Source organism: Catellatospora coxensis (genome assembly GCF_016862635.1).
Classification (GTDB): Bacteria; Actinomycetota; Actinomycetes; order Mycobacteriales; family Micromonosporaceae; genus Catellatospora; species Catellatospora coxensis.
Genome location: NZ_BONI01000032.1, coordinates 1 through 95,775 on the forward strand (window position 1 = coordinate 1; position 95,775 = coordinate 95,775).

General features: G+C 71.9%; 76 protein-coding genes and 2 pseudogenes. 28 read left to right on the top strand and 50 right to left on the bottom strand.

Annotated elements, in window-relative coordinates; all coding sequences use genetic code 11:
• The coding region (locus Cco03nite_RS19450; protein WP_239167492.1) for a hypothetical protein at window positions 1–784 on the top strand (784 nt) is incomplete at its 5' end.
• A gap of 118 nt (window positions 785–902) precedes the next feature.
• Window positions 903–2,306 (top strand): RNB domain-containing ribonuclease, encoded by a 1,404-nt coding sequence (locus Cco03nite_RS19455; RefSeq protein WP_203693565.1) that lies wholly within the window; start codon window positions 903–905, stop codon window positions 2,304–2,306.
• Between the two features lie 61 nt (window positions 2,307–2,367).
• Here the strand turns inward: Cco03nite_RS19455 and Cco03nite_RS19460 are convergent, their stop codons facing one another.
• From Cco03nite_RS19460 to Cco03nite_RS19480, 5 genes are all read right to left on the bottom strand, one after another.
• On the bottom strand, window positions 2,368–3,588 hold the full coding sequence (locus tag Cco03nite_RS19460) for a bifunctional RNase H/acid phosphatase (RefSeq protein ID WP_203693566.1): 1,221 nt from the start codon (window positions 3,586–3,588) through the stop codon (window positions 2,368–2,370).
• Window positions 3,585–4,325: a zinc ribbon domain-containing protein gene (locus Cco03nite_RS19465; RefSeq protein WP_203693567.1), complete on the bottom strand. Its 741-nt coding sequence runs from the start codon at window positions 4,323–4,325 to the stop codon at window positions 3,585–3,587. The genes Cco03nite_RS19460 and Cco03nite_RS19465 overlap by 4 nt, the downstream gene beginning before the upstream one ends.
• Before the next feature lie 46 nt (window positions 4,326–4,371).
• Window positions 4,372–5,190 (bottom strand): Nif3-like dinuclear metal center hexameric protein, encoded by an 819-nt coding sequence (locus tag Cco03nite_RS19470; protein ID WP_203693568.1) that lies wholly within the window; start codon window positions 5,188–5,190, stop codon window positions 4,372–4,374.
• Between the two features lie 50 nt (window positions 5,191–5,240).
• Window positions 5,241–5,810: a flavoprotein gene (locus Cco03nite_RS19475; protein WP_203693569.1), complete on the bottom strand. Its 570-nt coding sequence runs from the start codon at window positions 5,808–5,810 to the stop codon at window positions 5,241–5,243.
• Between the two features lie 87 nt (window positions 5,811–5,897).
• Window positions 5,898–7,124 carry a helix-turn-helix domain-containing protein gene (locus Cco03nite_RS19480; RefSeq protein WP_203693570.1) on the bottom strand — a complete coding sequence of 409 codons (1,227 nt, stop codon included), beginning with the start codon at window positions 7,122–7,124 and terminating at the stop codon, window positions 5,898–5,900.
• Between the two features lie 228 nt (window positions 7,125–7,352).
• Between Cco03nite_RS19480 and Cco03nite_RS19485 the strand changes: the two genes are divergently transcribed.
• Window positions 7,353–8,075: a bifunctional DNA primase/polymerase gene (locus Cco03nite_RS19485; protein WP_203693571.1), complete on the top strand. Its 723-nt coding sequence runs from the start codon at window positions 7,353–7,355 to the stop codon at window positions 8,073–8,075.
• 328 nt (window positions 8,076–8,403) lie between these two features.
• Here the strand turns inward: Cco03nite_RS19485 and Cco03nite_RS19490 are convergent, their stop codons facing one another.
• Window positions 8,404–9,354, bottom strand: coding sequence for a type IV toxin-antitoxin system AbiEi family antitoxin domain-containing protein (locus tag Cco03nite_RS19490; RefSeq protein ID WP_203693572.1), 951 nt, complete (start codon window positions 9,352–9,354; stop codon window positions 8,404–8,406).
• Between Cco03nite_RS19490 and Cco03nite_RS19495 the strand changes: the two genes are divergently transcribed.
• Window positions 9,353–9,649 carry a hypothetical protein gene (locus Cco03nite_RS19495; RefSeq protein WP_203693573.1) on the top strand — a complete coding sequence of 99 codons (297 nt, stop codon included), beginning with the start codon at window positions 9,353–9,355 and terminating at the stop codon, window positions 9,647–9,649. The two genes, Cco03nite_RS19490 and Cco03nite_RS19495, sit on opposite strands and share 2 nt — an antisense overlap.
• 25 nt (window positions 9,650–9,674) lie before the next feature.
• On the opposite strand, the gene Cco03nite_RS19500 is transcribed toward Cco03nite_RS19495, so the two are convergent.
• The 3 genes from Cco03nite_RS19500 to Cco03nite_RS19510 form a co-directional block, all read right to left on the bottom strand.
• Complete coding sequence (locus tag Cco03nite_RS19500; RefSeq protein ID WP_203693574.1) at window positions 9,675–10,769, bottom strand: branched-chain amino acid aminotransferase; 1,095 nt, start codon at window positions 10,767–10,769, stop codon at window positions 9,675–9,677.
• A 133-nt stretch (window positions 10,770–10,902) separates the two neighbouring features.
• Entirely contained in the window at window positions 10,903–11,925 is a 1,023-nt protein-coding gene (locus Cco03nite_RS19505; RefSeq protein WP_203693575.1) for a 3-isopropylmalate dehydrogenase, read from the bottom strand.
• A 163-nt stretch (window positions 11,926–12,088) separates the two neighbouring features.
• Window positions 12,089–12,637 carry a GNAT family N-acetyltransferase gene (locus Cco03nite_RS19510; RefSeq protein ID WP_203693576.1) on the bottom strand — a complete coding sequence of 183 codons (549 nt, stop codon included), beginning with the start codon at window positions 12,635–12,637 and terminating at the stop codon, window positions 12,089–12,091.
• A gap of 130 nt (window positions 12,638–12,767) precedes the next feature.
• Here Cco03nite_RS19510 and Cco03nite_RS19515 point away from each other — a divergent pair, with 130 nt between their 5' ends.
• Window positions 12,768–13,640, top strand: coding sequence for an alpha/beta fold hydrolase (locus Cco03nite_RS19515; protein WP_203693577.1), 873 nt, complete (start codon window positions 12,768–12,770; stop codon window positions 13,638–13,640).
• Between the two features lie 92 nt (window positions 13,641–13,732).
• Here Cco03nite_RS19515 and Cco03nite_RS19520 read toward each other — a convergent pair whose 3' ends face one another.
• From Cco03nite_RS19520 to Cco03nite_RS19550, 7 genes are all read right to left on the bottom strand, one after another.
• Entirely contained in the window at window positions 13,733–14,710 is a 978-nt protein-coding gene (locus tag Cco03nite_RS19520) for a hypothetical protein (RefSeq protein WP_203693578.1), read from the bottom strand.
• Window positions 14,711–14,773: 63 nt separating this feature from the next.
• On the bottom strand, window positions 14,774–15,646 hold the full coding sequence (locus Cco03nite_RS19525) for a hypothetical protein (protein WP_203693579.1): 873 nt from the start codon (window positions 15,644–15,646) through the stop codon (window positions 14,774–14,776).
• 224 nt (window positions 15,647–15,870) lie between these two features.
• Complete coding sequence (gene serA / locus Cco03nite_RS19530) at window positions 15,871–17,472, bottom strand: phosphoglycerate dehydrogenase (protein ID WP_203693580.1); 1,602 nt, start codon at window positions 17,470–17,472, stop codon at window positions 15,871–15,873.
• 321 nt (window positions 17,473–17,793) lie between these two features.
• Window positions 17,794–18,804 (bottom strand): ketol-acid reductoisomerase, encoded by a 1,011-nt coding sequence (gene ilvC / locus Cco03nite_RS19535; RefSeq protein WP_203693581.1) that lies wholly within the window; start codon window positions 18,802–18,804, stop codon window positions 17,794–17,796.
• A 258-nt stretch (window positions 18,805–19,062) separates the two neighbouring features.
• Window positions 19,063–19,581 (bottom strand): acetolactate synthase small subunit, encoded by a 519-nt coding sequence (gene ilvN / locus Cco03nite_RS19540; RefSeq protein ID WP_120318427.1) that lies wholly within the window; start codon window positions 19,579–19,581, stop codon window positions 19,063–19,065.
• Window positions 19,581–21,401, bottom strand: a complete 1,821-nt coding sequence (locus Cco03nite_RS19545; protein WP_203693582.1) for an acetolactate synthase large subunit — start codon at window positions 21,399–21,401, stop codon at window positions 19,581–19,583. The genes ilvN and Cco03nite_RS19545 overlap by 1 nt, the downstream gene beginning before the upstream one ends.
• A gap of 180 nt (window positions 21,402–21,581) precedes the next feature.
• Complete coding sequence (locus Cco03nite_RS19550) at window positions 21,582–23,996, bottom strand: putative bifunctional diguanylate cyclase/phosphodiesterase (protein ID WP_203693583.1); 2,415 nt, start codon at window positions 23,994–23,996, stop codon at window positions 21,582–21,584.
• A gap of 133 nt (window positions 23,997–24,129) precedes the next feature.
• Between Cco03nite_RS19550 and ilvD the strand changes: the two genes are divergently transcribed.
• From ilvD to Cco03nite_RS19570, 4 genes are all read left to right on the top strand, one after another.
• Window positions 24,130–25,974 (top strand): dihydroxy-acid dehydratase, encoded by a 1,845-nt coding sequence (gene ilvD, locus Cco03nite_RS19555; RefSeq protein ID WP_203693584.1) that lies wholly within the window; start codon window positions 24,130–24,132, stop codon window positions 25,972–25,974.
• 178 nt (window positions 25,975–26,152) lie between these two features.
• The gene (gene glyA, locus Cco03nite_RS19560; RefSeq protein WP_203693585.1) at window positions 26,153–27,418 is read left to right on the top strand and encodes a serine hydroxymethyltransferase; all 1,266 of its coding nucleotides are present in this window, start codon (window positions 26,153–26,155) and stop codon (window positions 27,416–27,418) included.
• Window positions 27,419–27,499: 81 nt separating this feature from the next.
• Entirely contained in the window at window positions 27,500–28,516 is a 1,017-nt protein-coding gene (locus Cco03nite_RS19565; protein WP_203693586.1) for a LacI family DNA-binding transcriptional regulator, read from the top strand.
• Between the two features lie 74 nt (window positions 28,517–28,590).
• A complete protein-coding gene (locus Cco03nite_RS19570) occupies window positions 28,591–29,142 on the top strand; it encodes a hypothetical protein (RefSeq protein WP_203693587.1) in 552 nt (183 codons plus the stop codon).
• Window positions 29,143–29,151: 9 nt separating this feature from the next.
• On the opposite strand, the gene Cco03nite_RS42465 is transcribed toward Cco03nite_RS19570, so the two are convergent.
• Together Cco03nite_RS42465 and Cco03nite_RS19585 are read right to left on the bottom strand one after the other, a co-directional pair.
• The gene (locus Cco03nite_RS42465; RefSeq protein WP_239167493.1) at window positions 29,152–29,838 is read right to left on the bottom strand and encodes a MoaD/ThiS family protein; all 687 of its coding nucleotides are present in this window, start codon (window positions 29,836–29,838) and stop codon (window positions 29,152–29,154) included.
• A complete protein-coding gene (locus tag Cco03nite_RS19585; protein WP_203693588.1) occupies window positions 29,838–30,923 on the bottom strand; it encodes a WD40/YVTN/BNR-like repeat-containing protein in 1,086 nt (361 codons plus the stop codon). Before Cco03nite_RS19585 ends, Cco03nite_RS42465 begins: the two co-directional genes overlap by 1 nt.
• A 133-nt stretch (window positions 30,924–31,056) precedes the next feature.
• Between Cco03nite_RS19585 and Cco03nite_RS19590 the strand changes: the two genes are divergently transcribed.
• Window positions 31,057–31,413 (top strand): PH domain-containing protein, encoded by a 357-nt coding sequence (locus Cco03nite_RS19590; RefSeq protein WP_203693589.1) that lies wholly within the window; start codon window positions 31,057–31,059, stop codon window positions 31,411–31,413.
• Window positions 31,414–31,421: 8 nt separating this feature from the next.
• On the opposite strand, the gene Cco03nite_RS19595 is transcribed toward Cco03nite_RS19590, so the two are convergent.
• Window positions 31,422–32,345, bottom strand: coding sequence for a 2-hydroxyacid dehydrogenase (locus Cco03nite_RS19595; RefSeq protein ID WP_203693590.1), 924 nt, complete (start codon window positions 32,343–32,345; stop codon window positions 31,422–31,424).
• 83 nt (window positions 32,346–32,428) lie between these two features.
• Window positions 32,429–33,229, bottom strand: coding sequence for a SigE family RNA polymerase sigma factor (locus tag Cco03nite_RS19600; protein ID WP_203693591.1), 801 nt, complete (start codon window positions 33,227–33,229; stop codon window positions 32,429–32,431).
• Between the two features lie 103 nt (window positions 33,230–33,332).
• Between Cco03nite_RS19600 and Cco03nite_RS19605 the strand changes: the two genes are divergently transcribed.
• Together Cco03nite_RS19605 and Cco03nite_RS19610 are read left to right on the top strand one after the other, a co-directional pair.
• Window positions 33,333–34,460 (top strand): PQQ-dependent sugar dehydrogenase, encoded by a 1,128-nt coding sequence (locus Cco03nite_RS19605; RefSeq protein ID WP_203693592.1) that lies wholly within the window; start codon window positions 33,333–33,335, stop codon window positions 34,458–34,460.
• Between the two features lie 21 nt (window positions 34,461–34,481).
• Window positions 34,482–36,065 (top strand): metallophosphoesterase family protein, encoded by a 1,584-nt coding sequence (locus tag Cco03nite_RS19610; protein WP_203693593.1) that lies wholly within the window; start codon window positions 34,482–34,484, stop codon window positions 36,063–36,065.
• A 164-nt stretch (window positions 36,066–36,229) separates the two neighbouring features.
• Here Cco03nite_RS19610 and gatB read toward each other — a convergent pair whose 3' ends face one another.
• On the bottom strand, window positions 36,230–37,726 hold the full coding sequence (gene gatB, locus Cco03nite_RS19615; RefSeq protein ID WP_203693594.1) for an Asp-tRNA(Asn)/Glu-tRNA(Gln) amidotransferase subunit GatB: 1,497 nt from the start codon (window positions 37,724–37,726) through the stop codon (window positions 36,230–36,232).
• Between the two features lie 308 nt (window positions 37,727–38,034).
• On the opposite strand from gatB, the gene Cco03nite_RS19620 reads away from it, so the two are divergent.
• Window positions 38,035–38,700, top strand: a complete 666-nt coding sequence (locus Cco03nite_RS19620; protein WP_203693595.1) for an MIP/aquaporin family protein — start codon at window positions 38,035–38,037, stop codon at window positions 38,698–38,700.
• Window positions 38,701–38,777: 77 nt separating this feature from the next.
• On the opposite strand, the gene gatA is transcribed toward Cco03nite_RS19620, so the two are convergent.
• From gatA to Cco03nite_RS19655, 7 genes are all read right to left on the bottom strand, one after another.
• A complete protein-coding gene (gene gatA / locus Cco03nite_RS19625; RefSeq protein WP_203693596.1) occupies window positions 38,778–40,253 on the bottom strand; it encodes an Asp-tRNA(Asn)/Glu-tRNA(Gln) amidotransferase subunit GatA in 1,476 nt (491 codons plus the stop codon).
• A 5-nt stretch (window positions 40,254–40,258) separates the two neighbouring features.
• Complete coding sequence (gene gatC / locus Cco03nite_RS19630; protein ID WP_203693597.1) at window positions 40,259–40,558, bottom strand: Asp-tRNA(Asn)/Glu-tRNA(Gln) amidotransferase subunit GatC; 300 nt, start codon at window positions 40,556–40,558, stop codon at window positions 40,259–40,261.
• 327 nt (window positions 40,559–40,885) lie between these two features.
• The gene (locus Cco03nite_RS19635) at window positions 40,886–42,838 is read right to left on the bottom strand and encodes a putative bifunctional diguanylate cyclase/phosphodiesterase (protein ID WP_239167494.1); all 1,953 of its coding nucleotides are present in this window, start codon (window positions 42,836–42,838) and stop codon (window positions 40,886–40,888) included.
• 284 nt (window positions 42,839–43,122) lie between these two features.
• Window positions 43,123–44,070, bottom strand: a complete 948-nt coding sequence (locus Cco03nite_RS19640) for a GNAT family N-acetyltransferase (protein ID WP_203693599.1) — start codon at window positions 44,068–44,070, stop codon at window positions 43,123–43,125.
• A 24-nt stretch (window positions 44,071–44,094) separates the two neighbouring features.
• On the bottom strand, window positions 44,095–46,236 hold the full coding sequence (ligA, locus tag Cco03nite_RS19645) for an NAD-dependent DNA ligase LigA (protein WP_373314276.1): 2,142 nt from the start codon (window positions 46,234–46,236) through the stop codon (window positions 44,095–44,097).
• A 67-nt stretch (window positions 46,237–46,303) separates the two neighbouring features.
• Window positions 46,304–47,308, bottom strand: a complete 1,005-nt coding sequence (locus Cco03nite_RS19650) for an ADP-ribosylglycohydrolase family protein (RefSeq protein ID WP_203693601.1) — start codon at window positions 47,306–47,308, stop codon at window positions 46,304–46,306.
• Between the two features lie 77 nt (window positions 47,309–47,385).
• Window positions 47,386–48,084: an SDR family oxidoreductase gene (locus tag Cco03nite_RS19655; RefSeq protein ID WP_203693602.1), complete on the bottom strand. Its 699-nt coding sequence runs from the start codon at window positions 48,082–48,084 to the stop codon at window positions 47,386–47,388.
• 111 nt (window positions 48,085–48,195) lie between these two features.
• Between Cco03nite_RS19655 and Cco03nite_RS19660 the strand changes: the two genes are divergently transcribed.
• Window positions 48,196–48,855 carry a winged helix-turn-helix transcriptional regulator gene (locus Cco03nite_RS19660; RefSeq protein WP_203693603.1) on the top strand — a complete coding sequence of 220 codons (660 nt, stop codon included), beginning with the start codon at window positions 48,196–48,198 and terminating at the stop codon, window positions 48,853–48,855.
• Between the two features lie 38 nt (window positions 48,856–48,893).
• On the opposite strand, the gene Cco03nite_RS19665 is transcribed toward Cco03nite_RS19660, so the two are convergent.
• From Cco03nite_RS19665 to Cco03nite_RS19685, 5 genes are all read right to left on the bottom strand, one after another.
• Complete coding sequence (locus Cco03nite_RS19665; protein WP_203693639.1) at window positions 48,894–49,916, bottom strand: uroporphyrinogen decarboxylase/cobalamine-independent methonine synthase family protein; 1,023 nt, start codon at window positions 49,914–49,916, stop codon at window positions 48,894–48,896.
• 180 nt (window positions 49,917–50,096) lie between these two features.
• Window positions 50,097–51,176: a tRNA 2-thiouridine(34) synthase MnmA gene (gene mnmA / locus Cco03nite_RS19670; protein WP_203693604.1), complete on the bottom strand. Its 1,080-nt coding sequence runs from the start codon at window positions 51,174–51,176 to the stop codon at window positions 50,097–50,099.
• A gap of 52 nt (window positions 51,177–51,228) precedes the next feature.
• Window positions 51,229–52,392 (bottom strand): cysteine desulfurase family protein, encoded by a 1,164-nt coding sequence (locus Cco03nite_RS19675; protein WP_203693605.1) that lies wholly within the window; start codon window positions 52,390–52,392, stop codon window positions 51,229–51,231.
• Window positions 52,393–52,572: 180 nt separating this feature from the next.
• The gene (locus Cco03nite_RS19680) at window positions 52,573–53,529 is read right to left on the bottom strand and encodes an electron transfer flavoprotein subunit alpha/FixB family protein (protein ID WP_203693606.1); all 957 of its coding nucleotides are present in this window, start codon (window positions 53,527–53,529) and stop codon (window positions 52,573–52,575) included.
• An 11-nt stretch (window positions 53,530–53,540) separates the two neighbouring features.
• Entirely contained in the window at window positions 53,541–54,320 is a 780-nt protein-coding gene (locus Cco03nite_RS19685) for an electron transfer flavoprotein subunit beta/FixA family protein (RefSeq protein ID WP_203693640.1), read from the bottom strand.
• Between the two features lie 313 nt (window positions 54,321–54,633).
• Between Cco03nite_RS19685 and Cco03nite_RS19690 the strand changes: the two genes are divergently transcribed.
• Window positions 54,634–54,810: a hypothetical protein gene (locus tag Cco03nite_RS19690; protein WP_203693607.1), complete on the top strand. Its 177-nt coding sequence runs from the start codon at window positions 54,634–54,636 to the stop codon at window positions 54,808–54,810.
• Window positions 54,811–54,942: 132 nt separating this feature from the next.
• Here the strand turns inward: Cco03nite_RS19690 and Cco03nite_RS19695 are convergent, their stop codons facing one another.
• Window positions 54,943–55,749 (bottom strand): GNAT family N-acetyltransferase, encoded by an 807-nt coding sequence (locus tag Cco03nite_RS19695; RefSeq protein WP_203693608.1) that lies wholly within the window; start codon window positions 55,747–55,749, stop codon window positions 54,943–54,945.
• 30 nt (window positions 55,750–55,779) lie between these two features.
• On the opposite strand from Cco03nite_RS19695, the gene Cco03nite_RS19700 reads away from it, so the two are divergent.
• Genes Cco03nite_RS19700 through Cco03nite_RS19710 form a run of 3 tightly spaced genes read left to right on the top strand, consistent with a single transcriptional unit; the run spans window position 55,780 to window position 56,881 of the window.
• Window positions 55,780–56,157, top strand: coding sequence for a YidH family protein (locus tag Cco03nite_RS19700; RefSeq protein WP_373314277.1), 378 nt, complete (start codon window positions 55,780–55,782; stop codon window positions 56,155–56,157).
• A complete protein-coding gene (locus Cco03nite_RS19705; protein WP_203693610.1) occupies window positions 56,154–56,462 on the top strand; it encodes a DUF202 domain-containing protein in 309 nt (102 codons plus the stop codon). The genes Cco03nite_RS19700 and Cco03nite_RS19705 overlap by 4 nt, the downstream gene beginning before the upstream one ends.
• A 17-nt stretch (window positions 56,463–56,479) precedes the next feature.
• Window positions 56,480–56,881, top strand: coding sequence for a PLD nuclease N-terminal domain-containing protein (locus Cco03nite_RS19710; protein WP_203693611.1), 402 nt, complete (start codon window positions 56,480–56,482; stop codon window positions 56,879–56,881).
• On the opposite strand, the gene Cco03nite_RS19715 is transcribed toward Cco03nite_RS19710, so the two are convergent.
• The 4 genes from Cco03nite_RS19715 to Cco03nite_RS19730 all read right to left on the bottom strand — a co-directional run bounded on the left by Cco03nite_RS19715 (window position 56,878) and on the right by Cco03nite_RS19730 (window position 62,097).
• Entirely contained in the window at window positions 56,878–58,266 is a 1,389-nt protein-coding gene (locus tag Cco03nite_RS19715) for a GH1 family beta-glucosidase (RefSeq protein ID WP_203693612.1), read from the bottom strand. The two genes, Cco03nite_RS19710 and Cco03nite_RS19715, sit on opposite strands and share 4 nt — an antisense overlap.
• Entirely contained in the window at window positions 58,263–59,570 is a 1,308-nt protein-coding gene (locus Cco03nite_RS19720; RefSeq protein ID WP_203693613.1) for a D-arabinono-1,4-lactone oxidase, read from the bottom strand. Before Cco03nite_RS19720 ends, Cco03nite_RS19715 begins: the two co-directional genes overlap by 4 nt.
• On the bottom strand, window positions 59,567–60,733 hold the full coding sequence (locus Cco03nite_RS19725) for an alanine racemase (RefSeq protein ID WP_239167495.1): 1,167 nt from the start codon (window positions 60,731–60,733) through the stop codon (window positions 59,567–59,569). Before Cco03nite_RS19725 ends, Cco03nite_RS19720 begins: the two co-directional genes overlap by 4 nt.
• 74 nt (window positions 60,734–60,807) lie before the next feature.
• Window positions 60,808–62,097 (bottom strand): MFS transporter, encoded by a 1,290-nt coding sequence (locus tag Cco03nite_RS19730; protein ID WP_203693615.1) that lies wholly within the window; start codon window positions 62,095–62,097, stop codon window positions 60,808–60,810.
• A gap of 154 nt (window positions 62,098–62,251) precedes the next feature.
• Here Cco03nite_RS19730 and Cco03nite_RS19735 point away from each other — a divergent pair, with 154 nt between their 5' ends.
• Complete coding sequence (locus Cco03nite_RS19735) at window positions 62,252–64,312, top strand: hypothetical protein (protein WP_203693616.1); 2,061 nt, start codon at window positions 62,252–62,254, stop codon at window positions 64,310–64,312.
• 120 nt (window positions 64,313–64,432) lie between these two features.
• Here Cco03nite_RS19735 and Cco03nite_RS19740 read toward each other — a convergent pair whose 3' ends face one another.
• On the bottom strand, window positions 64,433–66,574 hold the full coding sequence (locus tag Cco03nite_RS19740; RefSeq protein ID WP_203693617.1) for a CLIPPER-2 domain-containing protein: 2,142 nt from the start codon (window positions 66,572–66,574) through the stop codon (window positions 64,433–64,435).
• Window positions 66,575–66,983: 409 nt separating this feature from the next.
• Here Cco03nite_RS19740 and Cco03nite_RS19745 point away from each other — a divergent pair.
• Window positions 66,984–67,727, top strand: a pseudogene (locus tag Cco03nite_RS19745) (carbohydrate-binding protein); the annotation flags it as partial.
• 93 nt (window positions 67,728–67,820) lie between these two features.
• Here the strand turns inward: Cco03nite_RS19745 and Cco03nite_RS19750 are convergent.
• Complete coding sequence (locus Cco03nite_RS19750; RefSeq protein WP_203693618.1) at window positions 67,821–69,452, bottom strand: acetolactate synthase; 1,632 nt, start codon at window positions 69,450–69,452, stop codon at window positions 67,821–67,823.
• A 158-nt stretch (window positions 69,453–69,610) separates the two neighbouring features.
• Complete coding sequence (locus Cco03nite_RS19755) at window positions 69,611–70,384, bottom strand: enoyl-CoA hydratase-related protein (protein WP_203693619.1); 774 nt, start codon at window positions 70,382–70,384, stop codon at window positions 69,611–69,613.
• A gap of 80 nt (window positions 70,385–70,464) precedes the next feature.
• Here Cco03nite_RS19755 and Cco03nite_RS19760 point away from each other — a divergent pair, with 80 nt between their 5' ends.
• On the top strand, window positions 70,465–70,941 hold the full coding sequence (locus Cco03nite_RS19760; protein ID WP_203693620.1) for a DUF6232 family protein: 477 nt from the start codon (window positions 70,465–70,467) through the stop codon (window positions 70,939–70,941).
• A 4-nt stretch (window positions 70,942–70,945) separates the two neighbouring features.
• Here the strand turns inward: Cco03nite_RS19760 and Cco03nite_RS19765 are convergent, their stop codons facing one another.
• Entirely contained in the window at window positions 70,946–71,323 is a 378-nt protein-coding gene (locus Cco03nite_RS19765; RefSeq protein ID WP_203693621.1) for a YccF domain-containing protein, read from the bottom strand.
• 56 nt (window positions 71,324–71,379) lie between these two features.
• Complete coding sequence (locus Cco03nite_RS19770) at window positions 71,380–72,324, bottom strand: ABC transporter ATP-binding protein (protein WP_373314278.1); 945 nt, start codon at window positions 72,322–72,324, stop codon at window positions 71,380–71,382.
• Between the two features lie 42 nt (window positions 72,325–72,366).
• On the opposite strand from Cco03nite_RS19770, the gene Cco03nite_RS19775 reads away from it, so the two are divergent.
• Both Cco03nite_RS19775 and Cco03nite_RS19780 read left to right on the top strand, forming a co-directional pair.
• Window positions 72,367–73,374, top strand: coding sequence for an ATP-binding cassette domain-containing protein (locus tag Cco03nite_RS19775; protein WP_203693623.1), 1,008 nt, complete (start codon window positions 72,367–72,369; stop codon window positions 73,372–73,374).
• Between the two features lie 67 nt (window positions 73,375–73,441).
• Window positions 73,442–74,416 carry a DUF2705 family protein gene (locus tag Cco03nite_RS19780; RefSeq protein WP_203693624.1) on the top strand — a complete coding sequence of 325 codons (975 nt, stop codon included), beginning with the start codon at window positions 73,442–73,444 and terminating at the stop codon, window positions 74,414–74,416.
• On the opposite strand, the gene Cco03nite_RS19785 is transcribed toward Cco03nite_RS19780, so the two are convergent.
• Window positions 74,417–75,607: an ROK family transcriptional regulator gene (locus tag Cco03nite_RS19785; protein ID WP_203693625.1), complete on the bottom strand. Its 1,191-nt coding sequence runs from the start codon at window positions 75,605–75,607 to the stop codon at window positions 74,417–74,419.
• A 204-nt stretch (window positions 75,608–75,811) separates the two neighbouring features.
• On the opposite strand from Cco03nite_RS19785, the gene Cco03nite_RS19790 reads away from it, so the two are divergent.
• The gene (locus Cco03nite_RS19790) at window positions 75,812–77,260 is read left to right on the top strand and encodes a glycoside hydrolase family 3 protein (protein WP_203693626.1); all 1,449 of its coding nucleotides are present in this window, start codon (window positions 75,812–75,814) and stop codon (window positions 77,258–77,260) included.
• Window positions 77,261–77,485: 225 nt separating this feature from the next.
• Here Cco03nite_RS19790 and Cco03nite_RS19795 read toward each other — a convergent pair whose 3' ends face one another.
• A complete protein-coding gene (locus tag Cco03nite_RS19795) occupies window positions 77,486–82,507 on the bottom strand; it encodes an NAD-glutamate dehydrogenase (protein ID WP_203693627.1) in 5,022 nt (1,673 codons plus the stop codon).
• A gap of 201 nt (window positions 82,508–82,708) precedes the next feature.
• Here Cco03nite_RS19795 and Cco03nite_RS19800 point away from each other — a divergent pair, with 201 nt between their 5' ends.
• Window positions 82,709–84,637, top strand: coding sequence for a penicillin-binding transpeptidase domain-containing protein (locus Cco03nite_RS19800; RefSeq protein WP_203693628.1), 1,929 nt, complete (start codon window positions 82,709–82,711; stop codon window positions 84,635–84,637).
• Between the two features lie 135 nt (window positions 84,638–84,772).
• Entirely contained in the window at window positions 84,773–85,747 is a 975-nt protein-coding gene (locus Cco03nite_RS19805) for a hypothetical protein (RefSeq protein WP_203693629.1), read from the top strand.
• A 106-nt stretch (window positions 85,748–85,853) separates the two neighbouring features.
• On the opposite strand, the gene Cco03nite_RS19810 is transcribed toward Cco03nite_RS19805, so the two are convergent.
• From Cco03nite_RS19810 to icmA, 5 genes and pseudogenes are all read right to left on the bottom strand, one after another.
• Window positions 85,854–86,297 (bottom strand): hypothetical protein, encoded by a 444-nt coding sequence (locus Cco03nite_RS19810; protein ID WP_203693630.1) that lies wholly within the window; start codon window positions 86,295–86,297, stop codon window positions 85,854–85,856.
• The gene (locus Cco03nite_RS19815; RefSeq protein WP_203693631.1) at window positions 86,290–86,646 is read right to left on the bottom strand and encodes a hypothetical protein; all 357 of its coding nucleotides are present in this window, start codon (window positions 86,644–86,646) and stop codon (window positions 86,290–86,292) included. The genes Cco03nite_RS19810 and Cco03nite_RS19815 overlap by 8 nt, the downstream gene beginning before the upstream one ends.
• 270 nt (window positions 86,647–86,916) lie before the next feature.
• Window positions 86,917–87,810: pseudogene (locus Cco03nite_RS19820) on the bottom strand (arginase family protein); the annotation flags it as partial.
• 90 nt (window positions 87,811–87,900) lie between these two features.
• On the bottom strand, window positions 87,901–88,845 hold the full coding sequence (locus Cco03nite_RS19825; RefSeq protein ID WP_203693633.1) for a tetratricopeptide repeat protein: 945 nt from the start codon (window positions 88,843–88,845) through the stop codon (window positions 87,901–87,903).
• Window positions 88,846–88,995: 150 nt separating this feature from the next.
• Window positions 88,996–90,669 (bottom strand): coenzyme B12-dependent isobutyryl-CoA mutase large subunit, encoded by a 1,674-nt coding sequence (icmA, locus tag Cco03nite_RS19830; protein WP_203693634.1) that lies wholly within the window; start codon window positions 90,667–90,669, stop codon window positions 88,996–88,998.
• Between the two features lie 301 nt (window positions 90,670–90,970).
• Here icmA and Cco03nite_RS19835 point away from each other — a divergent pair, with 301 nt between their 5' ends.
• A complete protein-coding gene (locus Cco03nite_RS19835; RefSeq protein ID WP_203693635.1) occupies window positions 90,971–92,212 on the top strand; it encodes a CDP-glycerol glycerophosphotransferase family protein in 1,242 nt (413 codons plus the stop codon).
• A 299-nt stretch (window positions 92,213–92,511) separates the two neighbouring features.
• Window positions 92,512–95,736 carry a penicillin acylase family protein gene (locus Cco03nite_RS19840; protein WP_203693636.1) on the top strand — a complete coding sequence of 1,075 codons (3,225 nt, stop codon included), beginning with the start codon at window positions 92,512–92,514 and terminating at the stop codon, window positions 95,734–95,736.
• Window positions 95,737–95,775 lie beyond the last annotated feature (39 nt).

The following is a 95,775-nucleotide window of genomic DNA, read 5'->3' on the forward strand; positions in this document are numbered from 1 at the left end:
GAAGACGACCCCGATGAAGAAGGCCGCGCCGGCCCGGAAGACGACCACCGCGAAGAAGACCACCGCGGCGAAGAAGACGTCCCCGGCCAAGAAGGCCACCGCCAAGAAGACCACCGCGGCGGCGAAGAAGACCACCGCCGCCAAGAAGACGACGGCCGCCAAGAAGACCACCGCCGCGCGCAAGAGCACCGCGAAGAAGGCGACCGCCAAGAAGACCACCGCGGCGGCCCGCAGCACCGGCGTCCGGAGCATCACCGCCACGGTGCGGAAGACGGCCGCCGCGAAGAAGACCACCGCGGCGCGCAAGACGACCGCCAAGAAGGCGTCGCCTGCCAGAAAGACGACCGCGGCGAAGAAGACGACGGTCGCGAAGAAGACCGCGCCCGCCCGCAAGGCGACGGCCCGCAAGACCACCGCGGTCCGCAAGACCACGACCGCGAAGAAGACCTCGCCGGCGCGCAAGAGCGCCACCGCGGCGCGGAAGACGACCACGGCCCGGAAGACGACCACCGCCAGGAAGACCACGACGGCGGCGAAGAAGACGACGGCCGCCCGCAAGGCGACCGGAGCGAAGAAGATCACCGCGGGGGTACGCAGGACCGCCACCGGCCGGACCACGGCGAAGAAGGCCATGGCCGTCAAGAGGGTGACGCCGATGAAGAAGGCGACCACCGCCCGCAAGACCGCACCGGCCCGCAAGGCCATGGCGAAGACCGCCCCGGCCCGCAAGACGACCATGCGCAAGACGGCGATGAAGAAGATGGCCAGGAAGGCCGTGCGTTAGCGGGGCAGCGTGGCCCTGATCGGTGTCATCCACAGCGTGACCTGCGGATGGCACCGAGTCGCCGGTACCGCCCGTACGGGCGGGGCCGCGGCGCGCGGGCACCTGGTAAGAATGACCAATGGCATACCGCCGACTGCACGCCGAGGCCATCGACTTCACCGCACTGCGTCTCGAGCTGGACCTGCCCGACGGCTTCCCGCCCGCCGCGCAGGCGCAGGCCGAGGCGGCGGCCGCCGAGGTGAAGCTGCCCGACGCCGACCGCACCGAGCTGCCCTTCGTCACCATCGACCCGCCCGGCTCGCGCGACCTCGACCAGGCCGTGTGCCTGTTCCGCCGCGACGGCGGCTACCGGGTGCACTACGCCATCGCCGACGTCGCGTCGTACGTCGCCCCGGACAGCCCGCTGGAGGCCGAGACCTGGCGGCGCGGGCAGACGGTGTACCTGCCCGACGGCAAGGTGCCGCTGCACCCGCCGGTGCTCAGCGAGGGCGCGGTCAGCCTGCTGCCCGGCGTGGACCGGGCCGCGGTGGTGTGGACGATCGACGTCTCCGCCGACGGCGACACGGTCGGCGTACGTTTGGAGCGGGCGCGGGTGCGCAGCCGGGCCAAACTCGCCTACGAGGGTGTGCAGGCCGATGTGGACAAAGGCGTGCTCGCCGAGCCGATCGCGCTGCTGCCGGAGCTGGGCCGGCTGCTGACCGCGCGCGGCCTGGAGCGGGGCGCGATCAACCTGCCCATGCCCGAGCAGGAGATCGAGCCGGACGGCGCGGGTTGGCAGCTGCGCCTGCGCGCGCCACTGCCCGCCGAAGAGTGGAACGCCCAGATCTCGCTGCTGACCGGCCGCGCGGCCGCGGACATCATGCTGGCGGGGCGGATCGGCCTGCTGCGCACCATGCCCGCCCCGGATCCGGAGGCGGTGGCCCGGCTGCGGATCGCGGCGAAGGGCCTGGGCGTGGACTGGCCCGCGGACATGACCGTGGGCCAGGTGCTCGCGGGGCTGGACCCGGCTCGGCCCAAGGACGCCGCGTTCGTCGACGAGGCCGCGGAACTGCTGCGCGGAGCCGGGTACACGCCGTTCGCCGGGCAGGTGCCGGAGCAGCCGGAGCACAGCGCCGTCGCGGCGGCGTACGCCCACGTCACGGCTCCGCTGCGGCGCCTGGCCGACCGGTACGTCACCGAGGTGTGCCTGGCCCTGCACGACGGCCGCGAGGTGCCCGCCTGGGCCGCCGCGGCCCTGCCCGAGCTGCCCGCCGTCATGTCCGGCACCGACCGCGTCTCGTCCGCGGCGGAACGCGGCGCGATCGACCTGGTCGAGGCCACCATCCTGGCCGGCCGCGTCGGCGAGACCTTCCCGGCGACGGTGCTCGACACCAACCACGGCAAGCCCGGCGGCACCGTCGCCCTCACCGAGCCCGCCGTCCGCGCCCGCTGCGACGGCCAGCTCACCGCCGGCGACCAGATCACCGTCCGCCTCACCCAGGCCGACCCCACCAAGCGTCTGGTCCGCTTCACCCTCGCCTAGAACAAAGGAAGGGCACCTGCACAACGCTCCGCGTTGTAGCAGGTGCCCTTCTTAACGGCTGTCAGGCGCCGGCCTGCAGGTGTGCGGTGTCGTTGACGGAGCGGACCGAGACGCCGCCGTCGGGCCACACGTCGACGATCGAGACGCCGGCCGGGTCCAGCAGCAGCCGGTACAGGAAGGCGTCGCCCGCCGCGAGCGCGTCGCGCAGGATCAGCTTGATCGGCGACACGTGCGACACGATGACGACCGTCTGCCCCTCGTACGCCTTCTGCAGCTTGCCCATGACCCCGCGCACCCGCTTGGCCACCTGCTGGAACGACTCGCCCTTCGGCGGGGCGACCGACGTCGAGGCCAGCCAGGCGTCCAGCTCGGCCGGGTACTGCTCGCGTACGTCGCCGAAGGTCAGGCCCTCCCACACGCCGAAGTCGCACTCGATGAGGTCGGCCTCCACGCTCACCGGGATGCCGCCCGCGGCCGACGCGATCGCCGCCGCCGTGGCCTTGCACCGGCTCAGCGGCGAGCTGACCACCCGGTCGGGGCGCAGCCCGGCCACCCGCCGTCCGGCGGCCGCCGCCTGCTCCTCCCCCACCGCCGACAGCGGCACGTCGCCGCGCCCGGAGTAGCGCTTCTGCGCGGTCAGCTCGGTCTCGCCGTGCCGGACCAGCACCAGCCGGGTCGCCGGGGCCGTACGCGGCGCCCAGTCCTCGCGCGGCCGCCCCGTCGCGGCGGTCTCGGCCTTGCGGCCGGACCCGGCGGCAGACCCGGCGGCCGGCTCCGCGGAGTCCGCGACGATCGGGAAGGCGTCGGCGTCCCACGCGGTGACGATCCCGAAGGCGGTCTCGCCGTCCAGGATGCCCGTGGCGGCCCCGCCCTTGGCCGCGTCCATGGCCGCGTTGGCCAGGGCGTCGGCGGCACGGTTGCGCTCGCGCGGGATCCACGTGTACGTCACCTGGTCGAACTTGCGCACCAGCGTGGCCACCTCGGCGGCCAGCGGGCGCAGCCCCGGGTGCTTGATCTGCCAGCGGCCGGACATCTGCTCGACCACCAGCTTGGAGTCCATGCGCGCCTCGACCTGCGACGCGCCCAGCTCGGCGGCGGCCTGCAGCCCGGCGATGAGCCCCCGGTACTCGGCGACGTTGTTGGTGGTCACGCCGAGTGCGGCGGCCCGTTCGGCGAGCACCTCGCCGCTGGCCGGGTCGCGCACGACCGCGCCGTACCCGGCCGGGCCGGGGTTGCCGCGCGCGCCGCCGTCGGCCTCGACGATGACCTTCCCGATGCTCACAGGCCGGACTCCGCGGTGCGGACCATGATGCGGCGGCACTCCTCGCAGCGCACGACCTCGTCCGGGGCGGCGGTCTTGACCCGGTTGCGGTCCGCTCCGAACAGCTCCAGGCGGCAGCCGCCGCAGCGGCCGTGCTGCACCAGGGCCGCGCCGAGCCCGCCCGACGACTCACGGATCTTGTCGTACAGCTGCACCAGCTCGGCGGGCAGGTCGGCGGCCAGCGGGCGGCGGGCGGTCTGCTTCCACTCCGCCTCCTTGGTGAGCTCCGCGATGGACTCGTCCCGGCGGGTCTCGGCGGCGATGCGCTTCTCCCGGGCGACGGAGATCTTCTCGTCGACGGCGTCGAGCGCGCCCTGCGCCGTCTCGCGCTTCTCCATCAGCTCCAGCTCGGCGTCCTCCAGCTCCGACTGCCGCCGGGTGAGCGAGCCGATCTCGTGCTCCAGCGCGGTCAGCTCCCGCGCGGGCAGCCGGCCGTCGTCGAGGCGCTGCTGGTCCTTGGCCCGGCGCTGGCGTACGGTGTCGACCTCGCGCTCCAGCCGGGCGATGTCGCGGTCCAGGTCGTCGACGTCGACCTCGGCGCGGGCCCGTTCGTCCTCCAGCCGGCCGATCGCCTTGCCGAGCACGTCCAGCTCGGCGAACTCCGGCAGGTTCTTGCGCCGGTGCGCCAGCTGCTGCAGCGTGGTGTCGATCGCCTGCAGGTCGAGCAACCGCTGCTGGTCCTTCGGGTCGGCCTTCACGTCGGCACTCCTTCTCTCGCGGTTGTCCAGTTGTCAAAGGCCACGTTCAGGCGACCGGGTCAAGTGTCGCGCAGGCGTGGAACCCGAACGGGTCGGTGGTCGTGTCGGAGACGATGGTCTCAAGTCCGGTCGCCGTACGCAGCCAGGCGGCCAGGGGTGTCAGCCAGGGCCGCTCGGTGGCGTAGTGCCCCGCGTCGACCAGCGCCGGGCCGCCCGAGGCCCGCAGGTCGGCGACCCGGTGGTGTTTGAGGTCCCCGGTCAGGTAGACGTCCACGCCGGCGGCGACCGCGTCGGGGATGAACTCGTCGCCGGAGCCGCCGCAGACCGCCACGGTGGAGACCGGCCGGGCCGGGTCACCGGAGACGCGTACGCCCCAGCTCGCGACCGGCAGCGCCGCGGCCGCGAGGTGCGCGAACTCGCCCAGGGTCAGCGGCGCGGGCAGGCGGCCCACCCGGCCGAAGCCGCGGCCCTCCTCGGTGGGGCGCAGCGGGCGGGTGTCCAGCAGGCCGAGCGCGTCGGCGAGCGCGTCGCTGACACCGGGCTTCGCCACGTCGGCGTTGGTGTGCGCGACGTACAGCGCCACGCCGTCGCCGATCAGGTCGTGGATGATCCGGCCCTGGTAGGTCGTGGCCGCCACCGACGACACGCCGCCGAGCAGCAGCGGATGGTGGGCGATGATCAGGTCCGCGCCGGTGTCGAGCGCCTCGGCGACCGTGCTCGGCAGCACGTCCACCACCGCCAGCACGCGGGTCACCGGCTGCTCGGGACGCCCCGCGACCAGGCCGACGCGGTCCCACGGCTCCGCCCACCGCGGCGGGAACTCGGTCTCCAGCAGTGCGGTGAAAGACGCGACAGTCCAGGTCACCCGGACAGACTACTGCGCAGCGGGTGCGCTGCCGCGTGGCGCGGGCGGCGTCAGGCTCCCGGCGGGCAGAGCTTCTCCGCCGCGTCCAGGGCCAGCGCCCACGGGAACTCGTGGCGGTACGCGTCGCCCTCGCCGGGGGCGGGCAGTTTCAGCACGTCGTCGCCGTACAGCACGGTGATGCCCCAGCCGCGCAGCCGCACGATGTTCTCCTGGAACGCCGGGTGCCGGGCCATCGCCGCGTTGGTGAACGGCATCGCCACGATCGGCAGCCCCTTGCCCTGGCTCTCCACGATCAGCCCCAGGGCGAGCGTGTCCGCGATGCCGGCACCCCACTTGTTCACGGTGTTCACCGTCGCCGGGGCCACGACCAGCACGTCCGGCGACGGGAGCACGTCGGGATCACCGGGGTTCTTGTAGGTGCTGCGCACCGGGTGCCCGGTCGCCGCCGCGAGCGCGGGCACGTCGACGAACTTGCGCCCGTCCGGCGTGACCACGACGCAGACGTCGTATCCCCGCTCCTGCGCGAGCCCGACCAGCAGCCCGACATCACGGGTCACCGGCGAGCCGCAGGCGATGACGTACAGCACCGGGCGGCCGCCCGGCCGCGGCTGGTCGCTCATGCCGTCACCTTGCCATGCCCGGCGAACCGCCGGCGCACGACGGCCCGCACCGGCCGCTCACGGCACGGCCGTGCACCGCGGGCCCGCTCACACGCCCACTCCCATCTGTTCGGCCAGCTCGGCCAACGCGGCGGTGGGCGTACCGCGGGTGCGCCGCAGCACGTCGCTGAGCACCTCGTGCGCGATCGGCCGGCAGCGGATCTCGGCGGGCGCCAGCAGGTCGCCCTCCAGCAGCATCTCGCCCGCCCGCTCGACGTCGCCGACCTGGGCGAAGCCGCGCGCCATGTCGAGGTAGTGGTGGGCGCGGCGCTCCGGCAGCATCGCGTTGAACGCGCCCGGGTCCAGCCCGTCGTGGATGGCGATGGCCAGCCCGCCCTCGCCCAGCTCGACCGCGGCGGCGGCCCGGTGCACCAGCACGTTGGTCGGGCCGAAGCTGGTCCAGTAGTGGTTCTTGTCGCCGCCGAGCCCGGCCGCGGCGTCCTGGGCCGCGGTCAGCAGGTCGCGCATGGTCGCGCTGTCGCCGATGCAGGAGGCGGCCATCGCGCCCTGCAGCAGCAGGAAGCCGTACACCGAGAGCTGGTCGTCGGCGGTCTCGCCCGGGGTCGGGCAGAGCCGGTTGGCGATGTTGACGTTGACTTCGAGAGCGGCCCGGTGCCGGCCCAGCGCCCGCAGCGCGTTCGCGACCCGGGTGGTGGCCACCCCGGCGAGCAGCTGATCGCCGGCCCGCTGCGACACGGCGATGGAGCGGTCCGCGGCCAGCCAGCTCAGGTCCAGCTCACCGAGCTTGCGCAGCACCGAGGAGGCCAGCTGGTACACCTGGCCGAGCAGGTGCGCGGCCTCGCGGGAGTCGTCGGAGTGGGCGTACGCCGTGTCGGCGGCCTGGGCGTCGCGCAGCAGCTTGGGCAGCGCGCGGGCGAGCACGCCGTAGCGGCCGTGCTCCCAGGTCTGCCAGGCGTGCAGGGCGGCCTTGCGCATCTCCGCGATCGGCGGCGGCTCGGGGGCCGCGTAGAAGAACGCGCTGATCTGGTCGTAGCGCTCCAGCGCGGAGCGGATCTCGGCGACCTCGATCTGGTCGATGCAGTTCATGCTGTCGGGGCGGCGCTCCGGGTCCTTGCCCAGCAGCAGCTGGACGTCGAGCTGGAGCACGTCGGCGATCTCGTACACGACCGAGAACTTGTCGAGCCGGCGCACGCCGCGCTCCACCTTGTCCACCCAGCTCTTCGACTTGCCCAGGCGGTCGGCGAAGACCTGCTGCGACATCTTGCGGCGGTTGCGCCAGTACGACACCCGGCGCCCTATCGGCAGCTCGTCCATCCTCCAGCCCTCCCCTCATCGGGTCGGTCTGACCGAGTCGCACAGTCTGTGCGCCCACATCCGGTCCGACACTCGTATCTTCAGATGCAAGTTGCAGTTGGACAATGCATTCAGACGTTTGCTCTGGACTGTTGTCGATGTAACGACGGCTCGACGCGTCGGTGACGGCTTTCGCGGATGTCGATCTTTTGGATCGGCTCGCTTAACCCGGAAGAGGGGGTCGAACTCATGCGGTGGCCACAGGCGCCGTTCGGCAAAGGCTTGTTGCGGCGGCGGTTACGCCTGGCGGCGCAGCGTTTCGCCGAGCACGGCTGGGCGGTGATGCCGGGCGGATACTTCAACGGCCGGCGCATGGCCTGCGACCGCACGAACTGCTTCGCCACCAGCAGCCACCCGCTGTACGACGACTGGGAGACCCGGGCGAGCACCAGGTCCGAGCAGTTCGACGATTGGTGGAGCGAGCGCCCGCACGCGCTGCTGCTGCCCACCGGCCACACCTTCGACGTGCTGGAGGTGCCCGCCCTGCTCGGCTCGCAGGCCGTGTGCGGGCCGCCGACCGGCCCCGGCCGCGCGACGTCCGCCGGCCGTGTACGCGGACCCGTCGCGGTCACCGCCGCCGGCAGCTGGATGTTCCTGATGCGCTCGGGCGGCACGCTCGCCCCGGAACTGGACCACCGGGTCGACGTGGTGCGCCACTCGCTCGGCTCGTGGATCCCCGCCCCGCCCACGGTGCTGCCCGACGGGCCGATCCGCTGGAAGGTGTCTCCGCAGAGCATCGGCTGGCAGCTGCCCGACCCGGACGAGTTCCAGGCCGCCCTGGTGCAGGCGCTGGTGGCGCTCGACGCCGCGTTCCTGGACCTGCCCGTCACCGCGCGCCGCCGGCTCGCCCCGCCGGCCCTGCCCCGGCCGGCCGCCCTCAAGCCCACCCCGACCCTGCGCCGAGCCGTCTGAGCAGCAGCCCCGCCACCCCTCGAACCCGCCCGGTGACGCGCACCGGGCAGCGACCGCCCGTCAGCGCGGTCGTTAGGTGAGGTATCGAGGAGGTCCGACATGGCACCTGACAACGTAGAACGGCACCTGGCGCACGTCGAGTCCCAATTTGGGGTCATACGATCGTCGGCAGCCCGCTGGGCAGGCACCCGACCCGCGGGCACCCGCCCGCACGGTTCCCGCCCCTCGGGATCCCGCCCCACCAGCACCCACCGCCCACCCCGCTAGCCCTGCTCCAATCGAAGGAAGGGCACCTTCTTATCGGTATCCGTAGAGGAAGGGCACCTTGTTAACTCCGCACCACGCGCACGCTGGTACGGAACCCCCTTCTCCGGGTCGCGGCCTCGGCGACGATCCGGCGTACCTCTTCCGGGCGACCCGCCACGAACGAGGGCGTGAAGTGCAGCACCTGGACGCCGTACCGCCCGAGCAGGTTGTGCCGCTCCAGTGAACGGGCCCAGTCCTCGGGGCTCAGATGGAACTCCCGCGAATCCACCTCGATCGCCAGCGCCGCGCCCGGCAGGTAACCGTCGGGCGTGGGCAGCGGCGTGCCGTCGTTCAGCACCAGCCGGGGATTCCACAGCACCGTGCCCAGTTCCGGCAGGTTCGCGAGCAGGGCACGGGCCTGCGCCTCCGGCGCCGAGCGCGCACCGCCGGCGATCTCGGCCAGCACCTTGCGCACCACTGCGGTGCGGCTGCGGCCCGCTCGCCGGATCTCCAGGTCGAGCCCCTTCAACGGCACGCGGAACCGCTGCACCGCCTCCGCCATGACCGCCCGGACGATACGCAGCTCGCGCAGCTCACGACAGGTGTCGACGACCGCGCGAGCCGGGCTGACCACCCGGTAGTGCTCGCCGTGCCGGGCTCGGCTGTCCAGGGACAGGGCTCGTTTCACGACGGCGAAGCCGTTGGAGCGGCAGCGGGTCGCGTGCGGGACGAGCAGGTTCACCTCGGGCGCGGGCGGCAGGGCGCGGAAGCCGTACCAGGACAGCGCGCAGGGCCCGGTGATCTGCGCATCCGGTCCCGCGTAGAGGGCAGCCGCGACCCGGCGCTGCTCGTCGGTGAGGGTGCCGCCGTGCACGCAGTAGACGCCCGCCAGCACGCGCTGCCAGCGCCCGGTCTGGATCCGACGGTAGATCATCATGTCGGTGTGCCCGGCGGCCAGCACCTGCGCGCGGGTGAGCAGCTGCTGCTGGCGGTGCGCCAGCTCGTCCAGCACGGCGGTCGAGTCGGAGGTCATGTACGGCAGGGTCGCCGTCGCCGCGACGTCGAACAACCACGCGACCTGGCCCGCCTGTGGACGGACCACCGCTTGTGGAAAACCACCGCAGCCGCTGTGGATCTGCTATGCGCGCCTGGTGGGCACGTTCAGCGCCGCACCGTCGAACCGGCGCGCCTGGACACTTTGGCCGCCGCCGTATCCCGCGCCCGCAGCGCCGGCGGAACACGCGCCGCCACCCGGATCCGGCGGCGACATCACAGCTCAGGCGGCCTATGGCGTTAAGAAGGGCACCTTCTACAACGCGGAGCGTTAAGAAGGTGCCCTTCCTTTGACTTCAGCTAGAGGGTGGTGGTCCAGTTGTGGGGGTCGGCGGCGCGGCCGTACTGGATGTCGACGAGGGTCTGGCGCAGGGCGGCGGTGACCGGGCCGGTGCCGCCGTCGCCGAGCTTGAACTCGCCGTCGGCGCCGCGCACGGTGCCGATCGGGGTGAGCACGGCGGCGGTGCCGCAGGCGAAGGTCTCCACGATCTCGCCGCTGCGCGCGCCGTCACGCCACTCGTCGATGGTGACCGGGCGCTCCTCGACCTGGCGGCCCTGCTCGCGGGCGAGCGTGATCACCGAGTCGCGGGTGATGCCGGGCAGGATCGACCCGTTCAGCTCGGGCGTGAACATCGAGCCGTCCTTGCGGACGAAGAAGACGTTCATGCCGCCCAGCTCGTCGACGTACTTGCGCTCGACGGCGTCGAGGAAGACGACCTGGTCGCAGCCGTGCTCGGCGGCCTGCGCCTGGGCCAGCAGCGAGGCGGCGTAGTTGCCGCCGCACTTGGCCGCGCCGGTGCCGCCGGGCGAGGCCCGGGTGTACTCGTCGGACACCCAGATGGTGACCGGCTTGAGCCCGCCCGAGAAGTACGGCCCGACCGGCGAGGCGATCACGCAGTACAGGTACTCCCGGGCCGGGCGCACCCCGAGGAAGACCTCGCTGGCGTACTGGAACGGGCGCAGGTAGAGGCTGCCCTCGGCGCTCGTCGGGATCCACTCCTGGTCGGCGCGGACCAGTTCGCGGACCGAGCTGACGAACAGCTCCTCCGGCAGCGGGGCCATCGACATGCGGTGCGCCGACTGGGCGAACCGGCGGGCGTTGGCGTCAGCGCGGAAGAAGCCCACCTGGCCGTCGGCCCGGCGGTACGCCTTCATGCCCTCGAAGATCTCCTGGGCGTAGTGCAGTACGGCCGTGGCCGGGTCCATCGGGATCGGCGCCCGCGCTTCGACGCGCGCGTCGTACCAGCCCTTGCCCTCGGCGTACCGGATGGTCACCATGTGATCGGTGAAGACCCGCCCGAAACCGGGGTTGGCCAGCAGCGCCTCGCGCTCCGTGGCCGATACCGGCTGCGAACTCGGACGGATCTCGAAGTCGATCGTGCCACCGCCACTCATGCGCGCTGCCCTCCATCGTTCGGGGATCTGGGGGAAAACTTACCTCTAACGGTCGTTCAACCCCAGCCCGGCCGATGACCTGGGCAGTTTGTACGCATCCACCCCGGTCACCGCACGGACCGGAGCCCTGCGGTCATGCTACGAGTACGGATACCCGGTCGCCGACCTCGGCGGTGCGGATCGGCTCACCGGTGCGCCCGGAGAGCTCGGTGGCCACCGCTTCTTCGATCTTGCGGGCCTCGTCCGCGTGGCCCAGGTGCTCCAGGCACAGCGCCACCGACAGGATCGCCGCCACGGGGTCGGCCTTGCCCTGGCCCGCGATGTCCGGAGCGGAGCCGTGCACCGGCTCGAACATCGACGGGAACGCCCGGGTCGGGTTGATGCAGCCGCTGGCAGCCAGGCCGATGCCGCCGGTGACGGCGGCCGCGATGTCGGTGAGGATGTCGCCGAACAGGTTGTCGGTGACGATCACGTCGTAGCGCTGCGGGTTGGTCACCATGAACATGGCGGCGGCGTCGACGTGCTGGTACTCCGTCGCGATGTCCGGGAACTCCTTGGCCACCTCGGCGAAGGTGCGCGCCCACAGGCCGCCCGCGTGGGTCAGCACGTTGGTCTTGTGCACCATGGTGACCTTGCGCCGGGTCCGGCCTGCCGCCCGCGCGAAGGCGTCGCGGATGACCCGCTCCACGCCGTGGCGGGTGTTCAGGCTCTCCTCGGTGGCGATCTCCGCCGGGGTGCCCCGGTGCAGGCCGCCGCCGGCGCCCGCGTACAGGCCCTCGGTGCCCTCGCGCACCACCACGAAGTCGATCTCGCCCGGCTTGACGTTCGCCAGCGGACCGGCGGTCCCGGGCCACAGCCGCGACGGGCGCAGGTTGACGTACTGGTCGAAGTCGAAGCGCAGCTTCAGCAGCAGGCCGCGCTCCAGCACGCCCGGCGGCACGCTGGGGTCGCCGACCGCGCCGAGCAGGATCGCGTCGTGCTGGGCCAGCTCGTCGCGCACCGAGTCCGGGAACACCTCACCGGTCCGGTGGTAACGCGCCGCGCCCAGGTCGTACGGAGTGGTCTCCACACCCGGCAGCACCGCGTCGAGGACCTTGAGCCCCTCCGCCACCACCTCGGCGCCGATCCCGTCCCCTGCCACGACCGCAATCCGCATGCCAGCCCGCTCCCTACCGCTCATGCCACATGTCTACCGAACGTTAAGCCCCGCTCCCACCCAACGGTACATCCGTTCCATAATGTGGAACGCCCGACAGCGGTGATCGCCGTTTCCGGGCAGGAGGCGAGGCTCCGCAGCGGCTTTCGGCCCGAAACGGCGATCACGGATTGCGATGGTCACCCAGCAGGCGGCCGCTGCGGATCAGCGGGCGCTTGGAGACGCCGCGTACCGCGCGGCCGGGTTCCTCGTCGGCCTGGCTGCTGCGCACGAACAGGGTCACCGTCACCGCCGGGGCGAAACCGTTGCGCGCCATGAGCGTGGCCGACGCGCTGTTGGACGACTCGACGTCGGTCACCACCCGGCTGGCCCCGCCCGCGAACAGCGCCTCGCAGCACGCGTTCACCAGCCGCCCCGCGATGCCCCTGCCCTGGTACGCCGGGTCCACCGCGATCCACTCCAGGTAGCCCCAGTCGTCGCGCAGCTCGAACGTCTGCGAGCCCAGCACGAACCCGACCACCTTCGTGCCGTCCAGCGCCACCCAGCAGGCGCTGTCGCCGCTGTCCAGGTGCTCCGCGACCGCGGTCAGCGACCAGGAGGTGTACGGCTTCACCGTCGTGTCGAAGACCCGGTAGCCCAGGTCCAGGACCTGACGCAGGTGCTCGAAGCCGACCGGCTCGATGACGATCTCCGTCGGGGGCGACTCACTCATGCCGGAATGCTGCCACGAACCTGTCTCCGGTGGCCGGATTACCGCCGTGACCAGGGACAGCGCGTGGGCACCCCGGTGCTGTGAGATAACTAACCGACCGATCGTTCTTATTGATTGCTAACCTGCCGCCATGAAGACAGCGATCCTGATGACGGGCCGGCTCCTCAACGCCACCGCCGTGCTCGCCCCGCCGCTCGCCCGGCGCGTGGCGTACAAGCTCTTCTTCCGCCCGGCCGGCCGCGCCGCGGTCCACCCCCGCGAGCAGGACGTGCAGGCAGCCGCCACGGTCGGCAGGATCGATCTCGACGGCGTCCCGGTCGCCACCTACAGCTGGGGCGACGGCAGCCGGCCGGTGCTGCTGGTGCACGGCTGGAGCTCGCGCGGCTCCCGGTTCGCCGGCATGATCGCCGACCTGCTCGGCCGGGGCTACAGCCCGGTCACCTTCGACGCGCCCGGCCACGGCGGCTCCGGCGGCACCACGACCAACCTGCTGCAGTACGAGCGCATCATGCGCGCGCTGCAGGAACGGCACGGCGACTTCGCGGCGGTCGTCGCGCACTCGTTCGGCGTGCCCTGCGCCTTCCACGCCCTGCGCACCGGCCTGCGCGCCGGCTGCCTGGTCGCGGTCGCCGGCCCGGCCGAGTTCGACCACCTCGTCACCGAGTTCACCCGGCGACTGCGCCTGCGCCCCGCGCTCGCCGAGCACCTGCGGGAGCACTCGGTGCGCGACATCGGCGTCGCCGACCTGTGGGAACGCTTCTCCAGCGTGTACGAGCCCGCGGCGCTGACGATCCCGCTGCTCGTCGTGCACGACACCGACGACGACGTCGTCGGCGTGGACCACGCCCACCGGATCCACGCGGCGTACCCGGGCTCACAGCTGCACATCACCACCGGCCTCGGCCACCGCCGGGTCCTCGGCGACCCGCGCATCGTCGGCCCGGTCGGCGCCTTCCTCGACACCCACCCCCACCGCGCCACAACCGCGGCGAACCGGACGTGAGCCATGCGGTCGCAGCACGATGATCTGTTTTCGTGGACGCTGGACGCCCCTATAGGGACACCGGGCGTCCACAAAAACGGATCATCGGCGGCTCACCACCAGCCCCAGCCGCCCTGCGCGGCCGGCTCCGCCACCGGCGGGTGGGTCGCCTGGTAGGCCAGCGCAGCGGCGAGCAGCCCGTCGGCGGGCTCCCGCAGCAGCCGGTCGTCCACGACGATCCAGGGATTGCCGCCGCGCAGCCCCCACAGCAGATACCGGCGCAGGCGAGGCGGATAGGTGCTCAACGCCACGATCCGGTCCGGGTCGCGTACCTGCACCGCCAGGCCCATGCCGTCGCGCCGGCCCGGGCCTACCGCGTGCAGCCCGACCACCTCGGTCCAGGGCACGGTGACCCGCAACCGCCGGATCCAGACGCCCGACTCGTCCACCCGCGCCGCGGGACCCCGGTCGAACGGCTGCAGCCGGTACACCTGCACCAGGCTGATCAGCGCGGGCACCAGCAGCGTGACCGCCCACACGACCGCCCAGCCCCGAACCGCGCCCCAGTCGAACGGCTCGCCCGGAGCCACCTCCGCTTGCAGCTCACGCTCCATGAGCACTGAGTCGATCATCAGGTACAGGTACACGACCGGCACGGCCGGCAGGAGCAAGCCGATGAACGGCGACCCGATCCCGGCCTGCCGCGCCGACGTCGGCACCGCGCCACGGGTGTCCCGCAGCGCGGCAGCCACCCGGGCGGGCGCGGCGATCCGCGCCCACCGGGCACCGGCGACCTCCGTGCCCATCACGACGGCCCCGAAGACCAGCAAGGCCAGGGTCACCGCCAGGTCCGTCCAGTGCTGCCCGGGGCCACCGGTGAGCGAAGTCGTCGCCAACACCACCGGCACCGGCACCAGGACCAGCCCCGACAGCCACTTGCCGCGACGCAGCCACGCGTGGTGACGGGCGATCATGGCGTCCTGCACCGCCGGGTCGGCGGGCAGCACACCCGCCCGACCCGCCCGCCGGGCTTCGGCACGCAGGCCCGCCGGCAGGTCGCGCCACGCGGTCCCAGGCTCAGATTTCGGCATGACCGGCATTCTGCTGCCCGGCGCCAAGCCCCGCATGCCCGGTGGCCTGCTCGGCGTCGAGCATCAGCCGCTCGTCTGCCGCTCTTCGGCTTTCAGGTGGGCGGCGTGGTACGCCAGTGCGGCGGCGTACGCGGGGAACATCGGCTCGCGGACACCGGCCTCGGTGACGAAGATCCAGGGGCGCGAGCCGCCACGGCCCCACAGCAGGCGTCGCCAGAACGACGGGCGGCGGGCGGCCCACACCGCCCGCGGGTCTCGCAGCCGCACCGCCACACCGATCAGCTCCTGCCCCTTCCGGTCGGCGGGCACGGCGGCGATCTCGGCGACCTGGTCCCAGGGCACGTCCAGGCCGCGCGACGGCAGGCGTACCCCATGCTCGTCGACCTCCAGCACGAGCCGCTTGCGCCGCCACCAGACCACGGCGAACCCGATCGCGGCCAGCAGCAGCGCGACCAGCACGGAGCCGGTGAACAAGGGCCGACCGGGGTCCGCTTCGCGGCCTCGCGTCCACAGCCCGAACCACATCACGATGGCCGGTGCCAAGCCGATCAGGACGATGGTCCGCAGCGACCAGGGGGCCGGCAGGCGCAGCCGGACCGGGCGGGCCGCGCCGCCCTCACGCGCCGCAGCCGCCGGCCACTGCGCCGCATCGATCTGCGCGAACCGTGCGCCCACGCCACCGGCCATCATCATCAAGCCCACGGCCACCCATGACACGAGCCGCCAGCCTTCCACCGGGTCCGTGGCCAGGCCCCGGTAGATGCACGTGCCCAGCCAGCAGAGGGCCACCGACCGCCAGGCCCAGTCCAGCGCGCGGCGCTGCGCGCGTACCGCCTCGTGCACGGCCGGATCGGGATGCGGAAGACCGGCCTGAGCCAGCCGCCACACCTCGCGGCGCACGGTCTTGGGCAGGCGGAGCCAGGCAGGCGAGGGCATGCCGAAAGAATGCGGTACCTGAGCAAGCAGTTTTGCCCCGGGTACGCAGTTCGGCCCGGTGAGCTGCGGCAACAGCTCACCGGGCCGACCGGTGCTCGTCAGGCTGCCCGTCATGCGCCTCGGCAGGGGTCACCCGAAGACCCGTCCCGGACGTATGGCGAGCGTGTCCGCAGTGGACACCTGTGCAGGTTACCCAGCGGACAACACGCTACGCAAGCGTCTGCTCACTCCTCGGTGAGATCAACCGCGCTGACCGACGCCGCGCCGATGTTCTCCGCGGCCCGCTGCAGCAGGTCCGCCGCGACCGGCGAGTCGACGGTCAGCGTCATCAGCGCCTCGCCGCCGGCCTCGCGCCGGGCCACCTGCATCGCCGCGATGTTCACGCCGACCGCGCCGAGCACGGTGCCGACCGCGCCGACCACACCGGGCCGGTCCGCGTAGCGGAAGAACAGCAGGTTGCCTTCGGCGTCCAGCTCCAGGTCGAAGCCGTCCAGCTCGGTCAGCTTGATCTGCTCGCGCACGCCGTGGGTGACGACCGCGCCGGCGACCGAGACGGTACGCCCGTCCGGCAGCGCGCCGCGCACCGTCACCAGGTTCTTGTGCTCGTTGACCTCGGGGTTGGTGGTCAGGTCGATCTCGACGCCGCGGTCGGCCGCGATCAGCGGCGCGTTGACGTAGGTGACCTGCTCCTCGACGATCGCGCTGAACAGGCCCTTGCTGGCGGCCAGCTTCAGCACCGACACGTCGTGCTGGTTGACGATCTCGCCGCGCACCTCGACGGTGACCCCGGCCGCGACGCCGCCGGCCACGGCCGTGAAGACCTTGCCCAGCTTCTCGGCCAGCGGCAGCAGCGGCCGCACCTCCTCGGCGACCAGGCCGCCGGCCTGGACGTTGACCGCGTCCGGCACGAACTCGCCCTGCAGGGCCAGCTTGACGCTCTTGGCCACGGCCAGGCCGGCCTTGTCCTGCGCCTCGTGCGTCGACGCGCCCAGGTGCGGGGTGGCGACCACGTTGTCGAACGCGAACAGCGGCGACGACGTGCACGGCTCCTTGAGGTACACGTCGACGCCCACGCCGGCGACCCGGCCCTCGGCCAGCGCCTCGGCCAGTGCGTCCTCGTCGATCAGCCCACCGCGCGCGGCGTTGATGATCCGCACGTCGGGCTTGACCAGCTGAAGCTCCTTGGCGCCGATCAGGCCGACGGTCTCCGGCGTCTTCGGCAGGTGGATCGAGATGAAGTCGCTCTCGCGCAGCAGCTCCTCCAGCCCCACCAGACGCACGCCCAGCTGGGCGGCGCGGGCCGGCTGCACGTAGGGGTCGTACGCGATCAGGCGGGTGCCGAACGCCGCGATGCGCTGGGCGAACAGCACGCCGATGCGGCCCAGGCCGACCACGCCGACGGTCTTGCCCTGCAGCTCGACACCGGTGTACTTCGAGCGCTTCCACTCGCCGTTCTTCAGCGCCGAGGACGCCGAGGCGGTGTTGCGGGCGACGGCCAGCAGCAGCGCGATGGCCTGCTCGGCGGCCGAGACGATGTTGGACGTCGGCGCGTTGACCACCATCACGCCACGGGCGGTGGCGGCGGGCACCTCGACGTTGTCCAGGCCGATGCCCGCGCGGGCGATGACCTTCAGGCGCGGCGCGGCGGCGATGGCCTCGGCGTTGATCTGGGTGGCACTGCGCACGATCACGGCGTCGGCGTCGGCCAGCGCGGCAAGCAGTGCCGCCCGGTCCGTGCCGTCGACGTGACGCACGTCGAAGTCGTGCGCCAGCACGTCGAGCGCGGCGGGAGCGAGTTCTTCGGCAATGAGAACGACGGGAGTCACAGCTTGCCTCACGGAGAGAGTTGGATGACTTCAGCCCGGTTCGCCGCACTGCGTTTCGGGCCCTACCCACGCGATGCTACGGGCTCGCGGGTGCTTCGCATGTCGAAGCCACCGCGTGACGGTACTCACGTTCGTGCTGCTCAGTCCGTTTCCGGCCGTCTCTGGAACCGGTCAAGAACGCGCTGCGCGCCCCGGAAAGCGCTGACCGGGCGAAACGGCATGATCAAGAAAAACCGGGCCGTGCCCAGGGATCGCCTGGGCACGGCCCGGTAAGCCCGCCCGCAAGGTTGCGCGGGCGGACACCTATGGGAGAGGAAAGTCTTAGGCGGTCTCGGTGATCGGCCGGTCGACCCAGCTCATCATGGCCCGCAGCTTGGCGCCGGTCTCCTCGATCGGGTGCACCGCGCCCTGCTCCTGCAGCTTGGTGAAGTTCGGGCGGCCGTTGTCGTCCTCGGCGACCCACTCGCGCGCGAACTCGCCGTTCTGGATCTCGCCGAGGATGCGCTTCATCTCCTCCTTGACCCGGCCGTCGATGACGCGCGGGCCGCGGGTGACGTCGCCGTACTCGGCGGTGTCGGAGACGCTGTAACGCATGCGGGCGATGCCGCCCTCGTACATCAAGTCCACGATCAGCTTCAGCTCGTGCAGGCACTCGAAGTACGCCACCTCCGGCGCGTACCCGGCCTCGGTCAGCACCTCGAAGCCCGCCTGGACCAGCGCGGACGCGCCACCGCAGAGGACGGCCTGCTCGCCGAACAGGTCGGTCTCGGTCTCCTCCTTGAAGGTGGTCTTGATGACGCCGGCCCGGCTGCCGCCGATCGCCTTGGCGTAGGACAGGGCGAGCGCCTGCGCGCCGCCGGTCGGGTCCTGCTCGATGGCGATGAGGCAGGGCACGCCCTTGCCGTCGACGTACTGGCGGCGGACCAGGTGGCCGGGGCCCTTCGGGGCGACCATGGCGACGTCCACGTCCGCGGGCGGCGTGATCAGGCCGTAGCGGATGTTGAAGCCGTGGCCGAAGAAGAGCGCCTTGCCCGAGGTCAGGTTCGGGGCGATCGACTCGGCGTAGATGAAGCGCTGCGCGGTGTCCGGCGCGAGCAGCATGATGACGTCGGCCTCGGCCGCCGCCTCGGCCGGCGTGACGACCCGCAGGCCCTGCTCCTCGGCCTTGGCGCGGCTCTTCGAGCCCTCCTTGAGGCCGACGCGCACGTCGACGCCCGAGTCGCGCAGGGACAGCGCGTGGGCGTGACCCTGGCTGCCGTACCCGATCACCGCGACCTTGCGGCCCTGGATGATCGACAGGTCCGCGTCGTCGTCGTAGAAGATCTCAACCATTCTCGTTCCCTCTCAAGGTCACTCGCCGGGCCAGGGCATCTTCGCCCCGCCCCCCGGCGCTCGGTGCACGCGGCCATCCCGCGTCCCACCAGTTGATCGTCTCGTCCCACCCGGGCCCCTCCCCCGCCCGCCTCCCGCCCACCCCTGCCGCAACTCTTAAAGACTCGCGGCCGCGGAGGGTTCGGGATGCCGCGACTCTTCCAGAGTCGCGCGGGAGGAGGGGCGGGCGCGGAGGCCCGCCGCCGGGCGGGTGGGTGGTCAGGCGGCCAGGCGCAGGGCCGGGTTGGCGGTGATGCTGCGGGAGCCGCGGCCGATGGCGACCAGGCCCGACTGCACCATCTCCTTGATGCCGTACGGCTCCAGGTCGCGCAGCAGCGCGTCGAGCTTCTCCGCGGTGCCCGTCGCCTCGATGGTGAGCGCGTCCGGGGCCACGTCCACGACCTTGGCCCGGAACAGCTCGACGGTCTCCAGCACCTGCGAGCGGACCGGGCGGTCGGCCCGGACCTTCACCAGCAGGAGTTCGCGCTGCACCGCGGTGCTGGCCTCCAGCTCCACGATCTTCAGCACGTTGACCAGCTTGTTGAGCTGCTTGGTGACCTGCTCCAGCGGCTGCTCGTCGGCGTTGACGACGACCGTGATGCGGGAGACCTCGGGGTGCTCGGTCTCCCCCACCGCCAGCGAGTCGATGTTGAACCCGCGCCGCGAGAACAGCCCCGCGACGCGCGCCAGCACACCGGGCTTGTTCTCGACGAGCACGGACAGCGTGTGCTTACTCATCAGAGGTCGTCCTCGTCGAACGTGGGGCGCACGCCCCGGGCGAACATGATCTCGTCGTTGCTGGTGCCGGCGGCGACCATCGGCCACACCATGGCGTCCTTGCCGACCACGAAGTCGATGACCACGGGCGCGTCGTTGATGGCCATCGCGGCCTCGATCGTCTTGTCGACGTCCTCGGCGGACTCGCAGCGCATGCCGATGCAGCCCAGCGCCTCGGCGAGCTTCACGAAGTCGGGGATGCGGTGCTTGTGCGTGCCCAGGTCGGTGTTGGAGTAGCGCTCGTTGTAGAACAGCGTCTGCCACTGCCGGACCATGCCCAGGTTGCCGTTGTTGATGACGGCCACCTTGATCGGGATGCCTTCGAGCGCGCAGGTGGCCAGCTCCTGATTGGTCATCTGGAAGCAGCCGTCTCCGTCGATCGCCCACACCACCGCGTCGGGCCGGGCCACCTTCGCGCCCATCGCGGCCGGGACCGCGTAGCCCATGGTGCCCAGGCCGCCGGAGTTGAGCCAGGTGGCCGGCTTCTCGTACGAGATGAACTGGCTGGCCCACATCTGGTGCTGGCCGACGCCCGCCACGTAGACGGCGTCCGGACCGGCGATCTCGCCCAGCCGCTTGATCACGTACTGCGGGGCGAGCGTGCCGTCCTCCGGCTCCTCCCAGCCCAGCGGGTAGCGGGTACGCAGGTCGTTGAGCTGCGCCCACCACTCCTCGCGGGCCGGGTGGGACTCCGCCTTCAGCGCCGTGATCAGCTCCTCGATCACGTGCTTGACGTCGCCCACGATCGGCACGTCGGCGTGGCGGTTCTTGCCGATCTCCGCCGGGTCGATGTCGGCGTGGATGACCTGCGCGTCCGGGGCGAAGCTGTCCAGCTTGCCGGTGACCCGGTCGTCGAAGCGCGCGCCCAGGGTGATCAGCAGGTCGCTGCGCTGCAGCGCGTACACCGCCGACACGGTGCCGTGCATGCCGGGCATGCCGACGTGCTGGGCGTGCGAGTCGGGGAACGCGCCCCGAGCCATCAGCGTGGTCACCACCGGGATGCCGGTCAGCTCGGCCAGCTCCCGCAGCGCGTCGGTGGCCTGCGCCTTGAGCACGCCGCCGCCGACGTACAGCACCGGGCGCCGGGCCGCCATGATCAGTCGGGCCGCCTCGCGGATCTGCTTGCCGTGCGGGTGCAGGGTGGGGCGGTAACCCGGCAGGTCCAGGGTGGGCGGCCAGCTGAACGTGGTCTGCGCCTGCAGCACGTCCTTCGGGATGTCGACCAGCACCGGGCCGGGCCGGCCGGTGGCCGCCAGGTGGAATGCCTCGGCCAGCACCCGGGGCAGGTCCTCGGCGGACTGCACCAGGAAGTTGTGCTTGGTGATCGGCAGGGTGATGCCCTGGATGTCCGCCTCCTGGAAGGCGTCGGTGCCGATGGCCGGGCGGGCCACCTGGCCGGTGATCGCCACCAGCGGCACCGAGTCCATGTACGCGTCCGCGATCGGCGTGACCAGGTTCGTCGCGCCGGGGCCCGACGTCGCCATGCACACGCCGACCTTGCCGGTGGCCTGGGCGTACCCGGTCGCGGCGTGCCCGCCGCCCTGCTCGTGGCGGACCAGGATGTGGCGCAGCTTCGAGTCGAACAGCGGGTCGTACGCGGGCAGGATGGCGCCGCCGGGAATGCCGAAGACCACCTCTACCCCGAGCGCCTCCAGCGACTTGACGAGGCTCTGCGCGCCGGTGGCCGCGACGGGGGCGGACTGGGCGCTGGTGGCGGCGGGGGGCGCTGATCGTTGCGCCGCGGCCCGCTGGGCCAGGGACTCCGGGCTGGGTCTAGTCATTTCCGATCACCTTTGGCATCTGGAAGGTCTCAGGGCATCCGGCCAACAAAAAAGCCCTCGTGCAAAGTTCGCACGGGGGCCAGCGCACTCTCGTCAGTTTGAGAGTGCGCTCAGGTAAGTACTCGGGCGGACGGCCGAGAGGTCGACATGGGCTCAGCTTGACGCATCTCAGCCGCTGAGTCAACTGCTCCCGGATGTTGGGACGACCGTGTCGTGGCGTCCCGGATTCAGCCCGCTGATCGGCTGCGCCAGCGGCAGGGATTTAGCCGGTGACGTGCTGTTTCCCGAACCGGCAGCGGTGCTCGGCAGCGTCTTGGTCGGCACCGGGCCGGCGCTCGCGGACGGCACACTCGGCGGCGTCTTGGACGGTGCGGCGGGCAGTGCTTTCAGCCCCCCGTTGGCGGAGGACGCCAGGCGAGCCTCCAGGTGCTCGGCGGGCACGCCCATGCCGAACAGCTGGCCCTGCCCGTACGGGCAGCCGGTCGCCTCGACCAGGCGGCGGTGGTGCGGCTCACTGATGCCCTCGGCGATCACCTGCAGGCCGAGGCGTTGCCCGAGGCGGACCGCCACGTCCACCATCGGCGCGCCCGGCCCGTGGTCGGACGGCGCGTCGATGACCAGATCCCGGTCGATCTTGAGGATGTCCACCGGCATCTGCCGCAGCTGCCCCAGCGAGGAGTAACCCGCGCCGAAGTCGTCCAGCGCGATGCGCAGGCCCAGCGCGCGCAGCGCGGCCAGGGTGCGCCGGAACTCGTCCAGGTCGGTGGCGACAGCGTGCTCGGTCACCTCCAGCACCAGCCGCGACGGCGGCACCCGGTGCCTGCGCAGCACTTCCTTCACGCCGGTGACGTACTTGGTGGAGTGCAGCTCGCGGGGCGAGATGTTCACCGACACCCAGACGTCGTAGCCCTCCTGCACCCAGCGCGACAGCTGGCGGCAGGCCTGGTCCAGCACCCACGCGCCGAGCGCCTCGATCTGGCCGGTCTCCTCGGCGATCGGGATGAACTCCAGCGGGCCGACCGGGCCCAGCTCCGGATGGTTCCAGCGGATCAGCGCCTCCGCGCCGACCGGGCGGGTCGACGGCAGGGCCACCACCGGCTGGTACGCCAGCGACAGCTCCTGGCGGTCGATCGCGCCCCGCAGCTCGTGCTCGATCGCGGTGCGGCGGCGCAGCTGCTTGTCGTACACCTCGTCGTAGAGCTCGACCCGGTTCTTGCCGCGCTGCTTGGCGGCCCGCAGGGCCAGGTCGGCGTTGCGCAGCAGGGTCGGGATGTCGTCGGCGGCGCCGCAGCCCGCCAGGCCGATGCTGGCCGACAGGAAGATGTCGGCGGCGCCGTGCTGGTACGGCCGGGACAGCACGGCCAGCAGGCGCTGGGCGACCTTCGCCGCCTCGCCGGGCCGGCTCCACATCAGCACCGCGAACTCGTCGCCGCCCAGCCGCGCCGGCAGGTCGCCGGGCCGCAGGTTGAGCCGCAGCCGCTGGCCGACCTCGATCAGCACCGCGTCGCCCGCGTCGTGGCCGCGCATGTCGTTGACGTTCTTGAACCCGTCCAGGTCCAGCGTGAGCAGCACGCAGGGCGGGCCGCCCGCCGCGTCGAGATACATGGTCCGCAGCAGCCCGCGCCGGTTGGCCAGGCCGGTCAGCGGGTCGGTGTGGGCCAGCTCGCGGAAGTGCGACTCGCTGTCGGCCAGCCGGTTGTTGGCCTTGCGCACGTCCACCACGGCCAGGTACTGCCGGCCGACCATGAACAGGCCGTTGACGATGCCGACCAGCGCGGTGACCGGCTCGATGCCCATCCCACGGCTGTAGCCGAGCACCACCACGAAGGAGATCGTGATCACCGGCGCGAGGCCCGCGGCCAGGCCCGAACTCGGCGACACCGACTCGGCGTCGCTGGCCCGCGGCGGCGGGGGCGGCCCGATGAACCACAGCGCCGCGCCGATCGGCACGGCCGCCGCGGCGACGACCACCACCAGCGGCGCGCCGTAGCAAGCGCCCCCGGCGATCGTGGTCATGCCGACGGCCATCAGCCCCGCGCCGATGCAGTGCCGCAGCAGCGGCCCCTGCCGGAGCTGGGCACGCACCAGCAGCACCGCGCTCAACCCCAGCACCACCGAGCACAGGATCGTCGCCACCAGCACCGGCACACACGCTCCCGGCAGGGCGTGGTGCCCGCCGGGCTTGTCCGGCGCGAGCAGGAAGGTCCACGCGATGATGAACAGGCCCGACGCCACCATCAGCGATTCGAGCATCAGCCGCAGGCGCGCGCCGTCGCCCACCACCTGATCGGTGATCTCCAGGAGCGCGGCGACCAGCAGCAGCGCGGCGATCGACGCGGGCAGGCCGAGCAGGCCGCCCAGCACCATCCGGCTGCTCAGCAGGTCCGTCCAGCCGTCCGGCCAGCCGGCCGTGTGCACCCACGCGATCGGGGCGGCGAGGGCGTACACCATCAGCGCACCGGCGCTGAGCCGGTTCGCGCGGACGACCAGGCCGTGCTGGTCGACCAGCCGATTCGTCGCCAGTGCCCAGACCACAGGCACAGCGGTCAACACGCTCGCCAGTACGGCTATCGCGAGCCCCGGGGGGAGGTCCACGTCACCACTCTGCCGCAGCTATGAGCACAAAGCGAGACACGTTGTGCGACATTCCCGCATCACCACCGTCCCGCGGTGTGGACACAGCGGCGCTGAGCTGGGCGCGTGCTCGGACGAGTGACACACTTACGACATGCCCGAGCTGCGTTCCCGCACCTCCACTCACGGTCGCACCATGGCCGGCGCCCGCGCGCTGTGGCGTGCCACCGGTATGACCGACAGCGACTTCGGCAAGCCGATCGTCGCCGTCGCCAACAGCTACACCCAGTTCGTGCCGGGGCACGTACACCTCAAGGACCTCGGCGGCCTGGTCTCCGACGCGATCGCCGAGGCCGGCGGCGTCGGCCGCGAGTTCAACACCATCGCCGTCGACGACGGCATCGCCATGGGCCACGGCGGCATGCTCTACTCGCTGCCCAGCCGCGAGCTGATCGCCGACGCGGTCGAGTACATGGTGAACGCGCACTGCGCCGACGCCCTGGTGTGCATCTCCAATTGCGACAAGATCACGCCTGGCATGCTGCTGGCCGCGCTGCGCTTGAACATCCCCACTGTGTTCGTCTCCGGCGGCCCGATGGAGGCCGGCAAGACGGTCGCCGTCGAGGGCGTCGTGCACACCAAACTCGACCTCATCGACGCGATGATCGCCGCCTCCAACGACGCGGTCAGCGACGAGCAGCTCGGCCAGATCGAGCGGTCCGCCTGCCCGACCTGCGGCTCCTGCTCCGGCATGTTCACCGCGAACTCGATGAACTGCCTGACCGAGGCGATCGGCCTGGCGCTGCCCGGCAACGGCTCCACGCTGGCCACCCACGCCGCCCGCAAGGCGCTGTTCGAGCAGGCCGGCTCGCTGATCGTGGACCTGTGCAAGCGCTACTACGACGGCGACGACGCCTCCGTGCTCCCCCGCGCCATCGCCACCCGCGAGGCGTTCGAGAACGCGGTGGCGCTCGACGTCGCCATGGGCGGCTCCACCAACACGGTGCTGCACCTGCTGGCCGCGGCCCGCGAGGCCGAGCTCGACTTCGGCGTGGCCGACATCGACGCCGTGTCGCGGCGGGTGCCGTGCCTGGCCAAGGTCGCGCCGAACAGCCAGCAGTACCACATGGAGGACGTGCACCGGGCCGGCGGCATCCCGGCCCTGCTCGGCGAGCTGAACCGGGGCGGCATGCTGCACACCGGCGTGCACGCGGTGCACTCGCCGGACCTGGCCGGATGGCTGTCCGATTGGGACATCCGCAGCGGTGCAGCGCTGCCCGAGGCGGAGCGGCTGTTCCACGCCGCCCCCGGGGGGGTGCGCACCACGCAGCCGTTCAGCACCGAGAACGTGTGGTCCACCCTGGACACCGACGCGGCCAACGGCTGCATCCGCGACGTGGCGCACGCGTACTCCGCCGACGGCGGCCTGGCCATCCTGTTCGGCAACCTGGCCCCGGACGGCGCGGTCGTGAAGACGGCGGGCGTGTCCGAGGAGAGCCTGCGCTTCACCGGACCGGCGAAGGTGTTCGAGTCGCAGGACGACGCGGTCACCGCCATCCTCGGCGGCGAGATCGTCGCCGGCGACGTGGTCGTCATCCGGTACGAGGGCCCGCGCGGCGGTCCCGGCATGCAGGAGATGCTCTACCCGACCTCGTTCCTCAAGGGCCGGGGCCTGGGCAAAGCGTGCGCGCTGATCACCGACGGGCGCTTCTCCGGCGGCACCAGCGGCCTGTCCATCGGGCACATCTCGCCCGAGGCGGCCGGCGGCGGCCTGATCGCGCTGGTCGAGAACGGCGACACCATCGCCATCGACATCCCCGCGCGATCGATGGTCCTGGAGGTCCCTGAGCAGGTGCTGGCCGAGAGGCGTATCGTTCAGGACAAGCGGGAAAAACCGTACACGCCGGTCGACCGGCAGCGCCCGGTGAGCGCAGCTCTGCGGGCGTACGCCTCGATGGCCACGAGTGCCAGCGACGGCGCGTACCGCCGCGTCCCGTAACACCCTCTTCCCCCGCAGGCTCGCCCCCGCGGGAGGACTCCCTCACGCTGGTTGGCCATGAACCTAGGTTCATGGCCAACCAGCGTGCCCGCACTTCTTCATGATCAACGCACCCCGAGGGGTGGGTGATCATGGGCGGCATAGGATGCGGGTGGTACCGAATGCGAGGAGTCATGCGATGCACGAGCCCAAACTGCCGCACCTGGCCGCCGCCGACCCGGCGCTGGCGGCGCTGATCGAGGGCGAGGCGAAGCGGCAGCACGACAAGCTGCGGATGATCGCGTCGGAGAACTACGTGTCGACCGCGGTGCTGGAAGCCTGCGGGACGGTGCTGAACAACAAGTACTCCGAGGGCTACCCGGGCAAGCGCTACTACGAGGGTCAGCAGTTCTGCGACCAGATCGAGACGCTGGCGATCGAGCGGGCCAAGGCGCTGTTCGGCACCGAGCACGCCAACGTGCAGACGTACTCCGGCTCGCCCGCCAACCTCGCCGTCTACCTGGCCTTCATGACGCCGGGCGACACCTTCCTGTCACTGGAACTGGCCCAGGGCGGGCACCTGACGCACGGCTCACCCGTGTCGGCGACCGGCAAGTGGTTCCGGCCGGTGCACTACACCGTCGGGCGCGACAGCGGCCGCATCGACATGAACCTGGTCCGGGACATGGCGCTGGCCGAGCGCCCCAAGATGATCTTCTGCGGCGGCACGGCGATCCCCCGCACCATCGACTTCCCCGCCTTCGCCGCGATCGCCCGCGAGGTCGGCGCGGTCCTGGTCGCCGACATCGCGCACATCGCGGGCCTGATCGCGGGCGGGGCGCACCCGTCGCCGGTCGGCCACGCCGACGTGATCACCACGACCACGCACAAGACCCTGCGCGGACCCCGCGGCGCGATGATCATGGCGAGCGCCGAGCACGCCACCGCCATCGACAAGGCCGTCTTCCCCGGCCTGCAGGGCGGCCCGCACAACCACACCACCGCCGGTATCGCCGTCGCGCTGCACGAGGCGGCGCAACCGACCTTCACCGCGTACGCCCACCAGGTCGTCGCGAACGCCAAGGCGCTCGCGACCGCGCTCAACGACCGGGGCTTCGACCTGGTCTCCGGCGGCACCGACAACCACCTGCTGCTGATCGACCTGACCGGCAAGGGCATCGAGGGCAAGCCCGCCGCGAAGGCGCTGGACGCGGCCGGCATCGAGCTGAACTTCAACACGGTGCCGTACGACCCGCGCAAGCCGTGGAGCCCGTCCGGCATCCGCCTGGGCACCGCCGCGCTCACCACGCGCGGCCTCACCGAGCAGCACATGCCGCAGGTCGCGGCGTGGATGGACGACGCCGTCACCGCCGCGGTCAAGGACGACCCGGCCACCGGCGAGCGCATCGCCGGCGAGGTGCGCGACCTGCTGCAGGGCTTCCCGATGCCGGGGTACACCGACTGAGACTGTGATCGGAGCTCCTTTCGTGCTGAACTGTTCAGCACGAGAGGGGCTTCGATCATTCACAAGGCAGCTGGAGCTCATATGAAGCGGGTAACCATCGCCGACATCGCCCGCGCGGCGGGAGTGTCCAAAGGCGCGGTGTCGTACGCGCTCAACGGCCGGCCCGGCGTCTCCGAGGAGACCCGCCGCCGCATCCTCGCCGTCGCCGAGCAGTTCGGCTGGCACCCCAGCAGCGCCGCCCGCGCGCTGTCCGACGGCCGCACCGGCGTGCTCGGCATGATCGTCGACCGCCCGGCCCGCACGCTGGGCATCGAGTCCTTCTTCATGCAGCTCATCTCGGGCATCGAGGCGACCCTGTCGGCCCGTGACGTCAGCCTGCTGATGCAGGTCACCGAGGACCGCGAGCGCGAGATGGCGACGTACCGCCGCTGGTGGGCGCAGCGCCGGGTGGACGGCGTGATCATCGTGGACCTGCGCCGCGACGACCCGCGTGTCCCGCTGCTGGAGGAGCTGAACATGCCGTGCGTGGTCATCGGCGGCCCGCACGGCCTCGGCACGCTGCCCGGGGTGTGGAGCGACGAGGTCGCGGTGACCACCTCGGTGGTCGAGTACCTGGCCGCGCTGGGCCACCGGCGGATCGCCCGGGTCGCCGGGCTCGCCGACCTGTGGCACACCTCGGTGCGCGGCCAGGCCGTCGCCGATTCCGCCGACCGGGTCGGCCTCACCGACGTGACCACGGTGTACACCGACTACACCGGTGAGGAGGGCGCCCGCGCCACCCGGGCGCTGCTGTCGCGCCGGCCCTCCCCGACCGCGATCGTCTACGACAACGACACCATGGCCGTGGCCGGGCTGGGCGTCGCGCACGAGATGGGGATCGCCGTGCCGCACCAGCTGTCCATCGTGGCCTGGGACGACTCGCCGCTGTGCCAGCTGCTGCACCCGCAGCTGTCCGCGGTCAGCCGGGACATAGCGGCGTACGGCGCGCACGCCGCCGACCAGCTGCTGAAGATCCTCGACGGGGCCGAGATCCGCGGCTTCCAGGACACGACACCGCAGCTCGTGCCCCGGGGAAGCACCGCTCCGCCGGCCGGCTGAGCCGGACGCCCCGCCGCCGCGCAGGCCGCCCGGAAGCACCGCTCCGCGAGCCGGGCGCGGCCTAGACTCGCCCCATGACCCTGTCCGCGGCGTACGCCCGCGAGCTGCTGGCGACGCTGCCGGCTCAGGTCGCCGACCCGCTGACCGCGGCCGAGTTCGCCGGGCTGGAGGGCCGCTTCGGGTTCGTCTTCAACCCCGACCACCGGGCCTTGCTCTCGGCCGGCCTGCCGGTCGGCGGGCGCTGGCCCGACTGGCGCGACGGCGACCCCGACCAGCTGGCCGAACGGCTCGCCGCCCCGATCGACGGGGTGCTGTTCGACGTGCAGGAGAACGGCTTCTGGCTGCCCGGCTGGGGCGAGCGGCCGTCCCGGACCGCGTTCGCGCTGTCGGTCGCCCGCCGGGCGCTCGAACAGACCCCGCGGCTCGTGCCCGTCTACGGGCACCGCTACACCCCGGCGCTGCCCGAGGCCGACCTGCCGGTCTTCTCCGTCATGCAGAGCGACGTCATCGTGTACGGCGACACGCTGCCCGCCTACCTGCACCACGAGTTCGACCTGCCGGCCGGCGGCCGGCCCTTCGCCGCCACCACGCCGAAGCACATCCCCTTCTGGTCCGACCTCACCTGACCCGGCGGGTCAGAGCAGGGCGTACACCGTGGTCGCGTGGGCGACGATCGCGCCCTTGGCGGTCATCGTGATGTCGGCGAACGCCATGGTCCGGCCCAGCTTCGTCAGCCGGGCCGTGACCAGCACGTCGCTGCCGAGCACCGGCCGCTGGAACGTGGTCGACAGCTGCACCGTGGTCATCGGCACGAAGCCGCCCCGGGCCGCGCTCACCGCGATCACCGTCGCCGTGTCCGCGGCCGCCATCAGCGCCTGGCCGCTCAGCGCCCCGCCCTCCCGGGCCAGCCGGTCCGACCAGGGCAGCCGCAGGGTGGCCCAGTCGGGGCCGGTCTCCTGCACGGTCAGGCCCAGCTCCCGCACCCACGGGGCGAAGTTGTCCGCGAGGATGCGGTCCCCGTCGAGCGCGGGAGCCTCCTGCTCCACACTGCCGCCCGCGACGCTGGGCAGCACCTGCACCTCGCCGTCGCCGGCGACCGGCGTCTCCTGACCCGACAGCACCCGGCAGTCCTCCCCGTCCACGTACACGTTGACGTAGCGGCGCAGCTCGCCCCGCTCGTCGCGGATGCGCCGGCCCAGCCGGGGCCAGCGCTGCTCGACCTCGTCCAGCACCGCGCGCAGCGTACCGCCGGCCCGCACCTCGAGTCTGGACTCGCCGCCGACCTCGGTCCGCAGCGCGCCCGGCACCAGCACCGTGACCATCAGATCCGGACCGCCCGCACGCACAGCACGTCGGGCAGGTGCGCCGCGACCAGCGCCCAGCTGTCGCCCTCGTCGGCGCTGGCGAACACCTCGCCGGTGCGGCTGCCGAAGTAGACGCCGACCGGGTCGCCGTCGTCGGCGCACATCGCGTCGCGCAGCACGGACGGGTAGAACGGGGCGGTGGGCAGCCCGTACGACTGAGGGGTCCAGGTCTTGCCCGCGTCGGTGGTGCGGAAGACGCGGCACTTGTTCTCGACCGGGAAGCGCAGCGCGTCGGCGGTGATCGGGAAGTTCCAGGCGGTGCCGCCGCGGCGCGGGTGCGCGACCATCGCGAAGCCGAAGTCGCTGGGCAGGCTGTCGGCGATCGAGGACCAGGTCTGGCCGTCGTCGTCGGAGCGGTACACCCCATGGTGGTTCTGCAGGTAGAGCCGCTCGGGGTCCTCGCCGTCGCGGGCGACCTTGTGCACGCACTGGCCGAACTCCGGGAACGGGTCGGGCATGAAGGTCACCTTGATGCCGCTGTTGGACGCGTGCCAGGTCTCGCCGCCGTCGGTGGTGCGGTACACGCCGCCGGTCGACATCGCGACCAGCACCCGCCGCGGGTCGGCCGGGTGCGGCAGGATCGTGTGGATGGCCTGGCCGCCGAAGCCCTCGCCCCACTCGGTGCGGTGCGGGTGCTCCCACAGGCTGCGGACCAGGTCGTACGTCAGGCCGCCGTTGGTCGAGCGGAACAGCGCCGACGGCTGCGTGCCCGCCCAGACCACGTCCGGCTCGGCGGCCGGACCCGGCTGCAGCGCCCACACCCGGCCCAGCGCCGTGTCGGTGTCCTGCGGGAACGCCAGCGGGGCGTGGTCCGGCTCGCGCCAGCAGACGCCCAGGTCGTCGCTGGTCGCCACGCTCGGGCCGAAGTGCGAGCTGTCGACGGCCGCCAGCAGGCGGGGCGTGGCGCGGCGGGTGTCGACGCCGACGGCGTACACCCCGGTCATCGGAAACTGCGGCACGGACATCTGCCAGGCGTCCCCGACCCGGTCCCGACGGGCCAGGAACAGGCCTTTCGCTGTGCCTATGAGCAGCAGAACGGTCATCGTCGACCTCTCCTCTCAGCTTCACCGCCGCCGAGGTTCACGTCTCGGCCACGACGGCGCATCACGGGCGCGGCCCCTTCGGTCAGGATGCCCGTGACGTCCGACACAACACACTACGTGGAACAATCGTGGCGTGACCCGCTTCCGCCTCCCCGCCGCCATCAGCGTCGCCGCCCTGATCACCGTGCTCGGCGGCTTCCCCATCGCCGCACAGGGCGGATTCTGGTGGCTGCTGCTGCTCGTGCCCGTCGCGGTCATGATCTGGGCCTGGCAGGCCGGCACCGACGTCAACGAGCGCGGCCTGCGCGTCCGGGCGCTGCTGGGCACCCGCATCGTGCTCTGGCCGCAGGTCGCGGAGCTGCGCGCGCAGGGCCCCAAGCGGGTCGTCGCGGTCCTCACCGACGGCAGCGCCCTCACCCTGACCGCGGTCCGCCCCACCGACCTCCCCAAACTCGTCGCCGCCGCGGGCCAGCCCCTCACCACCGCCTGACGTCGGGGTCAGTAGCCGTCGTGGACCTGGTTGTCGAGGGGGTCGCCGGCGGTGTAGCGGCGTAGTTGCCGGCCGACCAGGCGGTATGCGCGGGGCAGGAGGCCGCGGACCGAGCCGGCCACGTGCGGCGTGATCAGGACGTTCGGCAGGTCCCACAGGGGGTGGCCGGCGGGCAGCGGCTCGGGGTCGGTGACGTCGAGCGCCGCGCTGATCCGGCCGGAGGCCAGTTCCTTGGTCAGCGCCGCGGTGTCGGCGACCGGGCCGCGGGCCGCGTTGACCAGCAGCGCCCCGTCGGCCATCGCGGACAGGAACGCCGCGTCGACCAGGCCCCGGGTCTGCGGGGTCAGCGGCACCAGCAGCACCACCACGTCGGCCTCCGGCAGCAGCCGGGGCAGCTCGTCGACGCCGTGCACGCCGTCGCGGGCGGTGCGGGCGACGTACGCCAGGTCGACCTCGAACGGGGCCAGCCGGGCCGCGACCGCCGCGCCGATGGAGCCCGCGCCGACGATCAGCACCCGCTTGCCGCCCAGCTCGTCGGTCGGCGTGACCTCGGCGTACGCCCAGCGGTGCGCGGCCTGCGCCCGCGCGAAGTGGTCGAAACGGCGCAGCGAGGCCAGGATCGCCGTGACCACCCACTCGGCGGTGTGCGAGTCGTGCACGCCGCGCGCGTCGCACAGCGTCACGCCCTCGCGCAGCCGCCCGACCCAGGCGTCGGCCCCGGCCGTGATCAGCTGCACGACCTTGAGGTTGCTCATCCGCTCGGCCAGGCCGACCACGTCACCGCTGCTCAGGAAGGGCGGCACCCAGAACTCGACCTCGGCCGGGTCGCCCGGCAGGGGCGCGTCCGGTCGGGGCAGCACCGCCACCTCGACGCCCGCCGGCAGCGGGCCCATCAGTTCACGTCCGGCCTCATGGGCGATCCACATCCGCACGAGCACCACGCTATCGGCCTCACCCGGACGGGCGAAGAGCGCCCACCGGCACGCCGGAAAGCGCTCTTCACCACGGCCCCGTGTCAGTACCAGCTGATCGACTCCTTCTCCAACGCCGAGTCGAACGACCGGAACGGGGCCTTCCCGGTGGCCACGACGGCACCGGTGGCGTCGACTGCCTGCAGCCGCCACTCGGCCTTGCCGTCATAGGGGAAGACGCCGACCCCGTCGACGAGCACGACCGTGGCGACGGCCCGGTCGCCCGCATCCAGCAACCGCACCGCCACGGCTTGCCGGGGTGCGAGCACCAGGATTCGCGTCGAGGTGGGCCCCGTATCGGGTGTCGCGCCCGGCGTCGTGCTCGGCCAGTTGAGCCACCACGATTCCAGCGCGATCATCGCATCGGCCCCGCCCAGGTCCGCGTCACTATGGAAGCCGAAGCCGCCCTGGTCGGTTTCCACCTCGACGCGCCAGATGCCGCCCGCCTCCGGGGCCACCAGCGCGGTGTCCGCTTCGGACATGTCCTCCCAGTACCGCAGCACCAGCACGGCACGCATGCGCACCGGCAGTGTCGCCAGTGCCGCCAGCAGCTCGTCCCGTTCCGCCTGCGCGGCGCTCCCGTCTGCCCGCCCCCGTTCCGGCAGCACGCCGGTGAGCAGTTCCCGGGAGCCGATCCTGCGCCACACGCTGGTGCGCTGGTTCACCAGCGCCCGGCGCAGGTACGCCATGGGCTCGTCCACCGTCTCCCAGCGCCGGTACGCCTTGAGCAGCGCCGACTGCACGAGATCCTCGGCGGCGTGGGTCGAGCCGGTGAGCAGGAACGCGGTGCGCAGCAGCTCGCCGTAGCGCAGCTGCACGAACTCGCGGAACCCCTCCTCCGCCATACGGCTCCTCCTTCCGTCGCCCTTCCCGACGCGGATGTGCGGGCGCAGGTTGAGAGAAACGAGGCAGTAGTTGAGCACGGACCACGGAGCTAGGCTCGATCGCATGTCTTCGCGCCGGGCACGGAACGGGATCATCGCGGCGGCGGCCGCGTTCGCCTTCACCGCCGGGTGCAGCGAGCAGCCCGACACGATCGCCTCGCAGGCCCCACCGGTCCCGTCGGCCGGGTCGACGGCGGCGGCGACCTTCAGCCCGCGTACCGCCGAGGTCAAGACCCTGGTCACCGGCCTGCGCGCGCCCTGGGGCGTGGCGTTCCTGCCCGACGGCGGCGCGCTGGTGACCGAGCGCGACACCCGGCGCGTCGTGCAGGTGGGCCCGGGCTCCTCCGGCGGGCGGCTCACCGTCACCGAGGTAGGGATGATCCGCGAGGCCGACTCCGGTGGCGAGGGCGGCCTGCTCGGCATCGCGGTGTCGCCGCAGTACGCGCAGGACAAGACCGTCTTCCTGTACTACACGGCAGCCGACGACAACCGGGTCGCGCGCTGGAAGCTCGGCGGGCGGCCGGAGCCGATCGTCACCGGCATCCCCATCTCGGGCATCCACAACGGCGGGCGGCTGGCGTTCGGGCCGGACGGTTACCTCTACGCGACCACCGGCGACGCCGCGACCAGGGGCAACTCGCAGGACCTGAAGAGCCTCGGCGGGAAGATCCTGCGGATGACGCCCGACGGCAGACCCGCGCCGGGCAACCCGTACGGCACGCTGGTCTGGTCGTACGGGCACCGCAACGTGCAGGGCATCGCCTGGGACTCGGGCGGCCACCTGTGGGCAACCGAGTTCGGCCAGAACACCTGGGACGAGATCAACCGCATCGAGCCGGGCAAGAACTACGGCTGGCCCGAGGTCGAGGGCGCGGCAGGCGAGGGGCAGTACGTCGATCCGGTGGTGGCGTGGCCGACCGACGAGGCGTCCTGCTCGGGCGCGGCGATGGCCGGAGACGTGCTGGTCGCGGCGTGCCTGCGCGGCGAGCGCCTGTGGCTGGTGCCGGTACGCGCCGACGGCACTCTGCGGGCGGCTCCGGCGGCGGCGCTGGTCGGCGAGTACGGCCGCCTGCGCGACGCGCACACCGCCCCCGACGGCTCGGTGTGGGTGCTCACCAGCAACCACGACGGCCGCGGTGAACCCGTCGAATCCGATGATCGAATTCTTGCCGTCACGCTCGCTCGCGCGTGACAGCCGGGGCATGATGGGGCGATGACTCGGTTGCCGCGGTGGGCACGGCCGCTGAGCCGCAGCGGGGTGGACCGGTCCGGCGGCGAGCCCCCGCGCGGGCGTGCCGCGCGGGTGAAGGACGCGTTCGGCCGGGTGCCGTGGCGGCGGCTCGGCTCCGGGCTCGGGCTGCTGGCCGTGTCGCTGACCGGGCTCGCGCTCGGCCTCTACCTGGCCGCGGGCACCAGCGTCGACGTGGGCCCGTTCCGCTCCACCATGGCGGTCACCCCGTCGTGGTACGGCGACACCGAGGTGGTCCTGCCGCCGTTGGGTTCCCTGCAACTGGACAGCCACGACGGTCCCGCCCGGCTGATGGTGCGGCTGGACGCGCTCGACCGCGCCCGCACCGAGGCCCTGATCACCGACCCGGCGGGCATCACCGCGGCCAGCCGCACCGCCGTCGACGACGTGCGCGCCGGGGTCACCCGGCTGGTGCTGCGCGCCACGGCGGTCGCGGTGCTCGGCGCGATGCTGCTGTCCGCGCTGGTGTACCGGAAGATGCGCCGGGTCGCGTGGGCGGGCGGGCTCGCGCTGACCATCATGGCGGCCGCGTTCGGATCGGCGTTCGGCACCTTCAACCCGGGCGCGCTGCGCGAGCCGCGGTACGAGGGCCTGCTGGCCAACGCCCCGTCGGTGCTGGGCAACGCGCAGCGCATCGCCGACCGGTACGACGAGTACGCCGCGCAGCTGCAGAAGCTGGTGCAGAACGTCGGCAGCCTGTACGCCACGGTGCAGAACCTGCCGGTGTACTCCCCCGAGGACAACACGCTGCGCGTGCTGCACGTGTCCGACCTGCACCTGAACCCGGCCGCGTGGGGCGTGATCCGGACCGTGGTGGACAACTTCCACATCGACGTCGTCGTCGACACCGGCGACATCACCGACTGGGGCAGCGAGCCGGAGAAGGCGTTCGTGGCGTCGATCTCGCTGCTGAAGGTGCCGTACGTCTTCGTGCGCGGCAACCACGACTCGGCCGTGACCCAGGCCGCGGTGGCCGCCCAGCCCAACGCGATCGTGCTGGACAACAAGGTCGTGAAGGTGGCCGGGCTGAGCATCGCCGGCATCGGCGACCCGCGCTTCACCCCGGACAAGGGCATGGAACCGGCGGGCTCCGGCGACTCGAAGCAGACCGTCGAACGGGTGCTGGACGCCGGGGACAGGCTCGCCGACACCATCGCCAAGCAGCGGGACGAGGTCGTGGACCTGGCACTGGTGCACGATCCGCTGTCGGCGGGGCCGCTGGCCGGGTACACCCCGCTGGTGCTGGCCGGGCACCGGCACCACCGCGAGATCAGCAAGCTCGGCGACGACCAGACCATGCTGATGGTGCAGGGCTCCAGCGGCGGGGCCGGGCTGCGCGGGCTGGAGGGCGAGACGCCCACGCCGCTGGCGATGTCGGTGCTCTACTTCGACGACAACCGGGCGCTGATGGCGTACGACGACATCACCGTCGGCGGAACCGGCCTGGCCGAGGTGGCCCTGTCCCGCCACGTCGTCGACGACACTCCCCCGGGCCAGGCAGCCGCCCCCGGCACCCCGCCCCGCCCCACCCCGTCCCGCACCCGCTGACCCGCACGAACCCGCCCTGGTCCGCACCACCGCCTCGCACCTCGCGCCTCGCGCCTCGCACAGACGTTGGCCTATCTCGTCGAATATCCGTGGCTCGAATTCAATGAGATAGGCCAACGTCTATCAAAAGCGGGGTGCGACGGTCAGCCGCCCCGAGGACTACCTCAGCTGGCGAGGCGGGCGAGGACCAGTTCGCGGACGGTCTTGGCGTCGGCCTGGCCCTTGGTGGTCTTCATGACGGCGCCGATGAGGACGCCCGCGGCGGCCTGGTTGCCGCCGCGGATCTTCTCGGCGACGTCGGGGTTGGCGGCGATGGCCTCGTCGATGGCGGCGGTCAGCGCGCCGGTGTCGGAGACGACCTCCAGGCCCCGGGCGGCCATGATCTGCTCCGGGTCGCCCTCGCCGGCCAGCACGCCTTCCAGCACCTGGCGGGCCAGCTTGTCGGTGAGCTTGCCCGACGCGACCAGCGTCTGCAGCTGGGCGACCTGCGCGGGGGTCGCGCCGACGGCCTCCAGCTCGACGCCCTCGGCGTTGGCGCGGCGCGACAGCTCGCCCAGCCACCACTTGCGGGCGGCCTCCGGCGACGCGCCCGCGGCCACGGTGCGCTCGATCAGCTCGACCGCGCCCGCGTTGAGGATGGACTGCATGTCCAGGTCGGACAGGTTCCACTCGGTCTTCAGGCGGGCCCGGTGCTGGCGGGGCAGCTCCGGCAGGGCGGCCTTGAGCTGCTCCACCCAGGCCTGCTCGGGCGCGAGCGGCACCAGGTCGGGCTCGGGGAAGTAGCGGTAGTCGGTCGCGGTCTCCTTGGACCGGCCCGAGGTGGTGTCGCCGGTGTCCTCGTGGAAGTGCCGGGTCTCCTGCGTGATGGTGCCGCCGGAGTCGAGGACCATGGCCTGGCGCAGCATCTCCGAGCGCACCGCGCGCTCGACGCTGCGCAGCGAGTTGACGTTCTTGGTCTCGGTGCGGGTGCCCCACTCGGCGCCGGGCAGGTTCAGCGAGGTGTTCACGTCGCAGCGCATCGAGCCCTGCTCCATCCGCACGTCGGAGACGCCCAGGGTGCGGATCATGTCGCGCAGCTCGGCGACGTACGCCTTGGCGATCTCGGGGGCCCGCGCGCCCAGTCCCGGCACCGGCTTGGTGACGATCTCGACGAGCGGGATGCCGGCCCGGTTGTAGTCGACCAGCGACTCGGTCGCGCCGTGAATGCGCCCGGTCGCGCCGCCGACGTGCAGCGTCTTGCCGGTGTCCTCCTCCAGGTGCACCCGCTCGATGCCGATGCGCACCAGCTCGCCGTCGACCTCCACGTCGAGGTAGCCGTCGGTGCACAGCGGCTCGTCGTACTGGCTGATCTGGAAGTTCTTCGGCATGTCCGGGTAGAAGTAGTTCTTGCGGGCGAAACGGCACCAGGCCGCGATGGAGCAGTTCAGGGCGAGCCCGATGCGGATGGTCGCCTCGATCGCGGCGCGGTTGGCCACCGGGAGGCTGCCGGGCAGGCCCAGGCAGACGGGGCACACCTGGGTGTTCGGCTCGCCGCCGAAGTCGGTCGGGCAGCCGCAGAACATCTTGGTGACGGTGCCCAGCTCGACGTGGGTCTCCAGGCCGATGACCGGCTCGTAGCGGGAGACGACGTCGTCGTAGGTGGGCAGCACGGTGGTGCTCATCTGCTCGCTCCAGGCTTGGCGTGGGCGTGCTAGACGCCGCCGGACAAAACAACCACCAGCCTAGTAGCCCGCCCGGCCCCGCTCACACCGGGTTATCCGCCCCTCCACCCATCGATCATGACAAGAGGAGTGGCGTACGTCACAACATGAGCTGATCGGTGGAGGCCTTATTCATTCATTCGTCGCTGTGCGCTGATCACCGCCGCCCCGATCCTGAATGCACCCTGAGAACGGGACACGCAGATCTTCCGGGCCTGGCGGTGAGCGCGTCGCGTTCTTCCCCTCATCGATGCACAGGGAGGTGCATGATGGGTTCCGCAACGCTGTCCCGCCTCACCGCCGAGGCGCTCGGCACCGCAGTACTGGTCTTCTTCGGCGTGGGTGCGCTGCTCGTCGGCGGCGGTCCGCTGCTCGCGGGCGCGGTCGGCCTGATGATCGCCGCGGCCGCCGCCGCGTGGATCTTCGGCGGCCACTTCAACCCCTGGCTCACCCTCGCCGCCGCGGTCCGCGGCAGCGTGGACTGGGTCGGCGGCGCGCTGATCATCGCCGCGCAGCTGGTCGGCGGCTTCGTCGGCGGCCTGCTCATGTGGCTCTGCTACGGCGAGAACGGCGTCGCCGCCGGGCTCGGCGCGAACCGCCTGTCCGAGGCCGCGAGCTCCGGCAAGGGCCTGATCGCGGCGATCGTCGCCGAGGCGCTGGCCGTGTTCGTCATCGCCTGCGTGATGTTCGCGGTCGGCGACGGCGAGCGCTCCGGCATCAGCCTCGGCCTGGCGTACGCCGGTGGCACCCTCGCCATCGCGGCGGTCACCAGCGCCTCGCTCAACCTCGCCCGCACCTTCGGCCCGGAACTCGCGCTGACCCTGGCCGGCGGCGCGTCGGACTGGTCCGACATCTGGGTGTTCGCGGTCTCCGGCGCGCTCGGCGCGGTGCTCGCGGGCCTGCTCTACCCCCGGTTGAAGGGGGCCGCCTCCTGACCCCCGCCTGCTGCTGACCTCCTCAGGCAACGAGAAAGCGGCGTCCCCGCCCGGGAACGCCGCTTTCTCGTCGGAACTCAGAGCGCGGGCGGGGTGAAGGTGCCCACCGTCGACTCGACCGCGGCGGCGATCCGGTACATCCGGTCGTCGGCCATGGTCGGAGCCATGATCTGCAGACCCACCGGCAGCCCGTCGGACAGGCCGGCGGGCACCGAGATGGCCGGGCCGCCGTACAGGTTCGTCGGAATGGTGTACAGGTCGGCCAGGTACATCTGGTACGGGTCGGCGGTGCGCGCGCCCAGCTCGAACGCGGTGAACGGGGTGGTCGGCGAGACCAGCACGTCGACCTGCTCGAACGCGGAGGTGAAGTCGCGCGTGATCAGCGTGCGCACCTTCTGTGCCTGGCCGTAGTAGGCGTCGTAGTAACCCGACGACAGCGCGTACGTGCCGATGATGATGCGGCGCTTGACCTCGTCGCCGAAGCCCGCCTCGCGGGTCAGCGACATGACGTCCTCCAGCGAGTTGCGGCCGTCGTCGCCGACGCGCAGGCCGAAGCGCACCGCGTCGAAGCGGGCCAGGTTCGACGAGCACTCGCTGGGCGCGATCAGGTAGTACGCCGGCAGCGCGTACTGGAAGTGCGGGCAGGACACCTCGACGACCTCGGCGCCCAGCTTGGTCAGCGCCTCCACGGTGTCGCGGTAGACGGCCATCACGCCGGGCTCCGCGCCCTCGCCGGAGAACTCCTTGACCAGGCCGACGCGCACCCCGGTCAGGTCACCGGTCGCGCCCTGGCGGGCGGCGGCGACGACGTCCGGCACGGGCAGCGGGATCGAGGTCGAGTCGCGCGGGTCGTGCCCGGCGATCACCTCGTGCAGCAGCGCGGTGTCCAGCACGGTGCGCGCGACCGGGCCGGGCGTGTCCAGCGACGACGAGAACGCGATCAGGCCGTAGCGCGAGGTGCCGCCGTAGGTCGGCTTCGCGCCGACGGTGCCGGTGACCGCGCCGGGCTGGCGGATCGAGCCGCCGGTGTCGGTGCCGATGGCCAGCGGGGCCTCGTACCCGGCGACCGCCGCCGCCGAGCCGCCGCCGGAGCCGCCCGGGATACGGGTCAGGTCCCACGGGTTGTACGTCGGGCCGTAGGCCGAGTACTCGGTGGACGAGCCCATCGCGAACTCGTCCATGTTGGTCTTGCCCAGCATGACCATGCCCGCCTCGCGGATGCGGGTCATCACCGTCGCGTCGTACGGCGGCCGCCAGCCTTCGAGAATCTTCGAGGCGGCGGTGGTGGGGATGCCCTTGGTCGCGATGACGTCCTTGATCGCGATCGGCACGCCGGCCAGCGGCCCGAGCTTCTCGCCCGCGGCGCGCCTGGCGTCGACGGCCCGCGCGGCCTCGACCGCACCCGCGTCGTCGACGTGCAGGAACGCGTGCACGCGGCCGTCGACCTCGGCGATGCGGTCCAGGTGGGCGCGGGTGGCCTCCTCCGCGGACACGTCCCCGGCGGCGATCTTCGCGGCCAGGTCGGCCGCGGTCAGCTTGATCAGATCACTCATCGGGGTCACTCCTCATCCGCAAGGATCTGGGGCACACGGAACCGGTCCTCGGCGGAGTCCGGCGCGCCCGACAGCGCCTCTTCACGGGTCAGGCCGGGCACGACGACGTCCTCGCGCAGCACGTTGACCAGCGGCACCGAGTGCGACGTCGGCGGGATGTCGTCCGCGGCGACCTCACCGACCCGCGCCACCGACTGCAGGATCACGTCCAGCTGACCGGCGAAGCGGTCCAGCTCCTGTTCGGTGACGGCGAGCCGCGACAGGCGCGCGAGATGCGCGACCTCTTCGCGGGAGATGGCGGCCATGACTGCCCCCTAGACGTAGCGGCGAACTCGGACAGCGCGAAGGGTGGCACACGCTCCGCGCCCGTAGCGAGTCTATTTGTCACCGGTGGCGCGTTTCGCAGCGCCCCTGTCCCAGCGAACCGCGCAAGCGGGTCGGGAGGGCTCCGGGAGACGGTCCCTCGCCACGTGGCTACATCTTTTTTGATGTGGCCACATCAAAAAAGATGTAGCCACGGCCCGCGGACCACCTGCCGACACCGGTCACGCCGGGTCAGCGTGCACCTTCAGCGTGCAGCGCCGGCGGAAGGCACAGCGCGGCGGCACGGCGCGGCGGTCGCGACGCGGTGCTCAGGCGCTGCGGGCGGGCAGGGTGGTGCGGGCGAGCCAGTCGGCGAGTTCGTCGGGGGGCAGCGGGCGGGCGTAGAACCAGCCCTGGGCGACCTCGCAGCCGGCGGACTGGAGCAGCCGCCAGGCGCGCTCGTCCTCGACGCCCTCGGCGACCACCCGCAGCCCGAGCGCCCCGGCCAGCTCGATGATGGAGCGCACGATCACCAGGTCGTCCGGGTCGTCGGCCATGGCCATCACGAACGAGCGGTCGATCTTCACCTCGGACAGCGGCAGCCGGCGCAGGTGCTGCAGCGAGGAGTAGCCGGTGCCGAAGTCGTCCAGGGCGATGCCGACGCCGAGCAGCTGGAGCCGGGTCAGCGTGGCCAGCACCCGGTGCGGGTCGGCCATCAGCGCGCTCTCGGTGATCTCCAGCTGCAGCCGGTACGGCTCCACGCCGTACCGCTGGAGCAGCTCCTCGATCTGCTCGACGATCGCGCCGGTGTGCAGGTCGCGCACGCTGACGTTGACCGCCATGCGCACCTGCAGGCCCGCCGCGGACCACTTGGCGAGCTGGGTCACCGCCTCCTCGAGCACCCACCGCGTCAGCAGCCGCATCACCGAGCTCGGCTCGGCGACCCGGATCAGCTCGTCGGGGCTGACCGGGCCGCGGGTCGGGTGCTGCCAGCGCAGCAGCGCCTCGACGGCGACCACCTCGCCGGTCGTGATCTCGACCTGGGGCTGGTAGAACAGCCGCAGCCCGCCCCGGTCCGGCTGGCCGAGCATGGTGCGCAGGTCGGCGAGCAGGCTGAGCCGCTGCGGGGAGTTCTGGTCGGCGTCGGGGTTGTAGACGGCGACGGCGTCACCGTCGTGCTTGGCGGTGTACATGGCGACGTCGGCGTGGCGCAGCAGGGTGGCGAAGTTGGTGCCGTGGTCGGGGTAGACGGCGATGCCGATGGAGGCGCCGACGTCCAGCGGCAGCCCGTCCAGCACGACCGGGGCCGACAGCGCCTGCTCGATCTGCTCGGCCAGCTCGCGTGCCTGCTCCGGGCTGTCGAGGCGCTTGGCCACGACGGCGAACTCGTCGCCGCCCAGCCGCGCGACCAGATCGCCGGCGCGCACCAGCCGGTCCAGCCGGTCGCCGACCGCGATCAGCAGCCGGTCCCCCACCTCGTGCCCGAGCGAGTCGTTGACGTGCTTGAACCGGTCCAGGTCGAGCAGCAGCAGGCCGAAGCGGCTGCGCGGGTCGCCCTGCACGGCGCGCTGCGCGTGGCCGGCCACGGTGGCGGACACCTCGCCGATCAGCGCCTTGCGGTTGGCGAGCCCGGTCAAGGTGTCGATGTTGGCCAGGTGCCGCTGCTCGGCGGTGATGATGGACAGCCGCCGCACCGCCAGCAGCGGCAGGATCAGCGCCAGCACGAGTTCGGGGGCGACCTCGGTCTGCGCGGCGATGACCGGGCCCAGCATGAGCAGGGCGCCGGTGCTCAGCGCCTCGTTGGCCAGCGGGCCCATGATGATCGGCAGCAGCGCGCCGCCGTCGCGCAGCCAGATCGCGGTGGCCGTGGTCAGGTACTTCACCGCGAACCAGGTGGTCGCCGAGGCCGCCAGCGCGAGCAGCCCCGGCGGGGCGTCGCCGCTGAACAGGTGCAGCACCGCGTACGCGAACCCGAAGGCCAGCGCGTACTGGCCGAGGTTGAACACGGCCCGCCACAGCGCGTGCCGCAGCCGCAGCGAGGCCACCGCCACGGCCAGCCCCTGCACCACCACCGCGGCGGCGAGCCCGGAGTCGATCATTATGGCGAACGTGAAGCAGATCGACGGATAGATGGCCGACGTGTTCCACCGGCCGGGCAGCGTGACCGGCAGCGCGTCGCCCGCGACGGCGAGCCCGGCCAGCAGCCAGAAGCCGAGGCTGACATGTTCGAGCACACTCGGCAGCTCGGCAAGGTCACGCAGAGTGATGGCAGCTGCGGCCACGGTTACGGCGATGACGTACACACCGAAATTCCGCCGTCGCTCCGCGGGCACGCGATTGCGATGTGCCTGCAGTGCTTGGGGTGTGGCCGCCATGGACACCTTCCCGAGGCCGATTGACGCACGACGGCGCCGCCCGCCGATCGCGGCTGGTCATTTCACTCTAAGCCCGAAAACGCCCCAGACCACTCTGCGCGTTCGCGTGTGACGAAGATGTGATTGTTTGACCCTTTCCTCCGTCACTCCACGTAAGACTCATGCAACCTTGCGTATATCTCCCTGCGCCGCTACTGCAGCACCACCCGGATGGCGGTGTTGCGGTAACCCGCTCGGGCGAACGCCGCGGCCATCGGCCGGTTGCCCAGATCGGTGTCCGCCCCGATCTCCTCCGCGCCCTGCTCGGCCAGCAGGGCCGTCGCCTCGGCCAGCAGATCGTCGGCGTAGCCGTGCCCGCGCTGCGCCGGCACGACGGCGACGAACCCGATCACCGCGCGGGTGTGGTTGCGGGACGGCACGACCAGGCCGACCAGCTCACCTTCGGGGGTGTACGCGGCCCGCCACCACTCGCGCGGCGCGGGCAGCCCGGCCAGGTCGGCGACCATGATGCGGGCGGCCTCGTCCGGCCCGTGCCGGGCGGCGTCCCGGGCGCTGTACCCGTCGAGGGTGCCCTCGATCGAGGCCCGGCAGATCGCCAGCACCTGCTCGTCGCCGACCTCGCGGAAGACCAGCCGGATCGACCGCGCCGGCAGCCCGTCCGCGGGAGTCCACTGGTAGTTGAACCGCTCGACGAACGGCTCATAGCCGGCGGCGGCCGCGGCGGCCAGCCGGTCCTCGGCGGCCTCCCGCACGACGTCGCCGTCCCGCCAGCCCGGTGGCAGGAACAGGTGGTACTCGGGCCGCGCGCCCTCCGCCGTGCGCATCTCCCGCAGCGCCGTCGCCAGCAGCAGCGCGCCGATCTCCCGGCGGTCGGGTTCGGCGCCCGGCTCCAGCCAGTCGAGGCTGAACGGCACGGCCGCCTCCGGGAAGCCCCAGAAGGCGCAGCGGGCGACGGTGCGCCCGGCGCGGCGCGCCACCCAGCTCCACTCGGGACGGTACTGCCCGGTCGCGAGCAGCTCCGGCCAGGATCGGCGGGACTCCACGCCCACACCGGGCACGGGCTGGTGCGGGTAGGCGAGGAACAACTGCTCCTCACCCACCCGCAGCGAGCGGATTTCGAGATCGTTCTCAGTAGTCATCGCTGCCGAGGCTAGACCGGCTGTCTACCCGTTTTCGCGGTTCGCGTCCGCGTACGCCTTCGCCGCCTCCGGGCCCTGCCCCAGCAGCACCGCGAAGCCCGCCTCGTCGAGGGTCGGCACGCCCAGCGAGCGGGCCTTGTCCAGCTTGGACCCGGCGTTCTCGCCGACCACCACGAAGCTGGTCTTCTTCGACACCGAACCGGCCACCTTCGCGCCGAGCGCGGTCAGCGCGTCGGCGGCCCCGTCGCGGGTGTGGTTCTCCAGCGTTCCGGTGACCACCACGGTCAGGCCGTCCAGCGGCTTGGGCCCGGTGTCGGCGACCGGCTCCTGCTCCATGAGCACGCCCGCGGCGCGCCACTTCTCGACCACCTCGCGGTGCCAGTCCTCGGCGAACCACTCGCGGACCGCCTCGGCGATGGTGCCGCCGACGTCCTCGACCACCGACATCTGCTCCAGCGAGGCGGACGCGATCGCATCCAGCGCGTTGAAGTGGTTGGCCAGCGCGCGGGCCGCCGTCGGACCGGTGTGCCGGATGGACAGCGAGGTCAGCACCCGGAACAGTTCCTTGGTCTTGGCCAGTTCCAGGTTGGCCAGCAGCTTGCCCGCGTTCGTGGACAGCGTGCCGTCCTTCTTCAGGAAGAACGGCGACTTCGCCAGCCGCGCCTCGTCGAGGCTGAACAGGTCGCCCTCGTCGGCCAGCACGCCGTCGTTGACCAGCGCCAGGGCTGCCTTCTCGCCCATGCCCTCGATGTCGAAGCCGTCCCGGCCGCCGATGTAGATGATGCGCTCGGACAGCTGCGCCTTGCAGTAGCGGGTGTTCGGGCAGCGCAGGTCGACATCGGCCTCCTTGGCCGGGGCCAGCTTGGTGCCGCAGGACGGGCAGGTCGCCGGCATGGTCCAGGCGTGCTCGCTGCCGTCGCGCAGCGCCTCGACCGGGCCGAGCACCTCCGGGATCACGTCGCCCGCGCGGCGGATCACCACGGTGTCGCCGATCAGCACGCCCTTGCGCGCCACCTCCTGCTGGTTGTGCAGGGTCGCGCTGGCGACGGTCACGCCGCCGACGAACACCGGCTCCAGCACCGCGTACGGCGTGACCCGGCCGGTGCGGCCGACGTTCACCTCGATGCCGAGCAGCTTGGTGTTGACCTCCTCCGGCGGGTACTTGAACGCGATCGCCCAGCGCGGCGCGCGGCTGGTCGCCCCGAGCTTGGCCTGCTCGGCGACGTCGTCGACCTTGACCACCACACCGTCGATGTCGTGTTCCAGGTCGTGCCGGTGGGCGGCGTAGTTCGCGATGTACGCCTTCACCTCGTCCAGCGAATCCACCACCCGCCAGCGCTCGCTGGTCGGCAGGCCCCACGCCTTGAGCTGTGCGTACGCGTCGGACTGGCTGGTCGGCTCGAAGCCAGTGCGGGCGCCGATGCCGTGCACGATCAGGTGCAGGGCGCGCTTGGCGGTGATCGCCGGGTCCTTCTGGCGCAGCGAGCCGGAGGCGGCGTTGCGCGGGTTCACGTAGGTGCGCTCGCCCGCCGCGAGCTGGGCCGCGTTGAGATCGGCGAAGGCCTGCGCCGGGAAGTAGATCTCACCGCGGACCTCGACCAGGTCGGGCGGGTTGTCGCCGGCCAGCTTGTGCGGGATGCCCGCGATGCGGCGCACGTTGGCGGTGACGTCCTCGCCGGTGCGCCCGTCGCCGCGGGTCGCGCCCCGGGTCAGCCGGCCCTTCTCGTAGGTGAGGTTGACCGCGAGGCCGTCGATCTTCAGCTCGCACAGGTAGCGCACCGGCGCGCCCGCGTCCTTCTCGACGCGGGCCGCCCAGGCGGCGAGCTGGTCGTCGTTGAACGCGTTGTCGAGGCTGAGCATGCGCTCGGCGTGGTCGACGCTGGCGAAGCCGAGCCACTCCCCCGCCCCGACGCGCTGCGTCGGCGAGTCCTGCGAGACCAGCTCGGGGCGCTCCAGCTCCAGCGCTTCGAGCTCGTGCATCAGCTCGTCGTAGGCCGCGTCCGACAGCGTCGGCGCGTCGTCGACGTAGTAGCGGTGCTGCGCGTCATTGATCTTGGACACGAGCTCGGCGTACCGTGTCCGGACCTTGTCGGTTACCTCACTGGTCACCCGTGCACGGTAACCGCCGCCCCCGACACCGCGGACCCCGCCCTGCGGACCGGCCAAGATCTGTTTTCGTGGACGCTGGATGCCGCCCCAGCAGCGGCGGGCGTCCACGAAAACGGATCTCGGGTCAGTCCCAGGCCGTGCCGAGCGCGGCGAGCTGGTCGGCGTACTCGATGCGCTCGGCCCAGGCGGCCGGCCAGGCCGCCATGCCCGCCGCCGCACCGTGGAACGCGCCCGCCAGGCAGGCGATCGAGTCCGAGTCGCCGCCGGTCGCAGCGGCCCGGCCGAGCGCGGCGACCGGGTCGTCGGCGTGGCGCAGGGCCGCCAGCAGCGCCGTGGCCAGCGCCTCCTCCGCGATCCAGCCCTCGCCGGTCTCGCGGCACACGTCGCCACCGGAGTCCGGCCTGGCCAGCGCCGAGAGCAGCAGGTCCAGCGCGTCGGCGCACTCGTCCCAGCCACGCGCCATGAACTCCTCCGGCGCCAGCACCCCCGGCCGCTGCCACAGGTCGCCGAGCCAGTCCTCCCGGTACACGGTGCGCTGGTCGGCGCAGCGGTCCCGCAGCGCGCCGGGCACGTCGGCCAGGTCGAGGCCGTCGCGCAGCAGGCGCACCGCCAGCGCGGTCAGCTCCGCCGCGGCCAGCCCGGTCGGGTGCCCGTGGGTCAGCCCCGCCTGCAGCTGCGCCACCCCGGCAAGGGTGTCCAGGTCGTACGCGGCGACCAGGCCGACCGGGGTGACCCGCATGTTCGCCCCGCAGCCCTTCGACCCGGCCACCGTCGCCTCCTGCCAGCGCAAGCCGCCGGCCAGGTTCGCGCAGGCGTTCAGGCAGGTCATACCCGGGGCGCGGTTGTTCTCCGGGCTCTTCGCCCAGGTCAGGAAACGTTCGCGCAGCAGCGGTTCGAGCACGGCGGCGGTCGGCTCGGCGGCGTCGCGCAGCGCCCAGGCCACCGCGAGCGCCATCTGCGTGTCGTCCGTGACGAGCGCGGGTTCGGGCAGCTCCCGCGGACCGCCCGGCCCGTGCTCCGCCACGATCTGGGCGTACTTGCGGAACTCGGTCGGCTTGCCCAGCGCGTCGCCGTACGCCAACCCGAAGAGCGACCCGCTGGCCGCGTCGATCACCGTCACCCGCGGCATCCTGCCACTCCCGCGCCACCCGCGGCCGCACGGAGTCCCGGGCGGCCGGACCCGCCGGCCGCCCGCTCGGCGACGACTCAGGCCACGGCCGGGTACAGCTGCCGCAGGTCGCCCGACAGGCCGGACTTGAGCTGCCGGCTCACGTCGTCGGCGAGCACCTCGGGCAGTCCCTGCTCCACCGCGTCGAGAACCTGCGCCACCACGTCCTCCGGCGCGACCTTCGGGCCGTCGACGTGCGCGGCCATGTCGGTGTCGATGTAGCCGATGTGCACCCCGGTCACCAGGGTTCCCTGCTCGTGCAGCGCCAGCCGCAGCGCGTTGGTCGCGGCCCAGGCGGCGGACTTCGACGCCGAGTAGCCCCCGGTCGTGGGCAGCGAGAACCAGGACAGCGCGGAGAGCACGTTGACGACCGCGCCGCCGCCGTTGGCGGCCAGGATCGGCGCGAACTCGCGGGACACGCGGACCGGGCCGTAGAAGTTGGTCTCCATCTCGCGGCGCAGCGCGTCCTCGCCGTCGAGGATGCCCGACCCGGTCGCGATGCCAGCGTTGTTGATCAGGAGCTGTACGTCGCCGGCCTGCTTGGCGGCCGCCGCCACCGAGTCGGGGTCGGTGACGTCGAGCTGGAGCGGGACGACCCGCGGGTCGGTGATCGACGCCGCGTCGCGGGCGGTGGCGTACACCTTCGACGCGCCGCGGGCGAGCAGCATCTCGGTGAACGCCTTGCCGAGGCCGCGGTTGGCGCCGGTCACGAGGGCCACGGAACCATTGATCTTCATGTTCGCCTCCTGGTGGGTATGGCTTCACCAGCGACACTATACGAAACATATAGCTATTGCCTTGAGATACGAATCATATAGCGACAGCCATGCGAAAGGTATGCTCGAACCATGTCCAAGCGGATGTACGGCCAGGTGTGCCCGATCGCGCGCTCGCTCGACGTGCTCGGCGAGCGGTGGACCCTTCTCATCGTGCGCGAGCTGCTGCTCGGGCCGCGGCGGTTCAAGGAACTGCTGACCGTGCTGCCCGCGATGGGCACCAACCGCCTGGCCGAACGGCTCCAGCTGCTGGAACGCAGCGGCGTCGTCGTCCGGCGCGCGCTGCCGGCCGCCCCGGACGTGCGCGCCTACGAACTGACCGCGTACGGCGAGCGGCTGCGCCCGCTGCTGATCGAACTCGCCACCTGGGGTTCGGAACTGCCGCTCGACGACGAGATCGACCCCGGCACCGCACGGGCCGAGCTGATCGCGCTCTACCTCGCCGAGCACTGCCCGCCCGAGGACGCCGCCGGACCGCCCGCGACCTACCAGTTCCACGTGGGCGACGAGGTCTTCCACATCCGCGCCGACGGCGGCGTGCACGCCAGATCCGGCCCCGCCCCGATCCCGGCCGACCTCGTGGTGACCTGCGACCTGGCCACCTTCGACGCGCTGACCCGCGGCACGCTCGACCCGACCGAGGCCGCCGCGTCCGGCGCGCTCACCACCACCGGCGACCCCGCCGCACTCACCCGCGCGTTCGGCCTCCTGCGCCACCGCACCCCGGCCTAGCCAAGGACGCGGCTACCGCCGACCGCAGCTGGGCGCCGTCACTGCTCGACCAGCCGCCGGCCGGCTTCGCGGCACGCCTTCAGCACCGCCTGGGCGTAGGCGGGCGTCGCCCTGGCCAGGCCGCACGACGGCGTCACCACCACCCGCTGCGCCAGCAGCTCGTCGGCGAACCCCAGGTCCCGCCACAGCCGCTTGACCCGCTCGGCCAGCGCCGCGCCGTTCGGGCGCGTGCCATTGCCCGGTGGCGTCGTACGCGCCACGCCCGCGAGCAGGCCGAGCCCGGCGTCGATCATCTCGCCGATCGCGTCGAGCTTCTCCGCACCGGCGCCGACCAGGTCCAGATCCAGCGCGAGCGCGGCCGCCCCGGCCTCCCGCAGCAGCGCCAGCGGTGTGTCGGGCGCGCAGCAGTGCACGATCACCGGCACCCCGGCCGCTCCGATCACCGAGGCGAGCGTGTCCCGGACGGTCGACGGGGCCACCGAGCGGTACGTGTGCAGCGTGCTGGCGGTGCGCACCCGCCCGGCCAGCACCGCGGGCAGCGACGGCTCGTCGAGCTGGAGCAGCACCTGCGCACCCGGCACCCGCCGCTGCACGTCCGCGACGTGCGCCTTGAGCCCTTCGGCAAGCGATTCCGCCAGGTCACGGGCCGCGCCGTGGTCGGAGACCAGGGCCTCGCCCAGGGCCAGCTCGATGTTGGCGGCCAGCGTCCACGGGCCGGCCGACTGCACCTTCAACGTCCCGGTGAACCCGTCGGCCTGCTCGGTGAGCTGGTCGAGGTCGCGCTCACGCAGGTCGTACGCCCGGCGGAGCTCCCGGCCCGGACTCGCCGCGACCCGCCACCGGCCCGTGTAGATCTCCACCGGCAGCTCGACCAGCAGCCCGGCGCTCCGCCCGATCATGTCCGCGCCGGGGCCGCGCGCGGGCAGCTCCGGCAGGTACGGCAGATCCGGCAGCTCGCCGAGGGTGAACTTGACCGCCTCGGCGATGTCGGTGCCCGGCACCGACCCGATGCCCGTCGCAGACCCGGCCGGCCACAGCGGCGCGGCGGGCTTGTCGGTGATCTCGTCAGGCGTGCTCATGCCGGGGCCTCGTTCTGCTCGCCATGGAAACCTAGATCGCGACGATCTTGCGCGAAGTGTGGGGAGTTTGCCCGTTACGGGCGTGTCGCCCCCACAGTTCACGCAAGATCACCGCCGCCGTGCGGGAAGGAGCAGGGCGAAGCGCGCGGTGACCGCGTCCGCTCATGACGCGGTGGTGATGGTCGCGCTGCCCAGCACGATGTCACCGGCCGGGTCGGGGCGGTAGACCACGACGGCCTGGCCTGCGGCGATGCCGCGCTCGGGGCGGCGCAGACGCACGCTCAGCACGGAGCCGTCGAGCTCGGCCACGGCCGGGGCGGGGCGGCCGTGCGCCCGCAGCTGCACCTCGCACTCGACGGGTCCGGTCGGCGGCTGTCCCGCGATCCAGACCGTGCGCTCGCCGTCCACCTGCGAGACCTCCAGCGCCTCGGCGGGGCCTACGGTGACCGTGTTGGTGACCGGCGTGATCGACAGCACGTAGCGCGGGCGGCCGTCCGGCGCGGGCCGGCCCAGCGCCAGCCCCTTGCGCTGGCCCACCGTGTACGCGAACGCGCCGTCGTGCTTGCCCAGCACCTCGCCGGTGCCGGCGTCGACGATGTCGCCCGGCTCGCTGCCCAGGTGCTTGCGCAGGAAGCCCTGGGTGTCGCCGTCGGCGATGAAGCAGATGTCGTGCGAGTCGGGCTTGTCGGCGACGGCCAGGCCGCGGGCGTGCGCCTCGGCGCGCACCTGCTCCTTGGTCGAGTCGCCGAGCGGGAACATCGAGTGGCCGAGCTGCTCGGAGTTGAGCACCGCCAGCACGTACGACTGGTCCTTGGCGAGGTCGACGCTGCGGCGCAGCAGGCCGTCGGCGCCCAGCCGCGCGTGGTGGCCGGTGACCACCGCGTCGAAGCCCAGGGCCAGCGCCCGGTCCAGCACCGCCGCAAACTTGATCTTCTCGTTGCAGCGCAGGCACGGGTTCGGCGTGCGCCCCGCCGCGTACTCCGCGACGAAGTCCTCGATCACGTCCTCGTGGAAGCGCTCAGCCATGTCCCACACGTAGAAGGGGATCCCGAGCACGTCAGCCGCCCGCCGCGCGTCATGCGCGTCCTCCTTGGTGCAGCACCCGCGCGCCCCGGTCCGATGCGTGGCGGCGTTCTTCGACAGCGCCAGATGCACCCCGGTGACATCGTGCCCGGCCGCCACGGCCCGGGCAGCCGCCACCGCCGAGTCCACCCCACCAGACATAGCCGCCAGCACACGCACCCCGACAGCCTACCCGCCCCGCCACCCTCCTCGGCCGGTGCGGCGGGCGGGGTCAGCGGGACATGCCGGCGCGGCGGGCGCGGTCGACGGCGGGGGGCAGGGCCGTGATGAGGGCGTCGAGGTCGGCGCGGGTGCTGGTGTGGCCGAGGGTGAAGCGCAGCGAGGAGCGGGCGGACAGGGGGTCGGCGCCCATCTGGAGGAGTACGTGCGAGGGCTGGGCGACGCCGGCCGAGCAGGCCGAGCCGGTGGAGACGGCGATGTCCTGGGCGTCGAGCAGCAGCAGGAGGGCGTCGCCCTCGCAGCCGGGGAAGCTGAAGTGCGCGTTGCCGGGCAGCCGGGAACCGGGCTCGTCGGCCGGTGCGCCGTTGAGGATCGCGTCGGGGACCACGGCGCGCACCCACTCGATCAGCTCGTCGCGCAGCGCCGCGAGCCGCTGAGCGTGCTGCTCCTGGTGCTTGACGGCGTGCTCGACGGCGCAGGCGAAGGAGACGATCCCGGGCACGTCCAGCGTGCCGGAGCGTACGTCGCGCTCCTGGCCGCCGCCGTGCAGCTGCGGGGTGCAGGCGACATCGCGGCCGAGCACCAGCGCGCCGACGCCGAGCGGGCCGCCCAGCTTGTGCCCGGTGAGGGTGAGCGCGGCGACGCCGCTGGCGGCGTAGTCCACCGGCACCTGGCCGACGGCCTGCACCGCGTCGGTGTGCAGCGGCACCCCGCGCGCGGCCGCGAGCGCGGCCAGCTCGGCGATCGGCTGTACGGTGCCGACCTCGTTGTTGGCCCACATGACGGTGACCAGCGCGGCCTTGTCGTCCAGCGCTTCGGCCAGCACCTCCGGCCGCACCCGGCCCTCGTGGTCGACCGGCAGCGAGACCACCTCGGCGCCTTCGTGCTCGCCCAGCCAGTGCACCGCGTCCAGCACCGCGTGGTGCTCGACGGCGCCGACCAGGACCTTGGTGCGGCCCGCCGGGCGGCGGGCCCAGTAGACGCCCTTGACGGCGAGGTTGTCGCTCTCGGTGCCGCCGCCCGTGAAGATCACTTCGGACGGACGGGCGCCCAGCACCGCGGCGATGCGCTCCCGCGACTCCTCCACCAGGCGGCGGGCAGCGCGGCCCGGGCCGTGCAACGACGAGGCGTTGCCGACCTCACGCGCGGTCGCGACGTAGGCGTCCAGCGCCTCAGGCAGCATCGGCGTGGTCGCCGCATGATCAAGGTAGGCCATCTCGCCGCCAAGCCTAGCCGTAACGGTGCTTACCCGTACCCCAGGAGTGTGCCGCCCGGGGCCGGCCGGGTGCCCGCGATCCGTCGCGGTGAAGGCCCTTCGACCTTCCCACCAGCCCTGACATGGTGAAGGGCCCCGGCGGCCGGTGACCGCGGGGCCCTTCGATGTCTGCGTACGCCGTCAGCGGCGCTTGCGGATCTCCTCGGAGGCCTGCGGCACGACCTGGTTGAGGTCGCCCACGACGCCGAAGTCGGCCAGCTCGAAGATCGGCGCCTCGGTGTCCTTGTTCACCGCGACGATGGTCTTCGAGGTCTGCATGCCGGCCCGGTGCTGGATCGCGCCCGAGATGCCGACCGCGATGTACAGCTGCGGCGACACCGTCTTGCCGGTCTGCCCGACCTGGAACGCGTGCGGGTAGAAGCCGGAGTCGGTCGCCGCGCGCGACGCGCCGACGGCCGCGCCGAGCAGGTCGGCCAGCTCCTCAATGATCTTGAAGTTCTCCGCCGACGCGACACCGCGGCCGCCGGAGACGACGATCGACGCCTCGGTCAGCTCCGGGCGGGCGCCCTTGGCCTCGGCGACGCGCTTGGTGACCACGGCCAGCTTGTCGGAGTCGGCCAGCGCCACCTCGACCTGCTCCACCGACGGCGCGGCCGCGGCGGGGCTGGGCGTGAGCGAGTTCGGCCGTACGGTGACCAGCGGCAGGCCCTTGGTGACCTTGGACTTCACGATGGTCGAGCCCGCGAAGGCGACCTGGGTGGCGGTGCCGTCGGCGGCCAGCTCGACCACGTCGGTGAGCACGCCGTTGTCCAGCTTGACCGCGAGCCGGCCCGCGATCTCCTTGCCCTCCTGGGTGGAGCCGATCAGCACGGCCGCCGGGGAGACCGACTTGACCAGCTGGGCGAGCGCGGTGGCCTTGGGGGCGACCAGGTGCTCGTCGATCTCGGCGCTCTCGGCCGCGTAGACCTTCGTCGCGCCGTACTCGCCGAGCTTGTCGACGAGCGGGGCGGCCGTGCCGGGCGGGCCCAGCACCACCGCGGCGGGCTCGCCGAGCGAGCGCGCCAGGGTCAGCATCTCCAGCGTGACCTTCTTGACCGTGCCGCCGGAGGACTCGACGACTACCAGAACCTCAGCCATTGTCGGGCCTCTCAGACGAACTTCTCGGAGGACAGGAAATCGACCAGCGCGACGCCGCCGTCACCGGAGTCGGCGACCTTCTGGCCGGCGCTGCGCGCCGGGCGCTTGCTGTGCGACAGCACGGTGGTGGCGGCGCCCGCCCAGCCCACCTGGTCGGCGGCGACACCGAGGTCGGCCAGTGACTTGGTCGCCACCGGCTTCTTCTTGGCGGCCATGATGCCCTTGAAGGACGGGTAGCGCGGCTCGTTGATGGTGTCCCACACGCTCACGATCGCGGGGGTGGCGGCCGTGACGACCTCGTACCCCTCCTCGGTCTGGCGCTCGACGGTCAGCTGCGAGCCCTCGACGGTGAGCTTGCGCGCGCCGGTCAGCGCCGCGTAGCCCAGCCGCTCGGCCAGCATGTGCGGCATGACCTGGCCGCGGGCGTCGGTCGACTCCGCGCCGGAGATGACCAGGTCGGGGGCCAGCTCGCTGATCGCGGCGGCGAGCACCTTGCTGGTGCCCAGCGCGTCGGTGCCGGCGAGGGCGTCGTCGAGGACGTGCACGGCCGCGTCGGGGCCCATGGACAGCGCCTTGCGGATCGACTCGGTGGCCCGGTCCGGCCCCATGGTCAGCACGGTCACCTCACCGCCGTGCGCCTCCTGCAGCCGCAGCGCCTCCTCGATGGCGTACTCGTCCATCTCGTTGATGACGTTGTTGGCCGAGGCACGGTCGACGGTGTTGTCGTCCGCGCGCAGGTTGCGCTCGGCGCCGGAGTCCGGCACCTGCTTGACAAGTACGACGATCTTCATCGCGCTCTGACGACCCTCCTGAGTTGAACGGACGTTCATGCCCTCGCCGCGAGCCTGTCTCCTGACACGTCACGGGTCAAGCTAGACCGGCTGTGGACGTTGCCACTTTTGCCGGCCCGGCGCGAGTGGGGAGTCCTCGGCGGTCCGCCGTTTCAGGCGGATCGCCAGGACGAGCCATTCGCGAAGCAGGTTACTGACGAGTAATTTATGACCCCTGCTCCTCTACCCGCCAGGACGGCCGCCAATAGTGACAGAGGTCACCCCGCCATGATGCCCATCCCGTAGAGTCACGCCTAGCAGGAGGTGTCATGACATGACCACGCAAACCGCACCCCTGCCGGGCCGCCCCACCACGGATCCGGGCCTGCCGCCCGAGGCGGAGCACCACCGGCAGCCTGAGCCCGACGAGCACCTGTGCACCTGTGGCCGCCTACGCGACGACTGCGTCCGCGACACGATCCGCCACCTCTGGCACCCCGCCCACACCTGACCACCACGCCCTGCGGGCCCGACTCCGTCGCGGGCCCGTTTTGCCATAGACGTTGGCCTATCACATCGACTCCGATCGCCGGAAAGTCGATGTGATAGGCCAACGTCAATGAAAGGCGCGCGGCGGTCGCCGCTATCCGACGGACGGCCGCCAGATGTACGGCGTGGTCGTCGTCACCGCGACCATGCCCAGCCGCTCCAGGATCGGCCGGCTGTCCGCCGACGCGTCCACCTGCAAGTACTTGAACCCGCGCTCAACTGCCCGGATCGCCCGGTGCGCGACCATCGCCTTGTAGATGCCCCGCCCCCGCCACTGCTCCAGCGTCGACCCGCCCCACAACCCGGCGAACTCGGTGCCCTTCTCGTACCGGATCCACCCGGCGCAGACCACCTCGCCACCCGCCTCGGCGACCACGACTGTCAGCACCCGCGGGTCGGCGGCCAGCTCCTTCTCCAGCCCGAGGACCAGGTGGCTGCGGTCCTCCTTCCAGACCGCCTCCTCCATCGCCCCGATCCGCTCCAGGTCACGCCGCGAGGTCACCTCGCGCAGCGTCACCCCCTCCGGCAGGACCGGTGTACGGGCCAGCGGCTCGGCCAGCCCGATGATCACCGTCTCCAGCTCGTCGGGCTGGAACCCGGCCACCACCAGCCGCTCCGGCAGGTCGGCGGGCAGGTCGTGCCCGCGCAGCTTCCACTCGACCTCCTCGCCGCGGGCGGCGAAATGGTCGCGCTGGCGCGCGATGAGCGCGTCGAGTTCGGGGCCGTTCAGCTGGGAGACGTCGCGATAGGTGACGAAGCCGCCGCGGTCGAGGCCGCTCATCCGGACCACCGGGCCGTCCCATTCGACGACCATGCCGGCGGGCAGGGGGTCGGGGATCTCGGTGCGCAGCTGCTCGTCGTACGCCCGCAGCAGGGCGTCGGTGTCAAGTTCAGAAGTCATCGCCTTGATACTAGGAAGGTGCTGGCTAGGGTGCGCAACTGGTTTGATCCGCGCGAAGTTCACGAAACAGGGCAGACTCCCGACTACCGCTTCTCGCTGGCCAACGAGCGCACCTTCCTCGCCTGGATCCGCACCGGCCTGGCCATGATCGGCGGCGGGCTGGTGGTGGCCCAGTTCCTGCCGCCGATGGCCGTGCCGCACATGACGAAGGTCCTCGGCGTGGCGCTGATCCTGCTCGGCGTGGGCTGCGCGCTGCGCGCCGTCGACCACTGGATCCGCTGCGAGATCGCGATGCGCAACAACCGCCCGCTGCCGCCGTCGCGGTTCCCCGCGGTGCTCGCGATCGTGGTCGCGCTCGGGTCACTGGCGCTGCTGGTCGAAGTCTTCATCGACTTCTACCGCCGGTGAGCACCCCGGCCGACCACGGCGCGTCGCCGGAGCGCACCCGGCTGGCCTGGCGGCGCACCGTGCTCTCGGGCACCGTGTGCGCGCTGCTGCTGTTCCGGCTGGCCTTCGAGCGCGGGCTCGACGACGCCGGCGCGCTGGGGCTGGCGCTGGGGCTGCTGTGCTGGCTGGCGTTGCTGCTGGTGGCGCAGCGGCGGATCCGGGCGATGGTCCGGCCGGAGCCGGTCGGGCTGGCGCGGGCGGTCGCGGCGGTCACGCTCTGCTGTGTACTGCTGGGTCTGTTGGGGGTACTGCTCATCCTCTGGTGAGGTCTACGCTCTACGCCGTGGGACGCCTGTGGATGTTCATCTTCCTCGCCGAGATCGTGCTGACGGTAGCCGCGCTGATCAGCTGCCTGTCCGCTGAGGAGCACCGCCTGAACGCGCTGCCGCGCTGGGGCTGGGTGCTCATCATCCTGCTGTTCTCCCCGATCGGGGCGATCGCCTGGTTCGTGGTCGGCAAGGAGCGCACACCGAACCCGAAGGTGTGGCGGCAGGGCAGCGGCTTCCCGGAGTACCAGCGGCCCGGCCGGGCCCTGGCCCCCGACGACGACCCGGAGTTCCTGCGCAAGCTCGCCAAGGAGCAGCGCGAGACCGCGGCCGCCGACCGTGAGCTGCTCAGCAAGTGGGAGATGGACCTGCGCCGCCGCGAAGAGGAGCTGCGGCAGCAGGACCGCAAGGACGACTAGCCGCGTTCGCGCAGCCTGCGCGCGAGCCAGTGGAAGGACTCCTTGGGCGTACGCCGCTGCGTCGGGTAGTCGACGTGCACCAGCCCGAAGCGCTGGCTGTAGCCGGCTGCCCACTCGAAGTTGTCGAGCAGGCTCCACACGAAGTAGCCGCGCAGGTCGAGCCCGTCCGCCCGCTTGCGCAGCGCCACCGCGAGGTGCTCGCGCAGGTAGTCGACGCGTCGCGGGTCGGGCACCGAGCCGTCCGGGGCGACCTCGTCGGGGAAGCTGGCCCCGCCCTCGGTGATGTACACCGGGGGCAGCCGGTCACCGTAGCGGTCGCGCAGTTCGTCGAGGGTGTCGCCGAGCCCGGCGGAGCTGACCGGCCAGCCGAAGCCCGTCCGCGGCACGCCCTCGATCTCGGCGAACGCGAACGGCAGCTCGCCGACCCGGGCGAAGTCGCCCTCGGGCGTGTGGTCGGTGGCCGCGTCCGGGTCGGCCATGCCGACCCGGGACGGGTAGTAGTAGTTGACGCCGTAGAAGTCCAGCGGTGAGCTGATCACCGCGAGGTCCTCGGCGGGCGCCGCGCCGAACGCGCCGAACAGCTCCGCGAACGGCTCCGGGGCCTGCGGGTAGCGGCCGAGCAGCACCGGGTCCTCGAAGACCCGGTTGGCGATCAGGTCGTACAGGGCGGCGGCGAGCTGGTCCTCGGGGCGGTCCGAGGCGGGCACCACGGGCGTGTGCACGTTGGTGATGCCGATCTGCCCGGCGACGTTCGCGGCACGCAGCGCCTGGACCGCGAGGCCGTGGCCGAGCAGCTGGTGGTGCGCCGCGGGCAGGGCGTCGAACAGCAGCGCGTGGCCCGGGGCGTGCGCGCCGGTGGCGTAGCCGGCCAGGGTCACCGAGTGCGGCTCGTTGACGGTGATCCACTTGCCGACCCGGTCGCCGAGGCGCGCGCCCACGATGGCGGCGTACTCGCCGAAACGCTCGGCGGTGTCGCGGGACAGCCAGCCGCCCGCGTCCTCCAGGGCCTGCGGGGTGTCCCAGTGGAACAGGGTGGCCACCGGCTCGATGCCGCGGGCCAGCATCACGTCCACGAGCCGGTCGTAGAACGCCAGACCCTCCGGGTTGGCCGGTCCGGTGCCGCCGGGCTGGATGCGCGGCCACGCGACGGAGAAGCGGTACGCGTCGGCGCCGAGGTCGCGTACCAGATCAAGGTCTTGCTCGTAACGGTGGTAGTGGTCGCACGCGACCGCCCCGGTGTCGCCGTCGAGCACCCGGCCTGGCTGGGCGCAGAAGGTGTCCCATACCGACACCCCGCGCCCGCCCTCGCCCACCGCACCCTCGATCTGGTACGCCGCCGTAGCCACACCGAGCTGGAAGTCCCTGGGGATCGACGGATCGATCATGCCCCGAGCACCCGGTCCAGGTAGTCGTTGGCGAAGACGCGCTCGGGGTCGAGCTTGTCGCGCACGGCGAGGAAGTCGCCGAAGCGGGGGTACGTCGGCGCGAGCGTGCTCGCGTCCTGGTAGTGCATCTTGCCCCAGTGCGGCCGCCCGCCGTGCGCCCGGAAGATCTGCTCGGCGAGGCGGAAGTAGGTGTGCGGGTCCTCCTTGAAGAACCGGTGGATCGCGATGTACCCGGTCTCGCGGCCGTGCGCGGTGGACAGCCAGATGTCGTCCGGCGCGGCGACCCGCACCTCGACCGGGAACGAGATGCGCCAGCCGTTCTGATTGATCAGGCGGTCCAGCGCGCGCAGCACGTCCGGCACCTCCTCGCGCGGCAGGGCGTACTCCATCTCCCGGAAGCGCACCTCGCGCTTGGTGGTGAAGACCGACGTGGACACGTCGGTGAACTCCCGGTTGTTGGTCAGCCGCTGCGCCAGCCGGTTGATCGGCGGGGTCAGCGCGGGCGCGACCTTGCCCAGGTGGCAGACCCAGTTGAAGACGGTGTTGGACATCAGGTCGTCGTCCAGCCAGCGCTGGAAGCCGCCGAGCGGCTTGCGCGGGGCGTCCATCGGCAGCCGGGTGTTGGTCTTGGTCAGCGCGGTCTGCGTGTGCGGGAACCAGTAGAACTCGAAGTGGTCCGCGCTCGTCCCCCGCTGCTCCCACTGGGCCAGCACCTCGGCCAGCGGCTCCGGCTTCTCGATCGCCTGCAGCTGGAACGCGGGCACGCACTGCACGGTGATGTCCAGCAGCACCCCGAGCGCGCCCAGCCCGAGGCGGGCCGCGTCGAGCAGCTCGGCGTTGCTGTTCTCGGAGATCTCCAGGACGCGCCCGTCGGCGGTGGCCAGGGTGACCGCGACGATCTGCGTGGCCAGGCCGCCGAACGCGTGCCCGGTGCCGTGCGTGCCGGTCGAGGTCGCGCCGGCGATGGTCTGCGCGTCGATGTCGCCCATGTTCTGCAGCGCCAGGCCGTACGGCTTCAGCAGCTCCGGCAGCCGGTACAGGTGCGTGCCCGCGGCGAGCTTCACCCGGTGGCGCTGCTCGTCCACGGCCAGCACACCCTGCAGGTTGCGCAGGTCGAGCTGCACACCCGGGGCGACGGCGATGCCGGTGAAGCTGTGGCCCGCGCCGATCGGCTTGACCCGCAGCCCGTCGGCGCGCGCGGCGGCGATCGCCCGCACGACCTCGTCGGGGCTGCCGGGGTACGCCACCCGCGCCGGGGTCACGCTCTCGATCCGGCTCCAGTTACGCCACACGGTGCTGCTCATAGGAAGGCCTTTCCTTCGCCACGGTACGTGGGCAGGGCCCCGGCCACCGTGTCTCCGTCGATCAGGTGAAGCTCGTTGACATGCTCGGACAGCTCGCCCGCCTTGGTGTGCCGCAGCCACACCCGGTCGCCCAGGCGCAGCCGGGTCGCGGGCTCGCCCACCACCGGGGTCTGCACCTCCCCGGCCATCTCGCGAGGCACCATCTTCAGCCCCGCCGGCCACACGACCTGCGGGAGCCGGTCCAGGCCGGGTGGCCCGGAGGCGATCCAGCCGCCGCCGAGCAGGGTGACCCGGTCCGGGGCGGGGCGGCGTACCACCGGCAGCGCGAACGCGGCCGCAGGAGCCGGGGTGAAGTGGGCGTAGTTGTCGAACAGGTGCGGGCCGAACAGCCCCGACCCGGCGGCGACCTCGGTCACCGAGCCGTCCGCGCCGGTGGCCTCCAGGCTGCCGGTGCCGCCGCCGTTGACGAACTCCAGCGGGGCCAGCCCGGACACCGCCGCGACGGCCGCCGCGCGGCGTTCCAGCAGCTCGGCCATGGAGGAGCGCTGCAACGCGCGCACCATCGCGCCGCGCAGCGGGCTGCCCTTGGGGGCGTTGCCCAGCCCCGCGATCTGGGCTTCGTACCCCATCATGCCGACCAGCCGGAAGCCGCGCCGGGCGACGACGGCCTCGGCCAGCGCGCGGGCCTGCTCGGCCCGGTGCACCGGCGAGCGCCACACCCCGACGTGCCCGAGCAGCCGCGACTTGAAGGAGGAGTCCAGCTCGATGGCGACCCGGATGTCCGGCCGCTTGCCCGGCGCGACGACGGCGTCCACCAGGTCCAGGTGGTCCACCGAATCGATCATGATGGTGACCCGGCTCGCCGGCTCAGGCGAAGCGGCCAGCGCCGCGATCGCCGACCGGTCCGCGGTCGGGTAGCCGACCACCACGTCGTCGATCGTCTCGGCCAGCCACAGCGCCTCGGCCAGCGTGTACGCCAGCACGCCGTGGTAACCCGGCAGCGCCAGCACCGCGTCGAGCACACCACGGCAGCGCACCGACTTGCTGGCGACGCGGATCGGCACGCCGTTCGCGCGGCGGGCCAGGTCGTGCGCGTTGTACGACAGCGCGGCCAGGTTCACCGCGCCGAACACCGGATCCAGCGCCGCGGTCGCCGCGTTCATGGCCGACCAGTACGCGTCGGCGTCCTCCCACGGCCGGGCCGAAGACGGGGCCGACACCTGCAGCGCCAGAGTCATCAGCGCACTCCCTTCACCGGCAGCACGGCGAGCGCGCCGAGCACCGAGATCACCCCGGACGCCAGGTACAGCGTCCCGAAACCGCCCCACTGCGCCACCACGAACGCGCCGAGCAGCGGGGCCACCGCCTGCGGCACCGCGGTGGCGATGTTCATGATGCCGAGGTCCTTGCCGCGCGCCGCCGGGTCCGGCAGCACCTGGGTGGCCAGCGCCTGGTCCACCGACAGGAAGCAGCCGTAGCCCAGGCCCAGCAGGCCCGCCCCGACGGTGGCCACGGTCAGGTTCGGGAAGAACGCCAGCAGCACCGCCGCGACGCCCTGCAGACCCGACGAGACGAGAACGAAGACCTTGCGCCGCCCGAAACGGTCCGACAGCCGGCCCAGGAACAGCGCGGCCAGCACCACGAACAGCATGTAGATCAGCGTCAGGACGAGCAGCTCGTCCTCGGCCTTCGCCACCTTCACGTGGTACATCAGGAAGTAGAGCAGCAGGGTCGTGCCCAGCGCGTTGCCGACGTTGACCAGGATGCGGCTGAGCAGCGTCCAGCCGAAGTCGGGGTAGCGCCGCGGGCTGATCCAGAACCCGGCGGCCAGCTCACGGAAGCTGAACGGCGGCCGGGCCGCGCGCGGCAGCACCTGGTCGGGCGCGCCGAGCACGAACGGCAGCACCAGCAGCACCAGCAGCCCGGCCATCAGCGAGTAGCCGATGAACTGGCTCAGTGCCAGCGCCGTGACCAGCACGATGCCGAGGATGGTGCCGATCGCCTGCGGGGCGGAGATCCACCCGGAGATGTAGCCGCGCTGGCCCACCGGGACCTGGTCGGAGATGGTGGCGGTGAGCGCCGCGGTCAGCACGCAGAAGCCGACCAGGGTCAGCGTCCACCAGACGCCGATGCCGACGATGCCGTTCTGCAGCCCGAGCACCACCAGCGAGGCCGCGAACAGCAGCGCGCCGAAGGCGATCCAGGGGCGGCGGCGGCCGAAGCGCGACACCGTGCGGTCGGACAGGGCGCCCGTCAGCGGGTACGCGATCAGCGCGAACGCGCCCGCGATGCCCGACACCACGCCGAAGGCCACCACGTTGTCGACCCAGTCCGTGGACTTGAGCTGCGCCTCGACCTGAATCGGCAGCAGCAGCTGCACCGGGGTCAGCTGGGCCATCCAGATGCCCAGCCAGGCCAGCGCGAACAGGCTGATCCAGCGACCGGTGACCGGCCGTTCCGGCTCGGCGAACGGAGCAGGCGGGGGCGTTGCGGGGTCAGCCGTGGTAAGCGTGGCCGGCTCGGTCATGGGGGGTCCTCGAGGCCAAGTGTGATTCCCGTCGCGGCGGAGTTTAGAGAACTTTTCATGTTTGCACCAGGCACCCCACCCGGACAGATGAACAGCAGCGCGTCGCGGCGCGGGGTCTGGCCAGAACGTGAAACCTTCTCTAGGCTCCGCCGCCATGAAGGCATACACACGTCTGCTCGGCATCGTCGCCGTGGCGGCGATCGCCATACTCGGTCCGGGCACCGCGGCCTCCGCGCACGAGGAGCGGGCCACCCGCGAGCTGGACGGCACCGGCAGCGTGCCCACCTATCGCACCACCGGGCCCACGCTGCTGGTCTGCAAGACCGACCCGGCCGACTTCGCCACCCGCATCGCCGGCTACCCGGCCGAGCTGAAGACCGCGAACGAGCAGCTGTGGACGCAGTGCCAGCAGGAGGGGTACCGGCACATCCAGCAGGCCGTGGACGCCGCCCACCTGCCCGGCACGAACATCAAGATCCTGCCCGGGGTGTACCTGGAGGAGCCGAGCACCGCCCCGGCCAGCCCCGAGTGCGCCGCCATGGAGAACGGCGCGGTGCGCGGCCGCATCTACGGCTACCCGGTCCTCACCTGGGACCAGCAGCTCGCCTGCCCGCACCTGGCCAACCTCGTCGCCATCCTCGGCAAGAAGAACCTCCAGCTCGAAGGCACCGGCGCGAAGCCGGAGGACGTGCTCGTCGACGCGCAGTACAAGAAGCTCAACGCGATCCGGGCCGACAACGCCGACGGCGTGTACTTCCGCAACATGTCCGCGCAGCGGGCGCAGTTCAACGCCTTCTACATCATGGAGACCGACGGCTTCGTCGTCGACCGGACCATGGGCCGCTGGAACGACGAGTACGCCTTCCTCACCTTCGCCGTCGACCACGGCCTCTACACCGACTGCGAGGGCTACGGCAACGGCGACTCCGCCTTCTACCCGGGCGCCGCCTCGAACATCAACAAGGACCGGGGCCACGACGTGCCCCGCTACGCCGTCGAGATCCAGCGCTGCTACGGCCACCACAACACGCTGGGCTACTCCGGCACCGCCGGCGACTCGGTCTGGGTGCACGACAGCGTGTTCACCGAGAACACCGCGGGCATCGCCACCGACAGCGCCTTCCCCGACCACCCGGGCATGCCGCAGAACCACTCGAAGTTCGAGAACAACGTCATCGCGAACAACAACACCGACTACTACCGGCACATCGTCGACGGCACCTGCAAGAAGCCCTTCGCCGAGCGCGGTTACGAGCAGGGCGTGGTGTGCCCGGCGGTCGGCCTGCCGGTCGGCGCGGGCGTGGTCAACCCGGGCGGCAACTACAACATCTGGCGCGGCAACCACATCTACGGGAACAAGTACTCGGGCTTCGTGACCAGCTTCGTGCCGGGCTTCGTACGCAACGACACCGAGTTCGCGCAGCAGTTCGACACCTCGCACCACAACCGCTACCTCGACAACGTCATGGGGGTCAGCGAGCAGGGCGAGGCCAAGCCGAACGGGCTGAACTTCTGGTGGGACGGGCAGGGTGTCGGCAGCTGCTGGACGGACATGTCCGCCACGAACATCCGTACCGTGCCCGGCTGCGGCGACGACGACCTGCCTGCCATCGGCTCGCACCGCTACCTCGGCGAGCCCGCCGGGACGCTCAAGATGTACGCCTGCGCCGGCTACGACGGCGGACGGCAGCACCTGCCGTCGGACTGCGACTGGTACGGCGAGTACGCCGCCTCCGGGCTGGAGCGCATCGAGGTGAAGTGGGCGTTCGGCGGCGCGGTCGTGCTCGGCCTGCTGGCGATCGGCCTCTACTACCGCCGCCTGCGCTCCTCGAAGCGGGCGCTGGCCGGGCTGCTGCTCGCGGTCGGCGGCCTGACCGTCGGTGTCTTCGGCACCGTCGAGATGGGCAGCGTCCTGCACCCGATCGGCCTCGCCCTGTACGGCGCCGGCTTCGCCCTGCTCGGCCTGGCCCTGCGCCGTACCCACGCCCGCAAGCTGGGCACGACCACGCTGATCGTGGCCGCCTTCGCACTGCTCGGCGCGATCGACCACGGGCTGATCATGATCCCGTGGCTGCCGGTCTCCCCTGCCCTGCTGCGGGTGCTGACCGAGTTCGTCTGGATCCCGTGGGCCCTCGGCGCGGTCATCGTCGCCGGGCGCACCCCCGCAGCGGCATCCGCCATCCCGGCGGCCGAGCCGGCGCCCGTCACGGCCTGACGGCCGCCGCAACGAATCCAGGTGAGTGGTGGCCGCGGAAACGGCCACCACTCACCTGGATCTTCTGCTCGCCGCCGGCTCACCCGTCCCGACGCCGTCGGGTGGGTCGTGCCGTCGGGACTACTTCTTCACGGCGAGCGCAATCGTGTTCGTGTTGTTGGCGAGCACGGGGTCGGGCGTCGAACTCTTCACCGTCGCCGTGTTCTCGATCTTGCAGTCGTCCTTGAACTTCAACCGGATCTCGAACGCGACCGTCGCGCCGGCCGGCAGGCTCGCCGCGGTGCAGGTCACCGTGTGGGTCTCCTTCGCGTAGGCGCACTGCGGGGAGACGTACTCGACCTCGACGTCCTTCGACTTCAGCGGCAGCTTGTCCAGCACCACGATGTTCTGCGCATCCGACGGGCCGCCCTCGCCGCAGTTCGGTTGCGGCGTCGCCACCGTGCTGGTCTCGCAGCCCTTGTCGTTGTGCACGGTCAGGACAAAGGTCGCCGTCCGCTTGTCCTTCGAGGTCACCTCGCCGGTCTTGTCGATCCACAGCTCGGCCGAGGTCGTCACCGGCGTCGTCTTCGTGGCGGTGTCGTTGCCCGGAGTCGGATCGGGCGTGGCCGACGAGATCTTCACCGTGTTCGTCAGCGTGGTGCCCGTGGCGACCGACGGTGCCACCAGCACCGTCAGGTAGACCTTCTTGGTCTGGCCCGCCTGGAGCACACCCAGCGCACAGACCACCTGGTTCGGCTGCACGAGGGTGCACACCGTGGTGTCGTTGCCGTCGACACCGCTCACGTAGGCGGTGCCCGCCGGCAGGGTGTCGGTCAGGACGGTCACCTGCGCGTCCGAAGGCCCGGCGTTCGCGGCGGTCAGGGTGTAGGTCAGCTTGTTGCCCGCCAGAACCGACGCCGGGGAGTCCGTCTTGGTCACGGACAGATCAGCCGACGCGCTGACGACGGTCGGGACGCTTTCACGGACGTCGTTGTTGTCCCGGTCGGCGGTCGCGCTGGACACCACCGCTTCGTTGAACAGGCGAGTGCCCGGCACCACGTCCGGCGCCACCAGCCCGACGACGGTGATCGTCGCGGTCGCGCCGTTGGGCAGGTTGCCCAGGCCGCACACCAGGTCCCGGGCGATCGGCTGGCCGTTGGTGCAGGTCCCCGACGGCGAGGTCACCGAAACGAAGCTGACCCCGGCGGGCAGCGTGTCGCGCACGGTCACGTCGTTCGCGGTGGACGGACCGCCGTTCGTCACCTTGATCTCGTATTTCAGCTGCGTGCCTGCCACGACCGTGGCCGGACCGCTCTTGTCCAGGGTCAGATCGGCCGATCCGACGAAGTCGAGCCGCCCGGTCGCCTTGTTGTTGGAGGTGTCCGGGTCCTTGGTCGTGCTCTGCACCGTGGCCACGTCGTTGATCTGGGTGACGTCATCGGCCGACGCGGTGACCCGGACGACCTTCCGGCCGCCGGCTGGGATCGTGCTCAGGTCGCATTCGATCACGAGCCTGGTGACCGGACCCGAGCTCGTCGGCTGGCAGGTGTCCGGCGCGAGCAGGCGTACGCCCACCAGCTGGAACGGTGCGGCCGAGGTGAGTACGTCGGTCAACTCCACCCCCACCGCATCGGACGGCCCGAGGTTGTCGACGTAGATGTCACAGAACCCCTGGGTGCCCGCCGGGGCAGGTACGTCGGGCTTGCACACCTTGGTGACGGCGAGATCAGCTGCCCGCTTGACCACGGTGATCGTGGTCGCGGTGTTGTTTCCCGGAAGCGGATCCCGCAGGTCGGTCGCCGTCACGGTGGCCTCGTTGGTGAGCGACCTGGGCTGGAAGTCGGCCGGCAGGCCGACCTGGATCACCACCGGGACGGTCTGCGCCGGCAGCAGGTCACCCACCGAGCAGGTGAGCACGTTCGTCCCGGTGCACGGCGGGGTCGAGGACAGCAGCTGCACACCGGCAGGCAGTGTGTCGGTCACCGTCACGCCGGTCGCCGTCGCCAGACCCGCGTTGGTGACGAAGATCGTGTAGGTCAGCTCCTGCCCGGCGTACACGGGGTCGGGAGTGTCCTCCTTGGTGATGCGCAGGTCGGTCACCACCAGTGCCGAGTTCTGGGCAGTGCCGGCAGCCCGGCCGGGCGCGGTCCCGGCGGAGGAGGCCGCTTCGAGCCGGCCCGACCCTCCGGGAGTCGCCGATGCCGAACCCGGCGTGGCGCCGATCGCCAGTGCGCCGGTCATGGCCAGCACCGCACTGGTGGAAAGTAGGTGTCTACGTGACACGGTGTCCCCTGTCTGGTTGAAACGGGTCAAAACCCGATTCATCAACGCGCAAGACGTACGCAAAGTGACTAGTTAGCTACGCTAAGCGACTATTCCGTGACGACAGCCCGGTGACCACCGGATCGCCTCATGCCAGAGAGCGCTCTCTAGTTCAAGCCTCAACGCATACCCCATGGTCAGATTTGTTAACAAGGTGATCGGTAACATCACCTGAATCCTGGCCATTGACAGGTGCGGAGGCGACCGTCTACAAAGCGCGAGAGCGCTCTCTCGCGACTGCCGCCCGGCGGCCGCGGACATCATTCCTCGATGGAGGTTCCCGTGACCCCCGCTCGACCGGCGCCCGCCCACGCGCCGAATCCCGCTCAGCGCCGCCGCCACGCGGCCCTCGCCGGCCTCGCCGCCGCCACCACGATCAAACTGCCAGGGCAACTTCCACACGTACGCGATCGAGTGGGACACGAGTGTGAGCCCGCAGGTGCTGCGCTGGTACGTCGACGGCGTGCAGTTCTTCACCGTGACGCAGAACCAGGTCGGCTCGTACTGGTCGAACATGACCAGCCACGAGGGCTACTTCATCCTGCTCAACGTCGCGATGGGCGGCGCGTTCCCGAACGGCGTGGCCGGATACTCCACGCCGACGAGCGGCACCAGGTCCGGGGTGCCGATGCTGGTGGACTACGTCGCCGTGTACACCAAGGGCGGCGGCTCCACCCCGACGGCGGGCCCGAGCTCGCCGGCACCGACGTCGGGCAGCGGGACCCGGAGCGCGTACAGCACGATCCAGGCGGAGTCGTACAACGCCCAATCCGGGATCGTGCCCGGCAGTGACCAGATCGGCTACATCGCGGGCGGCGACTGGGCCCGCTACGACAACGTCGACTTCGGCGGCACGTCGCCGAAGGACTTCCTCGCCCGGGTGTCCTCCGGGGCCGCGAGCGGGGTCAGCGGCACGGTGGAGGTCCGGATCGACAGCCTCGCCGGCGCCCCGATCGGCAGCTTCTCGCTGGCCAACACGGGCGGGTGGAGCAGCTTCCGGGAGGTGCCCGGCAACGTCAGCGCCGTGACCGGCAAGCACACCGTGTTCCTGACCTTCGCCAGCGGCCAGCCCGCCGACTTCGTCAACGTCGACTGGCTCGTCTTCCGCAAGTGACGCACCACGCGTGGCCTGCGCGCCAGCCGGGTGGGTGTTAAGAAGGGCACCTTCTACATCGCGGAGCGATGTGAAGGTGCCCTTCCTTCTGCTCTAGGCGAGGTTGGCGGAGCGGGGGTAGGCGTCGTCGGGGTCGGTGATGACGTTGACGAGGTAGGGGACGCCGGCGGAGAAGGCGCGGTCGAGGGCGGCGGGCAGGTCGGCGGCCTTGGCGACGGTTTCGCCGCCGCCGCCGAGGGCCTTGACGACCTCGTCGTAGCGCAGGCCGGGCTGCAGGTCGGCGGCGACGTCGTAGCCGTACATGGCGCGCATGGGGTGCTTCTCCAGGCCCCAGATGCCGTTGTTGCCGACGACCATGACGACGGAGAGCTGCTGGCGCACCAGTGACTCGACGTCCATCAGGGAGAAGCCGGCCGCGCCGTCGCCCATCAGGACGCAGATCTGGCGGTCGGGGTAGGTGACGCGGGCGCCCATGGCGTAGCCCATGCCGGTGCCGAGGCAGCCGTACGGGCCGGGGTCGAGCCAACTGCCGGGGACCGAGGGCTCCAGGTAGCGCCCGGCGTACGAGACGAAGTCGCCGCCGTCGCCGATGGTGACCGCGTCCGCGGCCAGCACCTTGCGCAGTTCTCCGTACACCCGGGCCGGTTTGATCAGGTCGGTGTCGGCCTGCATCTCCAGCTCGTGCTTGGCGGCCTGGGCCTGCTCGGCGGCCCGCAGCGTGGCCACCCAGTCCCCGTGGTCCACCCGTTCCCCCGCGTACTCCGCGAGGCCGGTGAGGACGGCGCGCAGGTCGCCGGCGGGCGACACGGCGACGGAGACGTGCTGGGCGCGCTGGCTCGGCGCGTCGACGACGTGCACGACCTGCGCCGCGCCGAAGTCGCCGAAGCCGAGCCGGAAGTCCAGCGGGGTGCCCACGACCACGACCACGTCGGCCCCGTCCAGGGCCTTGCGGCGGGACTTGGCGAAGGCCAGCGGGTGGCTCGGGGGCAGCGAGCCGCGGCCCATGCCGTTGGCGAAGACGGGCACGGTCAGCGCCTCGGCGGCGGCCCGCAGCGCCTCGGTCGCGTCCCCGCCGTACACGTCGGATCCGGCGATGATCACGGGCCGCTGTGCGGCGGCGATGAGGCGGGCGGCCTGCTCGACCAGGTCCGGGTCCGGCTCCAGCACGTCGATCCGCGGCGCGACCGCCTTGCCGTCGCCGGTGCTGAAGACGACTTCGAGCGGCAGGTCCAGGAACGACGGCCCGCGGTGCGGGGTGAGCGCGTGCTCCAGCGCGGTGGTCACGGCCGCGGTGATGTCGTCGGTGGACGTGACGGTGGCGGCGTGTTTGGTGACCGGCGCGACGATCGGCAGGTGGTCGATCTCCTGCAGCGAGCCGGAACCCCAGCGGAACTGCGGGGCGCGACCGCCGAGCACCAGCACCGGCGCGGCGTTGAAGAAGGCGCTGGTCAGACCGGAGACGCCGTTGGTGACACCGGGACCGGCGGTGAGCACCGCGACGCCCGGCCGGCGCTGCAGCTTGGCGACCGCCTCGGCGGCGAAGACGGCGGTCTGCTCGTGCCGTACGTCGTACAACGGGAAGCCCGCCTGGTGCGCCGCGTCGTACACCGGGAAGACGTGCCCCCCGGACAGGGTGAACATCTCGCGTACGCCCGCGGCCTGCAGCGCGGCGAGCGCCAGCTGCCCGCCGTGGCCCGAAATAGCGATGTCAGAGGTCTCAGCCATGACCGTGTCCCTTCGTGTGCCGGGAGCCTATCCAGCACGCGAGAAAATATGAAGAGGACTCACAAACTCTCGCGTATGCGTGTCCGGCGCGCCGCACGTGGACCCGGCGGCGCGCCGATGCAGGCCGACACCGGGTAGGGAGCCCGGTCGCGGCGGTGTCAGCGGCCGATGAACTTCGGCTGGCGGCGCTCCACGAACGCGGTCATGCCCTCGCGCCGGTCCTCGGTGGCGAACAGCGCCGCGAACAGCTGGGACTCCCAGGCCAGACCGGCCGCGAGGTCGCGGTCCAGGCCGCCGTCGATGGCCAGCTTGGCCGCCTTCAGCGCCTGTGCGGGGCCGTTCACGTAACCGGCGACGAGCGCCTTGGCCTGGTCGTACACCATGTCGGCGGCGCACACCCGGTCGGCGAGCCCGATCTCCAGCGCCTCCTCGGCGTCGACCATACGGCCGGAGAAGATGATGTCCTTGGCCTTGGCCGGGCCGACCAGGCGCGCCAGCCGCTGGGTGCCGCCCGCGCCGGGGATGATGCCCAGCTTGATCTCGGGCTGGCCGAGCTTGGCGTCGTCGGCCACGACCCGCCAGTCGCAGGCCAGCGCCAGCTCGCAGCCGCCACCGAGGGCGTACCCGGTGATCGCCGCGACGACCGGCTTCGGGATGCGGGCGACGGCGTCGAAGGCGCTGCTCAGCGCACCGGCGCGCGCCGACATGTCCACGTACGACATGTCCGCCATCTCCTTGATGTCGGCGCCGGCCGCGAAGACCTTCGGCCCGCCGTAGACGACCACGGCGGCGATGCGGCTGTCGGTCGTCACGGCCTGAGCGGCGGCCCGCAGCTCCTCCTGGACCTGGACGTTCAGCGCGTTCATCGGCGGGCGTTCCAGCCGGATGGTGCCGATGCCTGCGTCGACTTCCACGTTCACGAACTCGCCCACCGCTGCCTCCTCATCGAGTGCCGATAGGACGAGCTTAGGCGGTTTGCGAGCATCGCCTACCGTGAGGGCCGGAGGCTGCGATGGTCGTCTATTACCGCGATCCCGCGGTGGAAATCACCTCCACCGCGATCCACATCCACGACCGCGTCTTCCGGCTCGAGGATCTGGAGTACGTCTGGCACCGCGAGATCACCGCTGATCCGCGGGCCATGCGCCGGCTGGCCGGGCGCGGCGCGCTGAACGCCGGCGTCGTGGTCGGCGCGGTGCTGGCCCTGCTCGGGCTCATCTACCTGGTCGCCGCCACGGTCGGCGAGCCCGGGGCGGCGGGGCGGGTGCTGGTGCCGCTGGCGATCGTCGTGCTGCTGGTCGGCCTCGCCGGCCCCGCGCTGGAGTGGACGCTGCACCGCCTCGACCACAGCTACGACCAGGGCATCGCCATGCACGAGATCTGGGCGGTATGGCGTGGCCGCGAGCTGCTCCTGCTGCGCGTGGCCGACGAGTCGCGCTTCGGCCGCATCTACCGCTCCATCCAGCGCGCCCTGGAACAGCACCGCTAGGCGCTCAGGGACGTTCGACGATCTCCCGGCCGAGCGGCCACAGGGCGGCCGGGACCAGCTTGAAGTTGGCGATGCCGAACGGGATGCCGATCAGCGTGATGCACAGCGCGATGCCGGTGACGATGTGCGTCAGCGCCAGCCACCAGCCCGCCACGATCAGCCAGACGACGTTCGCCAGCGTGGACGCCAGCCCGGCGCTGGGCTTCTCCACGATGGTGTACCCGAACGGCCACAGCGCGTACCGGGCGATCCGGAACGAGGCCACCCCGAACGGGATGGTCACGATCAGTACGAAGCAGATGATGCCGGCCAGCCCGTACGCGATGGCCAGCAGGAAGCCGCTGCCGAAGATGAACCACAGGATGTTCAGGAGCGTGCGCATACCTACGATCGTGACCGGTCCGGGCAAGCCCGGTGCCGATTCCGCCTACGCGCCGGTCAGCGGGCGCGGGCGGTGAACCGGCCCTCGACCGAGGTGACCTCCAGCGGCAGGCCGAAGGTCGCCGACAGGTTGTCCGAGGTGATCGTCTCCGGGATCGGCCCGGCCGCGACGATGCCGCCCTCGCGCAGCAGCAGCGCGTGGGTGAAGCTCGGCGGGATCTCCTCCACGTGATGCGTCACCAGCACCAGCGCCGGGGCGTCCGGGTCGGCGGCCAGCTCGGACAGCCGGGCTACCAGGTCCTCGCGGCCGCCCAGGTCCAGCCCGGCCGCGGGCTCGTCGAGCAGCAGCAACTCCGGGTCGGTCATCAGGGCACGGGCGATCTGGGTGCGCTTGCGCTCGCCCTCGGACAGCGTGCCGTACTGGCGCTGCGCCAGCCCGGCCATGCCCCACTCGTCGAGCAGCGCGCCGGCGCGGGCCTCGTCCATCGGGTCGTACGACTCCCGGAAGCGGCCCACCACCGACCAGGACGCGGTGACCACCACGTCGCGGACCAGCTCGCCCGGCGGCACCCGCTCGGCCAGCGCCGCCGTGGACAGGCCGATCCGGGTGCGCAGCTCGTGCATGTCGACGCGGCCGATGCGCTCGCCGAGCACGTACACCGTGCCCTTGGTCGGGTGCGCGCGGCCGGCGGCCAGGTGCAGCAGCGTGGTCTTGCCCGCGCCGTTCGGGCCGAGCACCACCCAGCGCTCGTCGAGCTCCACTCGCCACGAGATGTCCCGCAGCAGGTGCTTGCCCTCGCGGACGACGTCGACGCCTTCGGCGGCGATCACGAGATCGGGGTCGTCCGGGGCGACCGCCCGGTTCACCTCGTGGACGGTCTGAGCGACGCGGTGCAGTCCTGACACAGCCGATATCCAATCACGGCCGCGCCCGCCGGGGTGCAGACCTGCCAGCCAGATCACAGTCCGGCCGACACCGGGACCCCACGAGCGCCGCCGGATCACATACGGTGAGGCGGCACACAGACCGATTGGGGAGGCGCTGTGACCGCCGTGATCGAGATCAGCGGGCTGTGCAAGACGTTCCACAGCCTGTGGCGCGAGGAGAAGACCGCGCTCGACGGCTTCGACATGTACGTCGAGAAGGGCCAGGTGCACGGCTTCCTCGGGCCCAACGGCTCGGGCAAGACCACCACGCTGCGTACGCTGCTCGGCCTGCTGCGGCCCGACGAAGGCGTGATGCGCATCCTCGACACGCCCAGCGCCGACTTCGGCAGCGTGGCGCACCGGGTCGGCGCGATCGTGGAGAGCCCGGCGTTCTTCACCCCGTTCACCGGCCGCAAGACGCTCCAGCTGCTGGCCACCGCGGGCGGGCTGCCCCGCGGGCGGGTCGACGAGGTGCTGACCACGGTCGGGCTGCGCGACCGCGCCGACGAGCCGGTCAAGGTGTACTCGCTGGGCATGCGCCAGCGGCTCGCCGTCGCCTCCGCCCTGCTCAAGCGGCCCGAGCTGCTCATCCTCGACGAGCCCGCGAACGGGCTGGACCCGTCCGGCATCCACGCCATGCGCACCCTGATGAGCGAGCTGGCCGAGCAGGGCGTGACCGTGCTGCTCTCCAGCCACCTGCTGTCCGAGATCGAGCAGGTCTGCGATTCGGTGACCATCATCGACCGGGGTCGCCGGGTCGCCCACGGGCCCGTGTCCGTGGTGCTGGCCGGGCACGACACCGGCGAGCACCTGGTCCGGGTCGCCGACCCCGAGCAGGCCGCGCAGGTGCTGCGGACCGCGGGCGCGACGGTGCGCTCCGCCGACGGCGTGCTGTTCGTCGGCGGCGTCAGCGGCCCGGCCGCGATCAGCGAGACGCTCGGCCGGGCCGGCCTCTGGGTGACCGAGCTGACGCCGCTCACCCCCGACCTGGAGAGCGTCTTCCTGGATCTCACCGGCACCCGGCCCGCCGCCGACGCGCCCCCGCAGATCGCGGTGCCGACCCGCCGCCGCCCACCCGCCGACAACTTGATCAACCTCGACGTGAGAAGCGAGGAGAGGGCATGAGCGAGCGCAGCGAGCGAATCAGCAGGCTCAGGCAACATGCCGTCGACGAGCGAAGCGAGGAGAGGGCATGAATCTGGTACGTGCCGAGGTGAGCCGGCTGCTGTCGCGGCGGTTCACCCACATCATGGTGCTCGGCCTGCTCGCCGTCTTCGGTGTCACCGCGGCGACCACGCTGGCCAACTCCACGCGACCCGACGCCGGGGTCTGGGCCGCCGCCCAGAAGACCGCCGAGGAGCGGCGCGAGAGCCTCGTCCGGTTCAAGCTGAACTGCCAGGAGAAGTTCCTCGTCGACAAGGAGGCCGCGGAGGCGGCGTTCCCCGGCGGCTGCGACGCCGCGGGCAACCCGGCCGACGTCGAGTCCTCGCGCTACCTCGAGGACGCCTTCGTGTTCGAGCAGGAGATCGGAGGCCTCACCGTCTTCCTGGCGATCTATCTCAGCTTCTTCGCCTTCGTGATCGCCGCGTCGTTCATCGGGGCCGAGATGAGCAGCGGCGGGATCACCAACCTGCTGCTGTGGCGGCCGCAGCGCTCCGCGATCCTCGGGGCCAAGCTCACCGCGCTGACCGGCTGCGTCGCGGTGTTCTCCGCCCTGTTCACGGCGCTCTACATCGGCACGTTCTATCTGATCGCCTACACCTCGGGCTGGACCGGCCAACCCGGTGTGGCCTTCTGGGCCGACCTCGCCGCGCTGGGCGGGCGTGCCGTCGCGCTCTCGACCGCCGCCGCCGCGAGCGCGTTCGCGCTGGCCACGCTGGCCCGCCACACGGCGGCCGCGCTGGGTATCGCGGTCGGCTACTTCCTGATCTGGGAGGCGGGCGCGCGCATCGTCTTCGAGATCGGCGGCATGCTGCCGTACGACCCGTACTTCCTGTCCAGCTATCTGTCCGCGTTCGTCTCCGGCGACCTGACCTACTGGCACGGCCTCGACGGCACGGGCGACCTGGTGATCACCCGGCTCAGCGGCGGCATGGTGGTGGCGGGCCTCACCGCCGTCCTGATCACCGCCGCGTTCGCCAACTTCCGCCGCCGAGACCTGGCCTGATCAGTCGACGGTGGAGCCGAAGACCTCGTCGCGGACCGCGTCGAGGGCGGTGAGCAGCGCACCCTGCAGCACGGGCTCGTCGGCGACGCCGGTCACCACGACCCGCGGGGCCACCGGGCTGATCGCGGCGACCTCGTGCTGCACGCGCTCGGCCAGCGGGGTGCCGCCCGCCGCGCCGACCTCGCCGGCCAGCACCACCAGCGGCGGGTCGAGCACGATGCAGGAGGCCGCCACGCCCAGCGCGAGCCGCCGGGCGACCTCGTCGAGCACCGGGCCGCCCTTGGTGCCCGCCGCGATCGCGGCCTTGACCGCCTCGGCCGCGGTGCCGGACCGGAAGCCGTGCTCGCGGGCCACCTGGCGGACCGCGTCCGCCCCGGCGACCTGCTGGAACGCGCCCTTGCCGCGCCGGCTGACCTCGCGCGGGATGTCCGCGCCGGGCACCGGCAGGTAGCCGATCTCACCGGCCGCGCCGGCGGTGCCGCGGTGCAGCCGGCCGCCGAGCATGACGGCCAGGCCGACGCCCTGGCCGATCCAGACGAGCAGGAAGTCGCCGACCTCGCGGGCCGCGCCGGCGTGCGACTCGGCGACGGCGGCGAGGTTCACGTCGTTCTCGAACACGATGGTGGTGTGCAGGTCGTCGCGCAGGGCCGCGGCGAGGCCGCGCTGCCAGCGGGGCAGGTTGAAGGCGAAGACGATGTCACCGGTGTTCGGGTCGACCAGGCCCGGGGTGCCCAGCACGATGCGGCGCACGTCGCCGAGGGAGGCGCCCGCCTGCTCGGCCGCCTGCACGACGGCGTTGTGCACCAGCCGCACCGGGTCTTCGCCGCCGCCGTTGGCGTCGGGCTTGGTGGAGACCTCGACCCGGCCCACCACCGCGCCGGTGATGTCGGCACAGGCGGCCACCACGTGCTCGTCGCCCACCTCGACGCCCACCACGTACGCGCTGTTCGGCGCGACGTTGTAGAGCTGCGCGTTGGGGCCGCGGCCACCCGCCTGCTCGCCGACCCGGCGCACCAGGCCGCGCTCCTCCAGCCGCTCGACCAGCTGGGAGGCGGTGACCTTGGACAGGCCGGTCAGCTCGCCGAGCTGGGATCGGGTCAGCGGGCCTCGCGCCAGCAGCAGCTCGAGGGCGGCCCGGTCGTTGAGCGCGCGGAGCAGCCGGGGGGTGCCGGGCTGGGAAACTGCGGCCATGGTGCGTCATCCTAGAGTTCGGCTGTGCGGCAGCGCCGGATGTCGGCGCGCGCTGGCTTTTAGTAAAGTTTCTTATTAGATTGGGTTACCTTAACCGGTACGGCCGTAGCCTACGGCCTACGAGCACAAAACCACTATGGATGGCAAGACCCGACACTCTGGCCGAAGGGCCCACCACCACGTCGGGTCGAAGCGGAGGACACCGTGACCACTGATCCAGGTCTGCGCCGGCTGGCACTGCGCACCATGCTGGCCGCGTTCCAGGGCCACACCGCACCCGAGTGGGCCACCGGCCTGCTCGGCGAGGGCCTGGCCGGCTACACGCTGTTCGGGTTCAACGTGGCCGAGCCGGTGCAGCTCGCCACGCTGACCGGCCAGCTGCGGGCCGCGCGCCGCGACACCCTCATCGCCATCGACGAGGAGGGCGGCGACGTCACCCGCCTGGCCCACCGCACCGGCAGCCCGTACCCGGGCAACGCGGCGCTGGGCGCGATCGGCGACCTCGACCTGACCCGCCGCGTCTACCACTCCATCGGGCGCGAGCTGGCCGACGTCGGCATCAACCTGAACCTGGCGCCGACCGTCGACGTCAACACCGCCACCGACAACCCGGTCATCGGCACCCGGTCGTTCGGCGCGGACCCGGTCCGGGTCGCCGCGCACGCCGCCGCGGCCGTGGTCGGTCTCCAGCAGGCCGGCGTGGCCGCCTGCGCCAAGCACTTCCCCGGGCACGGCGCGACCATCGCCGACTCCCACCTGGAGCTGCCGACCGTCGACGTGACGCCGCAGCTGCTGCGCGACCGCGAGCTGCCCCCGTTCGCGGCCGTCATCGCGGCGGGCACCAAGGCGATCATGACGGCGCACATCCGGGTGCCCGCGATCACCGGCGACGACCCGGCCACGTTCAGCGAGACGCTGCTGGTCGACGTGCTGCGCCGGGAGTACGGCTTCACCGGTTGCGTGGTCACCGACGCGCTGGAGATGCAGGGCGCGGCCCGCGCGGCGGGCGGCATCGGCCCGGCCGCGGTACGGGCCCTGCGGGCCGGGGCCGACCTGCTCTGCCTCGGCGCGGACATCGACCTGGAGATCACCGAGCACGTCGCGTCGGCCATCGCCGGCGCGATCGCCGACGGCACGCTGCCCGTCGCGCGGGTCGAGCAGGCCGTCGCCCGCAACCAGGCCCTCGCGGCGTGGACGCACGGGATCGAGGAGATCGAGCTCAGCCCCCGGCTGGGCTACGACGCGGCGCGGCGCGCGGTCAGCGTCGAGGGCAGCCTGACCGGGTTCGAGCAGCCGTTCGTCGTACAGCTGCGGGCCGGGCACACCATCGCCGAGGGCGCCGTGCCGTGGGGCCTGTCCCCGCACCTCGACGGCACCCCGCAGCTGGCCGTGGCCGCCGACGAGACCAGCGCCGGCGCGCTCATCGACGCCGCCGCCGGACGCCCCATCGTGCTCGTCGGCCGGCACACCCACCGCAACCCCGCCGCCCGGTCCCTGGCCGAGCAGCTGGCCGCGGTGCACCCGCTGGCCGTGGTCGAGATGGGCTGGCCCGCCGGCTGGCGTCCCAACGGTGTGAAGGCCTTCGTCACCACGTACGGCGCGAGCCACGCCAACGGCCGCGCGGCCGCCGAGATCCTGGGCCTCGCCTCGTAACCGCCGTCTCCCCCGAGCACAACGCCGACCCGCCACACCACCGCACGAACCACAAGCGGCCCACCACCGGGCGGCGCCCCGAATTGCATAAACGTTGGCCTATCTCATCGAAAATCTGTGACCCAGATTCGATGAGATAGGCCAACGTCTACGAAAAGGGCGGTCCCGCACGACCGAGCACGCCGATGCGGGCGGCTCGGGTCGCGCGGGACCGTCGTGACGCGGTCAGGCCGCGGCGGTGCGGACCAGGGTGCGGATCTGGCGGAGCAGGACCGACAGCGGGGCGAGGTCGGCTTTGATGCCTTCCAGCTCGCTGATGGATTTGCGGGCCTGGGCGATGGTCGCGGCGTTGCGCTGCTCCCACTGGGTGACGCGGTCCTGGGGGACGCCGGTCGGGGAGGCCGCGAGGACCTCGCCGGTGAGCGCCGCCAGGGCTGCGTAGAGGTCGTAGCGCAGGGCCATGCGGGCCAGGGTCTGCCAGCGGTCGTCCCGGGGGAGCTGGGAGATCTTGGTGAGCAGGTCGTCGACGCGGAAGCGCTCGGAGAGGACGAAGTAGACGCCGGCCACCTCGTCGAGGTCGCGGCCGGTCGCGGACGCGACCTCCACGACGTCGAGCAGGGCGAAGCTGTACAGGGTGCGGGCGCCCCATTCGGCCAGCTCCTGCGGGGCGCCCAGGGCGACGAGTTCGGCCTCGTGCTCGGCGATGCCTTCCCGCTCCGCGCCGAGGAACATCTCCTTCATGCGCGGGGCCAGGGCGGAGACGCCGGGCTTGAGTTTGGCGATCTCGCCGGGCACGTCGAGCGGCGCGCGCCGGTTCTGGATGAGCCAGCGGACCGCGCGGTCCATGAGGCGGCGGGCCTTGAGGTAGACGGCGGTCTGCGCGGCGGTCGGGACGCGGTTGTCGGTGGCTTCGACGGCCGCCCACAGCGCGGGCAGTTCGAAGACCTCCCAGACGATCTCGAAGGCGCGCAGCACGTCCGCGGCGGACGCGCCGGTCTCCTCGACCGTACGGTGCACGAACGTGATGCCGCCCCGGTTGACGGTCTCGTTGACCAGGACCGTGGTGACGATCTCGCGGCGCAGCCGGTGCTCGGCCATCTGCTGGGTCATGCCGTGCAGCGGCGTCGGGAAGTAGTCGGCCATGGTCTGCGCGGTCCACGCGTCGTCGGGGAGATCGGAGTGCACGATCTCCTCCTCCAGCGCGATCTTCACGTACGCCATGAGCACGGCGAACTCGGGCGTGGACAGGCCCTCGCCGTTCTCCGAGCGGGCCACCAGCTCCTCGTCGGTGGGCAGGCCCTCCAGTGCCCGGTCCAGCCGGCCGGAGCGCTCCAGCTCGGTGATGAGGCGGCGGTGCACGGGCAGCAGCGACAGGGTCTGCGCACGGGCGTTGCCCAGTGCCGTGGCCTGGCCGTAGTTGTCCCTCAGCACCAGCGCGGCGACCTCGTCGGTCATGGAGGCCAGCAGCTCGTTGCGGGCGTCGCGGCTCAGCTCGGTGTCCGCGCCCAGCAGGATCTTGATGTTGACCTCGTGGTCGGAGCAGTCCACGCCGGCCGTGTTGTCGATGAAGTCGGTGAAGATCCGGCCGCCCGCGCCCTGCGCGCCCCTGCGGGCGTACTCGATGCGCCCGGCCTGGGTCAGGCCCAGGTTGCCGCCCTCGCCGACGACCCGGCAGCGCAAGTGCCCGCCGTTGACCCGGATCGCGTCGTTGGCCTTGTCACCGACCTCGGCGTGCGACTCGGTGGTGGCCTTGACGTAGGTGCCGATGCCGCCGTTCCAGAGCAGGTCCACCGGGGCCAGCAGGATCGCCTTCATCAGCTCGGCGGGGCTCATCGCGGTGACCGTGTCGGCCAGCCCGAGCGCGGCCCGCACCTGCGGCGTGATCGCGATGGACTTGGCGGTGCGCGGGTGCACCCCGCCGCCCTCGGAGATCAGCGCCGGGTCGTAGTCGGCCCAAGAGCTGCGCGGCAGCGCGAACAAACGGGCCCGCTCGGCGAACGAGGCGGCCGCGTCCGGGTTCGGGTCGAGGAAGATGTGCCGGTGGTCGAACGCGGCGACCAGGCGGATGTGCTCGGACAGCAGCATGCCGTTGCCGAACACGTCGCCGGACATGTCGCCCACGCCGACCACGGTGAAGTCCTCGGTCTGGGTGTCCTGTCCCAGGTCGCGGAAGTGCCGCTTGACCGACTCCCACGCGCCCCGGGCGGTGATGCCCATGCCCTTGTGGTCGTAGCCGGCCGAGCCGCCCGAGGCGAACGCGTCGCCGAGCCAGAACCCGTACGAGGCGGAGATCTCGTTGGCGATGTCGGAGAACGTCGCGGTGCCCTTGTCCGCGGCCACGACCAGGTAGGGGTCGTCGCCGTCGTGGCGCACCACGTCGGCCGGCGGCACGATCTTGCCGGCGTCGAGGTTGTCGGTGATGTCGAGCAGCGCCGAGATGAAGCGCTTGTAACAGGCCACGCCCTCGGCCTGCAGGGCGTCGCGGTCACCGCCGACGGGGGCCTGCTTGAGCACGAAGCCGCCCTTGGCCCCGACCGGCACGATCACCGCGTTCTTGACCATCTGCGCCTTGACCAGGCCCAGCACCTCGGTGCGGAAGTCGTCGCGGCGGTCCGACCAGCGCAGGCCGCCCCGGGCCACCGCGCCGAAGCGCAGGTGCACGCCCTCGAAGCGGGGCGAGTACACGAAGATCTCGAACTTGGGCCGCGGCGCGGGCAGGTCCGGGATCGCCTGCGGGTCGAGCTTGAACGCGATGTAGGACTTGGGCCGCCCGTCGGCCGCCTTCTGGAAGAAGGAGGTGCGCAGGGTGGCCTGCATCAGCGTGAGGAAGTTGCGCAGGATGCGGTCCTGATCCAGGCTCGCCACCGACTCCAGCTGGCGGCCGATCGCCGAGATCAGCTCCTTGGCCTGGCTGCCGCGCTCGGTGTCGCTCAGCTGCAGGTTCGGGTTGAACCGGGTCTCGAACAGCGCCACCAGCATCGCCGCGATCTGCGGGTACGCCGTGAAGGTCGCCTCCATCGACTCCTGCGCGAAGACCGTGCCGGCCTGGCGCAGGTACTTGGCGTACGCCCGCAGCACCACGGCCTGCCGCCAGGTCAGGCCCGCGCGCAGCACCAGCTCGTTGAAGCCGTCGACCTCGGCCTCGCCCCGCCACGCGGCGGCGAAGGCGTTCTCGACGTGCGCGCGCACCTCGGCCAGATCGCGCGCCCCGGAGGGCAGCTGCAGGCCGAAGTCGTACACGAACACGGTCGCGTCGTCGCGGCGCACCTCGTACGGCCGCTCGTCGGTGACCCGCACGCCCAGCGAGTGCAGCACCGGCAGCACGGCCGACAGCAGCATCGGCTCGCCGTGCCGGTAGACCTTGAACCGCACGTCGTTGCCGGGCGTGGTGGCCTCGACCATGCTGCCCGAGCCGGCCGTGTAGCGCCGCCGGAACAGGTGCATCTCCAGCTGGCCGGGCTCGTCCAGCAGTTCCAGCTTGGCCAGGTCCTGCGCGCCCTCGTAGGGCAGGTGCCCGTCCTTGTACGTCTCCGGCAGCGCGTCGACGTACCGTGCGGCCAGCAGCTTGGCCTGCTCGTCGCCGACCTTGCGCTCCAGCACGAGGCGGAAGTCGTCGTCCCAGTTGCGGGTGGCGTCGCCGAGCATCTCGGCGAGCGCGTCGACGTCCACGTCGCCGGGCGGGTCGTTCGGGTCGGTGCGCACGATGAAGTGGATGCGGGCCAGGTTGGACTCACTGACCCGGGTCGTGTAGTCGACGCCGACGCCGTTCAGCTCGCGCAGCAGGATGTCCTGCATGGCCAGCCGGTGCGCGGTGGTGAACCGGTCGCGGGGCAGGTAGATCAGGCACGAGATGAACCGGCCGTAGCCGTCGCGGCGCAGGAACAGCCGCAGCTGGCGGCGCCCGGCCATGCGCAGCACCCCGGTCACGGCCTGGTACAGGTCGTCGGTGCTGATCTGGAACAGCTCGTCGCGCGGGTACGTCTCCAGGATCTCCAGCAGGTCCTTGCCGGAGTGGCTGCGGGCGGACAGGCCGGAGCGGTCCAGCACGTTGTCCACCTTGCGGCGGATCACCGGCAGGTCGCGCACGCTGGTGCGGTACGCCGCCGACGAGAACAGGCCGAGGAAGCGGCGCTCGCCGCACACGTTGCCGTCCGCGTCGAACATCTTGAAGCCGATGTAGTCCAGGTAGGCCGAGCGGTGCACGGTGGACCGCGAGTTGGCCTTGGTGATCACCAGCAGGCGCTTCTCCAGCGCCTTGCGCTGCGCCTCCGGCGTCATCGACTCGAGCGTGCGGGCCGTGGAGGACGTCTCGTCGCGCAGGATGCCCAGGCCCGTGCCGGGCACGGCGCGCATCAGGTCCGTCTCGTTGCCGGCCGCGCCGGCCACGTGGACCAGCTCGTACTCGCGGTAGCCGAGGAAGGTGAAGTGGTGGTCGGCGAGCCAGCGCAGCAGCTCCACCGAGTCGGTGATGTCGCGGTCGGGCACCGGCAGCTCGGCCCCGGAGATCTCGTCGGCCAGCGCCAGCGCCTGGGCCCGCATCCGCGGCCAGTCCTCGACCGCCCGGCGGACGTCGCCCAGCACCCGCTCCAGGTCGGCCCGCAGGTGCGCCAGCTCCGCCTCGTCGCGGATGGCGCCGACCTCGATCCGCATCCAGCTCTCGACCAGGTCGCCGGCGATGGCGTCGTCCGGCTCGACGTCGGCGCAGACCTCGGTCAGGTCGCCCTGCTCGTCGCGGCGCACCACCATCACCGGATGCACCAGCAGCTGCACGTCCTTGCGCGCGGACAGCGCCGCGGTGACCGAGTCGACCAGGAACGGCATGTCGTCGGTGACGATCTCCACGACGGTGTGGCGAGGTTCACCCGACAGGGACAGGCGCAGCTTCAACTCGCCCGGCATGCGTGCGGCGGCCAGCTCGCGGTGGGCCCGGGCGGCTTCGAGCAGGCGGGCGGGAGTCAGGTCGACGAGTTCCTCGTCGGGGGCGAAGCGCCAGTACCGCTGGACCAGCTGGGCCTCGGCCAGCCGGTCGTCGGCCAGGCTCGGAGTGTCCGGGCTGCCCCCGGCGGCCAGCGCGACCGCGGCCGCGATCAGGCGCTCGCCGTTGGGCAGGGGCTCGTCGAGGTCGCCGTCATCCAGGTCGTCCGGATGCGCCTGCGGCATCCCCTCGTTCCGGATGGTGTCACCGCTCGCACCGGCTTCGACCTCGGCAGAAGCGCTGCCGCCGCCGATTCGGCCGCCAGACTCCATGAAAAGCACTCCCCTTCGCCCACCACGCTGTGGGTCGTTGGTGGGACGGGCCGTTGCAGGGGCCGTCCCGTCGTCAACCCCAGCCTAGTCAGCACCCCCGGCCAGGCACGCGTTCGGGGGCCGCCGACATCCGCGTCCACGAGTCCGGTCCCGGACAGCGGTGGTGACACACGACCCGGGTCCTTACGGCAGAATGCCCGCATGGCCCTGCGCTCGAAGGTACGCCGTCCCAAGATTGTGCTCTCCCTGGTGGCGATGTCGCTGCTGTTCCCCGCACTTGCCGCCTGCTCGAAGGACGACGGCCCCGAGCCCATGCTCGACGCGTTCCTCGCCGGCTGGCGCTCGGGGACCTTCGACAAGGTCACCTTCGTCAGCCCGACCGGCCAGGGCGTCGCCGCCGACACGGTCAAGACCGAGTTGCGGGCCCTGGAGGGCGTCTTCCGCGACACTCCCCCGACGCTGACCAAGCAGGCCCCCGCGGTGAACCAGGGCCTGGCGACCACCCAGATCAAGGTCGCCCAGCCGCTGCCGGACAAGACCACCTGGGAGTACACCACCACGGTCCGGATGACCAAGGCCAAGGACACCTGGCAGGTCGTCTGGGAGCCGGCGATCGTGCACGAGAAGCTGACCAAGGGTGACGAGCTGGCCGTGCGCCGGCTCGCCCCGGCCCGGGCCGGGGTCTTCGACGGCAAGGGTGAAGAGATCGTCAAGCCGCGGCCGGTCGTCGTCATCGGCGTCGAGCCGCAGAAGATCACCGACATCGACGCGCTGGTCAAGGACCTGACCCCGATCTTCACCGCGGGGGCGTACGACGTCAGCGCAGATGACCTGGCCAAACTGCCCGCCCGGGTGAAGGACGCCAAGCCCGACGCCCTGGTCGAGATCGTGACACTGCGCCGGGAGGTCTACGAGCCGATCCGCGACCGCCTGCGGGCGCTCATGGACAAGGGTGTCGCGTTCCGCGAGGAGGACCGGCTGCTCTCGCCGACCCGCACCTTCGCGCGGGCGCTGCTCGGCACGGTCGGGCCGGTGACCAAGGAGATCATGGACAGCAAGCCCGGCGCCTACCAGGTGGGCGACCAGGCCGGCCTCGGCGGCATCCAGCGCACCTACGACGACCGGCTGCGCGGCGTCGCGGGCCTGAGCGTGGTCTCCAGCCGCAAGGCCTCCGACGGCACCGTCCAGGACACCCCGCTCTACCAGGTGGAGAAGAAGGACGGCCAGAAGCTCCAGCTCGCCATCGACACGAAGACCCAGATCGCGGCGGAGAAGGCGCTCGCCACGGTCAAGCAGCGCAGCGCGATGGTGGCGATCCGGATCAGCGACGGGCAGCTCGTCGCGGTGGCCAACAGCGGCCCGGACAACCTCGCCCTCACCGCGCAGGTGCCGCCGGGCTCGACCTTCAAGGCCGTGTCCGCGTACGGCCTGCTCGACGCGGGCAAGGTGACCGCGAACCAGATCGTGCCGTGCCCGAAGTTCTTCACCGTCGAGGGCCGCCAGTTCAAGAACTCGAACTTCCTGGAGCTGGGCAACGTCGCGTTCCACACCGACTTCGCCAAGTCCTGCAACACCGCGTTCGCCTCGCTGGCCCCGCAGCTCGGCCCCGACGGCCTGCTCAACGCCGGCACCGCGCTCGGCCTCGGCCAGACCTGGGACCTGGGCGTGCCCGCGTTCACCGGTCGCGTCTCCGCCGGCGGCAACGCCACCGAGCTGGCCGCCGCCACCTTCGGCCAGGGCCAGACCATCGTCAGCCCCGTCGCCATGGCCGGCGCCGCCGCCGCCATCGCCCGCGGCCAGTGGAAGCAGCCCGTCCTGCTGCTCGACCCGGCCGCCGCCAAACCCGCCCCCGACGGCCCCGCCCTCAAGCCCACCACCCTCGACCCGCTCCGCGCCATGATGCGCGAGGTGATCACGGCAGGCACCGCCACCGCCCTCAAGGACACCCCCGGCGGCGCCGTCTACGGCAAGACCGGCACCGCCGAGTACGACAACAACCCCGCGCACACCCACGCCTGGTTCATCGGCTGGCAGGGCGACATAGCCTTCGCCGTCTTCATCGAGAACGGCATCAAACCCAGCGAAACCGCCGTCCCCGTCACCGAATCCTTCCTCCGCAACCTCCGCTGACCAAGATCGCGACGATCTTGCGCGAACGGTGGGTACGACACACTCGTACCGGGCGAAACACCAACCGTTCGTGCAAGATCGTCGGGATCTTCGGGGGTCAGCGGGATACGCGGGTCGCGGTTAGGGTCGCGGGGCATGTGGCCGTTTCGCAAGAAGAGCAGGGTGGCGCCCGAGGAGCCCCCGCCGGAGATCACGATCGACCCGTTCCTCGGTGATCCTGATGCCCGGCGACTGAGCATGCACCTGGGCAACCGTGACTGGCCGGCCGCCCGCAGCATCATCATGAATCCCGATCCGGCGCTGCAGGGGTACTACGTCGGCATCGCCTCGTCGAAGTCCGGGCTGATGGAGTGGATCGACGACGCCGTCAGCGCCGACCCCGACCCGACCCTGCCGCTGCTCGTCAAGGGCCTCGGGGCGATCAACTGGGCCTGGGACGCCCGGGGCAGCGGCACCGCTTCCACCGTCACGGAGGAGGGCTGGAAGCTGTTCCGGCAGCGGCTCGTGGTCTCCGAGAACTGCCTGGACGAGGTCCTCAGCCGGGATCCGCGCAACGTCAGAGCCCTGGCCGGCCTGATCACCCTCGCCAAGGCCCGCTCCAAAGGCCTGGCCGAGATCCAGCGGTGTTTCGACGCGGTGATCGCGGTCGAGCCGGCCGACGAGCGCGCCCACGGGAGGATGCTGCAGGCGGTGTGCGGCAAGTGGTACGGCAGCTCCGAGATGATGTTCCGGTTCGCCCGCGAGCGGGCCGCCGCCCACCCCGGCACGAACCTGGGCGGCCTGATCGCGGAGGCGCACATCGAGGAGTGGCTCTCCCGGAAGAGGGAGGACGAGTACCTGGAGCAGCGCGAGGTCCGCGACGAACTGGTGGCCGCCGCCGAGAACTCGATCTGGCACCCCGCCTACCGCCGCACCCCGTACACCCCGCACGTGTGGAACGCGTTCGCCATGGCGTTCTGCCTGGGCGATCACCACGCCGAGGCCGAGCGGTGCTTCGCCCTGATCGGGGACGACCTCGTCACTCGCGACCCGTGGTACTACCACGGCAAGGCCGGGCGGTCCTTCCTGAAGCTGCGCGACTACACCCGTTACCACCTCGCCAAAGGCTGACCCGATCGGCCCGCTCGCCGCGCCGGGTCCACCGAACCGCGTCAAGCGGTCCGGCGTGACCCGGCGGCAGCGGTCGGCGTCAGGCGACCAGCACGGGCGGGCCGGTTCAGCGGGCGGCGGGCTGCTCCGGGGCGGCGGGCCGCTCCGGGACCGCGACGGGCGCGGGCGACGGCCGGCGCAGCCAGATCAGGCCGAGCACGGGCAGCACGAGCGGCAGGTAGCCGTACCCCTCGCCGAAGCCGGACCACACGGTGGCGTCGGGGAAGTCCTGCGGCTGGAGCACGCTGAGCGTGCCGACGGCGAGCACGCCGATCAGCTCGACGGTGAAGCAGGCCTGCGCCAGGCGGCGGCCGCCCGCGTCGCCGCGCACCAGGCCGACCGTGGCGACGATGTAGAGCACCGCGGCCAGCGCGCTGAGCAGGTACGAGACCGGGGCCTCGCCGAACTTCATGATGATCTGCACGCCCGCGCGGCAGGTCGCGGCGACGGCGAACAGGCCGTACACGAAGACGAGGACGCGGCCCAGGCCGGTGTTGACGGGCCTAGGCACCGAACACCTGGCCGATGCGCAGCACCAGCACGGGCACGATGAGCGCGGCCACGCCGATGATCACGCTGCCGAAGCGGGTGGGCTCCATCCTGCCGACGATCCAGGCGCCCGCGGGCAGCAGGAGCATCGTCAGGGCGTACCCGAGGAAGGTCGTGGTCTCCCGCGGCGAGTGACCACCGATCCAGCTCGCCACCGCCGCACCGACCAGCAGCACCGCGGCGATGCTGACCACGACGGTGCCGATCAGCTGCACGCGGTCCGGGGCGCGGTTGAGCGCGGCTGCCAGCAGCGCGACGGCGGCGAGCAGCAGGGCGACGACGGTCGTCGCGGTGGAGAGCACAGCGGGCATGCGCGCCACAGTATCCGCCGAGGCCGCCCCCACCGCGCGCGCCTCCACCCGGCGTAGCCCACACCACGGTCCCGTCGGCACACCACTCCCGCAGTGATCATGAAGTTATGGCCAGGACACGCCGTCGAGCCGTGCCATAAGTTCATGATCAACGCGGAAACGTCAGGCGGCGGGGCGTTTTTCGGTGGGGGTGGGGGTTGAGGTGCGGGGGGTGCGGGGGGTGGGGACGCGGGGGGTGCGGGTGGGGCGTTTGGGCGGGAGGAGCGGGGCCAGGCCGGTGACCAGGGTGGAGACGAGTTCGGCGGCGTGGCGGCCGTCGGGGTCGTGGTCGGGGTCGAAGACGGTCAGCTCCATGCCGAGGCAGTCGGGGGTGTTGACCAGGCCGGTCAGCAGCAACTCCAGCTCGGTGAGGGCGATGCCGCCGGGTTCGGGGGCGTCGACGGCGGGCATGACCGCGGGGTCGAGCACGTCCACGTCGATGTGCAGCCAGTAGCCGGCGCAGTCGGCCAGCCGCTCGCGGGCCCACTGCGCCGTACGGCGGGCGCCCTCGGCGCGCAGCGCGGTCGACGGGCGGGTGGCGAACCCGGCCGCCTGCAGGTCCAGGCGGTACTCGTCGTGCTCGCGGATGCCGAGCACGACCACGTCCGTGTCGCGGAAGTACGGCCGGCGGCCCTCGATCCCGGCCAGCTCGGTCTGGCCCCGGCCGGTGACCAGGGCGAGGTCCTCGCCCGCGGCCGCGCCGACGTACGGCGCGTTGCCGGGGTGCCGGAAGTCGGAGTGCCCGTCCACGAAGACCAGCCCGATCCGGCCGCCGACCTCCTCGCCGAGCCGCCGCATGGCCAGCGCCGAGCCGAGCAGGATCGAGCAGTCCCCGCCGAGCACCAGCGGGAACTCCCCGCCGTCGACGATCGCCCCGATCCGCTCCGCGAGCCGCACGCTGTACGAGTGGATCTGCAGCGCGTGCGCCACCCCGTCGCCGGGCCGCCAGTCGCCGGGGTCGTACCGGGGCGGGGTGAGGCAGCCGGCGTCGCGCGCGTCGAGCCGGGTCAGCAGCTTCTTGTCCCGTAGCGCGCCCGGCGCCTTGGCACAGCCGGGCACGGAGGTCTCGGTCGGCGGGCGCAGGCCCAGGTTCGACGGCGCGTCGAGAACCGCGATGCGGCGCATACCTCTCCCCCCTGGCCTCATGCACGCTGGTGGGGAAGTTCCCGGCGGCCCACCGTGCGGGGGGCCGTCCGGGACGGGCCACTAGCGGTTCTAGAACAAAGCGCTGGCCAGGGCACGCCGCGCGGCCGCCACCGCGGGGTCGTCCGGGCCGGCGACGGCGAACAGCGACACGAGGTGCTGGCGCACCGTCTCCCGATCGTCACCGTAGACGCGGCGCACCAGATTGACCAGCCGCTGATACGCCTGCTCTGCCTGACCGCCCAGCACCTCGACATCGGCCGCTTTCAGCTGCGCGGCCAGATCGTCGGGCGCGGCGTCGGCGGCGGCCACGGCTGCCTGCGGGTCCACCCCGGCGACCCGCTTGGCCAGCACGACCTGGGCCAGCCCGGCCTCGGCCGCGGCGTCCTTCGGCGAGTCCGACAAGATCTTGCGGTACGCCTTCTCGGCCTCGTCGAGGTCACCCATCATCAGGGCGTCGTCGGCCGCCTCCAGGCGCGGGTCGTCGGGCACGGCCACCTCGACCCCGCCCGCCCGCAGCACCGCGTCCAGCCACTGCCGCAGCTGCGCGGGCGGCACCGGACCGGCGAACGCGTCGATCGGCTGCCCGCCCACGACGGCGTACACCGTCGGCACGCTCTGCACCCGGAACATGGCCGCCAGCCGCGGATCGGCCTGCGCGTTCACCCGCGCGAGCACCCAGCTGCCGCCGTCGGCCGCGTTGAACTGCGCCAGCGCGTCGGCCAGCTGCTCCACCTCGGGATATCCCGGGGCCAGGAACGCCACCACCACGGGTGTGGCCATCGACCGCTGCAGCACCTCGTCCTGCACGTTGGCCTCGGTCACGTCCACCACGTGACCGCCCCCCGCGGGCGCCCCGGGAAAGCCGCCGCCGCCGTTACCGCCGTCACCAGGACCGGCCTGGCTCGCCGCGGGCGCGGCCGGGGTCGCTGCGGCCTGCTGACTGCGCGCAGCCAGCGCGCCGAGATCCACCGCGCCACGCGTGAAGATCGACTGTCCGGGTCGGAGATCGCTCATGGTTACCCAGTCTCCCACGCCCGTAACAATCCCCCCGCAAAGGTCCCGCCCCACCCATAGATCACGACGATCTTGCGTGAACTGTTGCCTTTTTGCCCGGTACGCCCGTGTCGTACCCACAGTTCACGCAAGATCGTCGCCGCGATGGGGTCAGAAGCGGGCGGGCTCGCGGTAGACGCCCCATTCGGCGCGCAAGGCGTCGCAGATTTCGCCGAGGGTGGCTTCGGCGCGGCAGGCGTCGAGCATGGCGGGGACCATGTTGGCGCTTGTGCGGGAGACGTCGATCATCTTTTTGAGGGCTGCGTCGACGGTGGCCTGGTCGCGGTCGGTGCGGCGGGCCTGGAGGAGTTTGACCTGCTCGCGTTCCACCTCGTGGGAGACGCGCATGATCTCGAGGTCCTTGGCGATGGTGCCGGTGTGGCAGTTGACGCCGACGATGCGCTTGTGGCCCTCCTCGAGGGCGCGCTGGTAGATGTAGGCGGAGTCGGCGATCTCGGAGGTGAACCAGCCGTCCTCGATGCCCCTGAGGATGCCGCTGGTGATGGTGCCGTCGGTGCCGCGGTCCTTGATGCGCTGGAAGATGGCCTCGGCCTCGGCCTCGATCTTGTCGGTGAGGGCCTCGACGTACCAGGAGCCACCGAGCGGGTCGGCGACGTTGACGATGCCGGTCTCCTCCATGAGGACCTGCTGGGTCCGCAGGGCGATCTCGGCGGACTCGTCGGTGGGCAGGGCGAGGGTCTCGTCCAGGGCGTTGGTGTGCAGGGAGTTGGTGCCGCCGAGCACGGCCGACAGGGCTTCGACGGCGGTGCGGACCACGTTGTTGACGGGCTGCTGGGCGGTCAGCGAGACGCCGGCGGTCTGCGTGTGGAAGCGCAGCCACTGCGCCTTCTCGCTCGTCGCGCCGTACACGTCACGCATCCAGCGGGCCCAGATGCGGCGGGCGGCGCGGAACTTCGCGATCTCCTCGAAGAAGTCGACGTGCGCGTCGAAGAAGAAGCTCAGGCCGGGGGCGAAGACGTTGACGTCCAGGCCGCGGGACAGGCCCAGCTCGACGTAGCCGAAGCCGTCGGCCAGGGTGTACGCCAGCTCCTGCGCGGCCGTCGCGCCCGCCTCGCGGATGTGGTAGCCCGACACCGACAGCGGCTTGTACTTCGGGATCTCGTGCGCGCAGTACTCCATCAGGTCGCCGATGAGGCGCAGGTGCGGCTCGGGGTCGAACAGCCACTCCTTCTGCGCGATGTACTCCTTGAAGATGTCGGTCTGCAGGGTGCCGTCGAGCTTGCTCAGGTCGGCGCCCTGGCGCTCGGCGGCGACCAGGTACATGCAGAACACCGGCACGGCCGGGCCCGAGATGGTCATCGAGGTGGTGACCTTCTGCAGGTCGATGCCGCCGAACAGCACGTCCATGTCGGCGGCCGAGTCGATGGCCACGCCGCAGTGGCCGACCTCGCCCAGCGAGCGGCCGTCGTCGGAGTCGCGGCCCATCAGGGTCGGCATGTCGAAGGCGACCGACAGGCCGCCGCCGCCCGCGCCGAGGATCAGCTTGTAGCGCTCGTTGGTCTGCACCGCGTTGCCGAAGCCGGCGAACTGGCGGATGGTCCAGGTGCGGCCCCGGTAGCCGGTCGGGTACAGGCCGCGGGTGAACGGGAACTCGCCGGGCCAGCCGATACGCTCGAAGCCCGGGTAGTCGACGCCCTCGGCGGGGCCGTACAGCGGCTCGACCTCGACCCCGCTGAGCGTGGTGAAGTCCGCGTGGCGCTTGTGCGCCTTGTCGTACCGCTGCTGCCAGCGCTCGCGACCGGCGGCGATCTCGTTCGCGTCCACGTTTCCTCCCGGGGTCTGCTACCTGGATCACAGGATTTCGAGCACAGCGTAGCCCGATTGCCTGAACGATCGCTCAGCCAGTCGCTACCCGCCGGTCACATCGCGGCGCTCCCCCGGACCACACGCGCACAGGTCACGGGCCGTTCAGTGGCTGTTTACTTGACCCGTCCCGCCCTGTTATCTTCTGGCCCACCATGGCCGCGGGCCGCCTCTGGCCCGCGCGTCCCGGAGCGGGCGGCCCGAAGGCCCATCGCCCCAGGTGAACGCACACGAGGGGGAGCCTGTGCCGATGCTGCGCCGGATGCGGTCGATCAGCGCCAAGGCCCGCCGCGTGACCCGCCAGCCGAGCCGCGCCCTCAAGTACGCGCTCTACCGCGCGCAGCTGCGCCTGCCGCTGGACGAGCAGCTCGCCGTGTACTCCGCGTACTGGAACGCGGCCTACAGCTGCAACCCGGCCGCGATCTACGAGAAGGCCCGCGAGCTCGCCCCGCACATCCGCGGCGTATGGGTCGTCAAGGCCGACCGGGTGCGGAACATCCCGGCCGGCGTCGACTACGTGGTCGAGGAGTCCCCGGCGTACTTCCGGGCGATGGCCCGCGCCAAGTACTTCATCAGCAACGCGAACTTCCCCGAGTACGTCGTCAAGCGGCCGGGCTCGGTGGTCGTGCTGACCCATCACGGCACCCCGCTCAAGCTCATGGGCCTGGACGGGCTCACCTTCGCCGGGCGCGACGGCACGGGCAGCGCCGAGCTGCGCAAGGTCGTGGCCAAGTGGGACTACAGCATCGCGGCCAACCCCTTCTCCACGCAGGCCTGGAACACCGCCTTCCCGGGACGCTACGAGTCGCTGGAGTACGGCTACCCGCGCAACGACATCCTGGTGAACGCGAAGCCGGAGCACGGCGAGCGGGTGCGGGCCGAGCTGGGCATCGCCCCCGGCCAGCGGGCCGTGCTCTACGCGCCTACGCACCGCGGCGGCAACGCCGGCAAGGCCTCGGTCTACCTCGACGTCGCCGCGCTGGCCGAGTCGCTGGGCCCGGACGCCGTGGTGCTGACCCGCTCGCACTACTTCTACGAGGACCGGCCCTCGGCCGCGGCCGGGGCGGCCCGGGTCATCGACGTGACCAGCCACCCCCGGGTCGAGGACCTGTACCTGGCCGCCGACGTGCTGATCACGGACTACTCGTCGACCATGTTCGACTTCGCGGTGCTGGACCGGCCGATCGCCGTCTACGCGTCGGACTGGTCGTACTACAAGCGCTCGCGCGGCGCGTACTTCGACATCGCCGAGGAGCACCCGGGCGTCTTCGCCACGACCCAGGAGCAGCTGTTCGACCTGTTCGCCTCCGACGCGGTCGACGGCGAGGACGCGCGGCGGCGGCGGGCGGCGTTCCGGGAGCGCTTCTGCGCCCTGGAGGACGGCCGGGCCGCCGAGCGCGTGGTGCGCCGGGTGCTGCTCGGCGAGCAGGTCGACCACCGTCCCGCGGCCGCACCGCGCGTGCCCCGCCAGACCACCCCGGCCGACCAGCCCGCCCTCTCCTGACCCCACCCCGACCGCCGGGCCGCCCGTCAAGATCGCTCGACTTGCCGGGCACCTGTGCGTGTCTTGGGCGCGCTTTCGCCCACCTGCCTGGCAAGTCGAACGATCATCCGGCCGCGCCGGGCGGTCGCACGATCGTGCGCGACTCTTTCATAGTGGTGAATACTTCGTTACCATCCGGTACACGAAATTGCTTCACGTAAGTGCGTCGGCGGCGGACATGTCGCGTCAGGCTGCGCGTGGGCCTGCTGTCCGATGCGGATCAGCGGCCCCGTCCCCGTCCTGCCGAAGGGATCCACCCCATGTCCCGACGCGCCACCGTCCCCCATGCCCGGGTCAAACGCCCCCTCGCCGCCACCTTCGCACTGGTCACGGCCGGTGCGTTCGCGACGTTCGTGCCCGCCGCGGCGCCCGCCGCCGCGGCCGTGCTCGCCCCGAACGACTACTGCCTCGCGGAGTGCTCCGACATCCTGCCGCCCGGCCAGAACGGCAACGCCACCCTCGTCGACATCCTCGGCCACCAGGCGTTCGGCACCCGGCCCGCGCACTCGGCCGACCAGCTCGACCGGTACGCCAACCTCGTCTACAACTACGCCGGGCTCACCGACGAGCAGATCCCGTCGTACTTCAACGACGCCTCCTTCGGCGTGCCCGCCGGGCAGGTCGAGCGCAGCTACTCCCCCCGCTCCGACGTGACCGTGGTGCGCGACAAGGCCACCGGCACGCCGCACGTCACCGGCACCACCCGGGCCGGGACCATGTTCGGGGCCGGTTACGCCGGGGCCGAGGACCGGCTGTTCACCATGGACCTGCTGCGCCACGTCGGCCGCGGCACGCTCACCCCGTTCGCGGGCGGCGCGGCGGGCAACCGCTCGCTGGAGCAGAGCGTGTGGCGCAACGCCCCGTACACCGAGGCCGACCTCCAAGCGCAGGTCAACGCCCTGCAGAACCTCGGCGCCCGGGGCGCGCAGCTCTACACCGACGTGCAGAACTACATCGCGGGCGTGAACGCGTACATCGCCAAGTGCATGGCCGACCGCAACTGCCCCGGCGAGTACGTGCTCACCGGCCACCTCGACGCGATCACGAACGCGGGCGGCCCGGTGCAGTTCACGATGACCGACCTGATCGCCATCGCGGGCGTGGTCGGCGGCCTGTTCGGCGGCGGGGGCGGCGGCGAGATGGAGTCCGCGCTGGTCCGGGTGGCCGCGCGGGCCCGCTACGGCGCGGTCGAGGGCGACGCGGTGTGGAACGCGTTCCGCAGCCGCACCGACCCCGAGGCCGTGCTGACCGTGCACGACGGCACGAGCTTCCCGTACGGCGCGGCCGACGACAACGCCGCCGGAGTCGTGCTGCCGGACGCGGGTTCGGCCGTGGCCGAACCGGTCGTCACCAACCCCACCGGCTCGGCGAACAGCTCCGTCACCGCGCAGTCCGACATCGCCGCGGCCCTGGGCAGCCTCCGGATCGGCAACAAGAGCAAGGGCATGTCCAACGCCGCGGTGATCTCGGCCGCGCATTCGGCGACCGGCCACCCGATCGCCGTGTTCGGGCCGCAGACCGGCTACTTCTCCCCGCAGCTGCTCATGGTGCAGGAGCTGCAGGGCCCCGGCATCAGCGCGCGCGGCGCGGCGTTCGCCGGGCTCAACCTGTATGTGCTGCTCGGCCGCGGGCAGGACTACGCGTGGAGCGCCACCTCGGCGGCCCACGACATCACCGACACGTACTCCCTGCCGCTGTGCACCACCGACGGCAGCACCCCGACGCTGAGCAGCAACAAGTACCTGTACCGGGGTGTCTGCACCGCGATGGAGGAGCTGTCGCACACCAACGCGTGGACGCCGACGACCGCCGACGGCACCGCCGCCGGGTCGTACAAGCTGGTCACGTACCGCACCAAGTTCGGCCTGGTCGCCTGGCGCGGCACCGTCGGCGGCGCGCCGCACGCGTTCACCCGGCTGCGCTCGACCTACCGCCACGAGGCCGACTCCGCGATCGGCTTCCAGATGTTCAACGACCCCGCCGCGATGGGCACCCCCGCCGACTTCAAGACCGCGGCGGGCAACGTCGGCTACTCGTTCAACTGGTTCTACGTGAACTCGACCGACACCGCCTACTTCATGTCCGGCAGCAACCCGCAGCGCGCCGCGGGGCACAACCCCAACCTTCCGGTACGCGGCGACGCGGCGTACGAATGGCTGGGTTACCAGCCCGACACCAACAACGCGACCTGGGCGGCCAACGCCACCCACCCGCAGTCGGTGAACCAGGACTACTACGTCAGCTGGAACAACCGGCAGGCCAAGGACTTCGGCGCGGCCGACGGCGACTTCAGCTTCGGCTCGGTGCACCGCGGCGACCTGCTCGACGCCCCGGTCAAGGCGGCGCTGGCGAGCGGGCACAGGTTCACCCGCGCCTCGCTGACCAGCCTCGTCGAGAACGCCGGGGTCACCGACCTGCGCGGCTGGAAGGTGCTCGACGACCTGCTCCGGGTCATCGAGAGCCAGGCCGTCAGCGATGCCACGCTGGCCGCCGCCGTCGCCAAGCTCAAGGCCTGGCAGCAGGCCGGCGCCCGGCGCGTGGAGACCACCCCCGGCTCCAAGGTGTACGCCCACGCCGACGCGATCCGCATCTTCGACGCCTGGTGGCCGCTGCTGGTGAGCGGCCAGTTCCAGGGCGCGCTCGGCAACGGCCTCTACCAGGCACTGGTCGACGCCATGTCGATCAACGAGTCGCCGTCCGGCGGCCAGAACGGTCCCGGCTCCAGCCTGCCCGGCTCGCTCAACTCGGCCCAGGCCCACAAGGGCTCCTCCTTCCAGCACGGCTGGTGGGGGTACGTCGAGAAGGACGTCCGGACCGTGCTCGGCGACCCGGTCGCGGGCGGGCTCGGCCGCACGTACTGCGGCAACGGGGTGCTCAGCGCCTGCCGCACCGTGCTGCTGTCGACGCTCGGCACCGCGAACGGGCAGGCCGCGAGCGCGGTCTACCCCGGTGACGAGCACTGCGCGGCCGGGGACCAGTGGTGCGCCGACGCGATCCTGCAGTCGGCGCTCGGCGGCATCACCGCGCCGCTGACCGCCTGGCAGAACCGGCCCACGTACCAGCAGGTGGTGTCGTTCCCGGCCAAGCGGGGTCAGGACATCACCAACCTGGCCCAGGGCCGCCCGGTCTCGGCCAACGGCAGCCAGCTGTTCTACCCCGTCGGCAACGCCGTCGACGGCAACCCGACCACGCGCTGGAGCAGCAGCTACGCCGACAGCCGGCAGATCACCGTCGACCTGGGCAGCGTACGCAGCGTCGGCCGGACGATCCTGCGCTGGGAGGCGGCGTACGGGCGCTCGTACCGCATCGACGTCTCCACCGACGGCAGCACCTGGACCACCGCCTGGTCCACCACCACCGGCAACGGCTCCGTCGACAACAACACCTTCACCCCCGTCAACGCCCGCTACATCCGCATGCAGGGCATCCAACGCGCCACCACCTACGGCTACTCCCTCTGGGAATTCGAGGTCTACAGCCACTGACCCGCCCCACCTCCTGCGACAACTCTTGAAGACTTGCGG

What these genes read in the sequence shown, in the direction of transcription:
- gatA (WP_203693596.1), bottom strand. Translation starts at nt 40,253, where the DNA reads ATGAGTGATCTGATCAAGCTGACCGCGGCCGACCTGGCCGCGAAGATC.
- Cco03nite_RS19520 (WP_203693578.1), bottom strand. Translation starts at nt 14,710, where the DNA reads ATGCCGAAATCTGAGCCTGGGACCGCGTGGCGCGACCTGCCGGCGGGC.
- Cco03nite_RS19525 (WP_203693579.1), bottom strand. Translation starts at nt 15,646, where the DNA reads ATGCCCTCGCCTGCCTGGCTCCGCCTGCCCAAGACCGTGCGCCGCGAG.
- Cco03nite_RS19500 (WP_203693574.1), bottom strand. Translation starts at nt 10,769, where the DNA reads ATGAGTGGCGGTGGCACGATCGACTTCGAGATCCGTCCGAGTTCGCAG.
- Cco03nite_RS42465 (WP_239167493.1), bottom strand. Translation starts at nt 29,838, where the DNA reads ATGGTCACGGTGCTGGTGCCGGGCGCGCTGCGGACCGAGGTCGGCGGC.
- gatB (WP_203693594.1), bottom strand. Translation starts at nt 37,726, where the DNA reads ATGAGCACCACCGTGCTGCCCACCTACGACGACGTCGTCTCCCGCTAC.
- Cco03nite_RS19785 (WP_203693625.1), bottom strand. Translation starts at nt 75,607, where the DNA reads ATGGCCGCAGTTTCCCAGCCCGGCACCCCCCGGCTGCTCCGCGCGCTC.
- Cco03nite_RS19715 (WP_203693612.1), bottom strand. Translation starts at nt 58,266, where the DNA reads ATGATCGATCCGTCGATCCCCAGGGACTTCCAGCTCGGTGTGGCTACG.
- Cco03nite_RS19815 (WP_203693631.1), bottom strand. Translation starts at nt 86,646, where the DNA reads ATGCCCGCTGTGCTCTCCACCGCGACGACCGTCGTCGCCCTGCTGCTC.
- Cco03nite_RS19565 (WP_203693586.1), top strand. Translation starts at nt 27,500, where the DNA reads ATGAAGCGGGTAACCATCGCCGACATCGCCCGCGCGGCGGGAGTGTCC.
- Cco03nite_RS19585 (WP_203693588.1), bottom strand. Translation starts at nt 30,923, where the DNA reads ATGACCGTTCTGCTGCTCATAGGCACAGCGAAAGGCCTGTTCCTGGCC.
- glyA (WP_203693585.1), top strand. Translation starts at nt 26,153, where the DNA reads ATGCACGAGCCCAAACTGCCGCACCTGGCCGCCGCCGACCCGGCGCTG.
- Cco03nite_RS19730 (WP_203693615.1), bottom strand. Translation starts at nt 62,097, where the DNA reads ATGACCGAGCCGGCCACGCTTACCACGGCTGACCCCGCAACGCCCCCG.
- Cco03nite_RS19620 (WP_203693595.1), top strand. Translation starts at nt 38,035, where the DNA reads ATGGGTTCCGCAACGCTGTCCCGCCTCACCGCCGAGGCGCTCGGCACC.
- Cco03nite_RS19795 (WP_203693627.1), bottom strand. Translation starts at nt 82,507, where the DNA reads ATGGAGTCTGGCGGCCGAATCGGCGGCGGCAGCGCTTCTGCCGAGGTC.
- Cco03nite_RS19545 (WP_203693582.1), bottom strand. Translation starts at nt 21,401, where the DNA reads ATGACTAGACCCAGCCCGGAGTCCCTGGCCCAGCGGGCCGCGGCGCAA.
- Cco03nite_RS19515 (WP_203693577.1), top strand. Translation starts at nt 12,768, where the DNA reads ATGAAGACAGCGATCCTGATGACGGGCCGGCTCCTCAACGCCACCGCC.
- Cco03nite_RS19760 (WP_203693620.1), top strand. Translation starts at nt 70,465, where the DNA reads ATGGTCGTCTATTACCGCGATCCCGCGGTGGAAATCACCTCCACCGCG.
- Cco03nite_RS19695 (WP_203693608.1), bottom strand. Translation starts at nt 55,749, where the DNA reads ATGACTTCTGAACTTGACACCGACGCCCTGCTGCGGGCGTACGACGAG.
- Cco03nite_RS19570 (WP_203693587.1), top strand. Translation starts at nt 28,591, where the DNA reads ATGACCCTGTCCGCGGCGTACGCCCGCGAGCTGCTGGCGACGCTGCCG.
- Cco03nite_RS19840 (WP_203693636.1), top strand. Translation starts at nt 92,512, where the DNA reads ATGTCCCGACGCGCCACCGTCCCCCATGCCCGGGTCAAACGCCCCCTC.
- Cco03nite_RS19455 (WP_203693565.1), top strand. Translation starts at nt 903, where the DNA reads ATGGCATACCGCCGACTGCACGCCGAGGCCATCGACTTCACCGCACTG.
- ilvN (WP_120318427.1), bottom strand. Translation starts at nt 19,581, where the DNA reads ATGAGTAAGCACACGCTGTCCGTGCTCGTCGAGAACAAGCCCGGTGTG.
- gatC (WP_203693597.1), bottom strand. Translation starts at nt 40,558, where the DNA reads ATGGCCGCCATCTCCCGCGAAGAGGTCGCGCATCTCGCGCGCCTGTCG.
- Cco03nite_RS19640 (WP_203693599.1), bottom strand. Translation starts at nt 44,070, where the DNA reads ATGACTACTGAGAACGATCTCGAAATCCGCTCGCTGCGGGTGGGTGAG.
- Cco03nite_RS19650 (WP_203693601.1), bottom strand. Translation starts at nt 47,308, where the DNA reads ATGCCGCGGGTGACGGTGATCGACGCGGCCAGCGGGTCGCTCTTCGGG.
- Cco03nite_RS19835 (WP_203693635.1), top strand. Translation starts at nt 90,971, where the DNA reads ATGCGGTCGATCAGCGCCAAGGCCCGCCGCGTGACCCGCCAGCCGAGC.
- Cco03nite_RS19680 (WP_203693606.1), bottom strand. Translation starts at nt 53,529, where the DNA reads ATGGCTGAGGTTCTGGTAGTCGTCGAGTCCTCCGGCGGCACGGTCAAG.
- ilvC (WP_203693581.1), bottom strand. Translation starts at nt 18,804, where the DNA reads ATGGTTGAGATCTTCTACGACGACGACGCGGACCTGTCGATCATCCAG.
- Cco03nite_RS19685 (WP_203693640.1), bottom strand. Translation starts at nt 54,320, where the DNA reads ATGAAGATCGTCGTACTTGTCAAGCAGGTGCCGGACTCCGGCGCCGAG.
- Cco03nite_RS19510 (WP_203693576.1), bottom strand. Translation starts at nt 12,637, where the DNA reads ATGAGTGAGTCGCCCCCGACGGAGATCGTCATCGAGCCGGTCGGCTTC.
- Cco03nite_RS19485 (WP_203693571.1), top strand. Translation starts at nt 7,353, where the DNA reads ATGCGGTGGCCACAGGCGCCGTTCGGCAAAGGCTTGTTGCGGCGGCGG.
- Cco03nite_RS19690 (WP_203693607.1), top strand. Translation starts at nt 54,634, where the DNA reads ATGACCACGCAAACCGCACCCCTGCCGGGCCGCCCCACCACGGATCCG.
- Cco03nite_RS19490 (WP_203693572.1), bottom strand. Translation starts at nt 9,354, where the DNA reads ATGACCTCCGACTCGACCGCCGTGCTGGACGAGCTGGCGCACCGCCAG.
- Cco03nite_RS19780 (WP_203693624.1), top strand. Translation starts at nt 73,442, where the DNA reads ATGAATCTGGTACGTGCCGAGGTGAGCCGGCTGCTGTCGCGGCGGTTC.
- Cco03nite_RS19495 (WP_203693573.1), top strand. Translation starts at nt 9,353, where the DNA reads ATGTACGGCAGGGTCGCCGTCGCCGCGACGTCGAACAACCACGCGACC.
- Cco03nite_RS19750 (WP_203693618.1), bottom strand. Translation starts at nt 69,452, where the DNA reads ATGGCTGAGACCTCTGACATCGCTATTTCGGGCCACGGCGGGCAGCTG.
- Cco03nite_RS19805 (WP_203693629.1), top strand. Translation starts at nt 84,773, where the DNA reads ATGTGGCCGTTTCGCAAGAAGAGCAGGGTGGCGCCCGAGGAGCCCCCG.
- Cco03nite_RS19825 (WP_203693633.1), bottom strand. Translation starts at nt 88,845, where the DNA reads ATGAGCGATCTCCGACCCGGACAGTCGATCTTCACGCGTGGCGCGGTG.
- Cco03nite_RS19605 (WP_203693592.1), top strand. Translation starts at nt 33,333, where the DNA reads ATGTCTTCGCGCCGGGCACGGAACGGGATCATCGCGGCGGCGGCCGCG.
- Cco03nite_RS19480 (WP_203693570.1), bottom strand. Translation starts at nt 7,124, where the DNA reads ATGGACGAGCTGCCGATAGGGCGCCGGGTGTCGTACTGGCGCAACCGC.
- Cco03nite_RS19475 (WP_203693569.1), bottom strand. Translation starts at nt 5,810, where the DNA reads ATGAGCGACCAGCCGCGGCCGGGCGGCCGCCCGGTGCTGTACGTCATC.
- Cco03nite_RS19610 (WP_203693593.1), top strand. Translation starts at nt 34,482, where the DNA reads ATGACTCGGTTGCCGCGGTGGGCACGGCCGCTGAGCCGCAGCGGGGTG.
- Cco03nite_RS19720 (WP_203693613.1), bottom strand. Translation starts at nt 59,570, where the DNA reads ATGAGCAGCACCGTGTGGCGTAACTGGAGCCGGATCGAGAGCGTGACC.
- Cco03nite_RS19735 (WP_203693616.1), top strand. Translation starts at nt 62,252, where the DNA reads ATGAAGGCATACACACGTCTGCTCGGCATCGTCGCCGTGGCGGCGATC.
- Cco03nite_RS19675 (WP_203693605.1), bottom strand. Translation starts at nt 52,392, where the DNA reads ATGGCCTACCTTGATCATGCGGCGACCACGCCGATGCTGCCTGAGGCG.
- Cco03nite_RS19660 (WP_203693603.1), top strand. Translation starts at nt 48,196, where the DNA reads ATGTCCAAGCGGATGTACGGCCAGGTGTGCCCGATCGCGCGCTCGCTC.
- Cco03nite_RS19765 (WP_203693621.1), bottom strand. Translation starts at nt 71,323, where the DNA reads ATGCGCACGCTCCTGAACATCCTGTGGTTCATCTTCGGCAGCGGCTTC.
- ilvD (WP_203693584.1), top strand. Translation starts at nt 24,130, where the DNA reads ATGCCCGAGCTGCGTTCCCGCACCTCCACTCACGGTCGCACCATGGCC.
- Cco03nite_RS19600 (WP_203693591.1), bottom strand. Translation starts at nt 33,229, where the DNA reads ATGGCGGAGGAGGGGTTCCGCGAGTTCGTGCAGCTGCGCTACGGCGAG.
- Cco03nite_RS19655 (WP_203693602.1), bottom strand. Translation starts at nt 48,084, where the DNA reads ATGAAGATCAATGGTTCCGTGGCCCTCGTGACCGGCGCCAACCGCGGC.
- Cco03nite_RS19725 (WP_239167495.1), bottom strand. Translation starts at nt 60,733, where the DNA reads ATGAACGCGGCGACCGCGGCGCTGGATCCGGTGTTCGGCGCGGTGAAC.
- Cco03nite_RS19505 (WP_203693575.1), bottom strand. Translation starts at nt 11,925, where the DNA reads ATGCGGATTGCGGTCGTGGCAGGGGACGGGATCGGCGCCGAGGTGGTG.
- Cco03nite_RS19800 (WP_203693628.1), top strand. Translation starts at nt 82,709, where the DNA reads ATGGCCCTGCGCTCGAAGGTACGCCGTCCCAAGATTGTGCTCTCCCTG.